111 protein-coding genes and 4 tRNA genes (2 of these 115 cut by a window edge) are annotated in these 114725 nt (G+C 60.3%); 51 read left to right on the forward strand and 64 right to left on the reverse strand.

The features are described from left to right. From KEC16_RS02080 to KEC16_RS02095, 4 genes are all read right to left on the reverse strand, one after another. Positions 1 to 794, reverse strand: the 5' portion of a protein-coding gene (locus tag KEC16_RS02080) for a hypothetical protein (protein WP_211545990.1). It extends 370 nt beyond the left edge of the window; 794 of the gene's 1164 nt are visible here — the first part of the coding sequence; its start codon is at positions 792 to 794; its stop codon lies beyond the left edge, outside the window. Then, the gene (locus KEC16_RS02085; RefSeq protein WP_211545991.1) at positions 787 to 1353 is read right to left on the reverse strand and encodes a 2-oxoacid:acceptor oxidoreductase family protein; all 567 of its coding nucleotides are present in this window, start codon (positions 1351 to 1353) and stop codon (positions 787 to 789) included. Before KEC16_RS02085 ends, KEC16_RS02080 begins: the two co-directional genes overlap by 8 nt. Before the next feature lie 97 nt (positions 1354 to 1450). Beyond that, positions 1451 to 1525, reverse strand: a tRNA-Asn gene (locus KEC16_RS02090). A 70-nt stretch (positions 1526 to 1595) separates the two neighbouring features. Continuing rightward, positions 1596 to 1669 (reverse strand) — tRNA-Cys (locus tag KEC16_RS02095). A 214-nt stretch (positions 1670 to 1883) separates the two neighbouring features. Between KEC16_RS02095 and KEC16_RS02100 the strand changes: the two genes are divergently transcribed. The 5 genes from KEC16_RS02100 (at position 1884) to KEC16_RS02120 (ending at position 9817) form a co-directional block, all read left to right on the forward strand. Next, complete coding sequence (locus tag KEC16_RS02100) at positions 1884 to 2537, forward strand: protein-L-isoaspartate O-methyltransferase family protein (protein WP_211545992.1); 654 nt, start codon at positions 1884 to 1886, stop codon at positions 2535 to 2537. Positions 2538 to 2828: 291 nt separating this feature from the next. After that, on the forward strand, positions 2829 to 4205 hold the full coding sequence (locus KEC16_RS02105) for a TolC family outer membrane protein (RefSeq protein ID WP_211545993.1): 1377 nt from the start codon (positions 2829 to 2831) through the stop codon (positions 4203 to 4205). Positions 4206 to 4333: 128 nt separating this feature from the next. Beyond that, on the forward strand, positions 4334 to 4999 hold the full coding sequence (locus KEC16_RS02110; protein WP_211545994.1) for a DUF2497 domain-containing protein: 666 nt from the start codon (positions 4334 to 4336) through the stop codon (positions 4997 to 4999). 105 nt (positions 5000 to 5104) lie between these two features. Then, entirely contained in the window at positions 5105 to 7768 is a 2664-nt protein-coding gene (locus KEC16_RS02115) for a valine--tRNA ligase (protein ID WP_211545995.1), read from the forward strand. Positions 7769 to 7888: 120 nt separating this feature from the next. Continuing rightward, complete coding sequence (locus tag KEC16_RS02120) at positions 7889 to 9817, forward strand: diguanylate cyclase domain-containing protein (protein WP_211545996.1); 1929 nt, start codon at positions 7889 to 7891, stop codon at positions 9815 to 9817. Between the two features lie 25 nt (positions 9818 to 9842). Here the strand turns inward: KEC16_RS02120 and KEC16_RS02125 are convergent, their stop codons facing one another. The 3 genes from KEC16_RS02125 to KEC16_RS02135 form a co-directional block, all read right to left on the reverse strand. Continuing rightward, complete coding sequence (locus tag KEC16_RS02125; protein ID WP_211545997.1) at positions 9843 to 10262, reverse strand: bacteriohemerythrin; 420 nt, start codon at positions 10260 to 10262, stop codon at positions 9843 to 9845. Positions 10263 to 10323: 61 nt separating this feature from the next. Next, positions 10324 to 10965 carry a uracil-DNA glycosylase gene (locus tag KEC16_RS02130; RefSeq protein ID WP_211545998.1) on the reverse strand — a complete coding sequence of 214 codons (642 nt, stop codon included), beginning with the start codon at positions 10963 to 10965 and terminating at the stop codon, positions 10324 to 10326. Next, positions 10962 to 11531, reverse strand: a complete 570-nt coding sequence (locus KEC16_RS02135) for a LabA-like NYN domain-containing protein (protein WP_211545999.1) — start codon at positions 11529 to 11531, stop codon at positions 10962 to 10964. The genes KEC16_RS02130 and KEC16_RS02135 overlap by 4 nt, the downstream gene beginning before the upstream one ends. A gap of 178 nt (positions 11532 to 11709) precedes the next feature. Between KEC16_RS02135 and rpoZ the strand changes: the two genes are divergently transcribed. From rpoZ to KEC16_RS02185, 10 genes are all read left to right on the forward strand, one after another. Then, positions 11710 to 12096 (forward strand): DNA-directed RNA polymerase subunit omega, encoded by a 387-nt coding sequence (rpoZ, locus tag KEC16_RS02140; RefSeq protein WP_211546000.1) that lies wholly within the window; start codon positions 11710 to 11712, stop codon positions 12094 to 12096. Between the two features lie 92 nt (positions 12097 to 12188). After that, complete coding sequence (locus tag KEC16_RS02145) at positions 12189 to 14345, forward strand: RelA/SpoT family protein (protein ID WP_211546001.1); 2157 nt, start codon at positions 12189 to 12191, stop codon at positions 14343 to 14345. 20 nt (positions 14346 to 14365) lie between these two features. Next, a complete protein-coding gene (locus KEC16_RS02150; protein WP_211546002.1) occupies positions 14366 to 15106 on the forward strand; it encodes a pyridoxine 5'-phosphate synthase in 741 nt (246 codons plus the stop codon). A gap of 123 nt (positions 15107 to 15229) precedes the next feature. After that, the gene (lepB, locus tag KEC16_RS02155; protein ID WP_211546003.1) at positions 15230 to 16027 is read left to right on the forward strand and encodes a signal peptidase I; all 798 of its coding nucleotides are present in this window, start codon (positions 15230 to 15232) and stop codon (positions 16025 to 16027) included. 3 nt (positions 16028 to 16030) lie between these two features. Continuing rightward, positions 16031 to 16720, forward strand: coding sequence for a ribonuclease III (gene rnc / locus KEC16_RS02160; protein WP_211546004.1), 690 nt, complete (start codon positions 16031 to 16033; stop codon positions 16718 to 16720). Beyond that, the gene (era, locus tag KEC16_RS02165; protein WP_211546005.1) at positions 16717 to 17628 is read left to right on the forward strand and encodes a GTPase Era; all 912 of its coding nucleotides are present in this window, start codon (positions 16717 to 16719) and stop codon (positions 17626 to 17628) included. Before rnc ends, era begins: the two co-directional genes overlap by 4 nt. Positions 17629 to 17647: 19 nt before the next feature. After that, the gene (locus KEC16_RS02170) at positions 17648 to 17857 is read left to right on the forward strand and encodes a hypothetical protein (RefSeq protein WP_211546006.1); all 210 of its coding nucleotides are present in this window, start codon (positions 17648 to 17650) and stop codon (positions 17855 to 17857) included. Continuing rightward, on the forward strand, positions 17854 to 18609 hold the full coding sequence (gene recO / locus KEC16_RS02175) for a DNA repair protein RecO (RefSeq protein ID WP_211546007.1): 756 nt from the start codon (positions 17854 to 17856) through the stop codon (positions 18607 to 18609). Before KEC16_RS02170 ends, recO begins: the two co-directional genes overlap by 4 nt. Continuing rightward, positions 18606 to 20828: a DNA topoisomerase IV subunit A gene (parC, locus tag KEC16_RS02180; RefSeq protein ID WP_211546008.1), complete on the forward strand. Its 2223-nt coding sequence runs from the start codon at positions 18606 to 18608 to the stop codon at positions 20826 to 20828. Before recO ends, parC begins: the two co-directional genes overlap by 4 nt. Positions 20829 to 20925: 97 nt before the next feature. After that, a complete protein-coding gene (locus tag KEC16_RS02185) occupies positions 20926 to 22026 on the forward strand; it encodes a TRAP transporter substrate-binding protein (protein ID WP_211546009.1) in 1101 nt (366 codons plus the stop codon). A 59-nt stretch (positions 22027 to 22085) separates the two neighbouring features. Here the strand turns inward: KEC16_RS02185 and KEC16_RS02190 are convergent, their stop codons facing one another. From KEC16_RS02190 to motA, 6 genes are all read right to left on the reverse strand, one after another. Next, positions 22086 to 23612 (reverse strand): TRAP transporter large permease, encoded by a 1527-nt coding sequence (locus tag KEC16_RS02190; RefSeq protein WP_211546010.1) that lies wholly within the window; start codon positions 23610 to 23612, stop codon positions 22086 to 22088. Then, a complete protein-coding gene (locus tag KEC16_RS02195; RefSeq protein WP_211546011.1) occupies positions 23609 to 24163 on the reverse strand; it encodes a TRAP transporter small permease subunit in 555 nt (184 codons plus the stop codon). The genes KEC16_RS02190 and KEC16_RS02195 overlap by 4 nt, the downstream gene beginning before the upstream one ends. 110 nt (positions 24164 to 24273) lie before the next feature. Continuing rightward, positions 24274 to 25029, reverse strand: coding sequence for an arginyltransferase (locus KEC16_RS02200; protein ID WP_211546012.1), 756 nt, complete (start codon positions 25027 to 25029; stop codon positions 24274 to 24276). Positions 25030 to 25060: 31 nt separating this feature from the next. Further along, a complete protein-coding gene (locus KEC16_RS02205; RefSeq protein ID WP_211546013.1) occupies positions 25061 to 25546 on the reverse strand; it encodes an RDD family protein in 486 nt (161 codons plus the stop codon). Positions 25547 to 25603: 57 nt separating this feature from the next. Further along, entirely contained in the window at positions 25604 to 26581 is a 978-nt protein-coding gene (locus tag KEC16_RS02210; protein ID WP_211546014.1) for a flagellar motor protein MotB, read from the reverse strand. Between the two features lie 20 nt (positions 26582 to 26601). After that, on the reverse strand, positions 26602 to 27462 hold the full coding sequence (gene motA / locus KEC16_RS02215; RefSeq protein ID WP_211546015.1) for a flagellar motor stator protein MotA: 861 nt from the start codon (positions 27460 to 27462) through the stop codon (positions 26602 to 26604). 218 nt (positions 27463 to 27680) lie between these two features. Here motA and KEC16_RS02220 point away from each other — a divergent pair, with 218 nt between their 5' ends. Next, a complete protein-coding gene (locus KEC16_RS02220) occupies positions 27681 to 28172 on the forward strand; it encodes a flavin reductase family protein (protein WP_211546016.1) in 492 nt (163 codons plus the stop codon). Between the two features lie 6 nt (positions 28173 to 28178). On the opposite strand, the gene KEC16_RS02225 is transcribed toward KEC16_RS02220, so the two are convergent. Then, on the reverse strand, positions 28179 to 29405 hold the full coding sequence (locus KEC16_RS02225) for a threonine ammonia-lyase (RefSeq protein WP_211546017.1): 1227 nt from the start codon (positions 29403 to 29405) through the stop codon (positions 28179 to 28181). Further along, on the reverse strand, positions 29402 to 31777 hold the full coding sequence (locus tag KEC16_RS02230; RefSeq protein ID WP_211546018.1) for a penicillin acylase family protein: 2376 nt from the start codon (positions 31775 to 31777) through the stop codon (positions 29402 to 29404). The genes KEC16_RS02225 and KEC16_RS02230 overlap by 4 nt, the downstream gene beginning before the upstream one ends. Before the next feature lie 156 nt (positions 31778 to 31933). Between KEC16_RS02230 and mce the strand changes: the two genes are divergently transcribed. From mce to dnaE, 7 genes are all read left to right on the forward strand, one after another. Continuing rightward, on the forward strand, positions 31934 to 32338 hold the full coding sequence (gene mce / locus KEC16_RS02235; protein WP_211546019.1) for a methylmalonyl-CoA epimerase: 405 nt from the start codon (positions 31934 to 31936) through the stop codon (positions 32336 to 32338). Positions 32339 to 32356: 18 nt separating this feature from the next. Continuing rightward, entirely contained in the window at positions 32357 to 32881 is a 525-nt protein-coding gene (locus KEC16_RS02240; RefSeq protein ID WP_211546020.1) for a DNA-3-methyladenine glycosylase I, read from the forward strand. A gap of 300 nt (positions 32882 to 33181) precedes the next feature. Continuing rightward, entirely contained in the window at positions 33182 to 33634 is a 453-nt protein-coding gene (locus KEC16_RS02245; protein WP_211546021.1) for a hypothetical protein, read from the forward strand. Positions 33635 to 33729: 95 nt separating this feature from the next. Next, a complete protein-coding gene (gene proS / locus KEC16_RS02250; RefSeq protein WP_211546022.1) occupies positions 33730 to 35019 on the forward strand; it encodes a proline--tRNA ligase in 1290 nt (429 codons plus the stop codon). A gap of 9 nt (positions 35020 to 35028) precedes the next feature. Continuing rightward, the gene (locus KEC16_RS02255) at positions 35029 to 36273 is read left to right on the forward strand and encodes a lipoprotein-releasing ABC transporter permease subunit (protein ID WP_211546023.1); all 1245 of its coding nucleotides are present in this window, start codon (positions 35029 to 35031) and stop codon (positions 36271 to 36273) included. Next, entirely contained in the window at positions 36266 to 36955 is a 690-nt protein-coding gene (locus KEC16_RS02260; protein ID WP_211546024.1) for an ABC transporter ATP-binding protein, read from the forward strand. Before KEC16_RS02255 ends, KEC16_RS02260 begins: the two co-directional genes overlap by 8 nt. Positions 36956 to 36958: 3 nt before the next feature. Further along, positions 36959 to 40423 carry a DNA polymerase III subunit alpha gene (dnaE, locus tag KEC16_RS02265; RefSeq protein WP_211546025.1) on the forward strand — a complete coding sequence of 1155 codons (3465 nt, stop codon included), beginning with the start codon at positions 36959 to 36961 and terminating at the stop codon, positions 40421 to 40423. On the opposite strand, the gene KEC16_RS02270 is transcribed toward dnaE, so the two are convergent. Next, positions 40420 to 40944, reverse strand: a complete 525-nt coding sequence (locus KEC16_RS02270; protein WP_211546026.1) for a putative metalloprotease CJM1_0395 family protein — start codon at positions 40942 to 40944, stop codon at positions 40420 to 40422. The two genes, dnaE and KEC16_RS02270, sit on opposite strands and share 4 nt — an antisense overlap. A gap of 126 nt (positions 40945 to 41070) precedes the next feature. On the opposite strand from KEC16_RS02270, the gene KEC16_RS02275 reads away from it, so the two are divergent. Together KEC16_RS02275 and KEC16_RS02280 are read left to right on the forward strand one after the other, a co-directional pair. Then, a complete protein-coding gene (locus KEC16_RS02275) occupies positions 41071 to 41256 on the forward strand; it encodes a hypothetical protein (protein ID WP_211546027.1) in 186 nt (61 codons plus the stop codon). A 103-nt stretch (positions 41257 to 41359) separates the two neighbouring features. Beyond that, complete coding sequence (locus tag KEC16_RS02280) at positions 41360 to 43057, forward strand: glycoside hydrolase family 17 protein (protein ID WP_211546028.1); 1698 nt, start codon at positions 41360 to 41362, stop codon at positions 43055 to 43057. Here KEC16_RS02280 and KEC16_RS19935 read toward each other — a convergent pair. From KEC16_RS19935 to KEC16_RS02295, 3 genes are all read right to left on the reverse strand, one after another. Next, positions 43054 to 43449 carry a pentapeptide repeat-containing protein gene (locus tag KEC16_RS19935; protein ID WP_211546029.1) on the reverse strand — a complete coding sequence of 132 codons (396 nt, stop codon included), beginning with the start codon at positions 43447 to 43449 and terminating at the stop codon, positions 43054 to 43056. The two genes, KEC16_RS02280 and KEC16_RS19935, sit on opposite strands and share 4 nt — an antisense overlap. Positions 43450 to 43674: 225 nt before the next feature. Continuing rightward, entirely contained in the window at positions 43675 to 44679 is a 1005-nt protein-coding gene (gene hemB, locus KEC16_RS02290; RefSeq protein WP_346344004.1) for a porphobilinogen synthase, read from the reverse strand. Positions 44680 to 44815: 136 nt separating this feature from the next. Continuing rightward, positions 44816 to 46108, reverse strand: a complete 1293-nt coding sequence (locus tag KEC16_RS02295; protein WP_211546031.1) for an O-acetylhomoserine aminocarboxypropyltransferase/cysteine synthase family protein — start codon at positions 46106 to 46108, stop codon at positions 44816 to 44818. A gap of 192 nt (positions 46109 to 46300) precedes the next feature. On the opposite strand from KEC16_RS02295, the gene KEC16_RS02300 reads away from it, so the two are divergent. The 3 genes from KEC16_RS02300 to cutA all read left to right on the forward strand — a co-directional run bounded on the left by KEC16_RS02300 (position 46301) and on the right by cutA (position 48025). After that, positions 46301 to 46483, forward strand: coding sequence for a DUF6898 family protein (locus KEC16_RS02300; RefSeq protein WP_211546032.1), 183 nt, complete (start codon positions 46301 to 46303; stop codon positions 46481 to 46483). Between the two features lie 33 nt (positions 46484 to 46516). Then, positions 46517 to 47611, forward strand: a complete 1095-nt coding sequence (locus KEC16_RS02305; protein WP_346344005.1) for a hypothetical protein — start codon at positions 46517 to 46519, stop codon at positions 47609 to 47611. A 72-nt stretch (positions 47612 to 47683) separates the two neighbouring features. Beyond that, positions 47684 to 48025, forward strand: coding sequence for a divalent-cation tolerance protein CutA (gene cutA / locus KEC16_RS02310; RefSeq protein WP_211546034.1), 342 nt, complete (start codon positions 47684 to 47686; stop codon positions 48023 to 48025). Here the strand turns inward: cutA and KEC16_RS02315 are convergent. Beyond that, complete coding sequence (locus KEC16_RS02315; RefSeq protein ID WP_211546035.1) at positions 47997 to 49148, reverse strand: bifunctional 2-C-methyl-D-erythritol 4-phosphate cytidylyltransferase/2-C-methyl-D-erythritol 2,4-cyclodiphosphate synthase; 1152 nt, start codon at positions 49146 to 49148, stop codon at positions 47997 to 47999. The two genes, cutA and KEC16_RS02315, sit on opposite strands and share 29 nt — an antisense overlap. A gap of 146 nt (positions 49149 to 49294) precedes the next feature. Here KEC16_RS02315 and KEC16_RS02320 point away from each other — a divergent pair, with 146 nt between their 5' ends. From KEC16_RS02320 to KEC16_RS02375, 12 genes are all read left to right on the forward strand, one after another. Then, a complete protein-coding gene (locus KEC16_RS02320; protein WP_346344006.1) occupies positions 49295 to 50089 on the forward strand; it encodes a cytochrome C assembly family protein in 795 nt (264 codons plus the stop codon). A gap of 80 nt (positions 50090 to 50169) precedes the next feature. Continuing rightward, positions 50170 to 51177, forward strand: a complete 1008-nt coding sequence (gene dusB / locus KEC16_RS02325; protein WP_211546036.1) for a tRNA dihydrouridine synthase DusB — start codon at positions 50170 to 50172, stop codon at positions 51175 to 51177. Beyond that, positions 51174 to 52292: a two-component system sensor histidine kinase NtrB gene (locus KEC16_RS02330; RefSeq protein WP_211546037.1), complete on the forward strand. Its 1119-nt coding sequence runs from the start codon at positions 51174 to 51176 to the stop codon at positions 52290 to 52292. Before dusB ends, KEC16_RS02330 begins: the two co-directional genes overlap by 4 nt. A 4-nt stretch (positions 52293 to 52296) precedes the next feature. After that, entirely contained in the window at positions 52297 to 53748 is a 1452-nt protein-coding gene (ntrC, locus tag KEC16_RS02335) for a nitrogen regulation protein NR(I) (protein WP_211546038.1), read from the forward strand. 11 nt (positions 53749 to 53759) lie between these two features. Then, a complete protein-coding gene (locus KEC16_RS02340; RefSeq protein WP_211546039.1) occupies positions 53760 to 56003 on the forward strand; it encodes a sensor histidine kinase NtrY-like in 2244 nt (747 codons plus the stop codon). Next, positions 55993 to 57396, forward strand: a complete 1404-nt coding sequence (gene ntrX / locus KEC16_RS02345; RefSeq protein ID WP_211546040.1) for a nitrogen assimilation response regulator NtrX — start codon at positions 55993 to 55995, stop codon at positions 57394 to 57396. Before KEC16_RS02340 ends, ntrX begins: the two co-directional genes overlap by 11 nt. A gap of 42 nt (positions 57397 to 57438) precedes the next feature. After that, entirely contained in the window at positions 57439 to 58815 is a 1377-nt protein-coding gene (gene trkA, locus KEC16_RS02350) for a Trk system potassium transporter TrkA (protein WP_211546041.1), read from the forward strand. Further along, on the forward strand, positions 58816 to 59664 hold the full coding sequence (locus KEC16_RS02355) for a D-amino-acid transaminase (protein WP_211546042.1): 849 nt from the start codon (positions 58816 to 58818) through the stop codon (positions 59662 to 59664). It abuts the gene before it with no gap. Next, entirely contained in the window at positions 59661 to 60329 is a 669-nt protein-coding gene (locus KEC16_RS02360) for an HAD family hydrolase (protein WP_211546043.1), read from the forward strand. Before KEC16_RS02355 ends, KEC16_RS02360 begins: the two co-directional genes overlap by 4 nt. A gap of 81 nt (positions 60330 to 60410) precedes the next feature. Further along, positions 60411 to 60665: an RNA chaperone Hfq gene (gene hfq / locus KEC16_RS02365; protein ID WP_211546044.1), complete on the forward strand. Its 255-nt coding sequence runs from the start codon at positions 60411 to 60413 to the stop codon at positions 60663 to 60665. A 48-nt stretch (positions 60666 to 60713) separates the two neighbouring features. After that, entirely contained in the window at positions 60714 to 61982 is a 1269-nt protein-coding gene (hflX, locus tag KEC16_RS02370; RefSeq protein ID WP_211546045.1) for a GTPase HflX, read from the forward strand. After that, a complete protein-coding gene (locus KEC16_RS02375) occupies positions 61979 to 62743 on the forward strand; it encodes an inositol monophosphatase family protein (RefSeq protein ID WP_346344007.1) in 765 nt (254 codons plus the stop codon). Before hflX ends, KEC16_RS02375 begins: the two co-directional genes overlap by 4 nt. On the opposite strand, the gene KEC16_RS02380 is transcribed toward KEC16_RS02375, so the two are convergent. The 10 genes from KEC16_RS02380 to KEC16_RS02425 all read right to left on the reverse strand — a co-directional run bounded on the left by KEC16_RS02380 (position 62740) and on the right by KEC16_RS02425 (position 71700). After that, positions 62740 to 63504 carry an SDR family NAD(P)-dependent oxidoreductase gene (locus KEC16_RS02380; protein ID WP_211546046.1) on the reverse strand — a complete coding sequence of 255 codons (765 nt, stop codon included), beginning with the start codon at positions 63502 to 63504 and terminating at the stop codon, positions 62740 to 62742. The two genes, KEC16_RS02375 and KEC16_RS02380, sit on opposite strands and share 4 nt — an antisense overlap. 11 nt (positions 63505 to 63515) lie before the next feature. After that, the gene (locus KEC16_RS02385) at positions 63516 to 64139 is read right to left on the reverse strand and encodes a hypothetical protein (RefSeq protein WP_211546047.1); all 624 of its coding nucleotides are present in this window, start codon (positions 64137 to 64139) and stop codon (positions 63516 to 63518) included. After that, positions 64136 to 64936, reverse strand: coding sequence for a nucleoside triphosphate pyrophosphohydrolase (mazG, locus tag KEC16_RS02390; protein WP_211546048.1), 801 nt, complete (start codon positions 64934 to 64936; stop codon positions 64136 to 64138). Before mazG ends, KEC16_RS02385 begins: the two co-directional genes overlap by 4 nt. Positions 64937 to 65240: 304 nt before the next feature. After that, entirely contained in the window at positions 65241 to 65435 is a 195-nt protein-coding gene (locus KEC16_RS02395; RefSeq protein WP_211546049.1) for a hypothetical protein, read from the reverse strand. A gap of 42 nt (positions 65436 to 65477) precedes the next feature. Beyond that, entirely contained in the window at positions 65478 to 66302 is an 825-nt protein-coding gene (locus KEC16_RS02400) for an SDR family NAD(P)-dependent oxidoreductase (protein ID WP_211546050.1), read from the reverse strand. Further along, a complete protein-coding gene (locus KEC16_RS02405; RefSeq protein ID WP_211546051.1) occupies positions 66292 to 68364 on the reverse strand; it encodes an AMP-binding protein in 2073 nt (690 codons plus the stop codon). Before KEC16_RS02405 ends, KEC16_RS02400 begins: the two co-directional genes overlap by 11 nt. After that, positions 68357 to 68938, reverse strand: coding sequence for a thermostable hemolysin (locus tag KEC16_RS02410; RefSeq protein WP_211546052.1), 582 nt, complete (start codon positions 68936 to 68938; stop codon positions 68357 to 68359). Before KEC16_RS02410 ends, KEC16_RS02405 begins: the two co-directional genes overlap by 8 nt. Positions 68939 to 68988: 50 nt before the next feature. Further along, positions 68989 to 70359: a sensor histidine kinase gene (locus tag KEC16_RS20070; RefSeq protein WP_211546053.1), complete on the reverse strand. Its 1371-nt coding sequence runs from the start codon at positions 70357 to 70359 to the stop codon at positions 68989 to 68991. Further along, complete coding sequence (locus KEC16_RS02420) at positions 70356 to 71033, reverse strand: response regulator (protein WP_211546054.1); 678 nt, start codon at positions 71031 to 71033, stop codon at positions 70356 to 70358. The genes KEC16_RS20070 and KEC16_RS02420 overlap by 4 nt, the downstream gene beginning before the upstream one ends. Positions 71034 to 71043: 10 nt before the next feature. Beyond that, positions 71044 to 71700, reverse strand: a complete 657-nt coding sequence (locus tag KEC16_RS02425; protein WP_211546055.1) for a DUF6134 family protein — start codon at positions 71698 to 71700, stop codon at positions 71044 to 71046. A 93-nt stretch (positions 71701 to 71793) separates the two neighbouring features. On the opposite strand from KEC16_RS02425, the gene KEC16_RS02430 reads away from it, so the two are divergent. Next, complete coding sequence (locus KEC16_RS02430) at positions 71794 to 72570, forward strand: outer membrane protein (protein WP_211546056.1); 777 nt, start codon at positions 71794 to 71796, stop codon at positions 72568 to 72570. Positions 72571 to 72788: 218 nt separating this feature from the next. Further along, positions 72789 to 73415: a trimeric intracellular cation channel family protein gene (locus tag KEC16_RS02435; protein WP_211546057.1), complete on the forward strand. Its 627-nt coding sequence runs from the start codon at positions 72789 to 72791 to the stop codon at positions 73413 to 73415. Here KEC16_RS02435 and KEC16_RS02440 read toward each other — a convergent pair. From KEC16_RS02440 to KEC16_RS02480, 9 genes are all read right to left on the reverse strand, one after another. Then, the gene (locus KEC16_RS02440) at positions 73375 to 74166 is read right to left on the reverse strand and encodes an MBL fold metallo-hydrolase (protein ID WP_211546058.1); all 792 of its coding nucleotides are present in this window, start codon (positions 74164 to 74166) and stop codon (positions 73375 to 73377) included. The genes KEC16_RS02435 and KEC16_RS02440 overlap by 41 nt on opposite strands. After that, positions 74163 to 74939, reverse strand: a complete 777-nt coding sequence (locus KEC16_RS02445) for a TatD family hydrolase (RefSeq protein WP_211546059.1) — start codon at positions 74937 to 74939, stop codon at positions 74163 to 74165. The genes KEC16_RS02440 and KEC16_RS02445 overlap by 4 nt, the downstream gene beginning before the upstream one ends. Continuing rightward, positions 74939 to 76492 carry a methionine--tRNA ligase gene (gene metG / locus KEC16_RS02450; protein WP_211546060.1) on the reverse strand — a complete coding sequence of 518 codons (1554 nt, stop codon included), beginning with the start codon at positions 76490 to 76492 and terminating at the stop codon, positions 74939 to 74941. The genes KEC16_RS02445 and metG overlap by 1 nt, the downstream gene beginning before the upstream one ends. A gap of 36 nt (positions 76493 to 76528) precedes the next feature. Next, a complete protein-coding gene (locus KEC16_RS02455) occupies positions 76529 to 77605 on the reverse strand; it encodes a DNA polymerase III subunit delta' (protein ID WP_211546061.1) in 1077 nt (358 codons plus the stop codon). Then, a complete protein-coding gene (gene tmk / locus KEC16_RS02460) occupies positions 77602 to 78237 on the reverse strand; it encodes a dTMP kinase (protein ID WP_211546062.1) in 636 nt (211 codons plus the stop codon). The genes KEC16_RS02455 and tmk overlap by 4 nt, the downstream gene beginning before the upstream one ends. After that, positions 78237 to 79403, reverse strand: a complete 1167-nt coding sequence (locus KEC16_RS02465) for a D-alanyl-D-alanine carboxypeptidase family protein (RefSeq protein WP_249208642.1) — start codon at positions 79401 to 79403, stop codon at positions 78237 to 78239. Before KEC16_RS02465 ends, tmk begins: the two co-directional genes overlap by 1 nt. Before the next feature lie 31 nt (positions 79404 to 79434). Beyond that, complete coding sequence (locus tag KEC16_RS02470) at positions 79435 to 80418, reverse strand: septal ring lytic transglycosylase RlpA family protein (RefSeq protein WP_211546064.1); 984 nt, start codon at positions 80416 to 80418, stop codon at positions 79435 to 79437. 39 nt (positions 80419 to 80457) lie between these two features. Continuing rightward, a complete protein-coding gene (locus KEC16_RS02475) occupies positions 80458 to 81450 on the reverse strand; it encodes a lytic murein transglycosylase (RefSeq protein WP_211546065.1) in 993 nt (330 codons plus the stop codon). Between the two features lie 65 nt (positions 81451 to 81515). Further along, entirely contained in the window at positions 81516 to 82121 is a 606-nt protein-coding gene (locus tag KEC16_RS02480; protein WP_249208644.1) for a YdcF family protein, read from the reverse strand. Positions 82122 to 82439: 318 nt separating this feature from the next. Between KEC16_RS02480 and KEC16_RS02485 the strand changes: the two genes are divergently transcribed. The 3 genes from KEC16_RS02485 (at position 82440) to KEC16_RS02495 (ending at position 84008) form a co-directional block, all read left to right on the forward strand. Beyond that, a complete protein-coding gene (locus tag KEC16_RS02485) occupies positions 82440 to 83066 on the forward strand; it encodes a carbonic anhydrase (RefSeq protein ID WP_211546067.1) in 627 nt (208 codons plus the stop codon). A gap of 8 nt (positions 83067 to 83074) precedes the next feature. Further along, a tRNA-Ser gene (locus KEC16_RS02490) sits at positions 83075 to 83164 on the forward strand. Between the two features lie 94 nt (positions 83165 to 83258). Then, positions 83259 to 84008: a hypothetical protein gene (locus KEC16_RS02495; protein ID WP_211546068.1), complete on the forward strand. Its 750-nt coding sequence runs from the start codon at positions 83259 to 83261 to the stop codon at positions 84006 to 84008. A gap of 32 nt (positions 84009 to 84040) precedes the next feature. Here KEC16_RS02495 and KEC16_RS02500 read toward each other — a convergent pair whose 3' ends face one another. The 9 genes from KEC16_RS02500 to KEC16_RS02540 form a co-directional block, all read right to left on the reverse strand. After that, a complete protein-coding gene (locus KEC16_RS02500) occupies positions 84041 to 84415 on the reverse strand; it encodes a hypothetical protein (RefSeq protein WP_211546069.1) in 375 nt (124 codons plus the stop codon). A gap of 479 nt (positions 84416 to 84894) precedes the next feature. Then, positions 84895 to 84971 (reverse strand) — tRNA-Pro (locus tag KEC16_RS02505). A gap of 143 nt (positions 84972 to 85114) precedes the next feature. Further along, on the reverse strand, positions 85115 to 85678 hold the full coding sequence (locus KEC16_RS02510) for a MerR family transcriptional regulator (protein ID WP_211546070.1): 564 nt from the start codon (positions 85676 to 85678) through the stop codon (positions 85115 to 85117). Next, entirely contained in the window at positions 85678 to 85992 is a 315-nt protein-coding gene (locus KEC16_RS02515; protein ID WP_211546071.1) for an integration host factor subunit alpha, read from the reverse strand. The genes KEC16_RS02510 and KEC16_RS02515 overlap by 1 nt, the downstream gene beginning before the upstream one ends. A gap of 128 nt (positions 85993 to 86120) precedes the next feature. Beyond that, positions 86121 to 87095, reverse strand: coding sequence for a beta-ketoacyl-ACP synthase III (locus tag KEC16_RS02520; RefSeq protein ID WP_283091862.1), 975 nt, complete (start codon positions 87093 to 87095; stop codon positions 86121 to 86123). A 10-nt stretch (positions 87096 to 87105) separates the two neighbouring features. Further along, positions 87106 to 88158 (reverse strand): phosphate acyltransferase PlsX, encoded by a 1053-nt coding sequence (gene plsX / locus KEC16_RS02525; RefSeq protein WP_211546072.1) that lies wholly within the window; start codon positions 88156 to 88158, stop codon positions 87106 to 87108. 33 nt (positions 88159 to 88191) lie between these two features. Next, complete coding sequence (gene rpmF, locus KEC16_RS02530) at positions 88192 to 88380, reverse strand: 50S ribosomal protein L32 (protein WP_024079404.1); 189 nt, start codon at positions 88378 to 88380, stop codon at positions 88192 to 88194. A gap of 90 nt (positions 88381 to 88470) precedes the next feature. Then, on the reverse strand, positions 88471 to 89007 hold the full coding sequence (locus tag KEC16_RS02535; RefSeq protein WP_211546073.1) for a YceD family protein: 537 nt from the start codon (positions 89005 to 89007) through the stop codon (positions 88471 to 88473). After that, positions 89004 to 89552 (reverse strand): ubiquinol-cytochrome C chaperone family protein, encoded by a 549-nt coding sequence (locus KEC16_RS02540; protein WP_211546074.1) that lies wholly within the window; start codon positions 89550 to 89552, stop codon positions 89004 to 89006. Before KEC16_RS02540 ends, KEC16_RS02535 begins: the two co-directional genes overlap by 4 nt. Before the next feature lie 124 nt (positions 89553 to 89676). On the opposite strand from KEC16_RS02540, the gene KEC16_RS02545 reads away from it, so the two are divergent. Beyond that, entirely contained in the window at positions 89677 to 90135 is a 459-nt protein-coding gene (locus KEC16_RS02545; protein ID WP_211546075.1) for an outer membrane protein assembly factor BamE, read from the forward strand. Positions 90136 to 90201: 66 nt separating this feature from the next. Here the strand turns inward: KEC16_RS02545 and KEC16_RS02550 are convergent, their stop codons facing one another. From KEC16_RS02550 to rpiB, 11 genes are all read right to left on the reverse strand, one after another. Beyond that, positions 90202 to 92280 (reverse strand): sodium-translocating pyrophosphatase, encoded by a 2079-nt coding sequence (locus KEC16_RS02550; protein ID WP_211546076.1) that lies wholly within the window; start codon positions 92278 to 92280, stop codon positions 90202 to 90204. 263 nt (positions 92281 to 92543) lie between these two features. Continuing rightward, positions 92544 to 93011, reverse strand: coding sequence for a flagellar basal body-associated protein FliL (locus tag KEC16_RS02555; RefSeq protein ID WP_346344011.1), 468 nt, complete (start codon positions 93009 to 93011; stop codon positions 92544 to 92546). Further along, complete coding sequence (gene thiL, locus KEC16_RS02560; protein ID WP_211546077.1) at positions 93008 to 94012, reverse strand: thiamine-phosphate kinase; 1005 nt, start codon at positions 94010 to 94012, stop codon at positions 93008 to 93010. Before thiL ends, KEC16_RS02555 begins: the two co-directional genes overlap by 4 nt. A 7-nt stretch (positions 94013 to 94019) precedes the next feature. Next, a complete protein-coding gene (nusB, locus tag KEC16_RS02565) occupies positions 94020 to 94502 on the reverse strand; it encodes a transcription antitermination factor NusB (RefSeq protein WP_211546078.1) in 483 nt (160 codons plus the stop codon). Positions 94503 to 94514: 12 nt separating this feature from the next. Beyond that, positions 94515 to 94952: a 6,7-dimethyl-8-ribityllumazine synthase gene (locus tag KEC16_RS02570; RefSeq protein WP_211546079.1), complete on the reverse strand. Its 438-nt coding sequence runs from the start codon at positions 94950 to 94952 to the stop codon at positions 94515 to 94517. 10 nt (positions 94953 to 94962) lie between these two features. Beyond that, a complete protein-coding gene (gene ribB / locus KEC16_RS02575) occupies positions 94963 to 96111 on the reverse strand; it encodes a 3,4-dihydroxy-2-butanone-4-phosphate synthase (protein ID WP_211546080.1) in 1149 nt (382 codons plus the stop codon). Then, positions 96083 to 96676, reverse strand: coding sequence for a riboflavin synthase (locus KEC16_RS02580; protein ID WP_211546081.1), 594 nt, complete (start codon positions 96674 to 96676; stop codon positions 96083 to 96085). The genes ribB and KEC16_RS02580 overlap by 29 nt, the downstream gene beginning before the upstream one ends. A gap of 13 nt (positions 96677 to 96689) precedes the next feature. Continuing rightward, positions 96690 to 97763, reverse strand: a complete 1074-nt coding sequence (ribD, locus tag KEC16_RS02585) for a bifunctional diaminohydroxyphosphoribosylaminopyrimidine deaminase/5-amino-6-(5-phosphoribosylamino)uracil reductase RibD (RefSeq protein WP_211546337.1) — start codon at positions 97761 to 97763, stop codon at positions 96690 to 96692. 16 nt (positions 97764 to 97779) lie between these two features. Then, on the reverse strand, positions 97780 to 98247 hold the full coding sequence (nrdR, locus tag KEC16_RS02590; RefSeq protein ID WP_211546082.1) for a transcriptional regulator NrdR: 468 nt from the start codon (positions 98245 to 98247) through the stop codon (positions 97780 to 97782). 57 nt (positions 98248 to 98304) lie between these two features. Then, positions 98305 to 99582, reverse strand: a complete 1278-nt coding sequence (gene glyA, locus KEC16_RS02595) for a serine hydroxymethyltransferase (protein ID WP_211546083.1) — start codon at positions 99580 to 99582, stop codon at positions 98305 to 98307. Between the two features lie 37 nt (positions 99583 to 99619). After that, on the reverse strand, positions 99620 to 100069 hold the full coding sequence (rpiB, locus tag KEC16_RS02600) for a ribose 5-phosphate isomerase B (protein WP_211546084.1): 450 nt from the start codon (positions 100067 to 100069) through the stop codon (positions 99620 to 99622). Positions 100070 to 100411: 342 nt separating this feature from the next. On the opposite strand from rpiB, the gene KEC16_RS02605 reads away from it, so the two are divergent. Together KEC16_RS02605 and KEC16_RS02610 are read left to right on the forward strand one after the other, a co-directional pair. Next, complete coding sequence (locus KEC16_RS02605) at positions 100412 to 100876, forward strand: Ros/MucR family transcriptional regulator (RefSeq protein WP_211546085.1); 465 nt, start codon at positions 100412 to 100414, stop codon at positions 100874 to 100876. A 144-nt stretch (positions 100877 to 101020) separates the two neighbouring features. Continuing rightward, a complete protein-coding gene (locus KEC16_RS02610) occupies positions 101021 to 101176 on the forward strand; it encodes a hypothetical protein (protein ID WP_211546086.1) in 156 nt (51 codons plus the stop codon). On the opposite strand, the gene KEC16_RS02615 is transcribed toward KEC16_RS02610, so the two are convergent. Both KEC16_RS02615 and KEC16_RS02620 read right to left on the reverse strand, forming a co-directional pair. Continuing rightward, the gene (locus KEC16_RS02615; RefSeq protein WP_211546087.1) at positions 101153 to 104218 is read right to left on the reverse strand and encodes an efflux RND transporter permease subunit; all 3066 of its coding nucleotides are present in this window, start codon (positions 104216 to 104218) and stop codon (positions 101153 to 101155) included. The genes KEC16_RS02610 and KEC16_RS02615 overlap by 24 nt on opposite strands. A 1-nt stretch (position 104219) precedes the next feature. Next, the gene (locus KEC16_RS02620) at positions 104220 to 105275 is read right to left on the reverse strand and encodes an efflux RND transporter periplasmic adaptor subunit (protein WP_211546088.1); all 1056 of its coding nucleotides are present in this window, start codon (positions 105273 to 105275) and stop codon (positions 104220 to 104222) included. Positions 105276 to 105456: 181 nt separating this feature from the next. On the opposite strand from KEC16_RS02620, the gene KEC16_RS02625 reads away from it, so the two are divergent. Next, positions 105457 to 106767: a diguanylate cyclase domain-containing protein gene (locus KEC16_RS02625; RefSeq protein ID WP_211546089.1), complete on the forward strand. Its 1311-nt coding sequence runs from the start codon at positions 105457 to 105459 to the stop codon at positions 106765 to 106767. 12 nt (positions 106768 to 106779) lie between these two features. Beyond that, complete coding sequence (locus KEC16_RS02630; RefSeq protein WP_211546090.1) at positions 106780 to 107427, forward strand: DsbA family oxidoreductase; 648 nt, start codon at positions 106780 to 106782, stop codon at positions 107425 to 107427. Positions 107428 to 107431: 4 nt separating this feature from the next. On the opposite strand, the gene KEC16_RS02635 is transcribed toward KEC16_RS02630, so the two are convergent. From KEC16_RS02635 to KEC16_RS02645, 3 genes are all read right to left on the reverse strand, one after another. Further along, on the reverse strand, positions 107432 to 108988 hold the full coding sequence (locus tag KEC16_RS02635; RefSeq protein ID WP_211546091.1) for an inverse autotransporter beta domain-containing protein: 1557 nt from the start codon (positions 108986 to 108988) through the stop codon (positions 107432 to 107434). 114 nt (positions 108989 to 109102) lie between these two features. Beyond that, positions 109103 to 112579 carry a transcription-repair coupling factor gene (gene mfd / locus KEC16_RS02640; RefSeq protein ID WP_211546092.1) on the reverse strand — a complete coding sequence of 1159 codons (3477 nt, stop codon included), beginning with the start codon at positions 112577 to 112579 and terminating at the stop codon, positions 109103 to 109105. Then, entirely contained in the window at positions 112576 to 112827 is a 252-nt protein-coding gene (locus KEC16_RS02645; RefSeq protein WP_249208646.1) for a succinate dehydrogenase assembly factor 2, read from the reverse strand. Before KEC16_RS02645 ends, mfd begins: the two co-directional genes overlap by 4 nt. Positions 112828 to 112944: 117 nt before the next feature. Between KEC16_RS02645 and recG the strand changes: the two genes are divergently transcribed. After that, positions 112945 to 114725: the 5' portion of an ATP-dependent DNA helicase RecG gene (recG, locus tag KEC16_RS02650; protein ID WP_211546093.1), read on the forward strand. The gene runs 301 nt beyond the window's last position; only the first 1781 of its 2082 coding nucleotides appear in the window; the start codon lies at positions 112945 to 112947; its stop codon lies off the right edge, out of view.

A 114725-nucleotide genomic window follows, 5' to 3' on the forward strand; every position in this document is an offset into this window, starting at 1 on the left:
ATGGCCAGCACGCCGATCCTGGCGTCTTTTGGTCCTTCCACCGTCAGCAAGCCGCCGGCCGAGCGCCCGCTCAGCTCCTGCCATTGGCGATCCGCGTCAACAATGATTGACGCGGCGTCGAGCAGGGCCTGATGGGCCAGATGGCGGGTTTCGGAAAAATATTCCGGCCCAACCAGAGTCCCCAGGGACAAAGGATTGCGAGGGTCAAGCATGCGGCCGAAATGAAATGGCGGCAGGTATTGATCGACCATATCCTGGTCGGGGATTTCCAGGGTCTCCAGGGTATGGGTCAGAACGAATCCGTCCATGCACACCATCACCGGCAATTCGGCGGCTTCAGCGATGCGAAAAGCCTGGATCGAGGTATCCACCGCTTCTTGGTTGTCGGCGCAATGTAATTGAATCCAGCCGCAATCCCGCACCGCCATGGAATCGGAATGATCGTTCCAGATATTGATCGGGGCGCCGATGGCCCGATTGGCGCAGGTCAGGACCACCGGCAGGCGCATGCCCGAGATATTGAACAGCACCTCGGTCATCAACAAGATGCCCTGCGACGACGACGCGGTATAGGCGCGCGATCCCGCCGCCGAGGCCCCCAAGGCGACCGAGGCGGCGGAAAACTCGCTTTCCACACTGACCAATTCGGTGTGCAGCTTGCCGTCGGCAACCAATTTCGAGATGTTCTCGACGATATGGGTTTGCGGGGTGATGGGATAGGCGGCGACCACGCCGGGCCGACAGCGGGCGACGGCGCGGGCGACAGCGGCCGAGCCTTCCAGGGCTTCAAGCATGGGCGATCTCCTTCCATGCCCCGGCCGCGACGTGATGGGTCACGGCCTCGATCAGGCGGGTGTTGCGGTCAAGAACATCGCCCTTGAAGCGATGCGCCAGCGCCTTGACCAGCGCTTCTGCCGGCATCAAGCCGGTCAGCGCCAAAAAGGCCGACAGCAACGCCACATTGGGAACCGGGCGGCCCAGGATATCTTGGGCCAGGGCGGTCGCCGGCAGGGCGGTCATCGGGCGGGCGTATTCCTGTGTCAACTCGGCTGACGTCCGGGGGGAATTGACCAAGATGCCGCCCCCGGCGATCAGGCCATCCAGCGTCGCCGGGATATGGAGCAGGCCGGCATCTTGCACCACCAGAAAAGCCGGGGTGGCGACTTGGCAGCGGCGGCGGATCGGGTGATCGGCGATGCGGACGAAGGCGGTGACCGGCGCCCCGCGCCGTTCGGCGCCGAAGGATGGAAAGGCTTGGCAATGTCGGCCAGTCTCGAATGCCGCCGTGGCCAGCAAATAAGCCGCGACAACGTTTCCCTGGCCGCCGCGTCCGTGTATCCGGACTTCGATCATGGCGGTTCTCCGGACGTAATTTCCCTCTCTGGAAAATAAGCTTACGCCCGGATCAAACAAACGAAAAGGCCGGACCCTTACGGGTCCGGCCTTTCTTTGGCTCCGGAGGAGGGATTCGAACCCCCGACCAGCCGGTTAACAGCCGGCTGCTCTACCGCTGAGCTACTCCGGATCAGGAGCCTTGCCGAAGCAAGGACCTGGAAGCTCGCTCTTTCTCACGCCCGGCTTCCTAATCGAAGCGATGGAGGCCGGAGCCGGAATTGAACCGACGTTCGCGGATTTGCAGTCCGCTGCATCACCACTCTGCCATCCGGCCCACCTGCCGTCACCAGTAGTGCCCGGCGTGAGGACCGTGCTTATACGCGCCTTGTTGGTGTCGGTCAAGCAGGTGTTTTCGACTTTTTTTCATAAATCTTTCCGTCGGCGCCGGGCATTGAGTTTCGTTGGCCTGGGGATTATAAGGCGGCTTGATACCCGCCAAAAAATTTGGGCGACGCTAGCTGCGCCCCTTTGATTCTGAGGAGCCCGCGATGAACTTCTCCGCCGCACGCCATAACATGATCGAATGCCAAATTCGCACCAACCGGGTTCTCGACCCGGCGGTGATCGCCGCTTTAGCCGACATTCCACGGGAAAGTTTCGTGCCCAAGGCCATGCGTGGATTCGCCTATGTGGACGAGGATCTGGATATCGGCGGCGGCCGGGTGATCATTGAGCCGCTGGCCCTGGCCCGCCTGCTTGAGGCGGCGCGGATCAAGCCGACCGATGTCGTGCTTAATATCGGTGACGCGCCGGGCTATTCCACGGCGGTGCTGTCCCGGCTGTCGCAAACGGTGGTGTCGCTGGAATGCGACAGTGACTGGGTCGCCAAGGCCAATACATCCCTTAGCGAATTGGGCATTGATAATGCTGCCGTCGTGCAGGGTCCGCTGGATTTGGGCTATCCGGCCCAGGCCCCCTACGATGTCATTGTTTTTTCTGGGGCGATCGCCGACGTTCCGGCTTCGATTTGCCGGCAATTAGGCGAAGGCGGCCGCTTGGTCGCCATCGTCGATGGCGGGCGGGGGATCGGTCGCGGCACCTTGGTGGTGCGGGTTGGCGACACCTGGGGGCGCCGCCAATTGTTTGATGCCCGTATTCCGCTGCTGCCCGGCTTTGCCGCCAAGACCAAGTTCGTGTTCTGACATTGGCAGCAGCGTTAATCGATATCGCTTTTGCAATGAAGGTTAATGCTTCGTAAATATCCGTTCCGCCGGGCTGGTCGACAATCGACCAGCCCTTTTGTTTTCCGGCGCATGGATTTCAGCCAATTTTTAAGCCGCTCAAGGCCTGTTGCACTGACGCAACGGTTTGGTCAATTCATCTTGACTGAGGGTGCAATATTTCTTGATCTTTTGTCCTGGCTGGTTATTGTTCCAAGAGAGTCTTAGTGCCGTAGAGGGTTGGGGCGGTCTGACATTGCTGGAAGGTGCGGAATGAGGAAAGCGTGTTTATTGGCGGGCGTTGCCGCCGTCGTCGTTGGCTTGGCGGCTCCGCTGAGTGTTTCGGCTGAGACGCTGGAAGAAGTTCTGGTTTCCGCTTATGCGACGAACCCGACCTTGCTGGCGCGTCGTGCCCAATTGCGGGCCTCGGACGAAGCGGTGCCGCAGGCGCTGTCCAACTGGCGTCCGAAAGTGACGCTGAGCGGAGAAGTGGCGCGCGGTAAGTACGAAAGCAACACCAGCTCGCAAAATCGCGAGCAGGGGCGGACGTCGGAGAGCGGGACGTTGCTGATCACTCAGCCGCTTTATCGTGGTGGGCGTACCGTTGCCGAAACCCGTAAGGCCGAAGCCAATGTTTTGGCCAATCGTGCCGATTTGCAGGTCAACGAGCAGACGGTTCTGCTGAGTGCGGCCTCGGCGTATCTGGACGTGGTTCGCGATCAGGCCGTGTTAAATTTGAACGTCAATAACGAACAGGTTTTGCGCCGTCAGCTCGACGCCGCGCAGGAACGGTTCCGCGTTGGTGAAATTACCCGGACTGACGTCAGCCAGGCCGAAGCGCGCTTGGCCGGCGCCATCGCCGACCGTGCCGCGGCCGAAGGGGCGTTGCAGAACTCGCGGGCGAAATTCATCACCGTCGTCGGCCGTCCGGCCGAGGCTCCGGCCGCGCCGACCCAAGCGGTTGCCGTGCCGGGCAGCTTCGAGGAAGTCAAGGCCACCACCTTGGCCAAGAATCCCAGCGTGATCTATTCCGACTGGATCACCGAGGCGGCCAAGCACGACATTGATTTGAAATTCGGTGAGTTGCTGCCGGAACTGTCTTTGGTTGGTGAAGCCAGCCAAGGACATTCGACGTCGCAACAAGGTAACGAAACCGGGACCTTGGACGCGACTCTGAAATTGAGCATTCCGCTTTATGAGGCGGGTGACGTCTATTCCCAGGTGCGCGAGATCAAGCACACTTACGGTCGTCGCAAGATCGAGTCGGATAAGGCGCGTCGCGATGCGTTGGAAAGCGCGACCAAGGCTTGGGAAGATCTGGCTTCGAACCGGAGCAAGATCCGCTCGCTCGAAGCGCAATTGCGGGCTTCGGACATGGCTTTGGCCGGTGTCGAGGAAGAAGCCAAGGTCGGATCGCGCACTGTCTTGGACGTTTTGAACGCGGAACAGGAATTGTTCACCGCCCGCGTCAATCTGGTTCGGGCGCAACGTGACGAAACGGTCAGTGCTTTTACCTTGAAATCAGCCCTGGGCGAAATGACCGCTGACGGCTTGACGTTGCCGGTCGATGTGTACGATCCGACCAAGAACTATAACGAAGTTCGCGGTCGCTGGATCGGCACCGGAATTAACGAAAAGTACGACGAATAAGGAAGCCGGGGGCTGACAAAGCCCCCGCTTTCATTTGTGGCGATGTTGAAGATTTTAACGATTTGTCCTCATTCATTCGGCATTCTGCCTAAGGATTAGGACAAGGGGGAGCATCGGACGGTCGAATCATGAGCGACGACAAGGCCCAACAGGAACCCTCAATGGAGGATATCCTCGCCTCGATCCGACGTATCCTGTCGGAAGACGAGGCTGAGGAACAGGTGAAGGCCCCCATGCCTGAACCAGAACCCGAGCCGGAACCCGAACCGGCTCCGGCTCCTGCCCCATTGCCGCAAGACGATATCGATGCCCTGTTCGCGCAGGCGGCCCCCGAACCGGAACCCGAGCCGGAACCGCTTGTTCTGAGCGAACCGGAAGAGGACGAAGACGTTCTCGAACTGACCGAAGACATGGTTCTTGATGAACCGGAACCGGCTTTCGACATTGCCGACTTTTCGGCCGATAGCAGTGACTTTAATTTCGAGCCGGAGCCCGAGCCGGAACCCGTGGTCATGCCCCGGCGGCCGCCACCGCCGCCCATTATGGATGACGAATTGCTGGTGTCGCGCCCGGTTGCCGACCGCAGCACATCGCTATTGTCGGATCTGGCCCGCGAAATCGTGCGGGCACGGGCCATCGGTATCGGCAATGGTGGCGTGACCCTGGAAGACATGGTGCGCGAGTTGTTGCGCCCCATTCTCAAGGAATGGCTTGACGAGAACCTGCCCTACATGATCGAGCGTCTCGTTAAGAAAGAAATCGAGAAGATGGTAAACCGCGCAGAGAACCTTTAGTCTTTGCCCGTCCGAGGACAAGGCGGCCCGGGCTTTCCGGGCCGCCGTTCTTTTGTCTTCGTCAGAAATAAGTTCCCGAACACAAAGTTAAGGACCAATCCGGTCATGCTGGACAAGACGTATCGCCCGTCAGAGGTTGAGCCCAAGCACTACGAGCAATGGGAAAAGTCGGGAGCGTTCGCCGCTCGCACCGATTCCAACCGATCGCCCTACACGATCATGATGCCGCCGCCGAATGTAACCGGCAGCCTGCATATGGGCCACGCCCTCACCTTTACCTTGCAAGACGTTTTGGTCCGCTATCACCGGATGGCCGGGCGTGACGCATTGTGGCAACCGGGTACCGACCATGCCGGTATCGCCACGCAGATGGTGGTGGAACGCCAGCTCGAAGCCCAAGGGGTGACCCGTCACGACCTCGGCCGCGACAAGTTCATCGAGCGTGTTTGGGACTGGAAGGCCGAATCGGGCGGCACCATTACCCGGCAATTGCGTCGCCTGGGGGCCTCGCCCGATTGGGCGAAAGAGCGCTTCACCATGGATGAGGGCCTGTCCGACGCGGTGCGCAAGGTGTTCGTCACCTTGTACAAGCAGGGCCTGATCTATCGGGACAAGCGTTTGGTCAACTGGGACCCCAAATTGCATACCGCCATTTCCGATCTGGAAGTGGAGCAGCGGGAAGTGAAGGGCCATATGTGGCACTTCAAATATCCGGTCGAAGGCGAGGAGGGGGTGTTCATCACCGTCGCCACCACCCGTCCAGAGACCATGCTGGGCGATAGCGCCGTCGCCGTCCATCCCGAGGATGAACGTTATGCCGCGCTGGTTGGCAAGATGGTGCGTCTGCCCATCGTCGGCCGCCTGATTCCCATCGTCGCCGATGAATATTCCGATCCGACCAAGGGAACGGGCGCGGTCAAGATCACCCCAGCCCATGATTTCAACGATTTCGAGGTCGGCAAACGTCATGATTTGCCGCAGATCAACATTTTTGATCGCGACGCCAAGCTTAACGATGCGGTGCCCGAAGACTATCGGGGCATGGATCGTTACGATGCCCGCAAGAAAATAATCGCCGCCATGGAAGAGCTGGAGTTGCTCGATAAGGTCGAGCCGAATCCGCATACCGTGCCTTATGGTGATCGTTCCGGCGTCGTTATTGAACCTTGGTTGACCGATCAATGGTACGTCGATGCCCCCACCTTGGCCAAACCGGCCCTGGAAGCGGTGGAAACCGGCAAAACCAAATTCCATCCCAAGCATTGGGAAAACACTTATTACGAATGGATGCGCAACATCCAGCCGTGGTGCGTGTCGCGCCAGATTTGGTGGGGGCATCAGGTTCCCGCCTGGTATGGCCCCGATGGCCATGTCTTCGTCGAAGAGCAGGAAGCCGAGGCTTTGGCCGCCGCCGCCGCCCATTATGGCAAGGCGGTCGAGTTGACCCGCGATACCGACGTGCTCGACACCTGGTTCTCGTCGGCGCTATGGCCGTTCTCGACTTTGGGCTGGCCACAGGAAACGCCGGAACTGAAGCGTTATTACCCTACCGACGTCCTGGTGACCGGCTTCGACATCATCTTCTTCTGGGTTGCCCGGATGATGATGATGGGGCTGCATTTCATGGGCGACGTGCCGTTCAAGGACATCTATATCCACGCTCTGGTCCGCGACGAAAAGGGCCAGAAGATGTCGAAGTCCAAAGGCAACGTCATCGATCCCCTGGTGCTGATGGACAAATTCGGCTGCGACGCGGTGCGCTTCACCCTGGCTGCTTTGGCGGCCCAGGGCCGTGACATCAAGCTGGCGGAAAACCGGGTCGAGGGATATCGCAACTTCGCCACCAAGCTCTGGAACGCCGCCCGTTTTTGTCAGATGAACGAATGTGCGCCGGTTGATGGCTTCGCGCCAGATGCGGTTAAGGAAATCGTCAACCGTTGGGTTGTCGGCAAGGTCGCCGAGACCGCCGACAAGGTGGCCCAGGCTTTGGCCGGCTATCGTTACGATGCCGCCGCCAATGCGGCCTATCAATTTGTCTGGGGAACGTTCTGCGATTGGTACTTGGAATTCGCCAAGCCGATCTTTGGCGGTACCGACGAGGCGGCCAAGGCGGAAACCCGTGCTACCGCCGCCTGGGTTCTGGACAGCATCTTGCACATCCTGCATCCGTTCATGCCCTTCATCACCGAAGAATTGTGGTCGCAGATGGGGAATCGCGACACGCAATTGATGTTGCGGCCGTGGCCGGTTTTGCCGGGATTGCATGATGGCGCCGCCGAAGAGGAAATGGACTGGGTGGTTCGGATGATTTCGACCATCCGTGCCGTCCGCTCGGAAATGAACGTTCCGCCGTCGGCTCAGGTCGAGTTGTTGGCGACCGGCCTGACGGCGGCCAAGGGCGAGTGGGCCAAGACCCATGCCGATCTGATCAACCGTCTGGCGCGTCTGGCGGTTCTGGAAACCGCCGCCGATCCGCAGCGTGTGGCTCAGGCGTTCTCGCACGGGGCGGCGCAGATGGTGGTGGACGAGGCGACGCTGGTCCTGCCCTTGGCCGGTATCATCGACGTCGATAAGGAGCGGGCCCGCCTGGAAAAGGAAATCGTCCGGGTCGAGAGCGAAGTCGCCAAGGTAGACAAGAAATTCGCCAACCCCGATTTCGTTGCTCGTGCCGCCCCTGAGGTTGTCGAAGAAAATCGCGAGCGCCGTGATGAATGGATGGCCGCGAAAACCAAGTTGCAGGAAGCCTTGCAGCGTTTGTCAGGTGCCTGAGGGCTGACGGAAAAGAGAGGCGAAAGCCTCTCTTTTCATTTCCGCTGTCGCCTGAACGCTCATCCCATGCTATCACCGGAGAAACACCGCAACTGGTGGAAGAATAGGCCGGGGAGGCCAATGACCGATTTCGCCCAACGCCTGACCAGGGCTTTGACCATCCGCTATGTTGCCGTGCTGGCAATCATCGGCGTGCTGGCCATTGGCTCTTTCCTGGGGCTGGTGCGGGTTTTGATGGATGCGGAAAGCGGGACCGCCGTTGTCAACGCCGCCGTCCGGCAAAAAGCCCTGGTCGAACGCATTGCCGATCTGGCGATCCAACTGACCTTGCCCAATTTGCCGCCGCCGCAAGCGGTCAAATTAGAGCAGGAATTGCAGGCGGCTTTGGATCAGTTGGAGGCTGCGCATCAGGGGCTTGTGCTCGGCATGCCCGAGTTGAAGCGGCCACAGCCGATGTCCGTGCGGGTCAGGGCGCTGTATTTCGGTCCCGACGCCCAGATTGATCAGATCATGCGCGCCTTCCTGCGCGATGGGCGCGGGCTGGTGGTGGCGCGGCTGGGCGATCCCGGCTTCGCCGATGATTTGGCCGGCGTTCGCAGCAGCGCCAGTGGCAAGCTGGTCCACCAATTGGATGGTTTGATTGCTCTTTACCAGCAAGAAAACCTGGAACGGCTGCAACATATGTTCGGCTATCACGCCGCCGTGGTCGCCATGGTTTTGTTCTTGTTGGTGGTGTCGGCGGCGGTTGTCTTCCGCCCCATGGTGGCGCGGATCCGCGACGACATCATCCAGCGTTTGGCCATCGAAAAAAGCTTGCGCGAATCCGAGGATCGGCTGTGGCGGATGTTGCAGGAAAGTCCGATCGGGGTATCGGCGTCGCGCCGCAAAGATGGTTTGGTGGTGTTTGCCAATGCGCGCTTTTGCGAAATTCTGGGGGCTGATTCCAAAAGTCTGCTGGGCCGGCGTGCGCGCGATCTTTATGTGGATGACCGCCAATTATCGGCCATCGTGGGCGAACTCAAGCGTCAGGGGGAAATCAATGACGCCGAGGTCGAGTTCCGCCGGCTGAACGGCCAGCCCTTCCACAGCCTGCTAACCGTCAAGGCTTCCAATTTCGAGGGTGAGCCGGTCAATTTGGCTTGGATTTATGATATCTCGGCCATGAAATCGGCCGAGGAAAAGCTGAAGCTGACGGCCAAGGTGGTGGAAAGCGCCAGCGAGGCGGTGGTCATCACCAATGCCCGCAATGAAATTGAATATGTTAACCCCGCTTTTTCGACGATCACTGAATACACAGCGGATGAAGTGATCGGTCAGAACCCGGCCTTGTGGCGCTCGGGGCGGCATGACAGCGAATTTTACCAAAATATGTGGGCTGGTCTTAATGCCAATGGCCGCTGGCGGGGTGAAATCTGGAATCGCCGCAAGTCGGGCGAGTTCTACGCCGAGTGGCTATCCATCGTTGCCATCAAGGATGATGCCGGGGTGGTGACCCATTACATCGCGATCTTCTCTGACATCACCCATCGCAAGGAAGATGAGGAACGAGTCTGGCGGCAGGCCAATTTCGACGCTTTGACCGGCTTGCCCAACCGCGCCTTGTTTGTTGACCGTCTCAGTCAGGCGATCCGGCAGACGAAACGCGACGGCAAGAAATTCGCTCTGTTCTTTATTGATTTGGATGGATTTAAGCAGGTCAACGATAGCCTTGGACATGCGGCAGGCGATCTGTTGTTGCAGCAAACGGCGCAACGTTTGGTCGATTGCGTGCGGTCTTCCGATACGGTGGCCCGTTTGGCCGGCGACGAGTTTACCTGCATCGTTCAAGGTATCCACGACCACAACGACGCCTCGATGGTCGCCAGTAAAATTCTGGAACGGTTGTCGCTGCCCTTCGATCTGGAAGGACGGCAGGCCGAAATTCGAGGGTCGGTGGGCATTGCCCTTTATCCCGATGATGGCGCTGATGGCCCATCCTTGTTGAAGATGGCCGACGAAGCCATGTACCGGGTCAAACGCCGGGGGAAGAACAGCTTCGAATTCGCCTGATAGGCTGTTGTCGGGGGGAGGGAAGCTAATTCAGGCTCCGCAGGAACGGCTTGTACGGCCGATCGTTATTGCGGATGTGTTCCAGCAGCCATGACCGCAGAAAATCAGAAGTTTCAGCGATGATGCTGTCCAGATCCTTTTCGCCCTGATCCGTGCGCAGACCGTTGCTCAGGGCTTCGGCTTCGCGGATCAAGCGCTCGTGCTCTGCTTTGTGGACCACCAGCGCCGGGTAACCGTGGCGATCAAGCATGCGTTCCTCGGCGAGGAAATGGGCCCGCGTGCGCAAGATCAATCGATCCAGGCTATCGGCCAATTGGGTCGGCGGCGTTTGCGCCTGAACCTTTTCCAGGAAAAGATTGCACATATCCATCAGGTCGCGATGATCGGCATCCATGGCCGGGACGCCGAGTTCGTAGTCGCTGTTCCATTCCAGCAAGATCGCCATCACCCACCCTCAAGACATCTTCATAATCCACCATCATCTCATGGCCATTGAAAAGTTTCTCTTAATTATTAAGAGCTTCCAGCATTGTGCGGAAGGCGGCATGAAACATCTCGGTCGTCAGTCGGCCGGTATTGGTGTTGTAACGAGAGCAATGATAGCTATCGACCAGGATCAAATCCTCCGTTAGGCGGTGAAGCGCGCCATGGACGAAGGGGTGGGCGCTCTTTTTTCGCCCCAGGGTGGTCAGGGTGACATCGTGGGCATTGCGGCCAATGGCGAACAGGGCGCGCAAATTGGGCATTGCGGCGATTTCGCTGGCCAGAAAGGGCTGACAATTCTTGAATTCAGCCGGACTCGGCTTGTTTTCCGGCGGCACGCAGCGGACGGCGTTGCAGATCCGGGCGTCCTTGAGACAAAGGCCGTCATCGGCGCGCGCGCCATACGTGCCGACGGCCAAGCCGAAATGCAAGAGGCTGCTGTACAACAGCTCGCCGGCATAATCACCGGTGAACGGCCGGCCGGTGCAGTTGGCGCCGCGCAAGCCCGGCGCCAATCCGACGAACAGGATGCGGGCATCCAGCGGGCCGAAGGATTCCACCGGCCGGTTATGCCAAGCGGGAAAGGCGGCTTGATTGGCTTGGCGGAATTGCACCAGTCGGGGGCACAGGCGGCAATCCGCCGCCGGTCCGATAAAAGCGTTCACTCATCATCCTCGTGGTAGCGATCGTCGCGATGGTGTTGCTGGCCGCGGCCGATCACCTGTTCCAGGTCAAGCAGCTCCAGAAAGGTATCGGCTTGGCGGCGCAATTCGTCGGCGACCATGGGCGGCTGCGAGCGCACGGTGGAAACCACGGTGACGCGCACCCCCTTGCGCTGAATGGCTTCGACCAGACGGCGGAAATCGCCATCGCCGGAAAACAGGACGACGTGATCCAGGTGCGGGGCCATCTCCATGACATCAATGGCCAGTTCAATGTCCATGTTGCCTTTGATCTTGCGCCGGCCGGTCGCGTCGGTGAATTCCTTGGTCGGTTTGGTGACCATGGTGTAGCCGTTATAATCCAGCCAATCCACCAGCGGCCGGATGGGCGAGTATTCCTGATCCTCGATCAAGGCGGTGTAATAGAAGGCGCGGATCAGGCGCCCCTTGGTGGCGAAATGTTCCAGCAGACGCTTGTAATCAATATCAAATCCCAGCGCCTTGGCGGCGGCGTAAAGATTGGAGCCGTCGATGAACAAACCGATTCGTTCGGAATCATAGAAATGCATGATGAGTCTCGATTTCAAAACAATTGGATGTGCAGCAATGCGGACAAGGTAGGGGCACCATGCGCCCACCGCAAGAACAAAGCGGAAAGACCACTTGGTTACGCTCTTGCTTTCAGGGGGGGCACCGCTATATAAACTACACTCTTTTGCGCATGCACATTCTTATGAAGGACGGTCCATGGCCCGCGTAACGGTTGAAGATTGCGTCACTAAGGTTCCCAACCGCTTTGAGCTGGTTCTGATCGCGGCGCAGCGCGCCCGCGATATCGCCACCGGCGGCCGCATCACCATCGAGCGTGATAACGACAAGAACCCAGTGGTCGCGTTGCGTGAAATCGCTGAGGACACTGTCGAGCTGGAACATCTGCGCAATGCTCTGGTGACCGGCCTGCAAAAGCATGTGGAAGTGGACGAGCCCGAGGAAGACGAACTGGAAGCCTTCATGCCGGAAAACGACATGGGCTTCGAGAACATCGCCTCCGATGAAGACCTGGAAGACGGCGGCATGACCGTGACCGACGATCCCATGGATTTTTCCGGCGATCTGCCTGACGGCGACGAGTAAAGATCAAGGGTGGCGGCCATGGCGAGCAACCCGCGCCATGAGCCGCTGCGTAATGCTATCAAGGGTTGTCGCCGGATGGAGGTGTCAACCTGATGATGCGTCAATTCGAATTGGTCGAGCGGGTCAAATCCTACGACCCCGCCGCTGACGAAGACGCCATCAACCGCGCCTATGTCTTCGCCATGAAGATGCATGGCTCGCAATTGCGGGCCTCGGGCGATCCGTATTTCTCCCATCCCATTGAAGTGGCTGGCATCCTGACGAAATACCGTCTGGATTGCGCCTCGATCATCACCGCGCTGTTGCACGATACCATCGAGGATACGCCAGCGACGCAAGATGATATCGACCGGATGTTCGGTGTCGAAATCGGTCGTCTGGTCGATGGGGTGACCAAGCTTTCGCGCATTGAAATGCAGTCGGATCATGCCAAGCAGGCGGAAAACCTGCGCAAGCTGGTTCTGGCCATGAGCGAGGACATCCGTGTCCTGCTGGTCAAGCTGGCTGATCGCGTCCACAACATGCGGACGCTGCATTTCATTAAAAATCCGGATAAACGCCGGCGCATCGCGCTGGAAACCATGGAAATCTACGCTCCGCTGGCTGAACGCATCGGCATGCAGGAGATGAAGATGGAGCTGGAGGATCTGGCGTTCACCGAATTGCACGGTGACGCCCGCGGCTCGATCATCGCTAGGCTTAATTTCCTGCGCGAGCAAGGCGGCGATCTGATCGGCCGGATCTTGGAGGAATTGCGCAAGACCCTGGATGAAGCCGGGGTCGAGGCGGCGATATCCGGCCGGGAAAAGACGCCTTATTCCATCTGGTTGAAGATGCAGCGCAAGAATGTCGGCTTCGAACAATTGTCCGACATCATGGCTTTTCGCGTCGCCGTCGGCAGCGTCGAGGATTGCTATCGCGCCCTTGGCGTCATCCACTCCAAGTATCCGATGGTGCCGAATCGCTTCAAGGACTACATCTCGACGCCTAAACCCAATGGCTACCGGTCGCTACATACGGGTGTGTTCGGACCGGAACGGCACCGTATCGAGGTGCAGATCCGGACCCACGAAATGCACGAGGTGTCGGAACTGGGGGTTGCCGCCCACTGGAAATACAAGCAAGGCGGCAGCCGTCAGACCGATGGCCGCCAGTATCGCTGGCTCCGCGAATTGCTGGACATCTTGGAACACGCCTCGAATCCCGAGGAGTTTTTGGAACACACCAAGCTGGAGATGTTTCAAGATCAAGTGTTCTGCTTCACCCCCAAGGGTGATCTGATTTCCATGCCGTCGGGGGCGACCCCGGTCGATTTCGCCTATGCGGTGCATTCCCAGGTCGGCGACACCTGCGTCGGCGCCAAGATCAACGGCCGGATCATGCCGTTGCGCTCGCGCTTGCATAATGGTGATCAGGTGGAAATCATCACCTCGAAGGCGCAGACACCCAACCCCACCTGGGAACGCTTTGTCGTTTCCGGCAAGGCGCGCGCCCGCATCCGCCGTTTCGTCCGCACCCAGCAACGCGCCCAATATGTCGATTTGGGACGCGCCATTCTGGTTCGCGCCTTCCGTCAGGAAGGGTATGAACTGACTGAAAAGGCGTTGGAAGGGGTCTTGAAGATTTTCAAGGCGCCGTCGGTGGACGATCTTATCGCCGATGTGGGCGAGGGGACGCTGACCGGGAAGGACGTGGTTCTTCAGGTTTATCCTGAACTGAAGACCAGCCCGGCGCAGCATGCCGATAACATTGTCTTGCTCGGCCGGGCCGCCAAGGGGAATACGACCAAGCGCGACAAATCCAATGCGGTGGCCATCAAAGGCTTGATCCCCGGCATGGCCATGCATTTCGCCGGCTGCTGTCACCCGCTGCCCGGCGATCGCATCGTCGGTATCGTCAGCACCGGCAAGGGGGTTACCGTCCATACCATCGATTGCGAGAATCTTGAGCAATACGCCGAAACGCCGGAGCGTTGGCTGGATATCTCGTGGGATGCCACCGACGGCGCCGCCCATGTCGGCCGCGTCGATCTGGTGGTCGCCAACGAGCCCGGCGCGCTGTCAACGGTGACCACGGTGATCGCCAAGAACGTCGGCAACATCACCAATCTCAAGATCACCAACCGCACCACCGAATTCTTCGAGATGCTGATCGACATCGAAGTGCGCGATGTCAAGCATCTGACCAATGTCATCGCCGCGCTGCGGGCGACGCCGTCCATCAGCTCGGTCGAGCGCGCCCGCAACTGATCGCATCACAGGAAATCTCCATGTCTTTCTTGCGCCTTGGCGTCAATATCGATCACGTCGCCACCATCCGGAATGCCCGTGGCGGCCTGCATCCCGATCCTGTCCGCGCCGCTCATCTGGCCGCCGCCGCTGGGGCCGATGGCATCACCGCCCATCTGCGCGAAGATCGCCGCCATATCGCCGATCGCGATATCGAGCGCTTGGCCAACGAAATCAATCTGCCGCTGAATTTCGAAATGGCGGCGACCGAGGAAATGCTGGCCATCGCCCTGCGCCATCGCCCCCACGCTGCCTGCATCGTGCCGGAACGGCGGGAGGAACGGACCACCGAGGGCGGCTTGGACGTGGCTGGAGCCAAAGAACGTCTGCGCCCGCTGGTGGCACGGTTGACCGAGGCGGGGATTCGCGTCTCCATGTTCATCGAGGCCGATCTGCGCCAATTGGACGCTTGCCACGACATCGGCGCGCCGGTGGTTGAGTTGCATACCGGCGCCTATTGCGAACATGGCGGTGAAGATCGCGATCGTGAACTGGCCCGTATCATCGCCGCCGCCAGTCATGCCCAGGCCATCGGCTTGGAATGCCATGCCGGTCACGGCTTGTCTTTCGATACGGTCAAACCTATCGCCGCCATTGCCTCGGTCGCCGAATTGAATATCGGTCATTTCCTGGTCGGCGAGGCTATTTTCGTCGGTTTCGAAGCGTCGATCCGCCATATGCGCCAGTTGATGGACGAGGCGCGGCGGGGCGGCGGCGGCTGATATCGTGACAGTGCCGGGAACAAACTTGACAGGCGCGCCTGGGGCTGGTTTCCTCGCGCCAGTTGGCGGCCCGGCCGTCTTTTTTATTTTTAATTAATTTCAACTATTTAGGCGGTTATCTTCATGTCGCGAACAAAAACCGGAGGGACTTGGGAAACCATCAAGACGGTCCTGATCGCCATGATAATCGCCGGCTTTGTCCGGACTGTCGCCTTCGAGCCGTTCAATATCCCGTCCGGTTCCATGATCCCGACCTTGCTGATCGGCGATTATCTGTTTGTTTCCAAATATGCCTACGGTTATTCCCGCCATTCCATGCCGTTCAGCATGGGGCCGGAAGGGGGACGCATCCTTGAGCGTATCCCCGTGCGCGGTGATGTGGTGGTGTTTAAGGTCTGGGTGCACAAGCGCGACGGCATGGGCCGTCCGGTTCTCGATAATCAGGGCCGTCCGGTCAAGGATATGGTCGATTACATCAAGCGGGTCATCGGCCTGCCCGGTGATCGCATCCAGGTGGTTGGCGGCATCTTGAACATCAATGGTCAGGCGGTGAAGCGTGACCGGATCGAGGATTTCGTCGAACTGACCCGCGAAGGCAACATCATGCGGGCGGCGCAATATATCGAAACTCTGCCCGAGGGCCGGACTCACCGAATCATTGAATTCCAGGGCGATAACGGTCTGGCTGACAACACGCCGGAATATGTGGTGCCTGCCGGGCATTACTTCATGATGGGCGATAACCGGGATAATTCCGCCGATTCCCGCTTCCTTGACGAGGTTGGTTACGTTCCCGCCGATCGTCTGGTCGGCCGGGCGGAAGTGATTTTCTTCTCTGGCGATGGCTCGGCGGCATTGTGGGAAGTGTGGAAATGGCCCTGGGCCATCCGCTTCTCGCGGCTGCTGTCCGGAATCGGGTGAGGCATGACCAAGGGGCCGATCCACGACCTGTGCATTCGGCTTGGACATGATTTCGTCCAAACCGATCTGTTGACCCAAGCCTTGACCCATCCGTCGGTGGTTCAGGGCCGGGCTCCGCGCCGCAGCACGCCTTACGAGCGTCTGGAATTTCTGGGGGACCGCGTGTTGGGACTGGTGGTCGCCGACATGCTGTTTCATCGCTTTCCCACCGAGCCCGAGGGCGCCTTGGCCCGGCGGCATGCCGCCTTGGTGCGGCGCGAAAGTTTGGCGGTGATTGCCGGCACCATCGGGCTTGCCGCCTGTCTGACCTTGTCCAAGGGCGAGGAAGATGCCGGCGGTCGTGCCAATCCAGGGCTGTTGGCCGATGCCTGCGAAGCGGTGATCGGCGCCGTTTATGCCGATGCCGGCTTTGATGTGGCGGCGCGTTTCGTCCGGGCGGCATGGACGCCGCTGATGGATGCCACCGCGGCTCCGCCCAAGGACGCCAAGACGGCGTTGCAGGAATGGGCGCAAGGCTTGGGCAAACCTTTGCCGGTCTATGTTGTCGCCGGTCAGGATGGACCACCCCATGATCCCACTTTTGTGGTATCGGTGACGGTGGAAGGCGTGGACCCGGTCAATGGTTCCGGGGCGTCGAAAAGGGTGGCGGAACAAGCAGCAGCCGCCGCTTTGTTGGAGAAGGTAAAAGAATGACCGAGGTGCCTGAACACGAGAAACGCTGCGGATACGTGGCCATCGTCGGCGCCCCCAATGCCGGCAAGTCAACCCTGACCAACGGGTTGGTCGGCACCAAGGTTTCCATCGTTTCACCCAAGGTGCAGACCACCCGCTTTCGCGTGCTGGGCATCGTCATGGCCGGACCGGCCCAGGTGATCTTGGTCGATACCCCCGGTATCTTCCAGCCGCGCCGCCGTCTGGACCGCGCCATGGTCGCCGCCGCCTGGAACGGCGCCAGCGATGCGGAAATCATCTGCGTCGTGGTTGACGCTCAGCGTGGCGTCGATGACGACACCCGCGCCATCATGGACAAGCTGAAGAAAGCCAGCCGTCAGGCCATCTTGGTGCTGAACAAGGTCGATGCGGTGAAAAAGGAAAAGCTGCTGGATTTGACCACGCGTCTGCACGAGGAAGGTCTGTTCACCGATGTCTTCATGGTTTCGGCCTTGAAGGGCGACGGCTTGGCCGATCTGTCCAAGGTGTTCGCCGAGCGGGTGCCGTTGGGGCCATGGATGTTCCCCGAGGACGAGGTGTCCGATCTGCCGCAACGGATGCTGGCGGCCGAGATCACCCGCGAAAAGGCCTTTATTCAGTTGCACGAGGAACTGCCCTACGCCCTGACCGTGGAAACGGAAACCTGGGAAGAGCGGGAAGACGGCTCGGCCCGGATCGATCAGGTCATCTATGTGCAGCGCGACGGGCAAAAGGCCATCGTCGTCGGCAAGGGCGGTCACCAGATCAAGACCATCGGCGCCGCCGCTCGCACCGAGCTGGAAGCCCTGCTTGAACGTCGGGTGCATTTGTTCCTGCACGTCAAGGTGCGCGAGGATTGGCAGGAAAAGCGCGGCCATTACAACGAAATGGGGCTGGACTTCGACGCCTGAGCCGGGTGAACCTGGGTGCATGAGCATGCGCGCCATGGGGATCATCTTGATGTGGCTGGGCACCGTGTTGCTGGTGGCGGTGCTTCAACATCGTATCCGCAAAGGCGCATGGCAGGCCGAATCCCTGGAAGACCCGCCGCCGTTGGAACGGTGGACGGTGGCGGTCGCCGCAATCGGCATGGCTTCATCCATGGCCGGCACCGGATTGCTGCTGTGGAGTTTCTGGTGATGGAATGGACCGATGACGGTATCGTTCTGGCGGTTCGCCGCCTGGGCGAAGCTGGAATCGTCGCCAGTCTGCTGACCCGCAGCCATGGACGCCATCCCGGCATGGTCCCTGGTGGGGCGGGCAAGGCTAATCGGCCGAGCCTGCAAGCGGGAAATCTGGTGCAGGCCACTTGGCGCGGCCGTCTGGCCGAGCAATTGGGAACCTATCGGATCGAACTGGTCGATGCCCATGCGGCCAAGGCCCTGGACGACGCCGCCCGACTGACCGCCTTATCCGCCGCGTGCAGCCTGTGCGAGGTGGCGCTGCCGGAGCGCCAGCCGCACGCACCGGTGTTTGTCGCCCTGCTGGCCTTGCTGGATAACCTGGGCGCCCCCTCGTGGCCGAGCATTTATGTCCATTGGGAATTGGCGCTGTTGCGTGATCTCGGTTTCGGCCTTGATCTCGAGAGCTGTGCCGCCACCGGTCAACGCGAAAACCTTGCCTATGTCAGCCCTAAATCCGCCCGCGCGGTCTCGGCCGAGGCCGGCGCGCCCTATGCCCATAAATTGTTGGCGTTGCCGGCCTTCCTGCGACACGGCGGCGAAGGCGCGCCGGCCGAGATTGCCGCGGGCATGGCGCTAACCGGCTATTTTCTTGAACGTCACGTGCTGCATCACCGGCACATCCCGATGCCGGCCGCACGTTCGCGACTGGTTGACCGTTTCCGGCCATCGTCTACTATCCGTGGGCCAGAGAGTGAAGGAACGTCATGACCCAACCTGCCGTCAGCGGCGATATCCGCGATACCTCGCTGTCCGAGGCTTTGGGCGAGCGCTATCTCGCCTATGCCATGTCCACCATCGTCTCGCGCTCGCTGCCCGATGTGCGTGATGGCCTAAAGCCGGTGCATCGGCGGCTGCTGTTCGCCATGCGTCAGTTGAAGCTGGATCCCGAGGGCGGCTTCAAGAAATGCGCCCGCGTGGTCGGCGATGTCATCGGTAAATACCATCCCCATGGCGACATGTCGGTTTATGACGCCATGGTTCGTCTGGCTCAGGATTTCGCCGTACGCTATCCGCTGGTGGAAGGGCAGGGCAATTTCGGCAATATCGATGGCGATAATGCCGCCGCCATGCGATACACCGAGGCCAAACTGACCGCCGTCGCCGCCGCTCTGATGGAAAACCTCGACGACGACACGGTGGATTTCCGCCCCACCTATGACGGTTCCGAGGAAGAGCCGATGGTGATGCCGGCGGCTTTTCCCAATTTGCTGGCCAATGGCGCCGCCGGCATCGCCGTCGGCATGGCCACCAGCATTCCGCCCCATAATGTCGGCGAAATCTGCAATGCGCTGACCCATCTGATTGCCGCCCCTGACTGTGCCATCGACGATCTGGTGCGCCACATACCTGGCCCCGATTTCCCCACCGGCGGCGTGCTGGTGGAAAGCCAGGCCGCCATCCACGAAGCCTATCGCACCGGGCGCGGCTCGTTCCGGCTGCGCGCCAGATGGGAAGTGGAAAAGCTGAGCCACGGGCTTTATCAGATCATCGTCACCGAAATCCCCTATCAGGTGCAGAAATCCAAGGTGATCGAGAAGATCGCCGAATTGTTGAATGACAAGAAGCTGCCGCTGCTGGCCGATATCCGCGATGAATCGGCGGAAGACGTGCGCGTGGTGCTGGAACCGCGCAATCGTACGGTGGAAGCCGAGATGCTGATGGAGCAATTGTTCCGTCAGACCGATCTGGAAGTGCGCATCAGCCTGAACATGAACGTGCTTGACCGCGATGCGGTGCCCAGCGTCATGAATCTCAAGCAGGTGCTGCAAGCTTTCCTTGATCACCGCATGGAGGTTTTGGAACGCCGTTCGCGCTTCCGTCTCGACAAGATCGAGAGACGGCTGGAAGTGTTGGAAGGCTATCTGGTCGCCTATCTCAATCTGGACGAAGTCATCCGTATCATCCGCGAGGAAGACGAGCCCAAGGCGGTGATGATGCGCACCTTTGGCCTGACCGAGGTGCAGACCGAGGCCATCCTCAATATGCGGCTGCGTTCGTTGCGCAAGCTCGAAGAATTCGAGATCCGCAAGGAACATGATCAGCTATCGGCGGAAAAGAGCGATCTGGAGGCATTGCTGGCCGATGTGGGCCGCCGTTGGTCGACCATCGCCAGCCAAATTGCCGCCACCCGCAAGGCGTTCGGTCCCGGAACGCCCCTGGGTGACCGCCGGACCGAACTGGCCGATGCTCCGTCGGCGGTGGTGGTGCCGATCGAAGCCTTTATCGAACGTGAACCGATTACCTTGCTGTTGTCGGAAAAGGGCTGGATCCGGGCCATGAAGGGCCATGTCGACCTGCTGGACACGGTCAAGTTCAAGGAAGGCGACCAGTTGAAACTGGCGCTAAAGGCGGAAACCACCGACAAGCTGTTGGTGTTCACCTCGGATGGCCGCTTCTACACCATTGGCGGTGACAAGCTGCCCTCGGGGCGTGGTTTTGGCGAACCGCTGCGGCTGATGATCGACATGGCCAATGACGCCGAGGTGTTGTGCGTCTTCGCCCATAAGCCGGGACGCAAGCTGTTGCTGTCGTCTTCAGGGGGACGTGGCTTCGTCGTCGAGGAAGCCGAGGTGCTGGCCCAAACCAAGTCCGGGAAGATGGTGCTGAACCTGGGGGATGGCGAAAGCGCCGCTTTCTGCCTGCCATTCGAGGGCGATGCGGTGGCTATCATCGGTGATAACCGCAAGTTGCTGGTGTTCATGGCCGATGAAATTCCGCTGATGGCCCGGGGCAGGGGGGTGTTGCTGCAAAAGTATCGTGATGGCGGCGTTGCCGATATTAAGGTCTTTACCTTGGCCGAGGGACTGTCTTGGAAGTCGGGAGAACGCACCCGCACCGAACAGGACTTGACGCCGTGGTTGGGCAAGCGCGCTTCCGTTGGTCGATTGCCGCCGACCGGCTTCCCGCGGGTGAATAAATTTACCTGAGGACTGGTCAGACCAGTTCTTTCGTGCCAGGATCGGCCCCCATAATCATGAAAGCAAGGCTGCCCGTTTAAAAGCTTTGCATAACCAGGAGGAAAGCATGGAAAGACGTTCCTTTCTGAAGGCTGCCGGTCTCGGCGTCGCCGGATCCGCCATCGCCGCCCCGGCCATCGCCCAGACCAATCCCGAGGTCAAGTGGCGCATGGCGTCCAGTTTCCCCAAAAGCCTGGACACCATTTATGGCGGGGGTGAATTCGTCGCCAAGCGTGTTGCCGAACTGACCGATGGCAAGTTCCAGATTCGTGTCTTCGCCGCTGGCGAGCTCGTTCCTGGTTTGCAGGTCATGGATGCGGTGCAGGCCGGCACCGTCGAGTGCGGCGCCACCGTTTCGTACTATTACGTCGGCAAGGACCCGACCTTCGCCTTCGAAGCGGCCATGCCCTTCGGGCTCAATGCCCGTCAGAACAATGCCTGGCTCTATCATGGTGGCGGTTTGCCGCTGTTGCGCGAGTTCTACAAGAAGTACAACGTCATCAATTTCCCCGCCGGCAACACCGGCGTGCAGATGGGCGGCTGGTTCCGTAAGGAAATCAAGACCCTGAACGACATGCAGGGCTTGAAGATGCGCATCGCCGGCATTGCCGGTCGTGTCATGGCCAAGATCGGTGTGGTGCCGCAGCAATTAGCCGGTGGCGACATTTATCCGTCGCTGGAAAAGGGCACCATCGACGCGGCCGAATGGGTCGGTCCCTACGATGACGAAAAGCTCGGCTTCCAGAAAGTCGCCAAGTACTACTATTACCCTGGCTTCTGGGAAGGTGGTCCGACCATTTCCCAGTATTGCAACCTGGAACATTGGGCCAAGTTGCCCAAGCATTACCAAGCGGCTTATGAAACCGCTTGCGCCGAATGCAATCTGGACATGCAAGCCAAGTACGATGTGCTGAACATCGACGCGCTGAAGCGTCTGGTCGGCCAGGGCGCGCAATTGCGGGCCTACCCCAAGGACGTCATGATCGCCGCTCAAGAAGCCGCGTTCGAGCTTTATGACGAAATTGCCAAGGAAAACCCCACCTTTGCCGAGATCTTGACGCCCTGGAAGAAGTTCCGCGAGGACATTCACTTGTGGTGGCGTGTCGCCGAGTTCAACTACGATTCCTTCGTCTTGTCCAACCCGGTTGGCGCTAAGAAGAAGAAATAAGCTATCAGCCAAAAAGAAAGCCCCGCCGAAATGGCGGGGCTTTTTTGTTTTGGTTTGCCTTAGCGGGTGTTTTGTTCTTCCAATTGCCGCTTGAGCGCTTCCATCGGATCTTCCGGGCCATCTTCCGGCAAGGCCGGTGTGTCGCTGCTGGTGGGGTCGCCATAGGCGGGCGCTTCGATGTTCAGCTGGATGGTGTCCACATCGATTTTGGTGCGCTTGTCCAGGCCGCCTTCCACCAACGAGGGGAAGAAAATGACCAGGGCGACCATGATGATCTGAATGCAGACAAAGGGAATGGCGCCCCAATAGATGTCGGTGGTCTTAATGCCCTTGATCCGCTTGCCGGACACCTTATCGGTGTAGTCATCCTTGGGGGCGACCGAGCGCAGGAAGAATAGGGCGAAGCCGAATGGCGGATGCATGAACGAGGTCTGCATGTTCACCGCCAGCAGAACGCCGAACCAGATGAGATCAATCCCCAGCTTTTCCGCCACCGGGCCGAGTAACGGCACGATGATGAAGGCCAATTCGAAGAAATCGAGGAAGAAGGCCAGCGCGAAAACCAGGATATTGACGACGATCAGGAAACCGATGACGCCCCCCGGCAACCCGGTCAGCAGGTGTTCGACCCACAGATCGCCGTTGACGGCGCGGAACACCAAGCCGAATACGGTCGAGCCGATCAGGATAAACAGCACGAAAGACGACAGCTTGGCGGTGCTCTCCATGGCTTGCTTGAGCAAGTCCAGGGACAGCCGACGGCGGATGAGGGCCAGAGCCAGAGCGCCAGCCGCGCCCATGGCGCCGGCTTCGGTGGGGGTGGCGATGCCAATGAAAATGGTCCCCAACACCAGGAAGATCAGCACCAACGGCGGCACCAGCGAGAACAACACCCGCTGAAACAACTTGAAACCGCGCAGGGTGCGGGCTTCGGGGGGTAAGGCCGGGGCGGCGTTGGGGCGGAAAATCGAGGTCAGGATGATAAAGCCGGCATACATGGCGGTCAGCAACAGGCCTGGGACCATGGCGCCTTGATACATGTCACCGACCGATCGGCCCAGCTGATCGGCCATGATGATCAGCACCAGCGAGGGCGGAATGATTTGAGCCAAGGTGCCGGAAGCGGCAATGACGCCGGTGGCCAGACGCGGGTCATAGCCGTAGCGCAGCATGATCGGCAACGAGATCAGGCCCATGGAAATGACGCTGGCGGCAACCACGCCGGTGGTGGCGGCGAGCAAGGCGCCGACAAAGACCACCGCATAGGCCAGGCCGCCGCGCATGGGACCAAATAACTGACCGATGGTATCCAGCAGATCTTCGGCCATACCGCTGCGTTCCAAAATCAACCCCATGAAGGTGAAGAATGGGATGGCCAGCAGGGTTTCGTTGCGCATGATGCCAAAGACACGTTCGGGCAGCGCCTGGAACAGCTCGACATGGAACAGTCCCAATTCAATGCCCAACAGGCCGAACAACAGACCATTGGCCCCCAGGGCAAATGCCACCGGATAGCCGCACAGCAAAAACAACACCAAGGCGCCGAACATCAGCGGCGCCATGTTGGCAATAATGAAGGCGCTCATTCCGATTCCCCCCCGTGATGGCCGGCGGCAGGGGCGCCGTAATGGTCGATATGGCCGCTGAGAAAAGCCACGCGCTTGATGATTTCCGAGGCGCCTTGCAACACCAGCAGGGCAAAGCCGGTGGGGATCAAAAGCTTGGCGGGCCAGCGGATCAGGCCACCGGCATCGCTGGACAATTCCCCGGTAACGAAGGAATCGACGAAGATGGGAATGGAGAGCCACATGATCATGATCGCCATGGGGAACAGGAAGAATAGCCCGCCGAAGATATCGATCCAGGCTTGGGTGCGTTGGCTGAGACCACTGGTCAGGACGTCGATACGGATGTGTTCGTTGCGCAGCAGCGTATAACCGGCGGTCAACAAAAACACGGCAGAGAACAGATACCACTGAATCTCGAGCCAGGCATTCGAACTGGTGTTCAGGCTATAGCGGATGATCGCGTTGCCGGCACTGACCAAAACAGCCAGAAGAATCAACCAGTAAACCGACCTGCCGACCATCGTATTCAGACGGTCGATCAGGCCGCTGAGTTTCAGCAGCAGCGTCATGGAACCTCCCTAGAACCTGTACCGGTATTACCTCTTGGACCTTCGCACTATGACATGGTGTCAATGCGATGGCCAGATGGGCTTTGTATTACGGTTTTCCGTAAGAGGGCTTAGCGAAACTGCGGTACTTGGTTTTGGAAGACGTCCCCATCCAGGGGTTGCCAGCCGTTGGCGCCAAAGGCTTCAAGCGGCTTGAAGCGGGATTTATAGGCCATCTTGCGGCTTTCGGCGATCCAATAGCCAAGATAAACATAGGGCAGACCCAAGCGCAGGGATTCTTCGATCAACCACAAGACCATGAATGTTCCAAAGGAACGTTGAGGCATTTCCGGCACATAAAAGCTGTAGACGGCGGACAACCCGTCGCTCATTCGGTCGGTCAGGCAGACGGCGACCAAAGTGTCGTCGGCTTGGCGGAATTCCAGCAAGAAGGTGTCGATGGGGCTGTCTTCGACCATGGATCGGTAATCGTAGAACCCCATCAACGCCATGTCGCCATTACCGTGACGCGATTCCTGGTAGCGTGAGAACAGCTTGAATTGTTCGGCGGTCGCCCGCGCCGGCACCATGCGGGCGATAAGATCGCCGTTGATCCGCCACACCTTGCGCATGGTCTTGTCGGATTGGAAGTGGCGGGCGGCGATGCGCACCGGAATGCAGGCGGAACAGTTCGGACAAGCAGGGGTATAGGCAATGGAGTGCGAGCGCCGGAAACCCGCGCGGGACAGGGCCTCGTGCAGGATTTCAGCATCGGAGCCGTTCAATTCGGTGACGATCTTGCGTTCCAGCCGGCCGGTGATATAGGGGCAGGGCAACGCCGCCGTGGTGAAGAAGAAATGCGGGCGTTTGAGTGGAATATGATCCATCGAATCCGGTCTCGGACAAGGCAATGGGGGATTATAGGCGTTTTTCTGCGTTGATGACCACCGTTCCCGCTAAAAAGTCGTGCAACGTACGGCGACGGGGGTTGAACAGGGCGACAATCAGCACCAGCCAAGCGGTCAGGGTGACAGAGCCGTAAAAGGCAACGATTTGGATGACCGCCTGGGCCAAGCTGGGCGGCGCCCCGTCAAGCAGCGAAACCACGCGAATGCCAAACAACCGCATGCCGATGGTGGCGGAACTTGGGCTGGCGATCAACAAGCTGTGATAGGCCAACGGCACCAGGGCGACCGCCAATGCCTGCAACGGCAGCAACAGACCCAGCGTCAGGATGCCCAGCACTCCCATGCCAACCCAGATCACGGTGGCGACCAGCGCGACCACGATCAGATCGACGCCATAGGCCAAAATCCGCTTGAGGGTGATGCCATCGAATAATTGGGGGTCGAGCCGCGGATCGACGCCGGATGATGGCGGCAGGATGGTGATGGTGCTGGCCATGGCTTTCTCCTCGATTGCCCACCCTAATTTAGGTGAGGGTGGGCGACGGCGCCAGGGTCAGCCCTTTTTTCCGTCATTGCCGGTGTTTGGACCGGCCGGGGGGGTGGGGGCCGGACCTTGCGTCGGAGCGGGTGTCGGCACTTCCGGCGGCGAGGTCAGGTCGTTTTCACGCAACAAGATGATGCTGATCCGGCGATTGCGTGGGGCCTTGGGGTCGTCTTGTACCAAGGGTTCGGATGAGGCGCGACCGACGATCCGGTCGATACGTTCTTCCGGCACACCAGAGGCCAGCAGGGCGCGGCGGCTGGCCAGGGCGCGATCGGCCGACAACTCCCAATTGGTATAGCCCGAGGGGTCCCGGAACGGGATGGCGTCGGTGTGGCCCGTGATGGAAATCTTGTTGGGCATTTGGTTGACGATGCGGGAAACCAGATCGAGCAAGGCCTTGGTATGGCCGAACATGGCCGAGCTTCCCGATGGGAACATGGCCAGCCCTTCCTGATCGGTAATTTGGATACGCAGGCCCTCGGGCGTGTTGTCCACCATCATCGAGCCCTGGTATTGCTTGAGCTCGGGGATGCCCTTGAGGGCGTTATCCAGAACTTCCTTGGCCTTGTCGAACTTCTGCTGTTCGCGCTCGGCCAGCTTCTCCCGGAAATCCTCTTCGCTCATTCCTTCCATCGGTTCGGTGGCGGCCGAGGTCATGTCCTCGCCGCCGGGGCCGATGGATGACGGCGGCAGGTGCTGGACCAAACTGGGAGAACTGGTCATCGACACTTGGGCGCCTTCGCCGATGACCTGGCCGCCCAAAAGTCCACCGGCCCCCGACGCGCTTTTCGACGCCATCGATGGGGCGAAATAGTTGGAAATCCCGGTCAACTGTTCTTCGGTCACCGCGTTCAGCAGCCACAACAGCAAGAAGAACGCCATCATCGCCGTCACGAAATCGGCATAGGCCACCTTCCAGGCGCCACCGTGATGGCCGCCGGCAACCTTCTTGACCCGTTTGATGATGATCTGCTGACCTTCGGCCATTCCTGCGGTGCCTCAGTCGATCAATCAGGGGGCAGATTGGTGACGGTTTCTTCCAATTCCTGGAAGGTCGGACGCAATTCGTCGGGCAGAATCTTGCGGGCGAATTCGATGGAAACCTGAGGGGCATATCCCTGCATGTGGGCAAGCAAGCCAGCTTTGATCGACATCAGGTAATAATGATCCGAATCGAAGGACAGCTGCAAGTTGCGGGAGAAGGGGGCGAAAAAGGCATAGGACACCAACACGCCGGTAAAGGTGCCGACCAGCGCCGCGCCGATCAGATGCCCCAGGACTTCCGGCGGCTCGGTGATCGAGCCCATGGTGTGAATGACGCCCAGCACCGCGGCGACGATACCCAGGGCCGGCATGGCGTCAGCCATCAGATTGATGGCGTGGGCAATCTCGTGATAATGCTTGTGATGCGCTTCCAGCTCACCATCGATGATGGATTCAAGCTCGTGCGCGTTCGAGGTGCCCAGCGTCAGCAGGCGCAGATAGTCGCACAGGAAGGTGCGAACATGATGGTCACCGGAAAAACCAGGGAATTTCTGGAACAAAGGGCTTTCATCGGGTTTTTCGACGTGGCTTTCCAGGGCCAGATCGCCCTTGGTCTTGGCCAGTTTGAATACCGCATACAGCATGGAGAGCATTTCGATATAGGCGTCCTTTTTATAGTGAGCGCCTTTGAATACCATGCCGAATTTCTTGAACACACCCATGACGATGTCTTTGGGGTTGCCCAAGAGCATTGATCCGAATGCAGCACCAAGAATGATGATGAATTCAAAAGGTTGCCACAACACAGCAAGGTGACCACCCGAAGCGGCATAACCGCCGATCACGGATGCAATGGTCACCACGATGCCGATGATCGCGAACATTCACTTCCCCTGTTGTGGTCCAATCGGGACACCACACGATCATTTGATCGTTTCGGAGAATGCTATATTTCGTTCCCTGTGTCGCGAGTCAACTGCGATCCTGGCGAAAAAAACATGATGCGGACAGGCCTTGGCGTGATTCCTTCAGCCGGCATTTGACCTGTAGGCGCGAACCCCAGTAATGTCTTTATCCGTCATCATAAAATCGAGCGAGTGCAATGACTGTCGACCAACGTACCTTCCGCAAGGCCTTGGGGTGTTTCGCCACGGGGGTCACCGTGGTGACGTCCATCAACCCCGATGATAATACGCCGGCAGGGGTAACCGTCAGTGCATTTTCCTCGGTGTCGCTGGAGCCGCCGCTGGTTTTGTTTTGCCTTGGCAACAAAACCTCGAGCCTGAACGCCTTCAAGCAATCCGGGCGTTTCGTCATCAATGTCCTGGCCGAGAACCAGCGCGATCTGTCCATTCGTTTCGCCAGCCGTTCGGATGACAAATGGGCCGGCGTCTCCATGGAGGTCGGCCTTGGCGGCGTTCCCGTGCTCAGCGGCTGCATCGCCAATCTGGAATGCTCGATTGTCAATACGGTCGAGTCCGGCGATCATGTAATCTTCATCGGCGAGGTTGAAGGCATCCATTACCAGGAAGGCGGCGCACCGCTGTTGTACTTCCGTGGGGCCTATATGGATTGCTGCACCGGCTCGGTCTGAGTCGCGCTATTCCGGCAAGCTGGCGGCCGAGCCCAATTTCCGGGCCGGATAGCCGGCTTGCCGCAATGCCGTCAGCATGGCCTCGACGTGACCGGAATCGGTGGCTTCGACCACCACATCCAGCTCGGCGCTTTTGACCGGAACGTCTTGAAAAAGCCGCTGGTGATGGACTTCCAAAATATTGCCGCCATGTTCAGCGATCAGGGCGGTGGCGTGCGCCAGCATGCCCGGCGCATCGCTGATCTCGATGCGCAGGCGGGCCAGACGGCCGGCTCGGACCAGTCCGCGCATCAGGATGGACGCCATCACCCGATTGTCGATATTGCCACCGGAAATCACCAGGGCGACCCGCCGGTCGTGGAACCTTTCCGGCCGTGACAGCAACAAGGCCAGAGGGGCGGCGCCGGCTCCCTCGGCAACGATTTTCTGCTCTTCCATCAACCAGACGATGGCCTGTTCGATGGCGAGGTCATCGACAGCCAAAACGTCGTCGAACAAGCGATCAATGATCGGCTTGGTGCGTGACCCGGGATGCTTGACGGCGATACCTTCCGCCAGAGTCTGAGCCGGTGATGGAGGTCCATCGTGGTCGTAACGCACCAAGGTGGGGAAACTGACGCTTTGGACGCCGGTCAGTCGCGGCGGCGAGGGCTCGGCGCTGAGGGCCAGGGCCATGCCGGCAGCCAGACCGCCGCCGCCGATGGGAATAATCACATCGTCGAGATCGGGCTGCTGACGCGCCAGTTCCAGGCCGACACTGCCCTGGCCGGCGATGACCCGTGAATCGTCATAAGGATGGATGAAGGTCAGGCCACGTTCCGCCGCCAGGACATGGGCATGTTGTTCGGCTTCGGCCAAGGTCTCACCGGCTTGGATCACATTGGCGCCGAACGCCGCGGTCCGCTGAACCTTGGTCACCGGGGTGAATAGCGGCATCACCACCGTGGCGGGAATGCCCAGGCGGCCGCAATGCAGCGCAACACCTTGGGCGTGATTGCCTGCCGACATGGCGATGACGCCGGCTTTCCGCTCCGCTGGGCTGAGGGCAAGGATTCGGTTCAGGGCGCCGCGGGCCTTGAACGAACCTGAATGTTGAAGGTTTTCAAGCTTCAAGAATACTTGGGCCGCGCCGGTTCGCAGGGCCAATTGGGGGGATTGGATCACCGGGGTAACCGCGACATGGTCGGCGATGGCTGCCGCCGCCGCCTGCACCTGTCGCAGGTCGGGATTCAATAACTTGGCTCCAGGGTGATGGAGGCGGAGCCGTCGGCCGGCTTGTCGATGGTGAGGCCTTCATTGGTCTGCCACCCGGGCAGAAGATCGCGATAGTGCCGCGACAACGGGTTGCCGGATTGGCCGGTGGCCAAAACGAAGGTGGTTTTGCTCAGATCCGACAGATCGAAAATCACTCGCAAACCCGGGCCATGAACATGGGTGAACTGACCGGGGATGAAGCTGCCGCGATTAATGGTGAAATCATCGCCATCGCTGGGCAATGAGGTGTCGGACAGCTGATTAAGGCCGGGAATTCGGCCCAGGATCGGATGGGCGAAGCGGGCTTGGTGAACGTCGCCCCAGCGCCATTGAGCCGGTGTTTTTCCAGGGTATTTGGCGCTTAGTTCCGTCACCGTGGCTTCCAGGGTTTCCGCGATCAGATCATCGCAGGATTCCGCCTTTTCCGTGCCGACATCGTCGCACCAATGACGATTGACGGTGAGGATTTCCCCCAGCACACGCGGACGGACCGCGCGCATGGCGGCAAGATCGCCCCCCAGTTCGTCGGCCAAAATCCGGGTCCACAGCTTGTCGAGCCAGACATTAAAGATCAGTGGCTCGGCCCGATCGCGGTCCATGCCGCCATCCCAGGAGGCGACCAGTTTCGCCGCTTCGCGGGCCTTGGCCGACGCGTCGGCCGGCACATCCAGCAATTCCTTGATTTCCTGTGCCGCTAACGACAGCGTGTCCAACTGCATCGCCCGTAAATCGGCGGGGGTGATTTTGCTTTTGTCTTCCAGCAATTCCTCGATACGCCGGGCCCGATAGCCTTCGGGCCACCGAGTGGTGATGTGGAAGGGGTATTTTTCGCCGGTCACCTGATTGTTGGCGTTGACGATCAGGCCGGTCTTGGGATTGAAGCTTTGCGGCAGTTTGGAGAACGGCACCCATCCGGTCCATTCCCCCGCATTGCTCCAGCCTTGGACCGGGGCGAAACCAGTGCCCTTGGATCGCACAGGGATACGGCCGGCGGTGATAAAGCCGATATTGCCGCCCGTATCGGCGAAAGCGAAGTTTTGCACGGGCGCGTGGAAATCGGACAAGGCGGCGACAAAGCTGCGCCAATCGACCGTCCGGCCCAACCGGTACATGGCCTGAGCAGTGCGGTCATCGGGTTCCAGCGCCGTCGATTTGAAGGCGACGACTTGGCCATCCTTTTGACCGGCGGCCAGATCGGAAATGATCGGTCCATGACGGCTTTCGCGGACAATCAGCGTTTCCGCTTGCTGCCCCTTGATGGTGATCACTTCCTGGCGGTGGCCGAAGGGGCGGGTGGTCTTGGCCACCTGATAGGAATCGTCACCGGCCAGGTTCTCGATGAACAGATCGACGGTGTCGGCGTGGGTGGTGGTGGTGCCCCAGGCGATGCGGCCGTTATGGCCGATCAGGTGAAAGGGCACGCCGGGCACCATGGCGCCGGTCAGGCGCAGACCGGGGGCCTCCACCGACAACAGATACCACAGGGATGGCGCCTGGAAGGGCAGGTGCGGGTCATTGGCCAGCAAGGGGGCGCCGCTGTCGCTGCGTTTGCCGGAGACGGCGACGACATTGGATGCCAGATGTGGCTCGGCGGCGACGGGCAGGGTGGCAAGCACCTGATCCACCAGTCCGGCGGCAATGGTCACCGGACCTTCCGTCGCTTCGGGCCACAATTCGGCCAGCCGCCGCGACGGCATCGTGGCGGCCAGCTTGCCGCGCAAGGCTTCATCCCGCCAATCGGCGGTCAATTGCAAGGCCATGATCCTGGCCCAGACCAGGGAATCCGCCGGTTGCCACGGTTCGGGCGTCAGACGCAAAAGCCTGAATTCCGGCGGTAAACGCTGCGTATTGTCGTTGATCCAGGCATTAACCCCTTCGGCGTAGGCTTTGAGGGCGTTGCGGGTCGGATCATCCAGACGCTCAACCGAGTCCTGGGCCAGTCGATAAAGCCCCAAGGTGCGCATGAAGCGGTCGTTCTTCAGCCCCGGCTCGCCGACGATCTCGGCCAGCCGGCCGGCGCCGACGCGGCGCTGCAATTCCATCTGCCACAGGCGGTCTTGGGCATGAATCCAGCCCATGGCGAAATAGGCGTCGTGGCCCGAGCGGGCGGTGATATAGGGAATGCCTGAATCGTCGCGGGTAATGGTGGCGGAATATTCCATGCCCTTGGCCGGCACCCGGCCTTCGACCCGGGGCAGCGAACTCATGATCCACACGAACGTCACCGAGACGACGGCAAGAAAAACAAGGCCGAGAACGTTGGCGAACCAGCCCCAACGGCTCATCTCTTTGCCAAAGAACACGGTTTCCACCGGCTCTGGCCGCTGAGAATCGGTAGGGGTATCCTGCACGCACGGCTCCCAAGCCAAGGGTGGAGCGGAAATAAAGGCCAGTGGTAATTGGAAGGGACGAGCCGCGCAAGTATAATGACGACGTCACGCATCGCATTTCCCAGACCATTGCCGCTATGGTATAGCCAACCAACCACTTCATCCACCGAGGATCAGATGATCGGAAAACTCAATCACGTCGCCATCGCCGTTCCCGATCTGGAAGCCGCGACCAAGCTTTATCGCGAAACCTTGGGTGCCAAGGTTTCCGATCCGGTGCCGCAGCCGGCCCATGGTGTGACCGTGGTGTTCGTGGAATTGCCCAACACCAAGATCGAATTGCTGTACCCCATGGGCGACAAGTCGCCGATTGCCGCTTTCTTGGAAAAGAACGCCGCCGGCGGCATCCATCATATCTGCTACGAAGTGGCCGATATCTTGGCCGCGCGGGATCAGTTAAAGGCCCAGGGCGCCCGCGTGCTGGGCGACGGTGAACCCAGGATCGGCGCCCATGACAAGCCGGTGCTGTTCCTGCACCCCAAGGATTTCTGCGGAACTCTGGTCGAGTTGGAGCAGGCCTGAGCCTGTGCCGGGGGCATCATGAGCGGATATTGCGACACTGCCCCCGGTCATCCGGTTCATGGCCCTTATCACGACCATGAATACGGCTTCCCCGTGCGCGACGAGCAGGTTTTGTTCGAGCGCCTGGCTCTGGAAATCTTTCAAGCCGGGTTGTCTTGGTTGATCGTGCTGAAAAAGCGCCCGACCATGAACGCCGCCTTTCACGGCTTCGCTGTCGATGTGGTGGCCGCCTTCGGTGAAGCCGATATCGAGCGTCTGCTCAATGATGCCGGCATCATCCGCAATCGCCGCAAGATTTTAGCGATTATCGAAAATGCCCGCCGCATTCAAGCGCTGCGCCAGACTCATGGCGGGTTGGCGGCATGGCTGGACGCACATCACCCCCGCGACAAGGCCGATTGGGTCAAGTTGTTCCGACAGCATTTCGTCTTCATGGGCGGCGAGGTCGTCGGCGAGTTTCTGATGAGTATCGGCCTGTTGCCCGGCGCCCATCGTCCCGATTGTCCGGTATGTCAACAGATCGCCCAGATCCGGCGAAGCTGAAACGCAAAAGGGCAAGACCGTTTCCGATCTTGCCCTTTCTGCGTCTCCGCGCCTGGACTGCCCTTAGGCAATCCGGCGACCTCCTCCCTAAACTTGAGCCGCAGCATGGGTGTCGTTTTCGACTTGCCCCAGCGCCCCCGTATGTGGGTTGAGAAGGACTTTACGCAATTTCCTGGCGTGCGTCACCATTTTTTTTCCTGAAAATTTCGCGATTGTCATTTTCTGCGGATTGCCTTGATGATGCCATGCGGTTGAAGCATCCTTATGCCAGAACCCCTTGCGATTGGAAGGCCAAGGCCTATGATTCGCTCATCCGCCGCGCTTGTCGTCGCCGTCTTGACCGCCGTGCCGACTCCGCTTTTTGCCCAAGCCCAGACGAATGCGCCGACACCGCTTCGAATTACCATCACCAAGATGGATTGTTCGCGGCTGGTTCGCCATATGCCGTCCGACGACGTGGCTTTCCGTCCGGGCGAGGGGCTGCCCGGACAGCAGGTGGTCCCCGCCGACGTTCCCGGCAGCGGGGCGGCGGCCCTGCCCAATCTGCTGCCGGACGTGCTGGAAATCCCGCTCAACGTCAAGCCATTGCAGGGTAAGGCCTATGCCACTCATGGGCTGGACGACACCAATATGTCGTTGGGGGTGGTGCGCTATGACATCGCCAGGGGCACGTTCAGCCTGAACGGCGAACCCTTGGGCGGTCCCGATCAGCAAGCCTTGGCCGAGGCTTGCGCCAAACGCGGGGTACGCTGAACAGCGGCGTCGCTTGTCATCCCCGTGGCCTTTGCCTAAAGTGACGCGCCTTGGCGGGAAAATCCCGCGCCTTTCGCTTGTCTTCGAGGATGTCCATGCGCCTGTCCCGCTTTTTCCTGCCGACTCTCAAGGAAACCCCGTCCGAGGCGCAGATCGCCTCGCATCGTCTGATGCTGCGTGCGGGCATGGTCCGGCAATCCGCCTCGGGCATCTATACGTGGCTGCCGCTGGGGTGGAAGGTCCTGCAAAAGATCGAGCAGATCGTGCGCGAGGAACAAGACGCCGCCGGCGCCCAGGAATTGCTGATGCCGACCATCCAATCGGCGGATATCTGGCGTGAATCCGGGCGGTACGATGCCTATGGCAAGGAAATGCTGCGCATCGTTGATCGCCACGACCGCGAGATGCTGTATGGCCCGACCAACGAAGAGCTGATCACCCAGATTTTCCGCGACAACGTTAAAAGCTACCGGCAGTTACCGCAAAGCCTGTACCACATCCAATGGAAATTCCGCGATGAAGTGCGTCCGCGTTTCGGCGTCATGCGCGGGCGCGAATTCCTGATGAAGGACGCCTATTCCTTCGATATCGATTTCGACAGCGCCAAGCGCTCGTATGAGGCCATGTTCAACGCCTATTTGCGCACTTTCAAGCGCATGGGCCTGACCGCCATTCCCATGGTTGCCGATTCGGGGGCCATCGGCGGCAACCTGACCCACGAATTCCACGTCCTGGCGGAAACCGGTGAATCGGGCGTCTTTTATGACGTGGCCTACGAGGAATTGGCGGCCAAGGATGCCGTCGATTTGGACGCTTTGTCCAAGCTGTACGCGGTCACCGACGAAAAGCACGACCCCAATTCGCCCGATTGTCCGCCGGCCGAACGTCTGAAGGAAGCTCGGGGCATCGAGGTTGGCCACATCTTCTATTTCGGCACCAAATATTCCAAGGCCATGGGCGCCGTGGTCGCTGGTCCCGACGGCAATCCGGTGCATGTGGAGATGGGCTCTTACGGTATCGGCGTATCGCGCCTTGTTGGCGCCATTATCGAGGCTTATCACGATGATCGGGGCATCAAATGGCCGGAAGCGGTCGCGCCCTTCAAAGTTGGCCTGATCAACCTGAAAGCGGGCGACAATGCCTGCGACCGGGTGTGCGAGGATATCTATCGGGCATTGTCCGAGCAGGGTGTCGACGTGCTGTACGACGACCGCGATGATCGTGCCGGCGTCAAATTCGCCGATATGGATCTGATCGGCTTGCCCTGGCAGTTGATCGCCGGCCCCAAGGGAATCGCCGCTGGCGTCGTCGAGTTGAAGAATCGCCATACCGGCGAAAAGGAAGAATTGTCGGTGGAAGCGGCCTTGGCCCGTCTGACCGCCTAAGGAGATTGCATGATTTTCGACGCCTTCGAGCGGATGGTCGCCTTCCGTTACCTGCGCGCGCGCCGTAAGGAAGGGTTCATTTCCGTCATCGCCGGTTTCTCGCTTTTGGGCATTGGCCTGGGAGTGGCGACGCTGATTGTGGTGATGGCGGTGATGAACGGCTTTCGCCAGGAATTGCTGACCCGCATTCTTGGCATCAATGGCCATATGGGCGTCTATGGCAATGGCGCGGCGTTGACCCAATTCGATCCCTTGGCTGGGGCGATCCGGGAATTGCCTGGCGTGGTCCGGGTTATTCCCACCGTCGAGGGCCAGGTCATGGCGACTTCGGCCGGCGGCGCCTCGGGCGCCATCGTTCGTGGCGTGCGTCCCGACGATCTGCTGGCTCGCGACATTTTCGCCAAGGGGCTCGGCGGAAGCGCGGATGCGTTCAAGGCGGGCGAGGGGGTTTTGATCGGCTATCGGTTGGCGGAAAAGCTTGGATTGCAGATCGGCGACACCGTTACCCTGATCTCGCCCAAGGGCAATGCCACCGCCTTTGGCACGGTGCCGCGCATGCGCGGCTACACCGTCGCCGGCACCTTCAATGTCGGCATGTTCGAGTATGATTCCGGCTTCATGTTCATGCCGCTGGAAGCGGCGCAAACCTATTTCAAATACCCCGATTCGGTGACCCAGATCGAGGTGTTCCTGAACAACCCGGATAAAGTCTCGGAAGTGCGGAACGCCATCTACCGGCTGGCCCAGGGCAATGTTCGCATCTATGATTGGCAGCAGGCAAATGCCAATTTTTTCAATGCGGTACAGGTGGAACGCAATGTCATGTTCCTGATCCTGACCTTGATCATCCTGGTCGCCGCCTTCAACATCATCTCGTCGCTGATCATGTTGGTCAAAGACAAGGGGCGTGATATCGCCATCTTGCGCACCATGGGGGCGACGCGTGGCATGATCATGCGTATCTTCTTCCTGGCGGGGGCTTCGGTTGGGGTGGTCGGTACCGTGCTGGGGACCCTGTTGGGGGTATGGTTCGCCACCCATATCGAGCAGATCCGTCAATTCATCCAGTCGATTATCGGCCGCGAACTGTTCGCCGCCGAAATCTATTTCCTGACGCAATTGCCCGCGCGGGTCGAAACCGGCGAAGTGGTGGTGGTGGTGCTGATGGCCCTGGGACTGTCCATTGCCGCCACCATCTATCCGTCCTGGCGCGCCGCCAATCTGGACCCGGTGGAGGCCTTGCGTTATGAGTGAGGTGATCACCGCCGGCCTGCGCCTGGATTCCATCCGCCGCACCTTCACCCAGGGCAAGGAAGCCCTGCATGTTCTGGACGGCGCCGCTTTGGCCATTCAACCGGGCGAGATCGTCGCCTTGGTCGGGCCGTCGGGGGCTGGTAAATCCACATTGCTGCATATCGCCGGCCTGCTGGAGCGCCCGGACGAGGGCGAGGTGTGGCTGGCCGGGCAGCCTTGCGGCAAGCTGTCGGAAACCAAGCGCACGCAATTGCGCCGTTCGCATTTGGGCTTCGTCTATCAATACCATCACCTGTTGCCGGAATTCTCGGCGGTGGAAAACGTCATCCTGCCGCAGATGATCGCCGGCGCCTCTCGCAAGGCGGCTTCGCTGCGGGCGTTGGAATTGCTGGACCGCATGGGCTTGAAGCCCCGAGCGGAACACCGCCCCGGTCAGTTGTCGGGCGGCGAGCAACAGCGTGTGGCCATTTGCCGCGCCCTGGCCAATCAGCCCAAGGTCTTGTTGGCTGACGAACCCACCGGCAATCTCGACCCGCATTCCGCCGATGGGGTGTTCGCTCAGCTGCTGCATTTGGTGCGATCGACCGGTGTCGCCGCCCTGATTGCCACCCATAATCCCGATTTGGCCAAGCGCATGGATCGGGTGGTGCGGCTGGCCGATGGAAAACTGACGGCGGGGTAAGCCATGCCGATTCATGCCGACTTTGTTCACCTGCGCACCCACACCGCCTATTCCTTGTCGGAAGGGGCGATCAAGCTCAAGCAGCTGGTCAAGCTGTGCGAAACCCAGATGATGCCGGCAATCGGCATCGCCGATACCGGCAATCTGTTTGGAGCGCTGGAGTTTTCCAGCTCTTGCGCCGATGCCGGCATTCAGCCGATCATCGGTTGTCAGGTCGCCATCCGCCGCGAGGGCGAGGCGCCAACCCGCGACGGCCGCCGTCCCGATCCCGATTGGCTGGTGTTGCTGTGCCAGAATGAAGGCGGTTATGCCAATCTGCTGAAGCTGGTGTCCAAGGCCTATCTGGAAACCGATGCCGGCGAAACGCCGCAAGTGACCCTTCACGACCTGGAAACCCGCTCTGATGGCTTGATTGTCCTGACGGGCGGCCCCGGCGGCCCGATCAACCGTCTGCTGGTCGATGGCTTGGCCGACAAGGCGGAAATATTGCTGGTCCGTCTGGCCCAAGCGTTCCCCGGCCGCACATATGTGGAATTGCAGCGCCACGGCGAGGATAACGAAGACCGGGCCGAGCCGGGATTGGTGGATTTCGCCTATAAGCACGATTTGCCGCTATTGGCCACCAACGAACCCTTCTTCGCCGACCGCGCCATGTACGAAGCTCATGACGCCTTGATCTGTATCGCCGAGGGCGCCTATGTCGCCCAGGACGAGCGGCGGCGGCTGACGCCGGAGCATTACTTCAAATCGCCGGCCGAGATGCGGGCGCTGTTCGCCGATTTGCCTGAAGCCTGCGACAATACCTTGGTGGTGGCCAAGCGCTGCGCCTTCATGGTGTCCAAGCGCAAGCCGATCTTGCCGCCGTTTCGCATGGATGGTCTGACCGAGGCTGATGTGCTGCGGCAAAAATGTTGGGAAGGTCTGGCCCAACGCCTGGAAAAACACGTCTTCCAACCCGGCATGACCGAAGAGGAAAAAGAACACGCGGCCCGACCTTACCGCGAGCGTATCGATTACGAGATCGGCGTGATCGAGCAGATGGGCTTTCCCGGCTACTTCCTGATCGTGTCCGACTTCATCCAATGGTCCAAGGCCCATGATATTCCGGTGGGGCCGGGCCGTGGTTCGGGTGCCGGCTCGGCGGTGGCCTGGGCCTTGACCATCACCGATCTCGACCCGTTGCGCTGGGGTTTGCTGTTCGAACGCTTCTTGAACCCCGAACGCGTTTCCATGCCCGACTTTGATATCGATTTCTGCCAGGACCGGCGCGAAGAAACCATTCGCTACGTCCAGGAGAAATACGGCTATCACCAGGTCGCCCAGATCATCACTTTCGGTAAATTACAGGCCCGCGCCGTGCTGCGCGACGTCGGCCGCGTGTTGCAGATGCCTTATGGTCAGGTTGATCGTATCTGCAAGATGGTGCCCAACAATCCAGCCAGCCCGGTGACGCTGGAGCAGGCGCTGGACATCGAACCGTTGTTGAAGGAAGCGCGCGAGCGTGACGAGGCGGTGGCCCATCTGCTGGATATGGGGATGAAGCTTGAGGGGCTGTACCGCCATGCCTCAACCCATGCCGCCGGCGTGGTCATCGGCGACCGCTCGCTTGACGAATTGGTGCCGCTGTATCGCGACCCGCGTTCGGACATGCCGGTCACCCAATTCAACATGAAATGGGTGGAAGCCGCCGGTCTGGTCAAATTCGACTTCTTGGGTTTGAAGACCTTGACGGTGATGATCACCGCCATCAAACATATAAAGAAAACCAAGGGATTAGACGTCGATCTTTCAGCTTTGCCTTTGGATGATCCGCTCACCTACGAGCTCTTGACCCGGGGCGATGCCGCCGGTGTGTTCCAGTTGGAAAGTTCGGGCATGCGCGACGTTTTGCGCAAGATGCGGCCCAACCGGCTGGAAGATCTGATCGCCGTGGTGGCGTTGTACCGTCCCGGCCCGATGGATCAGATTCCGCGCTACATTGCCTGTAAGCACGGTCTGGAACAGCCCGATTACATGCACCCGTTACTGGAACCGATCCTGAAGGAAACCTTCGGCATCATGGTCTACCAGGAACAGGTGATGCAGATCGCTCAGGTGTTGTCGGGCTATTCCTTGGGCGGCGCTGACCTGTTGCGCCGGGCCATGGGTAAAAAGATCAAGGAGGAGATGGAAGCCCAGCGGAAGGCCTTCGTCGATGGCGCCGTCGCCCGTGCGGTGGATGGTGACCAGGCCTCGATGATCTTCGACAAGGTGGCCAAGTTCGCCGAATACGGCTTCAACAAATCGCACGCCGCCGCCTATGCTTTGATCGCTTATCAGACGGCATGGCTGAAAGCCAATCATCCGGCCGAGTTCATGGCCGCGACCATGACCTATGAAATGAGCAATACCGACAAGCTGAATTCGTTCCGCCAGGAACTGGACCGCTTGAAGATCAAGTTGTTGCCGCCCGACATCAACAAGTCGCAGCCGACCTTCTCGGTGGAAAAACTGGTGGATGGCAGCCACGCGGTGCGTTACGCCCTGGCGGCGTTGAAAAATGTGGGCGAAGGGGCATGCCGGTCCATCGTCGAGGAACGTGATCGTGCCGGCGCCTATAAGGATCTGTTTGATTTCGCTCGCCGTTTGGACACCAAGCAACTGAACCGCCGGCAGATGGAAAACATGGTTCGCGCCGGGGTGTTCGACAGCGTCGAGAAAAACCGCGGCAAGGTGTTCAAAAATTGCGAAGGCCTGCTGCGCTATGGCGCCAACGAGGCCGAGCAACGCCAATCGTCACAAATGAGCCTGTTGGGCGGCAATGTGGCGCCGCCGCCGAAGCTGGAAAATGCCTCGGATTGGTCGCCACATGAAAAGCTGACTCAGGAATTCGACGCCATCGGCTTTTATCTGTCGGCCCATCCGCTGGATGCCTTCACCAAAAGCCTGCGTCGTCTGGGCGTGCTTAAAATATCGGAACTGGCCAAGCATCTGCAAGCCGGCGGTAAAAGCCGGGTCAAGCTGGCCGGTTCCATGCTGTCGAAGCAGGAACGCACCTCGGCCAAGGGCAGTCGTTACGCCTTCGTTACGGCTTCCGATTCATCGGGAATGTATGAAGTCACCTGTTTTTCCGAAGTCTTGGCGGCATCGCGGGAAATTCTTGATGCCGGCGGGCCGCTGCTGTTCGACGTTGACGCCCGCCTGGAAGAAGAACAATTGCGCCTGACCTGTCAGCGCATCGCCTCGCTGGACCAAGAAGCGGCCAAAGCCGCTGCCGGCGTGCGTATCTTTATCCGTGACGAGGCGCCGATCCCGGCCTTGGTGCAATTGGTCGCCAAGGAAGCCAAAGGCCGCAACCGCGTTTCCATCGTTTCGCAATTGGGAACGCGTGAGGTCGAGGTCGGCCTGCGCAACACCATCACACTCAGCCCCGGCTTCATGGGGGCGCTGCGGTCGGTTTCCGGCGTGGTCGAGGTGGAAGAAATCTAGCCGCTGAAATCGTAAAGCCCGCCGTGATCGTCGCGGCTGCCGGCTTGGGCGTAAGCCTCGACCGCTTTGCGATGGGCCTGGGCGGCGGCGGAAAAATCAGCGGAAGAAGGGGTGGAGACCGAGGTGGCGGCGGCGGCGATGGCCTTATGCGCCCGGGCGGCGTCTTCATCTGAAGTATTGGCGGGCACGCCGACATCAACCTTACCGGCGACGGCATAGAACTTACCGTCCGGGCCTTGCACATATTGATATTGCGGCGCCCCGCCATAGGCGCCGGCGACGGCGGCATGCTTGCGTTCCTCGGCCTTAACCGCGCGGTCGGCACTTTGCAATTGCTTGAGATTTTGCCGTTCGCTCTGGCTCAGATCCTTTTCGCCGGCGGCTTGCGTCCCGGCTTGACTGAGCGGGGTGGTGAGAACGCGCGAAATCTTTTGCCCGGCCTCGTCCACGGAACCGGGCATGACAGTGACCACACGGGCCGGTCCATGGGGCGTCGCAATGACGCTGCCGATGGAAGACATCTCATCTCCAGCGTTGGTTGACGATCATCATAACCCAATTTCCGCGTAAGTGATATCCGGGGCTGTAACACGCTGCTTTTCAGTGTCATCATATTGAAAAATCATAAGTAAACAGAGGAGAGCCCCATGAAAGCATCCCCCATTATCCTTGCCCCCAATGGCTTCCCCTGGCGGGCCGCTGTGGTCGGTGTCGCCGTCATCGTGGGCGGCATTGTCGGCGGCACGATCCTTTTCCCCAATGCGGCCATTGGCGGAGTTTTCATCGTTACCGCTTTGGTCGGCATTGCCGCCTTTGCCGGCAGTTTGGGCTGATCATTCTGATTGCCGCGATTGACGGGGGCGGCGGCTAAGCCTATTGAAGAAGCCGCTATTGGCGGCCAATTGCGGCCGTCCAGAACCGGAACGAGTTCTTCTCATGCGCTTGCCGCTGGCCCTGATCGCCGTTGTCGTTACCGCCCTTGTCAGCTTTGCCGGTTGGTGGTGGTTCAATCGTCCGATCCCAGTGGGCTTGACCTTTGACGAGCCGTTTCCATCGGTCTCGTTCGCGTCGTTCCGGCGCGGGCAAAGCCCGATCACGGGCGATTACCCGCCGCCGGCTCAGGTCGAGGAAGACCTTAAAAGTCTGGTGGGGGTGACCAAGGGAATCCGCACCTATACCAGCCGCGAAGGCATGGACGTGCTGCCGGCCTTGGCCCGCAAGCATGGCATCGAGGTTACCCATTCGGCATGGCTGGGCAAAAAGACGGACATCAACGCCAAGGAAGTGCAGGCGCTGATCAAGGCCGCCAATGCCAACCCGGACGTGATCAAGCGGGTCATTGTCGGCAACGAGGTGTTGTTGCGTCAGGACCTGACGCCGGAACAGCTGATCGCCTATATCCGTCAGGTCAAGGCGGCGGTGAAGCAGCCTGTGTCCTATGCCGATGTCTGGGCGTTCTATCTGCGCTATCCGCAAGTGGCCGACGAGGTGGATTACATCACCATCCACATTCTGCCCTATTGGGAAGACGAGCCGGTTGGAGTCGAGCAATCGGCCGAACACATCGTCAAAATCTACCGGATGATTCAGGCGAAATTCCCCGGCAAACCGATCTTGATTGGCGAAGCCGGTTGGCCGACCAAGGGTCGCAATCGCGGACCCGCGGCGGTGAATATGGAAAATGCCGCTTTCTTCGTTCGGACCCTGGCCAAAGTGTCGAAAGAAAACGGCTTTGATTACAATGTCGTCGAGGCTTTCGATCAACCCTGGAAAGCCAAGCTGGAAGGGACCGTCGGTGCCTTTTGGGGGGTGGTCGATACCCATCGCGACGTCAAGTTCGGCATGTCCGGCCCGATCCAGGCCAATCCCAACTGGTTGATCCATGCCCTGGCCGCGGTGGTGGCGGGATCAGCGGCAGCGCTGTTTTTCCTGCGCCAAGCCGAGGCTTATTCCGCGGGCCGCATTATCGTGCTGGCGATCTTGGCTCAAGTTCTGGCCACCGCGCTGGTTTGGCAAGCCCTGAACGCGTGGTGGATCGCCTATAGCTTGTTTCAGGATGGCTGGGCGCTGGCGCGGATCGTCTTGCAGGCGGTTTTCGCCTGGCTGATTTTCCAGACAGCCGCCCTGGGTTTGCGTCAAGACGCCGGGGCGCAGCCCAATCGCTGGGGCGAGCGTCTGACCATCGTCTATGCGGGCTGCGCCTGGGCGATCAGCATGTTGCTGCTGTTCAACGGTCGCTATCGCGATATTCCCAATCTGGAATTCCTGGTCCCGTGTGTCGGTCTGACCGCCTGGGGGCTGATCCGCATGGGGGTTCAGGGCAAGGGCTGGGCCGAGGCGTTCGCTGTCGGCCATCTGTTCGCCGGCGCCACCCCGGCGCAATTGGGACCGGCCAAGGAAATGACCATCGGCCTGTGGATCGCCGCCGCCGCCGCGCCGCTGTCGGAAGCCGTCGCCCTGTATATGGGGGAAGACTTCCAAACCATGCATCCCGACCTGGATCAGCAAATTCCGCTGTTAGCGAATATCGCTGTGGCCAATGGCGAGATGCTGGTTTGGATGGCCATGGTGATGATTATGTCCATTCCCTTCCTGGCGGAATGGATGCTGGCCAAGAAGGGAAGGGCCGCTTAGCGGCACTCTCCCTTCGAACCTTCGGCGCAAACCCGGCCATCGATCCAGATGGCGCCGCTGAGATTGGCGGCCATCCATAGCACGCGGGTGATGTTGGCGCCTTTGAGGTTGGCGCCGGATAGGTTGGCGTCAAGGAAGTTGACGCCTTCCAGATTGGCCCCTTCCAGATTGGCCCCGACCAGATTGACCGCATGCATGTGAGAACCGGAGAAATCCACGTTCTTGAGCGTAGCCTTTTGAAAATTGGCCAGTTGCATGTGCGAGCCGGACAGGTTGGCGCCAGTCAGATCGGCTTCGTCCAGGCGGGTGGCCATGAACTGACCATCGTGCAGATCGATCCCCGGTGCTTTCAGCTTGCGCAATTCGGCCCAGCCACAATTCGCTTCGGGCACCAATTGACAGCTTGGGTTGACATTCTCCTTGTCATTGGCCCAAGCGGATGTCGCGATCAAAGAAAATAGCACGGTAAAGAGTGGATTGATGCGCAAGACCATATCCTCCTGATATTCACCCATTCGCATAAAAGAATATGCGAATAAATGGTGTGGAATATGGCCATAATAACCAAGGTCAATGTTGGACGGTATTGACCTTGGCTAATAACGGGAAATAAATGTTTATTTATTGAGGAGGCGGGCCGCTTCCGGAGCGCAATACGTCAGCACCGCATCGGCACCGGCGCGCTTGAAGCCCATCAGGCTTTCCAGCATCACCCGATCCCAATCCAGCCAGCCATTAAGAGCGGCAGCTTTCAACATGGCGTATTCGCCTGACACCTGATAGGCCAGCGTCGGCAGCTTGAAGCTTTCCTTGACCCGGCGGACGATGTCCAGATAGGGCATGCCCGGCTTGACCATGACCATGTCGGCGCCTTCGGCGATGTCCATGGCCACTTCGCGCAGGGCTTCGTCGCTATTGGCCGGATCCATCTGGTAGGTCTTCTTGTCGCCTTTAAGCGCCCCGGTCGAGCCCACGGCATCGCGAAACGGACCATAGAAGGCCGAGGCGTATTTGGCGGCATAAGACAGAATTTGAACGTTTTGCAGACCGGCGGCTTCCAAGCTGGCGCGGATGGCGGCGATGCGGCCGTCCATCATGTCCGACGGGGCGACGATATCGCAGCCGGCTTCAGCCTGGACCAAGGCCATGCGCGCCAGAATTTCCACGCTTTCGTCATTGACGACGTAATTGTCGCGGACGATGCCGTCATGGCCATCGGAATTGAACGGATCCAGCGCCACGTCACAGATGACGCCCAGTGCGGGCACGGCCTTTTTCACCGCCGCCACCGCCCGACACACCAGATTGCCGGGGTTGATCGCCTCGCGGGAATCGGGGGTCTTGAGCGACGCGTCCACCGAGGGAAAGATGGCGATGGCCGGAATTCCCAGATCGGCGGCCTGACGGGCGGCCTCGACCAGCAGGTCGATGCTGAGACGCTGAACCCCAGGCATGGAAACGATATCTTGCCGCACCTTGTTGCCTTCGACCACGAATAACGGCCAGATCAGATCGTTGACGGTCAGGACGTTCTCGGCCACCAGACGGCGCGACCAGTCGTGGCGACGGGGGCGGCGCAGGCGGGTGTCGGGGCAACGGGTTTGCGGCAGAAACAGCGACACGGCAATCACTCCGGGCTTGAAAAGACGACCAGTGGACATCGCATGCCCAGTCTATATCGCCAAGTGAACAATCCTACATCAAAGACGAAGGGCCGGCCCTTTTCAAGGCCGGCCCCGTACTGGCGGTTATCGTGGTTCAGGCGGCGTCCAGCGCCTGGCTTAGATCGGCCAGGATATCGTCCATGTGTTCAAGGCCGATGGACAGCCGCACATAACCGGGGGTCACCCCGGTGGCCAGCTTATCGGCATCGGAAAGCTGGGAATGGGTGGTGCTGGCCGGATGAATTGCCAACGAGCGGGAATCACCAATGTTGGCGACGTGGTAGAACATTTCCAGTTTGTTGATGAAGCGCTTGCCGGCCTCGGCCCCGCCCTTGAGTTCAAAGCCGAGCAGGGCGCCATAGCCATGCTTGAGGATCGCATTGGCACGGCGGCGGCTTTCCCCCTGCATGGCGCCGGGATAGATCACCTTTTCCACCTTGGGATGCTTGGCCAGCCAATGGGCCACGGCAGCGGCGTTGTCGGAATGCACGCGCATGCGCAACGGCAAGGTTTCCAAGCCTTGGATGAACTGGAAGGCGTTCATCGGGCTCATGGCCGACCCCAGGTCTCGCTGCAAGATGACGCGGGCACGGATGATATAGGCGACGGGTCCCAACGGCTTGACCGCCTCGGTCCAGACGGCGCCGTGATAGCTGGCATCGGGTTGCGTCAGCAGCGGGAAACGGGCCCCATGCTTCTCCCAGTCGAACTTGCCGGAATCGACGATCATGCCGCCGATCGAGGTGCCGTGACCGCCGATGAACTTGGTGGTCGAATAGACAATGATATGAGCGCCATGGTCAAACGGCTTGCACAGCACCGGGCAGGCGGTGTTGTCCATGATCAGCGGCACGCCGATCTGTTCGGCCAGGGCGGCGACTTCCTTGATCGGAAAGGCCTGCAATTTCGGGTTGGGCAGGGTTTCGGCATACCAGCAGCGGGTCTTGTCATCGCTGGCGCGAACAAAGGCTTCGGGATCGGCCGGATCAACGAAGCGGGCCTCGATTCCGAACTGCTTCAAGGTGTTGGCGAACAGGTTCCAAGTCCCGCCATACAGATCGGTGGAGGTGACGAAATTGTCGCCGGCCTGGCACAAATTCATCACCGCGAAGGTGCTGGCCGCTTGCCCGGACGACGTGGCCAGGGCGGCGGCGCCGCCTTCCAGCGCGGTGATGCGCTGTTCCAGCACGTCCTGGGTCGGGTTCATGATGCGGGTGTAAATATTGCCCATCTCCGACAGCGCGAACAGATTGGCGGCATGGTCGGTGTCACGGAACAAATACGAGGTGGTCTGATGAATGGGAACCGCCACCGAACCGGTGGTGGGATCGGCGCGCCAGCCAGCGTGGAGAACGATGGTTTCCGGGTTTTTGCTGTTGATCGCCATAATCCTGCTTTCCCTTCAAAAGTACCGCCGTCGGAACGGCCACGTCATTATAGGCGGAAGTTGAACACCGCCGGTTGCGGGTGTCAAGCGGGGCAATTTTATTAACCAGCGCTCATATGTAAAATATCGCGCATTAACGATTCGTTTCCTGACGCCTCTTAGAATGGCTGAAAGTCATCAGGAGACGCCGTCATGGCCGGCAGGGAAGTGTATTTCGAATTCCGTCGGGTCGGCAATTACGTGCGGGTCACCGCCATCGATTCGCTGACCGGCACTGAAATCACCGTGGCCGGCGACGCCAAGGCCGGAGAAGCCATGCTGAAACAGACAGCGCTGCGCAAGCTGGAATACGTGCTGGCGAAAAAGCAGGGTTAACGGCTTGGCGGCCCTGGATGAAAGGCTGTCGTGGTGAGGGCACGATCCCCCCATCTTTGGCTGGCCCTGTCGCCGCACGGCTTTGGCCATGCTGCCATGACGGCATCGGTGATCACCGAGGTCCAGCGTCGTCGCCCCGATCTGCGTCTGACCATCCAGACCGGTGTTGACGCAAGATTTCTGCACAGCCGTTATCGTGACTTCAAACACATCGACCACATTGCCGATTTCGGGTTTCGCATGGTTTCCGCCACCGGCATCGATTTAGAAGCCAGTGCTCGCGATTATGCCGCGCTGATGACGCGCTATGCTGATGCCGTCGCCGATAATGCCCTGATGATGGCGGCGGAGCGGCCTGATCTGGTTGTGTCCAACGTCGCCTTCGTTCCCTTGGCCGCTGCCGCCCGGCTGGGCATTGCTTCGCTGGCACTGTCGTCATTGAACTGGGCCGACATGTATCGGCATTACCTGGGGGATCGACCGGAAGCGGCCGAGGTGCTGGATCGTTTGTACGCTGCCTATCACAGCGCCGAGATGTTCTTGCACTGCACGCCGGGGCAGGCGATGAGCTTGAAGAACCTGCGCTCTATCGGCCCCATCGCCAATGTCGGCCACCGCCAGGCCCAAAAGCTGCGGGAAAATCTGGGGCAAGGCATGGATGTGCGTATCGGGCTGGTTGCCTTTGGCGGCATCGACCACGATATGCACATGGGCCGGTGGCCGGAACTGCCGGGCTGGCTGTGGCTCAGTTCGCAAGATGGCCTGGAGCGCCCCGATATAGTCCCGTGGCAGCGCGGGGGGCTGTCTTTCACCGATCTGATTGCCTCGGTCGAGGTGGTGGTGACCAAGCCCGGCTATGGCACCTTTACCGAGGCCGGCATGGTTGGCGCCCCGGTTTTGTATACGGCGCGGCCCGATTGGCCGGAATCCCCGCATCTCGACCATTGGCTGGCGGCCCACACACAATGTCTGATGACCGAGGCAAACAGCCTTGTCGATGGGGCCTTGCCTAGTTTACTGCATACGTTGTTTTCATTGCCGCGACAACAGGTTGCCACCCCAGACGGGGTAACGCAGGCGGCTGAAATCATTCTTTCCCGGCTGCCTGCGCGCATCGAAACAACATAAGTAGTTGGGTGGAGCTGAATTCATCACGACGATGCATCGACCGCAGCGGCCACACTTAAGGAGGAGAGGCGGATGACCGATCAAGCCCGGCTGATTTACCTGACGGCGCCGGATCGGGCGACCGCCGAGGGCCTGGCCCGCACCATCGTCGGTGAACGGCTGGCGGCTTGCGCCAATATTCTCGGCCCGATCACCTCGGTCTATTGGTGGGATGGGAAAATCAACGAGGAAGGGGAAATCGCCTTGTTGTTCAAGACGATGGCCTCGAATGTGCCCGCCCTGACCGACCGTATCCGGCAAATGCACCCCTATGAATGCCCTTGCATCGTCGCGCTGCCGCTGGAAGGCGGGAATCCGGATTTCCTCGCTTGGATTGCCGCCGAGATCAGGCCGGCAACCATACCGACGCGGTAGCTTGGGCGGCGATACCCTCGCGCCGGCCGGTGAAGCCCAGGCCTTCGGTGGTGGTGGCCTTGACGCTGACCCGATCCATGGGCAGGCCCAGGATATCGGCCACCCGTGCCCGCATGGCCGGGCGATGCGGGCCCACCTTGGGCCGTTCGCAGATCAAGGTGACGTCCACATGCACGACCTTGCCGCCCAAACCGGCAACCAAAGCCGCGGCATGGGCGAGGAAGCGGTCGGAGGATACGCCGCGCCATTGTGGGTCCGAGGGCGGGAAATGGGCGCCGATATCGCCGGCGCTCACAGCCCCCAAAACCGCGTCGGTCAGCGCGTGTAAGGCAACATCGGCATCGGAATGCCCCTCAAGCCCCTGATCGTGCGCAATTAGCACCCCGCACAGCCAGACCCCTGTTCCCGGCGCGAAACGATGGACATCGAAGCCATTGCCGACGGTGGCGTAACCGGCGCCGCTGAAACGAGCATGGGCGCGACGCAGATCCTCGGCGGTGGTGATCTTGACATTATCCTCGGCCCCCGCGACCAGGGCCACCCGTAAGCCGGCATGTTCGGCGACGGCGGCGTCATCGGTCAGTTCGTGACCGATGACCGCCTTGTGGGCAGCCAGCAGGGGGGCATAGCGGAATCCTTGAGGGGTCTGCGCTCGCCACAGCCCCCCCCGGTCAACGGTGGTTTCCACCATTCCCTGATGCCCGCGCTTGAGCGTATCGGCGACGGCAATGGCCGGAATGGCGCCATCGTTGTCTTCCAGGGCGGCGACAACCCGAGCGTTGATCCCACTATCGGCAAAGGGGCGGGCGCCGTCATGCACCAACACCAGATCCGGGGCCAATTCGGCCAGACTTTCCAGCCCCAGCCGCACCGAATCCTGACGGGTATCGCCGCCAAATACCGGCTCCAGCACCGGCAGCCCCTTGGCCGCCGCGCGATAGAGGTCGATATCGTCGGGATGAATGACAACGCGGATGGCAGCGATCGTCGGATCAGCGGCGAGGCGGGCAAGGCTGTGACGCAAGACGCAACGACCGGCAAGGTCTTGGTATTGCTTGGGGATATCGCCACCAAAGCGGCGTCCACGCCCCGCCGCCACCACCAATGCCGCGATCGTGCTCATGTTGTTCTCCGCCAAGGCCGGGCGAGACCCCGGCCAAATTTCGCCCGCGAAGGGCAGGGCAATCATCACGGTTGGGTATAACCATCAGCGTCACCGCTGCCAAGCACGGCCTTTTCCTGGCGTCAAAGGGTGGTATACTTGCCGCCATGTTGACGCCCAATCTGATGAATGCCCTGGCCCTGTGCACCCTGATTCCAGCCGCCGCCGTGCCGTTGCGGCAGGGGGCCAGTCGTGACGCGCCTTTTTGGGGGGCTTTGGTCCTCGCCATCCTTGGCCCGGCCTTGTGGTCGCTTTATCTGCTGTGGGGGGCATGGCAAACCGGCCTGGGGACCACATTATGGGTTTCCATCGCCGTCAGCGCCATGTTGTTCGCCGTGGTTGCCGCCCGGACCAGGGCGGGGTGGCGGGTGGCGCCGTTGCTGATGCCCTATTTGCTGGTTCTGGGCTTCCTGGCCTCGGCCGTGCGGGGCGACGCCAAGCCGTTAAGCGGTGCCGCGCCCGAGGTCTGGCTTGATATCCACATTGTCGTTTCGGTGCTGACCTATGGGTTGCTGACCCTGGCGGCGGTGGCCTCGCTGGCGGTTTTTTTGCAAGAGCGGGCGCTTAAGACCAAGAAACCCACCCGTCTTAGCCGCATGCTGCCAGCGGTTCTGGAAAGCGAAACCCTGGCGGGGCGATTGCTGATTTATTCGGAAGTGGTGCTGGGGTGTGGTTTGGCGTCGGGCATGGCCACCCAATTTTTCGAAAGCGGCCACATCCTGCGTTTCGATCACAAAATTTTGTTGTCCATCGTCGCCTTTGTATTGATCGGCGCTCTTTTGACCGGCCATCGCGTCTGCGGCGTGCGCGGCCGGCTGGCGGCGCGGGTGGTTCTTGTCGCCTATTTGCTCCTCACGTTGGCATATCCTGGCGTTAAATTTGTCACTCAAGTGCTTTATTGATGCAGTTTCAGGCAGTTTGCCGTTTGGCAAGCTGCTTTTGCCGTTGCGTTACGCAGCCTCTGCATAATAAATACGCACTCATGCAGAACTCCATTCGCAAATCCGTCACCATCGGCTCGGTGACCCTGCCCAACCCGGTGATCCTGGCCCCCATGTCCGGGGTGACCGACATGCCGTGTCGTCGGCTGGTCAAACGCATGGGCGCAGGACTGGTGGTCTCCGAAATGATCGCCAGTCAGGCGATGATCCGTTCCAATCGCCAGACCATGAAGATGGCCAGCAATTGCGCCGAGGAACACCCGATGTCGGTGCAATTGGCCGGCTGCGAGCCCGAGGTGATGGCCGAAGCGGCCCGCATGAATGTTGATCGCGGCGCCGCCCTCATCGACATCAACATGGGCTGCCCGGTGAAAAAAGTGGCGGTGAAGGGCGAAGCCGGATCGGCCTTGATGAAGGACGAGATCCTGGCCGGCCAGCTGATGCAAGCCACCGTCAGGGCCGTCGATGTGCCGGTGACGCTGAAATGCCGCATGGGCTGGGATCACAACCGCTTGAATGCGCCGCGTCTGGCCCGGATTGCCGAGGAATCGGGCATTGCCATGATTACCGTCCATGGCCGCACCCGTCAGCAATTCTATACCGGGACCGCCGATTGGAAATTTGTCCGTCAGGTCAAGGACGCGGTGTCTATTCCGGTCATCGTCAACGGTGACGTGGAAAGCATTGATGACGCCATCCGGGCCTTGGAGGAATCGGGCGCCGATGGCGTGATGATCGGACGTGGGTCCTATGGCCGGCCGTGGTTTCCCGGTCAGGTGGCGCATTACCTGGCCACGGGGGAACGCCCCGCCGACCCGCCGCTGGACCAGCAATTGGCCATCTTGCTTGAACATTTCGACGAGATGCTGAGCCATTACGGCCTTGAGACCGGTGTGCGCATGGCCCGCAAGCATGTCGCCTGGTATTCCAAGGGGCTGCACGGTTCGGCTGAGTTTCGTGCGCACGTCAACAAAATGGTTGACGCCGATCCGGTGCGTGAAGCCATCCGGGCCTTTTATCTGCCGTTGCTGGAAAAGGTGGCTGCATGATCGGAAAAATGACAGCCATGCTGCGCCGCCCGCCGACTCCGTCGCTTGATCCATCCTTGGTTTTGGGGGCGCTGGCCTCGGCCGTTTTGGTGGTGGATGACAAGAACGATATTCAATACGCCAACGGATCGGCCGAACAATTATTCCAGTTTGGCGCCTCGTATCTGCTGGGCAAGGCAATTACCGAGCTGTTGCCCCCCGACAGCCCGATTCTGTCGCTGATCGAACAGGCCCGCAACGACGCTCAGGTGGTGTCCGAGCACGGCATTTCGCTCGATACCCCGCGCACTGGCCACCGCACCGTCACCGTGCAGGCGGCGCCGGTTACCGAATGTGCCGGTCTGGTGGCGGTTTCGCTGCACGAACAATCCATTGCCCTCAAGATCGGGGGGTCGTTATCCAGCCGCAGCGCCGCCCGTTCGGTTTCGGCCATGGCCGCCATGCTGGCGCATGAAGTCAAGAATCCGCTGTCGGGTATCCGTGGCGCGGCGCAGTTGCTGGAAAGCGCCGCCTCCGAGGATGACCGGGTGCTGACCCGGCTGATCATCGACGAGGCCGACCGCATCGTCGCCCTGGTCGATCGCATGGAAGTCTTTTCCGACAAGCCCATGGTCGAACGTGGGGCGGTGAACATCCATCAGGTGTTGGAACATGTCCGCCGGATTGCCGAAAATGGCTTCGCCCGCAATGTCCGCATCGTTGAAAACTACGATCCGTCACTGCCGCCGGTGGCTGGCGACCGCGACCAGCTGATTCAGGTCTTTCTCAACCTGATCAAGAACGCGGCCGAGGCGGTCAGCGCCGAAGGCGGGGAGATCATCATTTCCACCGCCTATCAACACGGTGTGCGTCTCGCCGTGCCCGGCAGCGAAATCCGTCGTCATCTGCCCTTGCTGGTGACCATTCAGGATAATGGCTCGGGAATTCCCGACGATTTACGCCCGCATCTTTTCGACGCCTTTGTCACCACCAAGCCGTCCGGAACCGGCCTGGGACTGGCTTTGGTCGCCAAGATCATCGGCGATCTGGGGGGGATCGTCGAATTCGATTCAACGCCGCGCCGGACCGTTTTCAAAGTGATGCTGCCGATGGTGCAGGAAGGGGATGAGGCCTGACCCAATGACCGCTAATTCAACCATTCTGGTCGCTGACGATGATCGCGGCATCCGCACTGTTCTGGCCCAAGCCCTGGGCCGCGCCGGCTATGAGGTCCGGACCACCGGCAATGCCTCGACCCTATGGCGTTGGGTTTCGGAAGGCGAGGGCGATCTGGTCATCACCGATGTGGTCATGCCCGATGAAAGTGGGCTGGACCTGTTGCCACGGATCAAGAAGATCCGCCCCGATATGCGCATCATCGTCATGAGCGCGCAAAACACCCTGCTGACCGCCGTTAAGGCGACGCAGCGCGGTGCTTTCGAATACCTGCCCAAGCCGTTCGACCTCAAGGAATTGGTCGCGGTCGTCAATCGCGCCTTGACAGCCCCGCGTTCGACCCCGGCCGAGGGATTGCCCGGCGATGACGATGAGGAAAAGCTGCCGCTGATCGGCCGTTCCACCGCCATGCAGGAAATTTACCGGACCCTGGCGCGGCTGATGGGCACCGATCTGACGGTGATGATCACCGGCGAATCGGGCACCGGAAAGGAACTGGTCGCCCGGGCCCTGCATGATTATGGCAAGCGCCGTAATGGGCCGTTCGTCGCCATCAACATGGCGGCGATTCCGCGTGAACTGATCGAAAGCGAATTGTTCGGCCACGAAAAGGGCGCCTTCACCGGGGCGACCCAGCGGGCCACCGGCCGCTTCGAACAGGCCGAGGGCGGCACATTGTTTCTTGACGAAATCGGCGATATGCCGCCCGAGGCGCAAACCCGGCTGCTGCGCGTATTGCAGGAAGGCGAATACACCACTGTCGGCGGTCGGACCCCCATTCGCGCCAACGTTCGCATCGTCGCCGCCACCCACCGCGATTTGACTCAGCTGATCCGCCAAGGTCTGTTCCGCGAGGATCTGTTCTATCGCCTGAACGTGGTGCCGATCCGCCTGCCGCCATTGCGTGAACGGACGGAAGACATTCCCGAACTCATCCGTCACTTCCTGGCCCAGGGCGGCAACGAAGGGTTGCCGCAAAAAAGCATTGACGCCCAGGCCATGGACCGGCTTAAGCGTCACCGCTGGCCCGGCAACGTGCGCGAGCTGGAAAATCTGGTTCGCCGCCTGGCGGCGCTGTATTCGCAGGAACTTATCGGTATCGAAGTGATCGAGGCGGAACTGGCTGGTGGGGCTCCGGCTGCCGATACCATGAGCGCCGGTGACGGGGATGGGCTGTCGGCATCGGTCGAGCGTCATCTGCGCGAATATTTCGGCAGCCACGAAGATAATTTGCCGCCCCCCGGCGTCTATGAGCGGGTGTTGCGGGAAGTGGAGCGTCCGTTGATTTCCTTGGCGCTGGAAGTGACGCGAGGAAACCAGATCAAGGCGGCCCAGATTCTGGGGCTTAACCGCAACACCCTGCGTAAGAAAATTCGCGAATTGGAAGTTTCCGTCGGTCGCGGCGGCTTCAAGTAAGGGGGATTTCCATGGCCGCCGACCGTCGTCGCCTGGGGGTGCGCCTGATGATCTGGGCGCGCAAGGTCGGATTGGCCCGCAAACTGGCCTTGGCCTTGACGCTGGCGGTGGTGCCGTCGGTGGCGGCGACCTTCCTGGCCATGACCGTTTCCGGCCCCATTGGCCCCGATCCCAAGACGGTGCTGTCCCTGATCGGCCTGGACGTCACCTTGCTGGTGGCGTTGGCCGTGGTCATCGGCGTGCGCATCATCGGTGTTTGGCGGGCACGGCGACGCGGTTCGTCCGGGTCGCGTCTGCATTTGCGCTTTATCTTGCTGTTCTCGCTGGTGGCGGTGACTCCGGCCATTGTCGTTTCGGTCGGCTCCACCGTGTTTTTCCGCTATGGCGTTGAAAGCTGGTTTTCCGACCGGGTGCGCACCGCGTTGCAGGCCTCGTTGCAGGTGGCGCGGGCATATCTGGAGGAACACCAGCAAATCATCGGCGGCGATGCCCTGGCCATGGCCAACGACATCAATCGCGAAGGCGTCCTGCTCAGTCGGGCGCCGCAACGGTTTTCTTCGTTCATTTCGACCCAGGCGGCAGTGCGCGGCCTGACCGAGGCCCTGGTGTTCGATGGCCAGGGGCGGGTGCTGGCCCGGACCGGCCTGGCTTTTTCCATCGAGACCAGCATCGACCAGATTCCGTTTTGGGCCTTGGAAAAGGCTCGGTCGGGGGAAGTGGCGGTGTTGACCACGGATGACGATGACCGCGTGCGCGCCTTGGTGCTGCTTCAAGGTTTCTTCGACGAAACTTTCTTGTATGTGGGCCGCTTCGTTGATCCCAAAGTCATCGGCCACATGGAGCAGACCTCGGCGGCGGTGGCCGAATATGAACACCTGGAAGGGCGACGGCTTAGCCTGGAACGGGCGTTTTCCATGATCTTCGCCATCATTTCACTGCTGCTGTTGTTGGCTGCGATATGGGTGGGGTTGAGCATGGCCATGAGCTTGGCCACCCCCATCGTCCGATTGATTGACGCGGCCGAGCGGGTTCGGTCCGGTGATTTGTCGGCTCGGGTGAGCGAGGGCAAGGGGGCGGACGAGATTGGTTCGCTGGTCAAGGCCTTCAACCGGATGACCGGTCAACTGGGCGAGCAACGCCAGGAACTGATCGATGCCAACCGCGAGCTGGATGAACGCAACCGTTTCACCGAAACGGTTCTGGCCGGGGTTTCGGCCGGGGTCATCGGTCTGGACCGCGAAGGTCATATCCATTTGCCCAATCGTTCCGCCTGCGATCTTTTGGCGGCTTCGCCCGAAGACCTGATTGGCCAGCCGCTGATCATGGTCGCCCCGGAATTCGCCGACGCCTTCGACGAAGTCGGGCGCCGTCCTGATAAACTGATCCAGCATGAGATCAAGCTGGTTCGCCAAAATCGGCAACGAACCTTGCTGGTGCGGCTGGCGGCCGAGCGGCTGGCGGGGGAAACCATCGGTTATGTCGTCACCTTTGACGATATCTCGGAACTGGTTTCGGCCCAACGGACCGCCGCTTGGGCCGATGTGGCGCGGCGCATCGCCCACGAGATTAAAAACCCGCTGACCCCGATCCAGCTTTCGGCCGAACGGCTTAAGCGTAAATATCTCAAAGAAATTCAAAGCGACCCCGAGACCTATTCGAACTTGGTCGACACCATCGTCCGCCAAGTCGGCGATATTGGCCGCATGGTCGATGAATTCTCGTCCTTCGCCCGCATGCCGGCGCCACAGATGAAACAAGCCGATCTGGCCGCTATTTGCCGTGAGGCAATATTCTTGCAGCGTAACGGTTATCCCGACGTCACCTTCACCAGTCAGATGCCCGATCACACGGTCCCCATGCTGTGCGATTCGCGCCTGCTTGGCCAAGCCTTGACCAATCTGTTGAAGAATGCGGTCGAGGCCATTCGCGGCCGCGACAAAACAGATGCCCCCAATGGGCAGGTGGTGCTGGCCTTGGTGGCGGAAAACGGCGTGATCAGCATCGACGTGACTGACAACGGCAAGGGATTACCCAAGGAAAATCGGGATCGCCTGACCGAGCCCTATGTGACGACGCGCAGCAAGGGCACAGGATTAGGGCTTGCCATCGTCAAGAAAATCGTAGAAGACCATGGGGGTGATCTTCGCTTGGAAGACGCGTCAACGGGCGGTGCCCGCGTGCGTATGGTTTTCCGCGAAGGTGACAGTCCCTCTCAGGTCTTATCCGCCGATATGACGGCTGAACATGGCTCATGACATTCTGATCGTCGACGACGAGGCCGACATCCGCGCCTTGATCGCAGGTATCCTTGAAGACGAAGGCTATGCCACCCGCGAGGCCGGTAATTCCGATGCCGCGCTGGAGGCTGTTCGCGCCCGCCGTCCCAGTCTGATCATCCAAGACATCTGGCTGCAAGGTTCGGATATGGATGGGCTGGGGATTCTGACCGCGGTCAAGCACGACCACCCGGATGTGCCGGTGGTGATGATTTCTGGTCACGGCACCATTGAAACGGCCGTGGAAGCCATCAAGATCGGCGCCTACGATTTCATCGAAAAGCCGTTCAAGACCGACCGTCTGCTCATCATCATCGAACGCGCCATCGAGGCGGCCAAATTGCGGCGCGAGAATGCCGAATTGCGCTTGCGCGTCGGCAATCCGGTGGCGGTGGGTGATCTTGTCGGGGCATCTTTGTTCATCCAACAGATACGCCAGGCCGTCGATAAGGTGGCGCCGACCAATTCGCGGGTTTTGATCACGGGGCCAGCCGGGTCGGGGAAGGAAGTCGCCGCTCGTATTATCCATGGCCGGTCGCGCCGGGCGGAAGCCCCGTTCGTGGTGCTCAACTGCGCCGCCATGCACCCAGATCGCATGGAAATGGAATTGTTTGGCAACGAACATGGCGACACCCCAGAGGCGCCGCGCAAGATCGGGACCTTCGAGCAGGCGCATGGCGGCACGCTTTTGCTGGATGAAGTCGCCGACATGCCGCTGGAAACCCAGGGCAAGATCGTCCGCGTTCTACAAGATCAGACCTTCGAACGAGTGGGCGGCGGCACCCGCGTTGAAGTGGATGTGCGCGTCATCGCCACCACCAACCGCGACCTGCAAGCCGAAATCGCCGCAGGCCGCTTCCGCGAGGATTTGTATTACCGCCTGAACGTCGTTCCGATCCGGGTCCCTTCCTTGCGGGAACGCAAGGAAGATGTTCCCGCCCTGGCTCGGCATTTCATGCAGTTGGCGGCCCAGGCCGCCGGCACGCAGGTGCGGCCTCTGGGCGAGGACACCTTGGCGGCGCTGCAAGCCTATGATTGGCCCGGCAATGTCCGGCAATTGCGCAATGTCATGGATTGGCTGTTGATCATGGCTCCGGGGGAAAGCAGCGATATCATTCGTGCCGATATGTTGCCGGGGGAGATCGGGGCCATTACTCCGGCGGTTTTGCGATGGGAGAAATCCAGCGAAATCATGACACTGCCTCTGCGCGACGCCCGTGAGTTGTTTGAACGCGAATATCTGTTGGCCCAGGTCAATCGTTTCGCCGGTAATATCTCGCGGACGGCGACTTTCGTCGGCATGGAACGGTCGGCGCTGCATCGCAAGCTCAAGCTGCTGGGCGTCAATACCGACGACAAGGGCAAGCCTTAGTCGCGTGGGCGGCGGGATATGGGATCAGGGTAGGGGGCCGATATGAAGGTTATCGTCTGCGGCGCCGGGCAGGTGGGCTTTAACATCGCTCATTACCTGGCCAGCGAAAACAACGACGTCACGGTTATCGACCAGCGGCCGGAGCTGATCCGCAAGATCACCGATACCGTCGATGTTCAGGCCATCTTGGGCCATGCTTCGCATCCGTCGGTGCTGGAACAGGCCGGTGCCGGCGATGCCGATATGCTGATCGCGGTGACCCAGTTCGACGAGGTCAACATGGTCGCCTGCCAGGTTGCCCATTCGTTGTTCAACGTGCCGACCAAGATTGCCCGGGTGCGGGCGCAATCTTATCTGCAACCCATGTGGTCGAACCTTTTCACCCGCGACCATATGCCCATCGACGTCATCATCAGCCCGGAAATCGAAGTGGCCCGCGCCATCACCCGGCGTTTGCAGGTTCCCGGCGCCATCGACGTTATCCCCATGGCTGGCGACAAGGTGCAGTTGATCGGGGTGCGTTGCGATGAAGACACCCCGCTGATCAACACGCCACTGCGCCAACTCACGGTTTTGTTTCCCGATCTCAACATTGTCATCATCGGCATCGTTCGCGACGGTCGCTCCATCGTTCCGACGGCGGAAGATCAGATGTTGGAAGGCGATGAAGTCTATTTCGTCGTCGATACCCAGCAGGTTGATCGGGCGCTGTCCGCCTTTGGCCGCGAGGATTGCGCCGCACGGCGCATCGTTATTTTCGGCGGCGGAAATATCGGTCTGTTCCTGGCTCAGCAGATCGAGGAGGCTCATCCCGGCGCTTCGGTCAAGATCATCGAGATCAACAAGGAACGGGCCGAATATGTGGCCAAGACCCTGCATCGCACGGTGGTGCTGAATGGCGATGTTCTGGATACGGAAATTCTGAACGAAGCCAATGTCGCCAATGCCGAAACCGTGGTGTCGGTGACCAATGACGACGAAACCAATATCCTGGCGGCTTTGTTGGCCAAGCGTTACGGCGCCAAACGGGCGATGACGCTGATCAACAAGACCACCTATAACGCCCTGATGGGGCCGTTAGGCATCGACGTGGTCATCAGCCCCCGCACGATCACTGTTTCCAACATCTTGCAGCATGTCCGCCGTGGCCGTATCCACGCGGTACATTCCCTGCATGAAGGTTTTGGCGAATTGATCGAGGCCGACGCCTTGGAGACATCGAGTCTGGTGGGCAAGCCGTTGCGTGAGGTCAAGCTGCCTAACGGTGTGCTGCTGGGCGCGGTGGTCCACAACGGCACCATGATCAGCCCGCGCGGCAATACCGTGGTTCAGGCGGGGGACCGGGTGGTGCTGTTCGCCGCAGCCGAAGCGGTGAAGAAAGTGGAAAAGATGTTTTCAGTCCGGCTGGAGTATTTTTAAGTGCCACGCGTCAGCTATGTGAATGGCCGCTATGTCGCCCATCGGGACGCAGCCGTTCATGTGGATGATCGGGGGCATCACTTCGCCGATGCGGTCTACGAGGTGTTGCCGGTGGTGGCTGGGCGCCTGTGTCATCTCGATCAGCATCTCGACCGCTTGGAGCGTTCGCTGGCGGCCCTTGCCATTTCCTGGCCCGTGCCGCGCCGGGTCATGCCGATCATTTTGGCGGAAGTGGTGCGACGCAACCGCCTGAAGGATGGTTTGGTCTATATCCAGACCAGCCGTGGGGTGGCGCCGCGTTATCATCCGTTTCCACTGGATACACCGGCGGGTTTAGTGGTCAGCGCCTGGGCTCATTCCGGTCCCGCCGCCGCCCAGATCGAACAGGGTGTGCGGGTCGTCAGCCAATCCGATCTCCGCTGGAAGCGTCCCGATATCAAGGCGACCGGGTTGCTGCCCAACGTTCTGGCCCGACAATCGGCGCGCGAGGCGGGAGCCTTCGAAGCTTGGTTGATCAACGATCAGGGGGTCGTCACCGAGGGCAGCGCCACCAACATCTTCATTGTCGGCCCCGACGGGGCGTTGCTGACGCATCCGGCCGATAATTCCATTCTGGCCGGGGTGACCCGTGGGAATGTCTTGCGGCTGGCCCGTAATCTTGGCTTGGAAGTGGGCGAGCGTCCCTTCACCCTGGCCGAATCGCTGCGGGCACGGGAAGCCTTTTTGACCGGAACGACGATGATGGTGATGCCGGTGGTCCGCGTCGATGACACCACCATCGGGGAAGGTCGCCCCGGACCGCTGACCCTGCGTCTGCGCGACTTATACCAGGAGCTTCGCCGCCCATGACCCGACCGCAAGCCATGCTGTTTGACTGGGACAACACCCTGGTCGATTCGTGGGAATGCATCCTGGCCGCCTATAATGGCACTTTTCGGCATTTCGGCATGGCCGAATGGACGATGGAACAAGCCAAACAGAACGTGGCGAAATCGCTGAAAGATTCGTTTCCCGACATGTTCGGCGACCGATGGACCGAAGCGCGCGAGGTTTTTACCAGCACCTTCGAAGCCATCCATCTGGATTACCTGCGCCCGTTACCGGGAATCGAGCCGATGTTGCGTCAGCTGCATGCCGAAGGCATCTATCTGGCGGTGGTTTCCAACAAGCGGGGCAATTTTTTGCGGACCGAAGCCAAGGTCTTGGGCTGGGACATTTGGTTCGGTGCCTTGATCGGCGCCAATGATGCGGCGGCTGACAAACCGGCGGTTGATCCGGTGACAATGGCGCTTGCCCCCAAAAGTCCGCCCCCCCAGATGAAAGTCTGGTTTGTCGGCGATTCTCCGATCGATATGCATTGTGCCATAAATTCTGGGTGCATTCCGGCATTGTTGCGGGCGGATCCTCCCCAACCGGGTGAGTTTGATGCCCACCCGCCGGCTTATTACTTTCCCAGTCCTCAAATTCTTCTAGACCGATTGAACGAACTATCGGTTCCCAATCCGGCGATTTGATGATAACGAATGGGTCGCTAGGGAGGTCTTCTCGAAGACCTACGAATAAAACTCTCGGGCAATAAGAACGGAACATCAACCATGTCCGCCGAAAAATCGCAAAACGTACAAGATGTGTTTCTCAATCACATCCGCAAGCAAAAGACCCCGGTTACCATCTTTTTGGTTAACGGCGTCAAGCTGCAAGGCATCGTCACTTGGTTCGACAATTTCTCGGTGCTGCTGCGCCGGGATGGTCATACCCAATTGGTGTACAAGCATGCCATCTCGACGGTAATGCCGTCGGCTCCCATCCAGTTGTTCGAGCCGCCCATCAAGGAAGGCGGCGAAGAATAAGTGTCTGAAGGCGAGGGGGGGGCACTCAGTTCCCAACGACAGCGGGCCATGGTCGTCCATCCGGCCGTCAAGGTTGCCGATGGTGGCCTGCGCGCGCCGCAATCACGGCTGGACGAAGCCGTTAGCCTGACCCAAGCCATTGATCTTGATGTGGTGGCCGCCGAATTGGTCCCGGTGACCAAGCGGCGGCCAGCCACGCTGATCGGCAAAGGCGCGGTCGAACGTCTGGCTGAACTGGTGGTGGCCAAGGACGTTCAGGTCGCCATCGTTGACGGCCATCTGTCGCCGGTTCAGCAACGCAATTTGGAAAAAGAATGGTCGTGCAAGGTCATCGACCGCACCGGCCTGATTCTGGAAATTTTCGGCGCTCGCGCCCGCACCCGTGAAGGTTCGTTGCAGGTGGAATTGGCGGCGCTGTCTTATCAGCGCTCGCGCTTGGTACGGTCATGGACTCACTTGGAACGTCAGCGCGGCGGCTTCGGCTTCTTGGGCGGCCCCGGCGAAACTCAGATCGAAGCCGATCGCCGCATGATCGGCGACCGCATCGTCAAGCTGAAGCGTGAGTTGGAAGAGGTCAAACGGACCCGCGAATTACACCGTTCCGCCCGTCGTCGCGTGCCTTATCCCATCGTCGCCCTGGTTGGCTATACCAATGCCGGCAAGTCAACGCTGTTCAACCGCCTGACCCGTTCCGAGGTTCTGGCCAAGGACATGCTATTCGCCACTTTGGACCCGACCATGCGCGGCCTGAAACTGCCCTCGGGCCGGCAAGTGATCTTGTCCGACACCGTGGGGTTCATCTCTGATCTGCCGCATGAGCTGGTCGCGGCCTTCCGCGCCACCTTGGAAGAGGTATTGGAAGCTGACGTCATCGTCCATGTGCGTGATATGTCGCATGCCGACGCCGAAGCCCAAGCCAGCGACGTGGAACTGGTGCTCAAGGAATTGGGGCTGGCTGAAATGGTCGATCGCGGGCTGGTCGAGGCTCTTAATAAAATCGATCTGCTGGCGGAAGGATCACAAGAAGGTGTGATAAATCAAGCTGCTCGCCGCCCGACATCGTTACCGATCTCAGCCTTGACCAGCGCCGGCATTCCTGAATTCCTGGCCTGCATCGACAATCAACTGGCCCAAAATCGCCAGATCATCGACGTCAGCTTCGACCTGGGTGACGGTGCCGCCATCGCTTGGATGTACCGCAATGGCGAAGTGTTGGAACGCAATGACGACGAGCGGCAAACCCATTTGAAAGTCCGCCTGGACCCTGCCAACATTCAGCGTTACCACCAGATGCAGGCCAATGGGGGAATTGGGTGAAGATTGATGTCAGCAGGGTCGCCGGGCTGATCCGCGAAGCGGCAGAGGCGGAAATTCTTCCCCGCTTCAAGAAACTGAGCCGTGACCAGATCCGAGAAAAGAAACCCAATCAGCTGGTCACCGACGCCGATGTCATGGCGGAACGGTTGTTGACCCGGACCTTGACCGACCTGCTGCCCGGTGCGGTGGTTGGGGAGGAAGCGGTAGACGCTAATCCGGCCTTGCTTGACGCCCTGCATCACCCCGGAATCGTCTGGGTGATTGATCCGGTGGACGGGACTGGAAATTTCGCCAACAACAACCCGCGCTTTGCCGTCATCGTTGCTCTGGTCGTCGATGGCGTCACCATCGCCGGCTGGATTCATGATCCGGTCCCCAATCGCACGGTCATCGCCGAAATTGGCCAGGGCGCCTGGCGCGATGGCACCCGGCTGAAAGTGGCGGCGGAGGTGCCGCTGCCGCAAATGACCGGATCGGTGAAGAAACGCGGACGCGTTGCCGATCAGGTGCTGCATGTGGCGCGCCGCGGCAGCGCCGCCCACGATTACCTTGATCTGGTCACCGGTCGCCAGCACTTCGCCCATTTCCGCAAACTCATGCCATGGGACCATGCCGCCGGCGTGCTGATGCAGCAGGAAGCGGGGGGGGTGGCCGCCATGATCGACGGCACCCCTTATGTTCCGGTTCTGCATGCCGACGGTCAATTGCTCCTGACACCTGGGCAGCACAGCTGGGATCAACTGGCCCCGTTGGTGGATTAACCCCGGTACACGGTCAAGCCGGCCGGAGCTTGCGACACCGGCATCATCTCGATGCGGTTGATGTTCACATGGGCCGGCAACGAGGTTGCCCAGACCACGGCCTCGGCCACATCCTCGGAGGAGAGGGGGGTGGTGCCGTCATAGACCTTGGCCGCGGCCTCGGCGTCGCCCTTGAAGCGAACCAGCGAGAATTCCGAGCCGCCGCACAGACCTGGTTCGATATTGGTGACCCGAACCCGGGTTTTGATCAGATCGGCAATCAGATTAAGCGAGAATTGGGTCACTGCCGCCTTTGACGCGCCATAGGCATTGCCCCCCGGATAGGGATAGGTGCCGGCGATGGACGAGATGTTGACCACATGGCCGCGATCCCGCGCCACCATGCCCGGCAGCACCGCCCTCGTCACATACATCAGGCCTTTGACATTGGTGTCGATCATCGCCTCCCAATCGTCAAGATCGGCGGCATGGGCCGGTTCCAGCCCCAAAGCCAAACCGGCATTGTTGACCAGAACGTCAATGTGGGCGAAGGGCGCGGGCAGGGCGGCAATGGCTTCGGTTACACCGACACGGTCGCGCACGTCCAACACCAGAATATGACAGGGGGATGCCAGTTCCTGCGCCAAGGCTTCCAGGCGATCACGCCGCCGACCGCACAGAATCATCTGCGCCCCCTGGGCGGCATAGGCACGGGCAATGGCGGCGCCGAAGCCGGCGGAAGCGCCGGTTACAAAGACGGTACGATCGGTCCAAGCAGACATGGCGAATATCCTTACAGCGGGCGGCGGGGGTCGGGATCGCGCAAAATGATCAATGTCGGGGTTGCCGACAAAGCGTTTTCCATTTTCCACACATAGACTTGGTATTGGCCATAGGGGCGCACTTCTGTGGCGTTGTGTTTCAAGACGTTGGCGTCGGTGGTGATGCGGAATTCCCCTTCCATGGTGATGCCCAATTCGGCCATGCGTTGGGCATCGCCGGGCTTGACGCCATTGGCATCAATGATGATCGAGCCGTCCTCATTGGCCTTCATCGACAGCAAACGGGCGTCGCGGCGCAAGAACGCGGTCAACTGCACCTTGCCCAGCCGTCCCATGCGTTCGTATTTGACGTGAAACCGGCCCTTGCCGACGCGCTTGATGTCCTTGATCGCCGGATCGCGCACCAGATCCTTATAGATATTATTGTTCTTTTCTTCTTCGTTTTCCGGGGTTATGCGGCCGCCGGCGTAATCATGCATGATCGGGGCGTAGATCAGGTCGCCTTCGTAAGTGATGGCGTAATCGCCATAGCGGGACAGCCGCAACTCACCGCGGAATTTGTCGGGGATGTAGCACGACGCCAAAGGCAGCAACAGCAGCAGCACCAGCGGACGCAGATATTGGCGCATGCTCATTGACCCTCTCCTTGGGAGCGTTCCCGGCGCTTGGCGTCCAGCCATAATTCCTCCATTTCGGCAAGGCTCGCCCTATCCAGGCTCTGACCTGACGCATGAAGAGTTGTCTCTATATGATTGAAACGACTTGTGAATTTTGCATTTGCGCGTTTCAAGGCCAGTTCCGGATCGACCATGAGCTTGCGGGCAAGGTTAACACAGACGAACAGCAGATCGCCAACCTCGTCCTCAAGTCGTTCCGGTCCCGATTTAGCGTCGATTTCAACTTGTATTTCAGACACTTCCTCGGTGATCTTGGCGATAACGTCAGCGGCTTCGGCCCAGTCAAAACCAACGCGGGCCGCCCGGCATTGCAGCTTCAAAGCCCTTGTCATTGGCGGCAACGAGCGGGCGATGCCATCCAGCACGCTGGCATGGCCTTTGGCGGCGCGTTCTTCCGCCTTGGTGACTTCCCAAGCAATTGTCTGGGTCTGGGCGTCACGCTGATCGGCATCGGCAAAAACATGGGGGTGACGCCGGATCATCTTGTCGGTGATGGCGCGAGCGACATCATCGAAATCGAAATGACCCGCCTCGGACGCCATCCGGGCGTGAAAGACCACCTGAAACAGCAAATCCCCCAATTCATCCTTCAAGGCGGCCATATCGTCATGCTCGATGGCATCGGCGACCTCATAGGCTTCCTCGACGGTATAGGGGGCAATGGTGCGGAACGTCTGTTCACGGTCCCAGGCGCAACCGCGCTGGGGATCGCGCAAGGTGGCCATCAGGTCTAGCAAACGATCAATGGGGCGCATGGGAAACTCGTGATTGGGGCGCCCACAGAATAAGGGGGGAAGCGACCCGAGGCCACAGAGAATCCATCCGGGGTGATAGCGGACATCCCATTCATCTGAATGCCAGATGAACAAGCCATTCAGCCAAGAGACGGGGAGGTCGGCCTAATATCTCCTTCAACAGCTACTCACTGCATTGGAGAAAAAAATGGTCCGCCCTCTCGACATCGGTATGATCGCCAGCACCATGATTTGGATCGCCGCCGGATTTTCTTTTGGCTTTATGTAAAAAACGGAGAGGCCAACCCTCTCCGTTCAAGTTTATTCAGGCAAGCATATCCATTTTGCCGCCTCGGCCCGGAGGCGGGGTGGGCAGGGCCTTGGCGGCGGCCGAAACGCCGCCTTCGTCGCCATCATTGTCGCGGTCAGGACCGCGCTCGGTGGCTTCCGGTGCGCGGACCGGGGCCGAAGCCGAAGCGGGATAGGCGGGGGATGAAGCCCCCAGCGCAGAGATTGGCATGATTCATGTCCTTTCTTGAATCCTGATCCGGCTTTTCTGCCGTCAGGATAGCTTGATCGGTAAAGCTGACGACAACCTGACAAGTCCGCTTTTCAGGGCGGTCCGCATCTGGTCGCGGATTCCTTTGTCCACTTGGGACGGAAGCAGCCGCTGGGCCAGCAAGAACAGACGTTCGACTCCGCCTGGATAGATGTCGCGGGCATCGCGGGCGATTCCGTCGACAATAGCCCGCGCCACGTCTTCAGGCGGGTCCATGCGCATGGCGAAGGCCTCGGCATAAGCCGCGAAGCCGGCGGCGGCGGGGGTCCGCGTGCCACGCGGTGCGCAATAGGTCACCCCGATTGCCTGATCCGCCAATTCGCGCCGCAATGCCTCGGACCAGCCGCGCAGGCCGAACTTGGTGGCCGAATAGGCGGCAAAAAAGGGAAAGGCGATGTCACCGAACATGGAGCCGACATTGACCACCCGGCCGCATCCGGAAGACCGCAAAAGCGGCAAAAGCTGGCGGGTAATGCTCATGGGGGCCAACAAGTTGACCTCGATCATCCGCCGCCAGCTGTCTTCGCTTTGACTGGCCAGCGGCCCCGCATCGACAATGCCGGCATTGTTGACCAACAAATCCAGACGCCCGGTCAGGGTGGCCACTTTTTCGGCGATGCCGTCGCGCCCCTGCGGGCAAGCCAAGTCCAGGCACATGATGGTGGCGCCATCGGGGGCGGACAAAAGCGCTTGCGTCTGCTCCAAGCCGTCACGGGTACGACCCAGCAAAATCAATCGAACGCCTCGGCGCGACAATTCCACCGCGATTGCCCGTCCGATGCCGGATCCGGCCCCGGTGACCAGGGCGGTGATGCCGTCAAGCTGCATGGGACACCTCGGTCGGGCGAAGGGCGAGAGAGCGGAAAACATCGGCGTAAAGTGCGTAAAAATCCTTGGTGGCGGCGATGATCGTCCGCCGCCGCTCGGGGCTGTCGATGACATCAAGCAAACGGGCGAAGCCCTCGACATGACCGACGTCCAAACCTCCATGAGAGGTCAGGTAAGTGAAACCGGCGCTATCATCGCCGCCGACGCGGGCACGGATACAATCCGCGGCCTTGATGGCCAGAGCCACCGACATGCCTTCGAGGACATGGACCATCCCCAGCAAACTATAGGGGCCTTCCTCGGCGATCAGGTGAAAAGCGGTGGCGACCAGGACACGCACGGCCAATGGCGGCCTTGCCCGACGGCAGACTTCAACATCGCCACCCAATGCATTGATATCGTTCAAAATCCATTCGTCATGGCCGATTTCTTCGGCGATATAGTCGCGCAATCCTTCGGCCAAGGCGGCATCGTCCGGTCCGCAGGCCGCCAACGCCGTTTCCAGTAACGGCACGGTATAGCGAACGTGATGGTAAGCGCTGTTCAAAAAAGCCAGATAAAGTGAGGCGTCAACGCCTTCGCTCACCGCTTGACTGATCAACGGGATGGCAAGAAAGCTTTGGCGGTCGCGAGTGGTGTCAGCGACCAGGGTTTCGTACAAGCTCATTTCGGCTTCTTTCAGGAATTGGGCGATGCGCCGCCGCCGTGGGCGGCCATCCGGGGTGAATAACGCGTTGGCTTGAGCCTGGGCGGCGGACAGAATCGCCACTTCGGTCGGACGGGCATAGGCGGGAGCTGTCTGCGTCAATGCCTGTAAACGGGCCAGCCAATCGGTGGATGACGCGTCGATGGGAGGCGCGGGGATCAGCACCGCCTTGATTCCGCCATCGCCGGCAATCAGGGCGCAGGTCCGAATAGCGGCATCGGCCCGGATCATCGGTTCAATCCATTCCGGGTGAACATTGCGGCCATTCGCGGTGACGATCACATCGTCCTTGCGCCCAAGCACCACCAAGGTTCCATCCGATTGGATTTGCCCGCAATCGCCAGTGCGCCACAGACCGTTAGCGGCCACGCCGCCCAGATATCCGGCCATCACAGTGGGGCCATGCACGATGATTTCACCGTCGTCGATGCTGACATTCACCCCGGCCAGCGGCTGGCCAACCGTGCCGGGCCGCCGTTGACCGGGGCGATTGACCGCCACCACCGAACAACATTCCGACAGGCCATAGCCTTCGTGAACGGGAAGTCCCATCTCCCAGGCGCTTTGCGCCAGTTCCTCACCCACCGGAGCGCCGCCAACGGCGACGAAGCGCAGGGATTGCGGCGCGCGGCGTCCGCTGTGGCGCAGCCATTGGACCCAAGCGGCCAGCAATTCAGGCACCAGCACTGACGTGGTGGCGTCTTGCTGTTCGGCCTCCTGCGGAGCCTGTTGCGGTGAGGCAACGATATGAATGCGTGCCCCAAGTTTCAACGGCAACAGCAGACCGGCCAATTGCTCCAGCAATAACGAGAATGGCAGTACCGAAAGATGGACGTCTTCGGGGCTGGCCTCGGCCGCCATTTCCAATCCGCTCAGGCTGGCAGTCATGGCGTTTTCTTCCAGAACAACCCCCTTGGGGGCGCCGGTCGTGCCCGAAGTATAAATGATCCGCCGCGACGGCGAGAGATCGGGCCATGCATCCGCCACGGCGTCCGGTGGCGGCACCAAGGTGGGAACATCCAGCTCGGCCAACCGGGCGCGGCCTGCGGCGGTAGTCACCACGGCCTCGATGCCGGCGTCGATGACCATGTGCCGCCATTGCCCGACAGAAAAGAAATCGGGCAGCGGCACGATGGTGCGCCCCAAGGCTGCCAAGGCCAGATCGGTAACGATATGGCTGTGATCACGGGGCATCAACAGTCCGATTACGCGCGGGCTCAAGCTCAGGGCGGCGCAGGCGGAGGCGATCGCCTGGTCCAATGCACCATAGCTCATTGCGCCGAATTGATCGGTGATGGCGATACGCTCCGGGGTGCGGGCGGCGGTGGCGCGAATGGCCTTAAGAACATCACGCATGACAGGCAACCGGGGCGGCAATGGACATCGGGGTGAAAGCGGCGGGCAGGGTCTCAGCCGCGACCACCAGAACACGGGGGTCGTGCAGGTAATAGCTGCCCCAGGCGGCAGGATTGCTCACCCGTTCCCGTCGTGCTGGCCCCAGATCAACCGCAGTAAGGCCGGCGCGGCGCAACAATCCGCGCAAGCGCGCCGTCGCGGTGAACATGCCATAGCTGCATCCCGAGGCCAGACACAGCCGGATGACGGCGCTGACCAGGGGCAGCGCCGCTCCAACCTTGGGGGCGGCGAGACTGGAAAACTCGACGATCTGGCGGCGACTGACCGTGCGGCCCAAAGCTTGGCCGAGCACATCCTCGACCGCGCCGTCCAGATAGACGTCAGAGAACAGACCATCTTCGGCAAAACGCAGCCCGGCAATGGCCACAGGGTGACCCGATGGATCAAGCATGGCGACAAGGCTATCGGGGAAAGTCGGAACATGGGCCCCGTATTCGGACAGGAACACGGCCCGCACGGCATGTTCTAAACGGGTTCGGTCGGGGTGGCTATGGTCGGCGAGGATTAGGGTCATGGATTACCTCCTTGATGGGATAATCCTGCCGTGATGAGCTGACGCGAACCTTACGGTTTGGGAAAAACCAACCGGAATTGAGCGCCACCACCTTCGGCATCCTCGATCAGAACGGCGCCGCCATGGGCTTCCAAGGTCCGCTGGACAATGGCAAGCCCCAGCCCCGCACCGGCGGTTCGTCGGTCGGAACGCCAGAAGCGCTTGAAAATATCGGCGCGGCGTTCGACCGCAATGCCGGTACCATGGTCGCGCACGAAAAGTGTCGGGGGATCGGCGAGGGCTGTCAGAATCACCGCTGTGCCGATTGGCGTATGGCGCAAGGCATTGTCCACCAGATTGCGCACAGCATGGAACAACGCATCGGCTTGGCCATGCACCAGCACGGGTTGATCCGGGGCATCGACTTCGATGGTGCGGCCGCTGCGAATGGCGACCAAGGCCAGATATGCGGCGACGTTGCAGGCAATCTCCCCAAGATCGGCCCGGTCCGAGGGGGTAACCACCAGCGCCTCGACGCGGGCGACGCGCAGCAATTGTTCGACCAAGTGGGTCATGGATTCCAGGTCGCGGCGCAAGGGGGCGGCAATCGCGGGATCGGTCAGGGTGTCGATGTGGGCGGTGAGCACCGCCAAGGGAGTGCGCAATTCATGGGCGGCATCAGCGGTGAATTCCCGTTGCAGCCGAAAGCCATCCTCCAGCCGTTCCAAGGCGTTGTTGACGGCGCTGACCAACGGCAGCACTTCCCGTGGAACGCCCTGGCGGGGCAAGCGGATGTCGGTGGCGTTGGGGCCGATGGTTTCGGCTTGCTGCGACAGGGATCGCAACGGCGCCAAGGTGCCGCGAATGGTCAGGATGCTGACCCCCATCAACAGCAACAGGAATGGCCCGGCTAACCAGCCGCCATCTTCGAAGAAATCGGTGATGACGGTTTCGATCAGTTCCTGATAGTCGCTGCCCAGGCGAACAACTTGAACGACAAGCCGGTTCGGCCCCAACTGGAAGGGGAAGGCCTCGCCGAAATAACTTTCCGGCCCAGGACCATCAGGATCGTACTGATAAAGCGATCCATCCTCGTCCTCGTCGATCTTGGCTGGAAGCGGGCCAACATCGGCCCCGACGGCAAAAAGCGTCAGGCCGCTAAGACGATCCCGAACGGCAAAGCCGTGCACCCCCTTGGATTGGGCATAAGACGCGATCAAAGTGTCGGGCAAATCGACCCGAACCTTGCCATCGGGATCAGCTTTCACCGCATGGATGATGGTTCGGGCGGTTTCGATCAGCGACTGATCCCGCAGATTGCCGGTGGTGGTTTGGAACATCACCCACAACCAGCCATACGCGAAGATGACAGCGGCGAGGGTGGCCAGAAACAACCGCAGAACGATGCGGCCCATCAACGAGGGGGGGGATTTAAGCTTCACGTTTGATTTTCCGCCAGCATGTAACCGACACCGCGCAAGGTATGGATGGTGACGTCGGCGCCGCTTAGGCTGAGACGTTTGCGCAACCGCGACAGCAAGACCTCGACCGTGTTTGACGACACGTCATCATCGAAACCGTACAAGCCTTCCTCCAACGCCCGCTTGGGCACGACCCGGCCAGCCCGGCGCAGTAATTGTTCAAGCATCTCCATTTCGCGGCGGGGAACATTGATCACGCCTGCATCCACCCAAACTTCGCGCGAGGTGGTGTCCATGGTGACCTTGCCGCAGGTCAACTGCACCCCCAGGGCGTTGCCCGGCCGACGCAGCAAAGCCCGGACGCGGGCCAACAATTCCTCCATGGCGAAAGGCTTGACGAGATAATCGTCGGCTCCGGCATTGAGGCCGCGAACCCGATCCTCGACGCCATCGCGGGCGGTCAACACCAGAACCGGCAGGGTTTGCCCGCGTTGGCGCGCTCGTTTCAGCAAGTCCAGCCCATCACCATCGGGCAACCCCAGATCAAGCACCACGGTGTCATAGGGAATCGAAGACAAAGCGGCGTCGGCGTCTTCGACGCCGACAAAGGCATCAACGGCGAAGCCGCCGGCTTGCAATCCCTTGCCGACCAATTCGGCCAGACGCTCGTTGTCCTCAACCAGCAAGATCCGCATGGGAGCTCCGTTACTTCAACACGTATTGGATGTCTGAATCGTCCTTGGCCTTAAAGCGAACCTGCACCAAGCCCCCGGTGGAATCGTACCAGACCTCGCGGTTCAGGTCGCCGGTCATGGCGTAATGGCGGGCAGGGTGCGGATGTCCGCTGACGGTGACCGTGTCTTCGCCCAGATCGGCGATATGAACCGCCATGGCGTGACCGTCCAAGGTGTTCAGCAAGGTTCCTTGAACCACCGTGGCATTGTTCCACAAGCTGGCCGGTACGGTTTCGGCCGGCAACCGGGCAATCTTGCCATCGCCATCGGCGATCAGGGCGCCGGTGGCGCCGGAAGCCTTCAACACATGATGGGTGCCGTCATCATTGGTCTCTGAGTTCAAGGCCATCAGGTGGTCGCCGTGCCAGATTTCACGGCCGTGATGCTCGAAACGATAAACCGGGATCATGGCCATCTTGACCACCACATTGGTGTCGGTCGTCACCACCAAGGTCCCGTCGGACATGGACTGAAACCGCAAGATATGGCTGCCGACGGCGTCGCCATTGCGCAGTACGGTGAAGCTCAGCGGGTCATGGGACGGAACGGTTGCTTCGGTGGCGGCAAAAGCACTGCTGACGGCAAGACACAAGGTGGCGGCGGAAACAAAGATCGTGGTGATACGCATGATGGTCGTCTCTCGCTTTGTTCGTTCGGAAGAGGGGAACGCCATCACCTTAGCGGCTTCCCCTGACGGCAACCTGACAGGGATTTTTGTCGCTTGCGTCAGCTTGTGTTCAGCTTGAGCGTCTTGGGTAAAGCCTCGTTCGCGCTCTGTCGAGGCCATGTCATGCTCCGCTCCATTGTTACCCCGCTGATCCTTTGCAGCCTGCCGGCCTTGGCATTTGCCGGGCAAGCCGTTCCAGCCAAACCAAACCCTGATAAAGGCTGGTATTTTTCAGGAAAGGGCGGTCCGTCCTTTTCGACCTTACAAGGTGTCACCGCCAGCCAAAGCGGGGCGCAGGCGCGAGAAGACAGCAGCGCCAACGTCGTCGGGGCCTTCGGCATGGCCGGAGGGTACGAATGGAGCTATCGCTACCGTATTCCGCTGCGCACCGAATTGGAATTCATGAACCGCACAGAAGTGACCTATGACGCCAGTCCGCTGCGAACCAGTCAGAATTCCGGAGCCTTGGCCAGCACGGTGCAGAACGTGACCACCATGGCGAAAGGCTATTGGCATTTTCCGGTGGGCAGTTCTGCGTGGTGGCCCTTTGTTTCCGCTGGGTTAGGGTGGGCGCACAATACGGCGAAAAGCCAATATACGCCCAGCGGCAGCGGTATGAGCAAGCACAGCCAAAGCAATGACGATCTCGCCTGGAGCGTGGGCGCGGGGGCCACCTTCAAACTGGGACCCGACGTCATGAATGACATCGAATTGCGCTATGTCGATCTGGGCAAAGTCAATTGGGGCTTGCCGGCCGAAAATATCGAAGCCAACGGCTTCGGCGCTTTCTCGGCCACCGAAGTGGTGTTTTCACTTCGCTATATGTTCTGAGCAAGAAGGGATTGGTGTCGGTTGCCGCATACAGAGTGGCGATCGACACATCGACACGCGGATACGCACGCGGGGATCACGCGGGGATATGGAAACGGGGCGTCGAAAAGGGCTTGCCTGGTCCACCCTCAATCCATTTGTCGCATAATGTATATTATGGCGTACATGGGATGTTGCATTTCAACCCGATAGGTACCACTATATGAGCCATGCAAGCCATGTCAGAAACCCTCGGCCACGCTTTCGTCATTCTTGACGTCATTGGTCTCACCGTCTTCGCCATCACCGGCGCCTTGGTCGCTGCGCGCAAGGAAATGGACCCGGTCGGCTTCATGGTCGTCGGTACGGCCACCGCCATCGGCGGCGGCACCATTCGCGATCTGGTGCTCGGCATTCGCCCTGTGTTCTGGGTCGATGATCCCAGTTATCTGGTCATCAGTCTGACGGCAGCCCTGGCCACATTTTGGGCGGCCAAACTGTTCAGCCGTATCTTTCCGCTGCTGCTGTGGCTGGACGCCTTGGGCATGGCGCTGTTTGCCGTGGCTGGGGCGCAAAAAGCCGTGGCCGTCGGCGCGCCGGCCGTTGTCGCCATTGTCATGGGAGTCATGACCGCCAGCTTTGGCGGTCTGATCCGCGATATCTTTTGTGGCGAAAAACCCTTGATGTTCCACCGGGAAATCTATGCCACCGCTGCCGGCATCGGTGCCGTGGCATGGCTGGCGTTACATCAATTGGTCGGCTTGCCGCCCTTGATCGAGACGACGATCGCCATTGCCGTCGGCTTCGCCGTCCGGGCCGCCGCGATTATCTGGGGACTGCACTTTCCCCATTACAAGCCACGATGACCATGCCGTCATGGGCTGGTCGCACATGTGGCGGCAGCATGCCGCACAAGGTGTCGTAATCCAAATTGGGCGTCATATGGGTCAGGAAAGCTTGGCGCGGCCGCACCCGTTCGATCCATTGCAGGACCTTGTCCAGATGGGCATGGGTCGGATGCGGCTGGTAATTCAGACAGCCGACGATCCAGGTATCGATCCCTGCCAAAGCCTCAAAGGAGGCTTCCGGTAATTCCACGACATCGGTGGAATAAGCCAATGGACCAAAGCGAAAGCCGGTGCTGCGGCAATAGCCGTGATCCTGATCGAAGGGCACTATATCCAGACCGCCGGCCCGAAACGGCCCGTTGATCGGGTTCAGGTCAAGCATGGGTTTATAGATGCTTTGGCCCTCCCCTACTCCACCGATCACATAGGGAAAACGCGTGCGGATGACGGCCAAAACCTCGGGCGTGGCATGGATAGGCAAATGCTGACGGGTGACCCGGTTGATCTCGCGCAGGTCGTCAATGCCGTGCATATGGTCGGCGTGGTCATGGGTATAAAGCACCGCTGCCAGCCGATTGATGCCGGCATCCAGCAATTGCTCGCGGCAATCGGGCGAGCTGTCGACCAGAATCGCCCCCTCGGGGCCATCGACCAAGATAGAGGGCCGCCGCCGCCGGTTGCGTGGGTTCCGAGGATCACAAGCGCCCCAGCCCCGGGAAATGCTTGGAACGCCGCCGGCGGGTCCGCACCCCAGGATGGTGACGTTCATCGGCTCACCTTGGTGAACAACGTTCGGAAATTGGCGGTGGTGGCGTCGGCCAGGGCGTCGATGCTGATACCCTGCAATGCGGCGACCTTGGTTGCGGTGTGAGCCACATAGGCGGGCTCGTTGCGTTTGCCGCGATAAGGGATCGGCGCCAGATAGGGGCAATCGGTTTCCACCAGCAAACGGTCCAGCGGCAAGCCGGCGACCACCTGCTGCAAAGCCTCGGCCTTCTTGAAGGTGACGATGCCGGAAATCGAGATATAAAGACCAAGTTTCACAGCTAAATCAGCTAGTTCTGGTCCAGAGCTGAAGCAATGGACCAAGCCGGGAAAGGCCCCCTTGGCCATTTCTTCGGTCAAGATTTCGGCCATGTCGGCATCGGCGTCACGGGTATGGATGATGACGGGAAGACCGATGCGCCGTGCCGCCGCGATGTGGGCGCGGAAGCTGGCGCGCTGCCGATCTCGGGGGCTTTTATCGTAGTAATAATCCAAGCCGGTCTCGCCGAAGCCAACCACCTTTGGGTGGTCGGCCAGCCGGATCAGAGTATCGGCGTCAATTTCCGCCTCGGCCCCGGCTTCATGCGGATGGATGCCGACGGTGCAATAGACGTCATCATAGCGTTCGGCCACGGCAAGAACGCGGGGAAAGCGGCTGACATGGGTATTGATGGTCAGCATCAGGCCGACGCCGCCGGCCCGTGCCCGCTCCACCACCTGATCAAGCTCGTCGGCAAAATCCGGGAAGTCGAGATGACAATGGCTATCCACCAGCATCAGTCGGTCCCCTGCTCTTCGATGAAGCGCGGGAACACCCCTTGCGGCACCGGCAACGACGTCCCCGGCTTCAAGGCGTGGTGTGAACCGCAATAAGACAGATCGCGCTGATCGGCGGCGATCGCCAATTGATCCAGCAGCTTGGCCGACGTGTCTGGCATGAAAGCCTGGGTCAGCAGCGCCAGATTACGAACGGTTTCCGCCAACACCCACAGCACCGTGCCCATGCGGTCCGGGTCGGTCTTCTTCAGTGCCCAAGGGGCCTGCCGATCCACGTAACCGTTGGCGGCGCGGATCACCACCCACAGGGCCTCCAATCCCTCGTGGAACAATTGCCGGTCCATGGCGTCGCGCAGCTTGGGCAACAGGCCGTGGCCAGCATCCAGCATCTCGCGGTCATCGGTCGAAAACGCGCCATGCACCGGCACTTCATTGCCGCAATTCTTGCCGATCATCGACAGAACACGTTGCGCCAAGTTTCCGTAATCATTGGCCAATTCGCTATTCATCCGCATGACCATGGCGCGGTGGCTGTAATCGCCGTCGTTACCGAACGGCACTTCACGCAGCAGGAAATAACGCACCTGATCCAGACCGTATTTATCAATCAATCCCATTGGGTCGATGACATTGCCAACCGATTTCGAAATCTTTTGGCCTTCATTGGTCCACCAGCCGTGGGCGAAGACCCGCTTGGCCGGTCGCAGACCGGCGGCCATCAGGAAGGCCGGCCAATAAACGGCATGAAAACGGACGATATCCTTGCCGACCATATGCAGATCAGCTGGCCAATACCGGGCATAATCGCCGCTCTGATCGGGATAGCCGGCGGCGGTGATGTAATTGGCCAGGGCATCCAACCACACATACATGACGTGATCTTCGTCGCCGGGAACCGGGATGCCCCATTTAAAGCTGGTCCGCGACACCGACAAATCTTGCAAGCCGCCCTTGACGAAGCTCAACACCTCGTTGCGGCGCGATTGCGGGGCGACGCAATCGGGGTTGTCTTCGTACCATTGCAGCAGTCTGTCTTGCCACGCCGACAGGCGGAAGAAATAGCTGGGTTCCTTGACCCATTCCACCGGCGCTCCGGTGGGGGCCAGCTTGGCGCCATTGCTGCCGGCGATTAATTCATCCTCGCCGTAAAAGGCCTCGTCGCGAACCGAATACCAGCCTTCGTAATGGCCAAGGTAGATCTCGCCGGCTTCCACCAAACGGGTCCAGAGCGCCTGTACCGAACGGACGTGCCGGGGTTCGGTGGTGCGGATGAAATCGTCGTTGGAACAATTCAGTCGGGCGGCCAGCTCGCGGAAATTGGCCGAATTCATGTCGGCCAAAGCCTGGGGAGAAATGCCGGCGGCTTCCGCTGATTTTTCCACCTTCTGCCCATGCTCGTCGGTTCCGGTCAGGAACTTCACGTCAAAGCCGTCCAGCCGTTTGAAACGGGCCAGAACATCACAGGCCAGCGTGGTGTAGGCGTGGCCGATATGCGGCTTGTCATTGACGTAATAGATGGGCGTGGTCACGTAAAAGGTCTTGGCCCCGCTCATGATCGTCTCCTTAGGTGTTCTTGCTGCCGTCGCCGGTCAGGCGCGGGAAAGTCGCTCGAGAGCCAGAAAGGCCGTCAACAGAGCCTGCTTGCGATCCAGATTGACCGCATCGGTCCGGGCAAACAAGGCTCCGGTCTTTTCCCACAGGTCAAGCCAGCGATCAAGGCTGGCGGCAGCCAAGAGCCGCCCCATCAGCGCCGCCTCGCCCGGAACCACCTCGCTCATGCCCTTGCCCTGGCGGCCCCCGGCACGCACCAGCCGGGCCAGCCACCATGTGGTCAATTCGGTTACCGTGCGCCAAGCGCTGTCTGCGTCGCTTTTGCCGACCCGTTCGGCAAAAGCGTGCAAGGCCGGCACATCCAGACGCGGCAGCGCCGACAGCAGGCCAATGAGATCGCGGTACAGATCCAGTCCCCCTTCGGCCGCCAGCGCCACCGCCTTGCCCAGACTGCCCTCGCCCAGATGAGCCAGGGCGGTGAGTTCGGTATCGGTGAGATCGGGGCGGTGTTGGGCCAACAATTGACCAATGGTGTCCGCCGACAAGGGATTCAGCGCCAGACGGCGGCAGCGCGAGCGAATGGTCGGCAGCAATCGACCAGGGCTATGAGAAACCATTATAACCAGCGCCTTAGCCGGTGGTTCTTCAAGTATCTTCAGCACCGCATTCGCGGCATTGCGATTCATTTCATCGGCGGCGTCGATCAGCACTAACCGCCAACCGGCATCAGCGGTCTGGTGAAAAAGATCGCCGATCTTGCGGACGTCGTCGATGACGATCTCGCCCCGCAGCTTGGTCTTTTTGTCATCGGTGTAACCGCGTTCCACCACCTTGAGATCGCGGTGTCCCTGCGCTGAAACCTGATGAACCACCGGATGATGAGCGCCAATGTCCAGGCTTTCGGGGGGGCCGCCGAACAAGCCGCCGTCGCCGCCGCCGGCCAGAACGAAGCGAGCGATACGATAAGCCAAGGTGGCCTTGCCGATTCCCTTGGGACCGGTCAGCAGCCAGGCATGGGCGAGCCGGCCAGAATTCCAGGCATCAAGGAAGTCCTTTTCCGCCTGGGCATGGCCGATCAGATTCTGGCTGTCGCGTGGATGTGGCGTATCGCTCACGCCGGCAATCCCAGACGTCGCGACAAGACGGACACGATATTTTCGTGGACCGTGGGCACGGGCTGGTCGGCGTCAATAACGGCACAACGCTGCGGTTCATTTGCCGCGATGGTCAGAAAACCGTGGCGCAGGCGCTGGTGAAAATCCACACCCATGCGTTCATAACGATCTTCGCCCCCGCCACGACCGCCCGCTCGGTGAAGCCCCTCTTCCACCGGCAAATCCAAGATCAGGGTAAGGTCAGGGCGAAAGGCCCCCATGGCCACTTCGGCCAGCGTGGCGATGAGCTGATGATCAAGCCCATGCCCATAGCCCTGATAGGCCAGTGTCGAATCGGCGAAACGGTCGCACAGGACCCAGGCCCCGCGTCCCAACGCCGGCCACACTGTCTTGACCAGATGATCGCGCCGCGCGGCGCTGTGCAACAGGGCTTCGGTGTGGGCATCCCACCGATCGACGGCACCATTGACCAGCAGGGCGCGGATCGCCTCGGCCCCGTCGGCGCCACCGGGTTCCCGTGTCAGCACGACCTCGCGCCCCAGATCGCCCAGGGCCTTGGCCAGCAATCGCACCTGTGTCGATTTGCCGGCCCCTTCCCCGCCTTCAAAGGTAATGAAACGGCCTTCAGCCATCAGCGCTTGGGTCCCCACAGGATGTGGCGCAGGGCTTCGGCCATGCGGCCGGCAAAACCCAGCTTGGCAACATCGGCGCCGGCCACCAGCGGCAGTTCGACATTGGGTTGTCCAGGCGCGGTGATCAGCAGCTTGCCGAGCACTTCGCCCTTGCGGATGGGGGCGGCGATGGGGCCGTCATAGACGGCGGTGACCTTCATGTCCCGCCGCGCCTTGCGCGGCATGGTGACTTCCAACTTTTCGCCAGCCACCAACGCGACACTGGCGTCGTCGCCCAGCCAAACCTCGGCGGTGGACACCATATCACCGGGCTTGAACAAGGCGTAATTATCGAATTCACGGAACGCCCATTCCATCAGGCGCTCGCTTTCCTCAGCCCGTTCCTTCATGGATTTCAGGCCGTTGATGACCATGATAAGGCGGCGTTCACCGCGCTTGGCGGTGCCGACAAGACCATAGCCGGCGGCTTCGGTATGGCCGGTTTTCAGCCCATCGGCGCCGGACACGCCATAAAGCAGCGGATTGCGATTACCCTGACGGATGCCGTTAAAGACGAATTCCCGTTCCGAATAGATGGGGAAATATTCGGGAAAATCAGAAATCAACCGTCGCGCCAGAATGGACAGATCGCGCGCCGTGGTCAGATGTTCCGGGTCAGGCCAGCCCGAGGCATTGCGCAGCGTCGTGTTCTTCATGCCCAGATCGTGGGCCCTGCGGGTCGCTTCCTCGGCGAAAGCTTCCTCGGTGCCGGAATGGGCCTCGGCCAGAACACTACAGGCGTCGTTGCCCGATTGGATGATAACGCCGCGGATCAGCTCGCCGACCTTGGCCGACGATCCCACCGGCAAGAACATCAGCGAGCCGCCGGATTTGTAATGACGCTTCCAGGCGGTTTCCGACACCGGAAGCCGGTCATCCATCTTCCAACTGCCCTCTTTCAGCTTTTCGAACACCATATAGGCGGTCATCAGCTTGCTCATGGACGATGGAACCATCAGCTCGTCGGCATTTTTTTCCAACAAGATGGTGCCGGTCTTGTAATCGATGAGGATGGCCTGGCGCGCCAAGGTCTCGATGTTGTCGGCGCGGGCGGCGCCGATCGAACACACAGCCAGCGCCAAGGCGATGGTAGCAGAGCGGACCTTGTTGAACGAAGAATGCAGCAACGCAATTATCCTTGAAGTTCGAATATCAGGGTCAATCGACAATGACACGGGCATCTTGTTGCCCTGCGGCGATCACGCTTTCAAGCACGCGGTCAGCCTCGTCGATACTGGAGATGGGGCCAAAGCGGACGCGGTACCAGGTCTTCCCCTTGACCGAGACCTGCTCGACATTGGGATGGCCAACGCCGGACAGCCGCGCCGACAGTCGCAAGGCGTTGTCATGGCGGCTGAACGATCCGGCTTGGACGAAAATACCGGTGCTGTGGACGGCCACCGAAGTGACTTCCTGCGATGCCAATACGCGCTCGGTGGCCTCGGCGGCGGCGGCGGCGCGCTGGGCCGAAGTATCGGCCTTGGCCGCATGGGCGACCACGGGCCGCGATGGCTCGGAACTGCCCGGCGGCGGTAAGGTTTCGGCGGTAACGCTGCCTCGCGGCGCGGCGACGATTTCCGGTTCCGAGCTTGATCCGGACGGCGCCGCCTTGCCGGCCAGAACGCGGCTTTCATCGGCCATGATCTCGACCCGCACCCGCGCCGTCCCCTGGCCTTCAAAGCCCAACAACTGCGCCGCCCGTCGCGACAAGTCGATGACCCGGCCATGGGCGAAAGGTCCGCGATCATTGACACGCACGACCAAGGAGCGGCCGTTCTCCAGATTGGTTACCCGCACCACCGATGGCATGGGCAAGGTGCGGTGCGCCGCCGTCACGGCGTTCTGGTCGAAAGATTCGCCGTTCGCCGTCAATTTTCCATGAAAATCAGGGCCGTACCACGAGGCGATACCGGTTTCGGCGTAATCAAAGTCTTCCTGAGGATAATACCATACCCCTTTGATTTGATATGGTTTTCCGATCTTATAGGTAGAGGTGGCCGATGCGCCGGCCGGCGGCGGTTCAGAGACGGCTTTTTTGGCGTAATGGCCAAACAAATTCATCTCGGCGCAGCCCGAAAGCATGCCGGCGGAGAGCACCAAAATGGCCAACCGCGTTCCGGTCCGCTGTCGAGTTCGCATCATCTAGCTGCCTCAGCCTGGATTACCCAAAGATATGGTAGTTTACTTGCCGCCAATCCGCTCCGCAAGGTGGCCGACGGCCAGGGCGAAAAAGGTTGAGCGATTCCATTTCAGCGTCGTCCGGAAATTGTCATAGACCAAAAAAGCGGCGCCATTGCCGTTATCGGGCATGACCACCGACGCTTGCAAAGCGGCTTTGGGCAAAGGTTTGCCGTTGCTATTGGTCAGCCCCAGCTTCGTCCATTCCGCCAATGGCTTAAGGGTATTAAGCCCAACCAGATTCTTATCGAACTTGGCCGGTAACTTGACCGCCCGCCCCCAGCTCTGGTCCCCTTTCCAACCTGATTTCGACAGGTAATTGGCAGCCGAAGCCAACACGTCGGCCCGCGTCGTCCAGATGTCGCGACGACCATCGCCATCCCAATCGGCGGCAAATCGCAGGAACGATGACGGCATGAACTGGCATTGCCCCATGGCCCCAGCCCATGATCCCAGCATGGCTGAGGCGGCGATGTGGCCTTCGTCGAGGATTTGCAGCGCATTCATCAACTCGCCGCGAAAATAGCTCGAACGGCGACCGTCATAGGCCAGGGTGGCCAGGGCCGAGACCACCGGATAGCCGCCGGTGACGCGGCCATAATCGGTTTCGATCCCCCACAGGGCGACCACATATTTGGCCTGAACCCCGTATCGCGCTTCGATTTCAGCAAGCACGGCGCGGTTTTCCGCCAGCATGCGCCGGCCCTTTTCCACCTTGGTCTTGCTGACCACTCGCTCCATGTAGGTTTTGAAGCTCATGGTGAATTCGGGCTGACGGCGGTCCAGCTCGATGACCTTGTCGATATGCTCGACTCCGCTCAGTGCCGTCTCCAGGGTCTCGGCCCGAATTCCTTTGGTCGCCGCCTCGTCACGGATACCGGCGAGAAAGCCGTTGAAATCCGGCGGTGGCGTTTCTTGAGCAAGGACCTGGCCCGCGAACAATTGAAATCCGCAGGCGAGGTATCCCGCTCGGGCTAGTTTCGCCAGGGTGGTCATGCTTAATCCCCAAGGATTGGTATCCAATACCCTGTTGTGCCACATTCCGTATGCTGACCGCAACCTCAGGGACCAGGAAACAGCGCCGTCGACCATCCGCGCCAACGGTAATATAGCAAGCCCAGCCATTCATGCAGGCCGTTGCCGATGGTGGAAAAAGCCGATGCCAGATCAAATTCCCATCCGGCCGGCGCCCCCGTGGTCAAATAATCCACCGGATAGGCGGTTACCGGCCAGTCAACGGCCGCAAACGAGCCCATGGCACGCGGCATGTGCCGAGCCGACGTCACCAGCACCCAGACCTCGCCAGGACGCGGAGCCATCATCTCTTTTGTATAAAGAGCGTTCTCGCGGGTATTGCGTGACTGATCTTCGAACACGACACGGGCGGTGTCGAAACCCAATTGGTCGAGAAACTGACGGGCTATCGGCGCTTCCTTCAGTTCTTGGGTCCTCAAGCTGCCGGATCCCCCGGAAAAAACCAGCCGCGCCCGCGGATAGCGCCGCCCCAGCCAGACCAGCGCCGTCACCCGCTCGATGGCGTCATTGGCGGCCACCTGCCCGCGCGCGACCGAGACCACCGGGTCCAGGGCCCCACCAAGAACGATCACACCATCCAAGCGATCGGGCAAAGCTGTGCTGGCATAGCGACCTTCGAGCGGGGCAATCAACAGGTTGCTCCACGGGACAATCGCCACGACGACTAAAACAGCACTCAACCCGGCCAAGAGCGGTCGTTGCCAGGATCGCCAGCGACTGAACCCCAAGAGACCGAGCCCAATCAACAGCACCAGCAAAAGATTGATCGGTGATGCCAAAAGGCCAAAGATTTTGGAGAAAATGAACATGTGAAAAACCTTATGGAGCAAGACATTCCATGCGTCCCATCAAATGCGCATGGGTGTCAATCAAAGCCGATGCAATCTGGGGGTGCTTTGTCCCGATGATCATGGTAAAGGGGTGCCGCGCCGACCATAGCGGAGGAATGCATGGACCAGATGATCGAAGGATTCCGGCGGTTTCGCGATAATTATTTCGCCAAGAACCGCTCTTTGTTCGACACCCTGTCACAGCAAGGCCAAACGCCAAAAGTTCTGTTGATTGGATGTTCGGATTCCCGTGTCGATCCGGCCATTATCTTTGACGCCCAGCCGGGCGAAATGTTTGTCTTGCGCAACGTCGCCAACCTGATTCCGCCTTTTTCCCCCGACGAAGGCCATCACGGCACCTCGGCGGCGGTGGAATTCGCCGTACGCGGCCTTAAGGTCGAACACATCGTCGTTTTGGGCCATGCCCATTGCGGCGGCGTCCGCGCCCTGATCGAGGGCAACCCGTCGGATCAATCAGACTTCATCCGCGGCTGGATGCAGATTGCCCGCTCGGCCCGCGACCGCGCCCTGGCCCTGACCCTGTCCGCCGGCCAGCCGATCGAAGCCGCCCGCCGCATGTGCGAACAAGAAACCGTGGCCATCTCGCTTGGCAACCTGATGACCTTTCCGTGGATTCGCGAACGCGTCGAAACCGGCGGGCTGATGTTGCACGGCTGGTTCTATGATATGGAAAACGGCAAGCTTTTTCGGCTTGACCCGGTGACCAATACGTTCCAAGAAGTCTGAACAAGCGCGGATGGGTGGCCGAGTGGTTTAAGGCAGCGGTCTTGAAAACCGCCGTAGGTGCAAGCCTACCGTGAGTTCGAATCTCACCCCATCCGCCAATTTTCTTGCGAAATCTATTCTCTGCCTTCAGGCGCCGGGGTGAAGCCCTGGCGGGCTGCGCTGTTCGTGCGGCATGGCCGTTGACCGAGTGGGTTGCCGGAGAGCGATTTCGACGGGCCTGGGCATACCCCTGCGAACGACGGCAAGAAGGATTCGATCTGCCAATTCGCTAATCTGCCACTCCTTCGCGTCTATGGCTTTGAGCAGGTTCGGGAGATCAATGCGATCACTTTGGCCCGGTATCTGGTCGAGTTGCTGTTCCACGCGCGGGTGTTCGATCGGATGAGGGAGGAAGGCACAATTGCGCCGGACGAGCCGTTCATCCTGAGTGGCTTCTTGAAGCCCGAGGCGAAGCACATCTTCGACAGCGAGTTCGACTTCGTCGCGAATGGGAATGGAAAGCTAACGAAGCAGTTGCGGATGCGTGGACTAGCTTCCGATCCGCTGCCCCATCTCAGCATAAGCCGGTTGACCTTGCGTGCGCCTGACGGATGCCTTTACGCATTCATCGGTATCAACTCGTCGAAAGGTCCCATCGTCGGGACTGCTAACCTTCGGGTCACCTTGGCTTCACCCGGATTTCTCGCCTGTTTAGGAACTGTTGCGACTGAGATTGCTGAATTTGCGTACGGGATGGCGGCAGACAATTTACTTGAGAACATCCGCCTCATCGCCGAGGGCTTTGGGCATGTAGTTACCAGCACCGACGAGGTACTCACGGAACTCCGGACGCTGGGGCCTCTGGGCTACACCTTAGTAATGGGCGGAGGTGGCAGCCGAGCAGATGCAGACCTGATGGGGGCATTCCTTGAGGGAAAAGGGGGCAGCAGGCAAACCGGCTGACCTCCTTCACCTGAGGGTATTCCCCTACGGACTTATCTCTTGTTAAAGTTAAACAACGCGGGGGAGGAGTTGTTCAAGCTTCGGCTGAAAACGTTCGGATCATCAGTCTTCTCAAACGGGCCACATCCACTCTTCCAGCGACCGCTCCAATTTGTGCAATACTCGCCTTCTTCGGTAACCTTCCACGTTCCGGTTTCGAACGTTCCGTCGCTGCTGGTAGCCGACAACGAGCCATCAGCGAGGATGGTTCCGTTTGTCACCGTGCCACGCATCGGGTTCTTCGCAGCATAGGTGGTGTCTGTGATAAGGCTCGTAACTTCGTCCTTGGTAAGCTTCTCTCCAGCCATGGCCATTCCTGAGAAGGCGATGACATTGACCACGGCCAAGCCAACCAAAATTCTCCGCATTGCCCCCCCCCCTGATCAAATATATTGTCACGAATAGCGAGTGTGGCGGGAACTTTGCCACATGCGGCATGTGCTCACAACCCTTGGAAGACCTCGGAGTTGGCCAGCATGGCTACGCAGAGGGCGACGGCGGGGTTACGAGATGCCGCAGACGCTCTTGAGCTCCTTCTTCGACACGAGCCGCTTATCGAACTGGATCATCGGATATCTCCCTCTCGGGAGGCATCGCCATGCCTCGGTTTGAAAAAGCCGCACCGGTAGGCCCAAAAAGGGTATCTCCGGGGCTTGAGCGTGTCGAGGGAGAACGTGGCGGCATGTTCCGCCATGTTACCCCAGGCGTTACCCCGGAAGGACTGGCGAGTTTTTGGGAAACGCGATCCGGCGCACCTGTTACCCCGGATGTTACCCCAGGGGCTTTATCGCATCCGATCCCCAGAAATGCTAAAGCCCTGAAATCTTGCGATTTCAGGGCTTTATAATGGTCGGAGCGGCGGGATTCGAACCCACGACCCCCAGTCCCCCAGACTGATGCGCTACCGGGCTGCGCTACGCTCCGACCGTGTCGGGGAAAGCAGCGCGAGCGCTAATTTCCCGTCAACTTGTGTGCCAAACCAACGGTTTGGCGGGGGTTCCGATGGCGATGCCGCCGGAAGAGGGGCGCACTATACTCACGCCCCCGGAGGGATGCAACCCTCAACGTTACCGTGATTGCAGGAAAGAGCGCATTTGTTCCAATTCATCCAGCAACAGCTCGAGTTCTTGGCGGATTCCTTGGCTTAGACGGGATTCGACCATCACAGATTTATCTTCGAGGACGCCCTCGCTGTGAAGATCAAGGTCATCATCCTTGCCATCATCCGTCAACGCGACGGTGTCGTCCTCGGATTCAGAGGCGACCTCATCTTCTTGGTCAGCGGTGGCCGGCAAGGCAAGTTGCAATTCCGGCTCGTTACGAACGGCGGCGAGCTGCGGCCCCAACTCCTTGTGGCCGCCTTCGCGCAGAAGCTTCTGCACGCCCTTGATGGTATAGCCTTCGCTGTACAGCAAATCACGGATACGGCGCAGCAGGGCCACATCCTCGGGCCGGTAATAGCGACGCCCGCCCCCCCGCTTAAGCGGCTTGACCTGAGGAAACTTGCTTTCCCAAAAGCGCAGGACGTGCTGCGGCACTTCCAGATCGTCGGCGACTTCACTGATGGTCCGAAACGCGGATTCGGACTTGCCATTTCGGCGTCCCAGTAACGGATCACCGTCCCCGGTCATCACTTACCGGCCTTGGAAACCGGACCGTCGTTGATCTGCTTCTTAAGAAGCTGCGATGGCCGGAATACCAGCACCCGCCGGGGCAAGATCGGCACTTCTTCGCCGGTCTTCGGATTGCGGCCGACGCGTTGGCCCTTGGAACGCACGGCAAAGCTGCCGAACGATGAAATCTTTACCGCCTCGCCTTGCGCCAAAGCCTCGGCCACCTCGTCGAGGACAGCCTCCAGCAAATCGGCGGATTCATTGCGCGACAGCCCCACCTCCTGGTAGACGGCTTCGCTCAGTTGGGCGCGAGTAATGGTCTTTTCCGACATGTCGATAAAGCCCCTTTCTGGGGGGACCGAGAATTGGTGACTGACCCTATCCTGTCCCCGGAAAAGCGTCAATATCAAAGGGATGCGCGAGGACCTTTGCCCATGTGCGCAGGTCCGGCCGCCGTCCGCTACAGGCGAACCAGGGCAGAACCCCAGGTAAAACCGCCCCCCATGGCTTCCATCACCACCAGATCGCCCTTGGACAGACGGCCATCGGCCACAGCCGTATGAAAAGCCAGTGGGATCGACGCCGCCGAGGTGTTGGCGTGACGATCAACCGTCACCACCATGCGATCCATGGACAGGCCCAGCTTCTTGGCCGTGCTTTCCAAAATGCGTCGGTTCGCCTGATGCGGCACGACCCAATCGATGTCGGCGGCAGTCAGATCATTGGCGCGCAACGCCTCGCCCACCACCTGCGACAGATTGGTGACGGCGTGACGGAAAACCTCCCGCCCCTCCATGCGCAGATGGCCGACGGTTTGGGTTGAAGACGGTCCGCCATCCACATGCAGCAAATCGTAATGACGGCCATCGGAATGCAAATGGGTCGACAAAATGCCGCGATCCTGGTTGGTGCCGCGTTCCCACGCCCCACGCAGAACGACGGCGCCGGCGCCATCGCCGAACAGCACGCAGGTGCCGCGATCTTGCCAGTCGAGGATACGCGAAAAGGTTTCGGCACCGATGACCACGGCCGTGCGAGCCTGCTCGGCCTTGATGAAATTATCAGCCACGGCCATGGCGTAAATAAAGCCGGAGCAAACCGCCTGAACGTCGAAAGCGGCGCCGCCGGTCATACCCAGGCGATTTTGCACACGGGTGGCGGTGGCGGGAAAGGTGTTATCGGGGGTTGCCGTGGCCACCACCAACAAATCAACCTCGCTGCCGCTGATGCCGGCAGCCGCCAACGCCTGCTTGGCGGCTGCGGTGGCCAGGTCGGACGTGGTTTCGCCATCGGCGGCGATATGGCGCTGGCGTATGCCGGTCCGTTCGATGATCCACTCGTCGGAAGTGTCCACCGTGCTCGCCAATTCCGCATTGGTGACAACTCGGGACGGCAGATAGCAGCCGCTGCCGACGATCTGGGAGCGCAAAATCATGGAAAAAGTCTCACCCGTTGCCGGCAGCACGCTGCGTGGGAGGATCTTGCGGATGCAGCCGTTCGAATTCCTTGCGGATTCGTTCGTTGTAGCCATGAGCCACCAAATCAACGGCGACAGCAATGGCGTTGGCGAAACCAAAGGCATCGGTGCCGCCATGGCTTTTGACGGCGATGCCGTTCAGGCCAAGGAACATGGCGCCATTATAACGGCGCGGATCGGTCCGCATCTTGACCTTGTTCAAGGCGTGCTTGGCGAAAACATAGCCAATCTTGGACAGCCACGAACTTTGGAATGCCTGACGCAGGAACGACGAATAGAATTTCACCGTACCTTCGGCGGTTTTCAAGGCGATGTTGCCGGTGAATCCATCGGTCACCACCACATCGACGGTCCCGCCGCAGATATCATTGCCTTCAACGAAGCCGTGAAAGCGAATAGGCAGGGACGAATCGCGCAAGGCGGCGGCGGCGGCCTTGACCGCATCGTTGCCCTTCATGTCTTCGGAGCCGATGTTGAGGAGGCCGACGGAGGGCTTCTCCAGCCCCAAGACAGCGCGGGCGAAGACTTCGCCCATCACCGCGAACTCAATCAGATTGTTGGCGTTGCAATCGACATTGGCGCCCAAATCCAGCATCACCGTCTCCCCCCGTTCGGTGGGAAACAGCCCGGCGATCGCCGGCCGGTCGATACCGGGCAACGTGCGCAAAACGAATTTTGACACGGCCATCAAGGCGCCGGTATTGCCGGCGGAGACGACGCCGGCCGCCTCGCCCTTGGACACCGCATCGACGGCGAGCCACATGGACGAGCGCCGCCCGGTGCGCAACACCTGGCTGGGTTTGGCGTCGTTGGAAACGGCGTCTTCGGCATGATGAACCGTACAGACGCCCTTGATCTCCGGAGCTTTCTCCAGCAAGGCGTCAATCCGCTGGGCATCGCCGAACAGCAGATAACGCACATGGGGGAGGCGGACGTGCGCAAGCCGCACCCCCTCGATCACCATCTCGGGAGCATGATCGCCACCCATGGCGTCGATGGATATGGTGACGGGTGCGCTCACGTCCGTGCGCTCCGTAAGAGATCAGCGGGGAATTTAGGCGTTGGCTTCGGCCTGAGCAACGACTTCGCGGCCATCATAATGACCACAGGAGCCGCACACATGATGGGGCAGCTTCACTTCGCCGCAATTGGGGCACTCAACCACCGAAGCCGACGGCAGCGCGTGGTGGGCACGACGCATGTTGCGGCGGGACTTGGAGGTCTTTTTCTTCGGGACAGCCATTTTCTCGTACTCTCTGCTCAGAAGCCCTGACGGGGAAAGGGAGGTTTATTAGCCAAAAAGTCTGCAAGGAGCAAGGGTTTGCTGCTTCCCTTACTTCTTTTTTTCCTTCAACCCGGCCAGAGCGGCGAATGGGCTGACTTTATTTTCAATTTCTACCGGCTCGTCCATGATCTCCGGCATCGCGGCGCCAACCTTACGCGGAAACGGATCAAGGGCCAAAGCCAGATGTTCCGCGACCACTTCCCCCAGATCGATGACGCCATCGATCAGCGGTTCGGGCGGATCATCCTCGTCCGGGGATAAATCCAGTTCCATACTATCGGACTCTTCGCCGCCGCCAAAGGTCATCGTAAAAGTTTCATCAATCTTTTCGTCCAGCGGTTCCAATGTCACCACGCAGTTTTGCACGACATCGGCACGCAGGCGACCGTCAATGCGAAACAAGGTCCCGCCGGTAATGGCCTGTAAGTGGGCGCTGGCGGTCAGCGACCGAATCGTGTTGACGGCGAAACGCTTGGCCAAGGCGGCACATTCCGCCGCATTGGCTTCGATTTCCATATCCATGCCGCGGGTCGGGATGACATCAACCAGGACGGGGCGGGAAAATTCGATGACAATCTCGGTCATTGCGCCAGCGCTTGCGGCTGGATGAAGCTGATCGTACCGGCGAGCATGGCTGCCTCGCCCTGCCCTTCCAGATGAGCGATCTGAGCCCGGACATAAGCGGCCATGCGGTCCTCGACCTCGGGAGGCACCGCCGCACCCTGATAGAGGTTGCGGCCCAGGGCGTGTTGCAGCGCCCGCCCCTCCTCCCCCAGCGCCTTGTCATAGGCCGCGGTACGGCCGTAAAACGCCTCGGCCATGCGTTGCACCCTTTTCCCCACGCCCATATCGGTGACCCCCATTTCGCGCAGGTTCTGGTCCATGTCGGTAAACATGAAATCGAACGTCTGTTGCGACACGGCGCGGGCATCCTCCCCCTCCAGCTTGCCCAGGCGGCGGAACAGCAGATAAGCGTGCAAGATGATCATGTCATAGCGGCCTTCCAGCGTATCGGCGACGCCAAGGTCGCGATAGAACACCGGCTGGCGGGATTGCTCCACCAGAGCAAGGTACAAGGCATTGGCGGCGTCATCAAAGCGCCGGCGTTTAAAAAATCGGCTGAACGGCATGGTTGGTCCTGAAACTGTTCCGCATGGCGGGGGGCGTTGACAACCCGTCGTGCCGGGGTGCACTCTTCGCCCCATCTTTGGACACGGAGCCCGTCTCCGTCAATGCCCTGACGTGAATGCGACCATGAAGAAGCTGATTCTCCCCGTTTTGCTGGCCGCCTTTATCGGTGGGACCAGCGCCTGCACCCCGACGATCGACAATCGCGGCAATCTGCCCCACCCCGAGGATCTGGCCAAGATCGTTGCCGGCACGACCACCCGCGACGAAGTCCAGGTTCTGTTGGGCACCCCCTCATCAAGCCTGAATTACGGCGATGAAAGCTGGCAGTATATCTCGTCGGTCAGCGAAACCACCGCCTTCTTCAAGCCCGAGGTCAAGGATCGCAAGGTGGTGTCGATTAATTTCGACATGCAGGGCATCGTCAAGAACGTGACCTATAAGGGGCTGAATGACGGCCAGGAAATCGTGCTGGTCGATCGCGAAACCCCGACCGCCGGCAAGGAACTGGGTATCCTTGAGCAGTTGATGGGCAATGTCGGCCGCTTCTCCAAACCGAGCAGCGGCGGCGGCCTTGGTCAATAAGCAAAGGACGACAAAATAAAAAAAGCCCCCCGGCCGTCACCGACCGGGGGGCTTTTAATTTGGACCTTAGCCGGCGACCATGGCCAGCAGCAGAATGGCAACGATATTGATGATCTTGATCATCGGGTTGACCGCCGGACCGGCGGTGTCCTTATAGGGATCGCCGACGGTATCACCGGTCACCGCCGCCTTGTGGGCGTCGGAACCCTTGCCACCGTGATGGCCATCTTCAATATACTTCTTGGCGTTATCCCAAGCGCCGCCCCCCGACGTCATGGAAATAGCCACGAACAAACCGGTGACGATGGTGCCCAGCAGCATGGCGCCCAGCGCGGTAAAGGCCGACAGCATGCCCGCCGTCGCCGCGACCACGGCGAACAGCACGATGGGAGACAACACCGGCAGCATGGACGGGATGATCATTTCCTTGATCGCCGCCTTGGTCAGCATATCCACCGCCCGACCATAATCGGGCTTGGCGGTGCCTTCCATGATGCCGGGGATTTCCTTGAACTGACGGCGAACCTCGACGACCACCGAACCAGCGGCCCGGCCTACGGCCATCATGCCCATGGAACCGAACAAATAAGGCAGCAAACCACCGATGAACAGGCCGACCACCACATAGGGGTCTTCCAGGCTGAAGCTGACCTTGAGGTCGGGGAAATAATGCCGCAGATCCTCGGTATAAGCAGCGAACAGCACCAGGGCGGCCAGTGCGGCCGAACCGATGGCATAGCCCTTGGTTACCGCCTTGGTGGTGTTGCCAACCGCGTCCAGCGCGTCGGTGATCTTACGCACATCCTTGGGCAGTTCGGCCATTTCGGCGATACCACCGGCATTGTCGGTGACCGGACCATAAGCATCCAGCGCAACGATCATACCGGCCAAGGCCAGCATGGTGGTGGCGGCGACCGAGATGCCGAACAGGCCCGCAACCGAATAGGTGGCCAAAATGGCGACGCAGATGACCAGAACCGGAAGCGCCGTCGATTCCATGGACACGGCCAAGCCTTGAATGACATTGGTGCCATGACCGGTGGTCGACGCCTGGGCAACGCTGCGCACCGGGCGGTATTCGGTGCCGGTGTAATATTCGGTGATCCACACCAGCAGACCGGTGACGACCAGACCGAACATGGCGCAGACAAACAGGTTCATGCCCGTCACCGGACGTCCGCCCATGTCATAGACGGCGCCAAAGCCGCCAAAGCCGATCATGATGGTGGCGGCGATCAGGATGATGGACAGCACGCCGGTGACGATCAAGCCCTTGTACAAGGCCTTCATGATGTTGCCGGATGCGTCAAGCTTGACGAAAAAGGTACCGACCACCGAAGACAGGATGCAGACCGCGCTGATCACCAGCGGGAAAGACATCATGGCGGTTTGTGCGGCGCCGGTGAAGAAGATCGAGCCCAACAGCATGGTGCCGACGATGGTCACCGCATAGGTTTCGAACAGATCGGCGGCCATGCCGGCGCAATCGCCCACATTGTCACCGACGTTGTCGGCGATCACCGCCGGATTGCGCGGGTCATCCTCGGGGATACCCGCTTCGACCTTGCCGACCAGATCGGCGCCGACATCCGCCCCCTTGGTGAAGATACCGCCGCCCAGACGGGCGAAGATGGAGATCAGCGAAGCGCCGAAAGACAGCGCCACCAGGGCTTCCATCAGGTCGCGCGGGGCAACCCCGGCCGATTTGAGCACGGCGTAATAGCCGGCCAAGCCGATCAGGCCCAAACCGACCACCAGCATGCCGGTGATGGCGCCGGAACGGAAGGCGACGTCAAGCGCCTGCTGCATGCCGCCGCTACGGGCGGCTTCGGTGGTCCGCACATTGGCGCGGACCGAGACATTCATGCCGATATAGCCAGCGACGCCCGACAGAATCGAGCCAATGAGAAAGCCGACGCCCTGAAACGCACCCAAGCGGGCGAACAGGACGACAAAGATCACCGCGCCGACAATGGCGATGGTGGTGTATTGACGATTGAGGTAAGCGCGCGCGCCTTCTTGAATGGCCGCGGCGATTTCTTGCATGCGCGGTGTGCCGGTCGATGTGGCCATCACCGATTTGAACGCCCATGCGCCATAAAGTAAGGCAGCAAGGCCGCATGCCAGGACGAAAATATCTGTCATGTTGGTTCGATCCCCTTCTCAGCGTTAACTGACTTCGACGCCCTGAAAGGCTTGCGGCGCATGCTGATGGCCGTAAGGAGGACGACGCAAGTAGGCTGACGCTGCCAGATAAACTTGAGGTTGGCAACGGGGTGCCGCACAATTTTATCCGATTTTAAAAATAGACGGGCAAATCGAGGGGGGGAATTAGGATGGTTCCAAGAACAAGCACCCTAAGTCCACTGAAATATGCCGGAATATTCCAGCAATATTGCATCGCAACATTACTTAACCGAGGATTGGTCTATGAGAACACCCTTAACAAACCCCGGCCCTAGGGTTCTTTCCGACAATTTGAGCAATCTCTGGCTGACCCCCACGGGGTCAAGACGACGGCCATTGCGCAAGTGAATGGGTAAATATTCCATCATGTCCTGCAAATAGGCGTTTTGCAGACGGGGGATATTTTGGGCAACGATTTCGCGTTTTTCGAAGGGAACTTCCAGACGCAGGATGATTTCCACCTGCCTGCGCACCTCGTGATCCTCGATCACCGGGACCGACAACAGGCCGTATTCGACAAAAGACGGCGGCGTCGTCACGACCTTGGCCGCTCCGCCTGGGGCGGCCGGCGCATTGCCGATCAGGCTGTTGAACTTTTCCAGCGGATCAATGCCCCAGAAATACAGCCCGCCGACCAACCCGCCCATCATCAACAAGAAGGCGATAATAATGAATACTAGGCGTATCACGGCTGTTCCCCCGCATTGCTGAAATGCCGCCAGCCCCGTTGCGCCACTTCCATGGCCTTTCCCTGCCGGTCCATCACCGCGACCCCCTGCCCGGCCGTCATCTGGCCGATAGCGCTGAGGGCAACACCGCTGTCATCAGCCAATTGACGTATCCTTTGCGTCTGCGCCGGGTCTGCGGTGAAAGCAATTTCGTAATCATCCCCCCCGCCCAAGATACAGGCAAGCCAGGAATTGTTATTCTCTGTCGCGGTACGCGCCGCCACCGATAGCGGCAGGTCAGCCAGGCGAATTTCCGCCGCCAATCCCGATTGGCGGGCCAAGTGCCCCAAATCCTGCACCAGACCATCCGAGATATCCATGCCGGCCGAAGCCACGCCGATCAAGGCCGGACCCAGCGCGACCCGCGGTTGCGGCAACAGATAGCGATGGATCAGGAAATCTCGGTGTAGCGGATTTAAATCCGTTAGCTGGCCCTGTCGCGCCCGCAACCCAAGAGCTGAATCACCAAGCGATCCACTCAACCAAATGAGGTCTCCGGCCCGTGCCCCCGAGCGTAGCAGCGCCCGCCCGGTGGGAACATGGCCGAAGGCGGTTAAGGACAAGGTCAGCGGTCCGGGTGTCGAAACCGTGTCGCCGCCGATCAGGGCAATGGAAAATTCCGCCACATCCTGGCCCAGCCCATCGGCAAAGGCCCGCAACCATTCGGCTTCGATGCCCTGGGGAAAGGCCGCGGCCAGCATCACGGCGAAAGGCACCGCCCCTTTGGCGGCAAGATCGGACAGATTGACCCGCACCAGTTTACGGGCAATCAAATCGGCGGGATCATCGGCAAAAAAGTGGACGCCCGCCACCATGGCATCCATGGTCAGCACCACTTGCCGCCCTGGCGGAACATCCATCAGGGCGGCATCGTCGGTCAGATTGAAGGCGCCCGGATAGGATGCCGACAAGGGAGCGAATAATTGGGCGATCAGGTCGAATTCGTCTGGAGCGCCGCTCACCGGGCGATCACGGCGCGGGAGCGCCGCCACCTTCGAATTCCGCCGGACGCAGGTTGCGGGCCATGCGATCCATCACGGCATTGACCAAGCCCGGTTCGGGGCCGGAATAAAATGCGTGAGCCACATCCACATATTCGGTGATGGCCACCCGAGCCGGCGTCTGCGGCCGCGACTTCAACTCAAAGGCGCCGGCGCGCAAAATCGCGCGCAAAACCGATTCCAAACGGTCCACGGTCCAATCCCGCGCCAAGCCCGCCGCGATCTGGCGATCCAGCTCCGCCCCTTCGGCGGTGGCGCCGCGCACCAGCAAGGACACCAGATCACCATCCGGATCGGCAAGTTTTCCGCGCGGTTCGGATTCCAGGCGCTGCCGGAATTCGTCCAACGCCTGTTCGGCGCTAACGCCGGTAATTTCCATGGAATACAGCGCCTGCACCGCCGCCAGACGGGCGGCGGAACGGCGGGTGGCGCCGGAATTGGGTTTGCGCAATTGGTTTCTTCTTCAGCTCAGTTGCAGATCGCGTTTGATGTCCAGCATGCGCAAAGCCGCCTTGGCCGCCATGCCGCCGATATTCTTGCGGGCCGGATCGGCCCGCTTCAACGCCTGGGCCTCGTTATGGACGGTCAGCACGCCATTGCCCAGCGCCAAATGATGACGCAGCGACAATTCGGTGCAGCCGCGCATGCATTCGGTGCAGACATGATCGTAATGATCGCTTTCGCCACGAATGGCCGTCCCCAGAACCACATAGCCGTCATAGGGCTTGCCCGATGCGACCATGAATTCCAAGGCGGCGGGAATTTCCAGCACGCCGGGAATGGTCACCACCTCGAAACTGGCCCCGCCATCCGCCAAGGCCTGGGTGGCCCCGGCCAACAGCATGTCAGCCAGATGGGTGTAAAAGCGGGCTTCGATAACCAGGATATGCGGCGACGTCATGACGCCCTCCTCAGACCGTCGTGATCGGGCGTTGTTCGACCACCTTAAGGCCAAAGCCTTCCAGGCCGACGATGGTCTTTTGCGTATTGGACAGCAAGATCATTTCCTCAACCCCCAGATCCAGCAAGATCTGAGCCCCGACGCCGTAATCGCGCAGTTCGGCCGGGGCCGGCTTGGAATCCAATTGGGCGCGAATGCGATCCGACAGGCTGGTCGGGCGCGGTTCACGCACCAAGACGATGACGCCGCGACCATGAGCCGCGATGGTTTCCATGGCGGAATGAAGCTGTCCAGCCTTGCCCGAACCTTGGTCGCCGAGAACATCATCCAAAATATTGACGGCGTGGACACGCACCATCACCGGGCCTTCGCCGGAAATCTCGCCCTTCACCAAGGCGATGTGTTCGGCGTAAGCCACTTGGTTGACATAGACGACCATACGCCAGTCATTGCCCCAGGTGGAATGAAAGGCCGATTCGACTTCACGCCGAACGATCTTGTCGTGACGGCGACGATAGGCGATCAGATCGGCGATGGTGGCGATCTTTAAGGCATGGAACTGGGCGAATTTCACCAGATCGGGCATGCGCGCCATGGTGCCGTCGTCGTTCATGATCTCGCAGATCACGCCCGACGGGTTGAGACCGGCAAGGCGAGAGATATCCACCGCCGCCTCGGTGTGACCGGCCCGCACCAAGGTACCGCCGTCACGGGCCATCAACGGAAAGACATGGCCGGGGGTGACGATGTCGCTTTCGCCCTTCTCCGGGTCGATGGCCACCTGCACGGTCCGCGCCCGGTCGGCGGCGGAAATGCCGGTGGTGACGCCTTCCTTGGCCTCGATCGAGACGGTAAAGGCGGTCTGCATCCGGGTGCCGTTATCGGCGCTCATCGGTTTGAGGCCCAAGACCTCGCACCGCGCCCGCGTCATCGACAGGCAAATCAGGCCACGGCCGTACTTGGCCATGAAATTGATGGCGTCGGGGGTGGCCATCTGCGCCGGAATGACCAGATCACCTTCGTTTTCGCGATCTTCGTCATCAACCAGGATGAACATGCGGCCCTGACGGGCTTCCTCGATGATCTCTTCGATCGGCGACAGATACAGATTATATTCCGAGACCACGGGCCTATTCCTTGTCGAGAAGCCGGGCAACATACCGGGCCAACATGTCGATTTCCATATTCACGCGATCCCCTTGGCGCAACCGGCCAAAGGTGGTCACCGCTTGGGTATGGGGAATGACATTGATACCAAAGCGCCGTCCGTCAACCTCATTGACGGTCAACGAGACGCCATCCAACGCCACACTGCCCTTGGGGGCAACAAATTTGGCCAGGTTTTCCGGCGTTTCGAAGACGAAACGCTTGGATTCGTTTTCGTCAGAAATGGCAACGACCGTGGCGACGCCATCCACATGACCGGAAACGATATGGCCGCCCAATTCGTCACCCACCTTCATCGCCCGTTCCAGGTTGATGCGTCCGCCTTCGGCCCAATCGCCCAAAGTGGTCTTGGAAATGCTTTCCGCCGACACCTCGACCGCATACCAATCGACGCCCTTATCGACAATGGTCAGGCACACGCCGTTATGGGCGATAGAAGCGCCGATATCGATGGAAGCCAGATCATAGCTGGTCTTGATCTCGAACCGGGTTTCCTTGCCGGCGTTGCGGACAACGCGGTGAATTTCGCCCAAATCGGTGACGATGCCGGTGAACATCGGCCGCTACTCCTTAGATTTTTCTATAATTTTCCACGATATCCACACCGATTGGGCGGACATCAACGCATTCGAATCCCGGCATCTGCGACAGGTGATCGACACCAAAAGCCACCGCCGCCGGCAAGCCATCGCCCCCCATCACACGGGCGGCGCGGAACCAGACCAAGCGGTCAACCAGATCGTGACGCAGCAAGGTGGCGGTCAAATGGGCGCCGCCTTCCACCAATACGCGGGTAATGCCGCTTTCGGCCAAAACCCCCAGCGCTTCAACCATGTCGATACCGTGGTCGTTGCCGGGCAATTCCACCACATCGACCCCCGCATCCTCGTAAACCTCGCGCCGGGTTTCATCGGCCCCTTCCAGGGTCAACACCCAGGTGGCAACGTCATTGGCGCTGGATACCAATTTGCTGGTCAAGGGCAGGCGTAGCCGGCCATCGACAACGATCCGCACCGGCGAACGCTCCGCCAGACCTGGCAAACGACAGGTCAATTCCGGATCATCGGCCAGAACGGTGCCGCTGCCGACCATAATGGCGTCGCTCTCGGCCCGCAGCAAATGGCCGGCCTGACGAGCCGCTTCGCCGGTGATCCAGCGGCTTTCGCCGCTATGGGTGGCGATGCGGCCGTCCAAGCTGGTGGCCAGTTTAACGGTGACCAAGGGGCGTCCACGGGTGATCTTGGAGAGGAAACCGGCATTGAGTTCAGTTGCCTCGGCCGCCATCACCCCGGTGACCACGCTCAGTCCCGCCGCGCGCAACAAGGCGATGCCACGCCCGGCGACACGGGGATCGGGGTCTTCGATGGCCACCACCACCCGGCGAATGCCGGCAGCCATCAAAGCTTCGGCACAGGGCGGAGTCTTTCCGTGGTGGGAGCACGGTTCCAAGGTGACGTAGGCGGTGCCGCCTTTAGCCGCATCACCGGCCATGGCCAGGGATTCGGTTTCGGCATGCGGCCGCCCCCCCGGTTGGGTCCAGCCGCGCCCAACAACACGGCCGTCGCTGACAATGACGCAGCCGACGGCGGGATTTGGCCAAACGTTGCCCAGGCCGCGCTTGGCCAAGGCCAAGGCGGCACGCATATGGGCGCGGTCGCCGTCAGAGATCGTCGTCGCTGCCACCCACCATCTTTCCCAGGAAATCCTCGAAGTCCTTGGCTTCGCGGAAGTTGCGGTAAACCGAGGCGTAACGGACATAGGCGACCTTGTCCAGGTCCATCAACACATCCATGACCAATTCGCCAATATATTTGGACGGCACTTCGTTTTCGCCCATGCTTTCCAAGCGACGATGAATGCCGTTGGCGATACGGTCGATCTGTTCTTCCTCGACCGGACGCTTGCGCAGTGCAATTCGAAGTGATTTCAAAAGCTTGTCACGATCGAAGGGCGAGCGTGCGCCATCTTTCTTGATCACCACCAGATCGCGGATCTGCACCCGTTCAAAGGTGGTGAAGCGCGAACCACATTCAGGGCAGGACCGACGGCGACGAATGGCCGAATTGTCTTCGGTTGGCCGCGAATCCTTTACCTGGGTATCATCGTGGCCACAAAACGGACAACGCATGCGTCACTCCCCCAATAGGATTGTCGGAGCCTTGACCCAAGGCTCCGACATTTCTTGTTATTGATAGATCGGGAAACGGCGGCACAGTTCCGCCACTTCCGCCCGTGCCTTGTTTTCGGCGACGGAATTATCATCCGGATTGGCGGCCAGACCGTCGAGCACGTCGCCGATCAATTCGCCCACCTTGGTGAATTCGGCGGTTCCGAAACCACGGGTGGTCGCCGCTGGGGTCCCCAGCCGCACGCCCGAGGTGATGGTCGGCTTTTCCGGGTCGAACGGGATGCCGTTCTTGTTGCAGGTCATGCCGGCATGTTCCAGGCTGGCCTCGGCCGCTTTACCGGTCAGCTTCTTCGGCCGCAAATCAACCAGCATCAGATGCGAATCGGTGCCGCCCGAAACGATGGCGAGGCCGCGGCGAACCAAGGTGTCGGCCAAAGCGCGGGCATTGGCGACCACCTGATGGGCGTAATCCTTGAAATCCGGCTGCAAGGCTTCACCGAAGGCCACCGCCTTGGCAGCGACGACATGCATCAACGGACCGCCTTGGATGCCGGGGAAGATGGCCGAGTTGATCTTCTTGGCCAAGGCTTCGTCATTGGTCAGGATCATGCCGCCACGCGGACCACGCAGGGTCTTATGGGTGGTGGTGGTGACCACATGGGCATGGGGGAACGGGCTGGGATAAGAGCCACCGGCGACCAGACCGGCGAAATGGGCCATGTCGACCATGAACAAGGCCCCCACTTCGTCGGCGATCTGGCGGAAGCGCGCGAAGTCGATTTCGCGCGGATAGGCCGAGCCGCCGGCGATGATCAGCTTGGGCTTATGTTCCTTGGCCAGCGCCTCGACCTCGTCGAAATCGATGCGGGCGTCTTGCAGGCGCACGCCGTATTGGATGGCCTTGAACCACTTGCCCGACTGGTTGGGGGCGGCGCCATGAGTGAGGTGACCGCCGGCGGCAAGCGACATGCCCATGATGGTGTCACCGGGCTGGACCAACGCCATGAACACGCCCTGATTGGCCTGCGACCCCGAGCTGGGCTGAACGTTGGCGAAGCCGCAACCAAACAGCTGGCAGGCGCGGTCGATGGCCAGCTTCTCGACGATATCGACGAATTCGCAGCCGCCGTAATAGCGCTTGCCGGGATAACCCTCGGCATATTTGTTGGTCATGACCGAGCCTTGGGCTTCCAGAACCGCCCGCGACACGATGTTTTCCGACGCGATCAGCTCGATTTGATCTTGCTGACGCGCCAATTCCTTGGAGATGGCGTCGAACACGTCGGCGTCACGGTCGGCCAAGGAGGTGCGGAAGAAAGCGTCTGTATTGGTCATCGTCGGACTTTCGTTAGAAGCAAATGACAAAATCGGCTTAGTCCTGGCCGTTTTCAGCCAGTTTGGCGACACGGCGGGCATGACGGCCGCCCTCGAATGCGGTGGTCAGAAAAATATCGGCGCATTGCTTGGCCACTTCCGGCCCCATGGTGCGTCCGCCCAACACCAAGACGTTGGCGTCATTATGTTGGCGGCACATGGCCGCGCCATAGGCGTCATGGACCAGGGCGGCGCGGACATGGGCGAAACGGTTGGCGGCGATGGAAATGCCGATGCCGGTGCCACACATCAAGATACCGCGGCTGGCGGAGCCGTCCTTGAGCGCCTGGGCCATGGCGACGGCGAAATCCGGATAGTCCACCGACTGCGAATCATGGGCGCCAAGGTCCAGGACCTTCACCCCTTTTTCCCGCAGGAAAGCGGCCAGCATGGCCTTCATTTCCAGGCCGCCGTGGTCCGAAGCAAGAGCGATGGTTTCTGTGGTCATTGTCCGGGTCCCGAAGTTTTCACCTGACAGAGGGGCTACATACCATATGTCCGCGCAGCTTGCCAATGCACCACCATCTCATGGGGTATACAAGAATGACGCCTCTCGCATTGGCGAAGACGTCCGAAAACGGTGTGGCAACAGGCTGTGCGTAGAAAAGAAGCCGTTTGAAATGAACCGTGGCGACTGCTGCCGCCATACGAAAAGCCAAAGGGTTTTACTGATGGCGGCAATCATGGCAAGAACTCGTTATTCGATTTCATCAATTTGGAATTGACTCACAAGATCAGGCATGCGTTCAATGACAGCCATGTGGAAATAACAGTCTTTTGGACTAAGATCATGACCGACAACATCGCCGACAAAATCAGCCATGACGAAATTCTGCGGATGGCCGTTGACGTCGTCTCTGCCTATGTCAGCAATAATCCGTTGCCCGCCGGTCAGATCCCCGAGATCATCAACACCGTTTACTCGTCGCTGTCCGCCCTTGACGGCGGCCCGATCGAACCAAAGGCCGAAGCGCTCAAGCCGGCCATTTCGGTGAAAAAATCGGTCAACCCCGATTATATCATCTGCCTGGAAGACGGCAAAAAGCTGAAGATGCTGAAGCGGCATCTGCGCACCACCTACAACATGACCCCGGACGAATACCGGGCCAAATGGGGCTTGCCGCCGGATTATCCGATGGTTGCTCCCAGCTATGCCGCCCAACGCTCTGATTTCGCCAAAAAGATCGGTCTGGGCCGCAAAGCCGCAGAGGTCGCTGAAAAGCCGGCTCCCCGCCGCAAGACCACCACCAAGTAAGATTTCCGCCGGATCGGCGCGATGCCATACCCCGCCCCTTCCAGGGCGGGGTATTTTCATGGTCGGCCGCGTCAATTGACCAGGATCAGGGAATGATCCGTGCCGCGCCCTCAGATTAGGGGGAACGAATGACGGAGCATGGCCATGTCCGAGGCGCAAATCACCCTGATCTTCATGGTCGCCGCCATCACCGTCACCGCCATCGCCCTGAAACGCAACAAGGCCCTGGGAACCAGGGCCTTGTTGCTGGTGTTGTTCAGCACCGCGATTGTCGGCTCATTCCTGTTTCTGACCTTGTGAGGCGACAATTCCCCCGTGGCGATTGCGCTTGGCCAATAAAGTATAGGCGACCGGCACCACGAACAGGGTGAAGAAGGTGCCGACACTGATGCCGCCGACGATGACCCAGCCGATTTGTTGGCGGCTTTCCGCCCCGGCGCCATGGGCCAGGGCCAACGGAATGGCCCCCAGCACCATGGCGCCGGTGGTCATCAGGATCGGACGCAGACGCAAGGCGGCGGCTTCCATCACCGCTTCCCCCATGGCTTTGCCCTGGTCGCGCAACTGATTGGAAAACTCAACGATCAGAATGCCGTGCTTGGTGATCAGACCGATCAGGGTGACCAAGCCGATCTGGCTATAGACGTTGAGAGTGCCCCCCGACAATTTCAGCGCCGCCAGGGCGCCGGCCATGGATAACGGCACCGTCAACATGATGATGAAAGGATCGACAAAGCTTTCGAATTGCGCGGCCAACACCAGATAGATGAACAACAAGGCCAGGGCGAAAGTCATCCACATGGCCGAACTGGAACTTTTGAATTCACGCGACGGGCCGTTGTAATCCAGTTGTGAATTTCCGGGCAGAACCTTGGCGCCAATGGCTTCAAGTTCGGCCACCGCTTGCCCCATGGTGTAGCCAGGGGCCAGATTGGCGCTGATGGTGGCGGCACGCAATTGATTGAAATGGTTCAGTTCGCGGGCGGCAACCCCTTCTTGCAGGGTCAGCAGGTTGGACATTTGCACCATGTCGCCCTTGTCACCACGCACATAAATGCTGGTCATGTCATTGGGGTTACGGCGGTCGACGTCGGCGACCTGAACAATGACGTCGTATTGTTCCCCTTCGCGCTTGAACCGGGTCACCTGACGGCCGCCAAGCATGGTTTCCAAGGTGCGGCCAACCACATCGACGGAAGAACCGATATCGGCGATGCGATCACGGTCCATGCTCACCTTGATCTGCGGCTTATTAAGCTTGAGGTCGGAATCCAGGCTGATCAAGCCTGGGATCTTGCTCGCCTCGGCCATGAAGGCGTCATTGGCCTTTTGCAGGTCTTCGTAGGTGCCGGCACTTTGAATGACCACCTGCAACGGCTTTGACGACGCCCGTTCGCCCAAGGACGGCGGATTGACGGCGAAAGCCAGCATGCCCGGCACGCTCATCAGCTTGGGCATCAGGCCGCGCGCCACGCTCATTTGCGAAACGCTGCGTTCGCTCCAATCCTTGACCCGGACAAAGGCCAGCATTTGATTGACCACCGGCACGCCGGTCAGGACGAAATAGCGCTCGACCACCGGCACGTCGGCGATGAAGCGTTCGACCATGCGCGAATATTTATCAATGTTGCCGACGGTGGCGCCCTCGGGACCGATGCCGATGACAACAATGGTGCCGCGATCCTCGGTCGGTGTCAGTTCCGATTTTAGCGACAAGAACAAGGCAATCGCGGAAACGGCGACGACGGCGCCAAGACCGACGATAGCCGGCCGCCCCCCGAGCGAACGTTCCAGCATCCGGCGATAGCCCTGGGTCATGGCTTCAAGAAAGTTTTCGATGAGCACATAAAGGCGGGAATGCTTGGCTTCGTGCCGCAACAGGCGCGAACACATCATCGGCGACAAGGTCAGCGCGGCAAAGCCCGACACCATCACCGCCGCCGCCAGGGTCAGGGCGAATTCCACGAACAATTTGCCGGTTCGTCCGGTCATAAAGGCCAGCGGCACATAGACGGCGGCCAGGGTAATGGTCATGGCGATAACGGCGAAAGCGATCTCACGCGCGCCGGTGATGGCCGCTTGCACCGGCTCCATCCCCTCTTCGATGTGGCGAAAGATGTTTTCCAAGACGACGATGGCGTCATCGACCACCAAACCGATGGCCAGAACCATGGACAGCAAGGTCAAGGTGTTGATGGAGAACCCCAACACATACATCAGGGCGAAGGCGCCGATCAGGGACACCGGAATGGTGACCAACGGAATAAGGGTGGCGCGCACCGTGCGCAGGAAAAAGAAAATGACCAGAACGACCAAGATGACCGCTTCGGCGATGGTGCGAAATACCGCCTCGATCGAGCGTTCGATGAAGACCGAGCTATCATAGCCCACATCCACTTTCATGCCTTCGGGCAAGCTATCGCGGATTTCCGGCAACACGCCGCGCACCGCCGCCGACACGTCCAGCGGATTGGCCACCGATTGCTTGACGACGCCCAAAGCCACCGCCGACGAACCATTGAAACGGGTCACCCGGCGTTCATCCCGGGGGCCGATTTCGACCTTGGCGACATCCCCCAGACGGACGGAATAGCCTTTGCTTTCGGCCAGGATGATGTCGGCGAATTGTTCCGGCGTCTTGAGATCGGTTTCCGACAAAACAGTGAATTCGCGCTCGGCCGATTCGATGCGGCCGGCCGGAACTTCCAGATTCTGGCGTTTGAGAGCGTTTTCCACATCCTGCGGGGTCATCGCATAAGCGGCCAGACGCACCCGGTCGAGCCAGATGCGCATGGCGTATTTGCGCTCGCCGAAGATCCGAATATCGGCGACACCGGTCAGGTTCTGCAAACGGGTGCGGACGAAACGCCACGCGTAATCGGAAACGAACAAGGCGTCGTGACGGTCAGAGGAAAAAGCCAGATAGATGATCGGCTGGGCGTCGGCTTCGACCTTGGCGATTACCGGCTCGTCCACGTCATCGGGCAGTTTTCCGCGCACGCGGGCGACGCGATCGCGCACGTCGCTGGCAGCCGAATCGGCGTCGCGGGTGACTTTGAAGCGGATGGTGATCTGGCTGCTTTCCGAACGCGACAACGACGACAGCACGTCGATGCCTTCGATGCCGGCCAGGGAATCTTCCAAGATCTTGCTGACCTGGGTCTCGACAATCTCGGCCGAGGCCCCTTTATAGGTGGTTTCGACGGTGACCACCGGTTCGTCGATATTCGGATATTCGCGCACCGGCAGGCGGTCATAGGCGACCAATCCGACCAGCACGATCATCAGGCTCATCACCGTGGCGAGAACGGGCCTGCGGATACACAGTTCCGGCAGGCGCATGTCAGCCTCCGCTCTTGGCGGCGACCACGGACACGCCGGGACGCAATTTCATCTGCCCGGCGGTCACCACTTCATCGCCGGCATTCAGGCCTTCGGTGATTTCCACCATTCCCTTGGTGCGACGACCGGTCGTGACCGGACCGGGCTGGGCCTTGCCGTCAATGACACGGAAAACGATGGTCTGTTGGCCTCGCGGCACCAATGCTTCTTCTGGAACGGACAAGGCGTTGCTGACTTCGTCCACCGTCAAGACCAAGCGAACGAACTGACCAGGGCGCAAGGCGGCATCGCCATTGCCGACACGGGCGCGAATGACAATGGCGCGACCATTTTGATCCACGGCCGGATCAATGGCGTAGACCGTACCGGCGAACTGGCGGCCGGGATGCGAATCGGTGGTCATGGCCAAATCCAGGCCCGGACGCATGACGGCGGAGAAAATTTCCGGCACCCGGAAATCCACCTTGATCGGGTCGGTGGCTTCCAGATTGACCATATCCTGGCCGGGTTGCACGTAAGCGCCGATACTGACGGTGCGCAAACCCACGGTGCCGGCGAATGGCGCACTCAGCACGGTCTTGTCCAACTGAACGCGAGCCTGTTCGACCTTGGCCTGATCGACGCGCAGCTTGGCTTCGGCCTCGTCGCGGGCACGTTCGGTCCCCGCCCCCTGCCCGGCCAGACGCACGGCGCGATCGGAATTGGCCTTGGACAAGGCCAGATTAGCCTGAGCCTGGACCAGATCGGCCGCCAGCGATGAATCGTCGAGCCGCAGCAACACTTGGCCCTTGGTCACCCGAGTCCCTTCGTCAAAGCCGATGGCTTTGATCCGGCCCGAGATTTCCGGCCGGATCACCACGGCCTCATCGGAACGCAATGAACCAAAGGCGGTGATCTCACGGGCGATGGGGCCGACCGTGACCGCTGCGGTTTCCACCACCACCGGCCCGGCGGCAACCGGAATTTGCGGCGCTGGCGCCGTCTTGCTGAAATACCACCAGCCCCCCACGGCCAAAGCGGCACAACCAATCGCCAACAGGCTCGCGTTTTTTCGCATGATGGCCTTCCGCCGCTTTAGAAATACTGATCCCGAATAACGGAACTGAACAGTTCGGTCAATCCAACCCTCTGGCCAGTTCTTCGGCCATGAAGGCTTAAATGCAGATGCCCCCTTATGGGATCGGCTGATCCGTATTATCCTGGGGCCGTCACATATGCCTGTCAGGATCGGGAACCCTATGATTCGCCTTGCCAACGTGCTGATCATCGACGCCAACACCGCCCGTTCGGCGACTCTGAAGGAGCGTCTGGCCCGTGGAGGGTACCATGCCGGCACCGCCGACAGTGTGGCAAAGGGTCTGGAAAACGCCCATATCGAACACCCCGACCTGATTTTGATCGGCACCCCGGACCAGGGCGACGCCGTGACCTTGGGCAGCCAAATCAAGCACGATCTTGAGATCGCCGATATTCCCGTCGTCCTGATCGCCGACCGGCTGCTGGCCGAATTGTGCGGCCAATGTCTGGATGCCGGCCTTGATGACGTTCTCAGCATCAGCTGTGACGACGCCGAATTGTTCGCCCGCATGCGGCCTTTGGTCCGCCTTGCCACCATGCACACGGAATTGCGCCAGCGCGCCATCACAGCCCGCAGCTTTGGCGTCCAAGCGCGCGACCGCATGGTCAACAGCGCCGATACGCCGGCCACCATTTTAATTATCGGCGACGACCCGGAACCGGTCGGCGCCGTCTTGGCCGGATACGGCGAAGTGGTTTTGGCGACCAGCCTGTACGAAGCCGAGGATCTGCTGGTGCGCCGCAATTTCGATGCCGCCGTGCTGTCTTTCGCCCAGGAACCAGAGGGCCTGCTCAGCTTTTGTTCGCAGGTGCGCAACAATCCGCGCCTGTTCAACCTGCCCATGGTCCTGCTGGCCGGTCTGGGCACCGACAATGCCGATTCCTATCGCCGGGGCGCCACCCGCGTGCTGGGCCGGCCGGTGGAACCGCTGGTGCTGAAATCGGCGGTTTTGTCCTTGGTCCGGCGCCAGCAATTGCGCTGGAGTATTCGCGGCGCCTTGAACGACAGCTTGGCCCCCTCCACCCGCGAAGCCGTGACCGGCGCCTATAGCCGCGCCTTTCTCGAGGCTTATCTGGGCAGCCGCATTGAAACCGCCAAGACCCAGGATCGGCATCTGGCGGTGGTGTTCTTCGCCGCCCCCAATATCGAGGGCGTCCGTCAGCAATTCGGCGACGATGCCGCCTTGCACCTGACCCAGCAGGTCGGGCAATGGATCACCGGCCTGTTGCGGGCCGAGGACCTGACCGCGTCATTCAAGCCGCATGAATTTTGCGTCGTCTTGCCCGACACCCCGATTCACGAAGCCGAGGTGGTCATGCACCGCATCGCCGGTGTCCTGGCCTATACCGATTTCGCCGTCCGCGACGTCTACCAGCCGGTCAAGGTCTGGGTTCAGGTGGGTTGCACCGTCGTCGATGGCCAAGACAGTTTGGACAGCGTATTGTCCCGTGCCCGTCAAAACCTGGATTAAAGGCGCCTTGGATTGAAGATCGAATTCATCTTCGATACCGTTTGCCCCTGGTGCTATGTGGGAAAGCGCCGTTTCGAGCGCGCCTTGGCGCAACGGCCGGGGACGCGGACCGAGATCGTCTGGCGGCCGTTCCTGCTGAACCCCGATATCCCGCCCGAAGGCATCGACCGTCGGGCTTATCTGGACCGTAAGTTCGGCGGCCCGGCTCGGGTTCAGCGCATTCATGCCGCCGTCGCCGCCGCCGGCAACGCCGAGGGCATCGACTTCGCCTTCGATCTCATCAATCGCGCCCCCAACACCTTGAATTCCCATCGGATGATCCGTTTCGCCGCCGGCTTTGGATGTCAGCAAGAAACGGTTGAAGCACTGTATCGCGCTTATTTCACCGAGGGTCAGGATATCGGTGTCATCCAAATTTTGGTGGGGTTGGGGGAAAAGCTGGGCATCCCCGCCGACGCGCTGGAAAACTATTTGCGTTCGGATACCGATATCAGCGCGGTGCTCAACGACAACGCCCGCGCCCATCGTCAGGGCGTCAACGGTGTGCCCTGCCTGATCCTGGACGGTTCCTACGCCCTGGCGGGCGCCCAGGAGCCCGACATCCTGCTGCGCCTGATCGACATCGCCCGCCAGTCGGAAACGGAACTGGCATTGTCCTGAGCCATCACTGGCAGACGGTGCCGTTGGTGAAGCTGACGCTGCCACTGGCGAATGGCCCGCCGTGACAGGTGCCGCTGACCAGGATATTTCCAGTGGAAGACGCCGCGTTCAACGCGGTGGCCCCGTCGGCATTGAAAGCGTAGCTGACAACGCCTGCCGCGCTGATGGAATTGTTCGATACGCTCAGTCCGGTGGCGCCGGCGGCCTCAATGCCGACGGCGCCGACGGTGGTGGCGCTGGACTGGATGGTGTTGTTATTGACCACCGCCCCCGTCGTTGTCACTATATCGACAGCAATGGCACCTTGGTTCGCACCGCTCACGATCAACGTGTTGCCAGTGATCGTCACGTCAGACTGGCTTTGGGCCCTGATGGCGTACACAGCCCCAGCCCCAGCGGCTGTGTTCGAGACGGTCAGCCCGGAAACCGTGCTGCCGTCGGCCATAGTGATGGAAAAAATGGCGGCACCGGCCTGGGTGGTGATGGCGGCCTGCGTCGCCACATTGGCGACGCGGCCCGAGGCGCTGCGCACACTGATGCTGCCGGACTTCACCGTCTGCCCAATCTGAAGATTGATCTGGGCATTGGTGCTGAAACTACCCGACAACAACACCGTGCTGTTGGCGCCGGCAGTGGCGAGAGCGGTATTGAGTGCGGCCGCGGTGGTGGTGGACGCGCTGTTGACCACGGTGAAAGGCTGGCCATCGGCCAATTGCGACGCCGTTTCGGCGGGGCCGAAAGTTCCGGCCTGAGAGACGATGTCGATGTCGCGGACAATGGGGTCGGTCATGCGCCGCTCTTGCTGCGTCAGACGGGACAGCGGCGTATCGGCTTGAAGCGGGATGCGCAGCCGAGCCGTCAGGAAACCCTGAGTGCCGCGCGGATCGTCGTGCTGAACCTCGGCTCCCAGCGACAGGCGCGAACCGTCCCACAAATACGGGACCTCATCGAAGCTGAGATCCAGTCGCCCGCGTGGTCCGCTGACGTCGGGGACAGTGTCGGCGTCGGCGCTGAAACGATAGCCGCCACCGTAAAGACGCAGATTGGTGCCTGATTCGGCATCGAACAGCGGGAGCCGCCAGCCGATTTCGCCGTCGAAACCGCCAAGGGAATGTTCCTCGCCGCCCCTGAAAATGACACTGGTGCCGGAAAGCTCGGCGGTGTTGAGGCTTTCGACCTGGTGGTGGGTGGTCCCCACCGGAATATAGGCGTTGGCGCGGACATCCCAGTCGCGGCCCAGCAATTCGGCACCGATGGTCACCTGACTGAAATAATTGCCCTGACCACTGCGGCGGCGGTCGAAATAGCCGTATCCGCCCAGGTTCCAACCATCATCCAGCATGTGCCGCAGGCCCAGACCGAAATTACCTTCGCGCCCGCCTTCGTCATCCAGGCGGGTGCGAATGCTGGCGAACAGCAAAGTGTCGTCATCTTGCACCACCGGCAGAAACAGGTCGGCTTCCCCCAGATGACGGTCGGTTCCCGCCTTGCCTTCCAGGTCGATGTGCCCGCCCCACTTGGCTTCATTTTCCCCGGCCCACGCATGGGCATTCGCTGCCATGATCGCCGCAAACGTAATGCTGGCAGATCGCATATCTCGTCCCCCCGAAATGCACACCCCATAGCATGTTAGAGGAGAGGAAATCTCAAGGAAACCGCCTTTTAGTACTTTACATTAAGTATATGTGGCATCGATGCGGGCGATGTCCACCAGCTTGGCGATCAGCTTTTGCGCCAGCTTCACCCGCTTGGCCGGTTCGTCCCAGGCGCGGATGAAGACCAGCTTGTGATCGGGACGCAACTTGGCGGCGCCAGCCTGCTGGGCGATGTATTGCACCAGACCGATGGGATTGGCGAAGACATTGCCGCGGAAGGTAACCACCGCGCCCTTGGGGCCGGCATCAAGTTTTTCCACCCCGGCCTGTTTGCACAAGGCCTTGATGGCGACGACTTCCAGCAGATTTTCCACCTCGGGCGGCATCTTGCCGAAGCGGTCGACCAACTCGGCGGCCAGTTGATCGATTTCCTCGCGGTCGGCCAAGGTGGCGATGCGCCGGTACAGTGACAGCCGCACCGACAGATCGGCCACATAGGTATCCGGGATCAGCACCGGCGTGCCAAGCGTGATCTGCGGCGACCATTCCTCGGCGGCGATTTCCCCGTCGCCACCCTTAGCCGCGGCGACGGCTTCCTCGATCAATTGCTGATACAGCTCGATGCCGACCTCGCGGATATGGCCCGATTGTTCCTCGCCCAACAGATTGCCGGCACCGCGAATGTCCAGATCGTGGCTGGCCAATTGGAAACCGGCGCCCAAGCTGTCCAGCGCTTGCATGACCTGAAGTCGTTTTTCCGCCGCTTTCGACAAAACCTTGTCGGTGGGCAGGGTGAAATAGGCATAACCGCGCGTCTTGCCGCGACCGACACGGCCGCGCAACTGGTACAATTGCCCCAGGCCGAACATATCGGCGCGGTGAATGATCAGGGTATTGACGCTTGGCATGTCCAAGCCGGATTCGATGATATTGGTGGAGAGCAGCACGTCGTATTGCTTGTCGCCGAAAGCGGTCATCACCTCTTCCAGCTCGGTCGGCGTCAGCCGGCCATGGGCGATGGCGCACTTGACCTCGGGGACCAGCTTGGCCAAACGGTCGGCGACGCGGTCGATATCGGCCAGGCGTGGGCAAACATAGAACACTTGGCCGCCGCGATAGCGTTCGCGCAAGATGGCTTCGCGCAGCACCACCGGGTCAAACGGCAAGATGAAGGTGCGAACCACCAGACGGTCAACCGGAGGGGTGGCGATGACGCTCATTTCCTTGACGCCGGTAAGCGCCAATTGCAGGGTGCGCGGAATCGGCGTCGCCGTCAGGGTAAGGACGTGCACATCGGCCTTGAGTTGCTTCAAACGCTCTTTGTGACCGACGCCGAAATGCTGTTCCTCATCGACAATCAACAAGCCCAACCGCTTGAAATTAATCGATTTGGCCAGCACCGCATGGGTGCCGACGACGATGTCGACCGAACCGTCAGCCAAACCGGCCTTGACCTCGGATGCCCGTTTGGCGGTGACCAATCGCGACAATTGCTCGATCTGCAACGGCAGGCCGTTAAAGCGGTCGGTAAAATTGCGGTGGTGCTGGCGCGCCAGCAACGTCGTCGGAACCACCACGGCCACTTGCATCCCGCTCATGGCGGTGACAAAGGCGGCGCGCATGGCCACCTCGGTCTTGCCGAAACCGACATCGCCGCAGATCAGCCGGTCCATGGGCCGGCCAGAGCCGAGATCGGCCACCGTATCCTCGATGGCACGGGCCTGATCCTCGGTCTCGGCATAAGGGAAACGGGCGCAAAACTCGTCCCACAGCCCTTCCGGTGGGCTGAGACTTTCGGATGTGCGCATCTGGCGCTGAGCGGCGATGGCGATCAACTGATCGGCCATGTCGCGGATGCGTTTCTTCAGCTTGGCCTTGCGCGCCTGCCACGCCGCCCCGCCCAGACGATCAAGCTGGGCGTTGGCCTGTTCCGAGCCGTACCGGGTCAGAACCTCGATGTTTTCCACCGGCACGAACAGCTTGTCGCCGCCGTCATAGATCACCCGCAGGCAATCATGCGGCGCGCCCGAGACTTGCAGCGTCACCAAGCCGTCATAACGGCCGATGCCGTGTTCCAGATGGACGACCAAATCGCCTTCGGACAAGGCCGAGGCCTCGGCCAGGAATTGCGAGCCCTTGCGTTTTTTCTTGGCTGGGCGGGCCAGCCGGTCCCCCAGCAAATCCTGTTCGGTGATCACCGCCACCTCGGCGGTGACAAAGCCGTGATCCAGCGCCAACGCCACCATGGGCAAGGACTTGGCCGGAGCATTCAAAGCCTCGGCCCAATTGTCCACCTGTACCGGGTTAAGCCCATGATCGGCGAGCACATGCGACAGCCGATCGCGCGAGCCGGCGCTCCATGCCGCCAGCACTACCCGGCGTTTCTTTTCCTCGGCCACATGCAGGCGCAAAGCTTCGTATACGTTGCCGTCGGGCCGGGTGCGCACATCGGCGAAATCGCGCCCGGCGCGGCCGCCGGCATCGGCGCCGTCGTCACTGGGGGCAAAGGGCGACAGGTTCAGACTGGGGCGCGCCGTCAGCAGCCGGTCCCATTCATCGCGTTCCAGATACAACCGATGGGGCGGCAACGGGTGATAGACCATGCCCGATTCGGCCAGACCGGCGCCGGTGATGGTGCGGCGGGCGTCGTAATATTCCAGCACCAGGGCATGACGGGCGTCGCGGGCCTCCATCACTTGATGGTCAAGCACCGCCAGGGCATCGGGGACATAGGCGAACAAGGTATCCATGCCGTCATGGAACAACGGCAGCCAATGTTCCATGCCGTTGAACTTGATGCCTTGGGAAATCGCTTCGTACAGCGGATCGGGACCGCTGACCACGCCGAACATCTCGCGGTAACTGGTGCGGAAACGGGCGATGGAAGCGTCGTCCAAGGGCACCTCGCTGACCGGAGCCAACGAGAATGACTGCAAATGACCGGTTGTGCGCTGGCTCATCGGATCGAATGAACGGATGCTTTCCAGATCATCGCCGAAGAAATCCAGCCGCACCGGCTCGGGCGTGCCTGGGGGAAACAGGTCAAGGATACCGCCGCGCACCGCATACTCGCCCGGTTCCATCACCGTATCGGTGCGGCCATAGCCGTTGCGGTTCAAAAAGGAGACGACACCGTCGAGATCCAGACGGTTGCCCACCACGGCGGCAAAGCTGGCCGCCGCCAGCATCTGGCGCGGCGGCACCCGTTGCACCAGGGCGGCGACCGAGGTCAGCACGACCCGTGGCCCCTGCCCCGGCCCCTGCGCCAGCCGCGACAAGCCATCGATGCGCCGGGCCACCAGGTCCACATGCGGCGACACCCGGTCATAGGGCACGCAATCCCAGGCGGGGATATCGATGATCTCGACATCGGCGGCGAAGAACGCCAGCATCTCGGCCATGCGGGCCATGCGGGCATCGTCGCGGGCGACATACAGCACATCCCGTCCGACCCAGGCGCGGGCCAGTTCGGTCAACGCCAGGGCATCGACCCCCTCGGGGGTTCCGGCCAGGCAATGATGACCGGTGAAATCTGTTATGTTTTTTATATTAATCAAGTGATTGCAGCTTCATTTTGAACGAATGCCTTAACCATGCTCATGACGTCATGGTCCAGATGAGCCGGGGCCGCCTGCTTGCCGGTGACCCAGTTGAACAGATCGGTGTCCGTTTCGGCGATCAAGGTCTCGAACCGATCCACCTGTTCCGGCGTCAAGGTGTGCAGATACTTTTCGGCGAAGCCGCCGAACAAGATATCGTTTTCGTTCGAGCCCATATGATGGGCGCGGAACTTCAGTCGCTTCAATCGTGCTTCCATGATCGCCTCTGAAATCTCCAAACCTGATCCCTGGCCTTGGCCGCGTCGGGCCACTAGGATATAGAGCGTTCCCGCCCGTCTGTCAGCCACCAACCCGACAAGGTCATGCGTCCCAGCCTGCTCAATCCCCTGTTCGCCGCCATCACCACCTTGGCCGGCATCGGCCCCAAGATGGCGCCGCTCTACGAACGGCTGGCCGGTGGCCGGGTGTTGGACCTGTTGTGGCACCTGCCGTCGGGGGTGATCGATCGCCGCTTTGCCCCCAAGCTCGCCGACGCTCCATCGGGCAAGGTGGCGACGCTGACCGTGCAGATTGATGCCCATATTCCATCCAACTCACCCAAACGGCCCTATCGGGTCCGCTGTTCGGACGAAACCGGCTTTCTGCACCTGGTGTTCTTCCATGGCCGCGAGGACTGGCTGCGCCGGCAATTGCCCGAGGGCGAATGGCGGGTGATCAGCGGCGTGGTCGAGCATTTCAACACCGAAATCCAGATGACCCATCCCGACCACATGGTCCCGGTGGCCGACAAAGAACAGGTGATGAGCATCGAGCCGGTCTATCCGCTGACCGGCGGCCTGACCGGGCGCATGGTGACCAAGACGGTGCGCCTTGCCGTCGAACAAGCGCCACAGCTGCCGGAATGGCAGGACGAAGCGTGGTTCCGCCGGCAAGGCTGGCCATCCTGGCGCCAAGCCCTGGAGGCGCTGCACCAACCACAAAGCGAGCGCGAGATCGTCGAGGATTCGCCGGCGCGCCGGCGTCTGGCCTATGACGAATTGCTGGCGAATCAACTGGCATTGATGATGGTGCGTGCCCATATGCGCAAGCTTAAGGGGCGGATCATCCCGTTGTCGCAACATTTACGGCCCCAGGTGATGACTGCGCTGCCCTTTTCGTTGACGGCGGCGCAAACCCGGTCCTTAGGTGAAATCGACGCCGATATGGGCCAGCCCCTGCGCATGCTGCGATTGCTGCAAGGCGATGTCGGCAGCGGCAAAACAGTCGTCGCCTTGCTGTCCATGCTTAACGCGGTGGAAGCCGGTGCCCAGGCGGCATTGATGGCCCCGACCGAAATCCTGGCCCGCCAGCATCTGGAGACCATCGGCCCGCTGGTCGAGACCGCCGGCCTGCGCGTCAGCTTGCTGACCGGACGCGATAAGGGCAAGGCCCGCAATGCCATCCTGGCCGATCTGGCCGAGGGCCGCATCGACATCATCATCGGCACCCATGCGTTATTTCAAGCCGATGTGGTTTTCGCCGATCTGGCCTTTGCCGTCATCGACGAGCAACATCGTTTCGGCGTTCATCAACGGCTGGAACTGGCGTCCAAGGGGTACGCGGTCGATATGCTGGTGATGACCGCCACCCCGATTCCGCGCACGCTGTTGCTGACCTCTTATGGCGACATGGACGTCTCGCGATTGGATGAAAAACCGCCGGGCCGTCAACCGGTCAGTACCCGGGCATTGCCGTTGGCCCGTATGGACGAGGTGGTCGATGGCATCAGTCGCGCCGTCAGCGCCGGCGCCCGCATCTATTGGGTTTGTCCGCTGGTGGAAGAATCGGAAACCTCTGACCTGGCCGCGGCCGAGGAACGCCACCGCCACCTGTCGCAGCTGTTGGGCGCATGTGTCGGATTGGTGCATGGCAAGATGAAGGGGCCGGACAAGGATAAGGTAATGGCCGCCTTCGCCGGTGGCGAATTGTCGGTTCTGGTGGCGACCACGGTGATCGAGGTCGGCGTCAACGTCCCCGAGGCCACCATCATGGTCATCGAGCACGCCGAACGCTTTGGCTTGGCGCAATTGCATCAATTGCGCGGCCGCGTCGGTCGCGGCAGCGGGGCGTCAAGCTGTCTGCTGCTGTATGGCGCGCCATTGTC

This window comes from Magnetospirillum sulfuroxidans (assembly GCF_018224925.1).
GTDB lineage: Bacteria > Pseudomonadota > Alphaproteobacteria > Rhodospirillales > Magnetospirillaceae > Magnetospirillum > Magnetospirillum sulfuroxidans.

Excerpts from the sequence above, each read along its gene's own strand:
- KEC16_RS02340 (WP_211546039.1), top strand. The coding sequence starts at position 53,760 with ATGGCCGCCGACCGTCGTCGCCTGGGGGTGCGCCTGATGATCTGGGCG.
- KEC16_RS02580 (WP_211546081.1), bottom strand. The coding sequence starts at position 96,676 with ATGTTCACCGGCATCGTCACCGATTTGGGCGAAATTCACCGCGTTGTC.
- KEC16_RS02520 (WP_283091862.1), bottom strand. The coding sequence starts at position 87,095 with ATGATTTTGCGCTCCCAGATCGTCGGCAGCGGCTGCTATCTGCCGTCC.
- KEC16_RS02195 (WP_211546011.1), bottom strand. The coding sequence starts at position 24,163 with ATGACGCTGCTGCTGAAACTCAGCGGCCTGATCGACCGTCTGAATACG.
- KEC16_RS02500 (WP_211546069.1), bottom strand. The coding sequence starts at position 84,415 with ATGCGGAGAATTTTGGTTGGCTTGGCCGTGGTCAATGTCATCGCCTTC.
- KEC16_RS02445 (WP_211546059.1), bottom strand. The coding sequence starts at position 74,939 with ATGCTGGTGGATAGCCATTGTCATCTCGACTTCCCGGATTTTGCCGAC.
- KEC16_RS02400 (WP_211546050.1), bottom strand. The coding sequence starts at position 66,302 with ATGCAGCTTGACGGCATCACCGCCCTGGTCACCGGGGCCGGATCCGGC.
- KEC16_RS02210 (WP_211546014.1), bottom strand. The coding sequence starts at position 26,581 with ATGGCCGAAGGTCAGCAGATCATCATCAAACGGGTCAAGAAGGTTGCC.
- KEC16_RS02300 (WP_211546032.1), top strand. The coding sequence starts at position 46,301 with ATGGCCGGCAGGGAAGTGTATTTCGAATTCCGTCGGGTCGGCAATTAC.
- KEC16_RS02410 (WP_211546052.1), bottom strand. The coding sequence starts at position 68,938 with ATGACCCTAATCCTCGCCGACCATAGCCACCCCGACCGAACCCGTTTA.
- KEC16_RS02105 (WP_211545993.1), top strand. The coding sequence starts at position 2,829 with ATGAGGAAAGCGTGTTTATTGGCGGGCGTTGCCGCCGTCGTCGTTGGC.
- KEC16_RS02315 (WP_211546035.1), bottom strand. The coding sequence starts at position 49,148 with ATGAGCACGATCGCGGCATTGGTGGTGGCGGCGGGGCGTGGACGCCGC.
- KEC16_RS02470 (WP_211546064.1), bottom strand. The coding sequence starts at position 80,418 with ATGATGCGAACTCGACAGCGGACCGGAACGCGGTTGGCCATTTTGGTG.
- rpmF (WP_024079404.1), bottom strand. The coding sequence starts at position 88,380 with ATGGCTGTCCCGAAGAAAAAGACCTCCAAGTCCCGCCGCAACATGCGT.
- KEC16_RS02510 (WP_211546070.1), bottom strand. The coding sequence starts at position 85,678 with ATGACCGGGGACGGTGATCCGTTACTGGGACGCCGAAATGGCAAGTCC.
- dnaE (WP_211546025.1), top strand. The coding sequence starts at position 36,959 with ATGCCGATTCATGCCGACTTTGTTCACCTGCGCACCCACACCGCCTAT.
- KEC16_RS02135 (WP_211545999.1), bottom strand. The coding sequence starts at position 11,531 with ATGCATTTCTATGATTCCGAACGAATCGGTTTGTTCATCGACGGCTCC.
- KEC16_RS02255 (WP_211546023.1), top strand. The coding sequence starts at position 35,029 with ATGATTTTCGACGCCTTCGAGCGGATGGTCGCCTTCCGTTACCTGCGC.
- KEC16_RS02110 (WP_211545994.1), top strand. The coding sequence starts at position 4,334 with ATGAGCGACGACAAGGCCCAACAGGAACCCTCAATGGAGGATATCCTC.
- KEC16_RS02625 (WP_211546089.1), top strand. The coding sequence starts at position 105,457 with ATGATTCGCCTTGCCAACGTGCTGATCATCGACGCCAACACCGCCCGT.
- KEC16_RS02100 (WP_211545992.1), top strand. The coding sequence starts at position 1,884 with ATGAACTTCTCCGCCGCACGCCATAACATGATCGAATGCCAAATTCGC.
- KEC16_RS02550 (WP_211546076.1), bottom strand. The coding sequence starts at position 92,280 with ATGACAGATATTTTCGTCCTGGCATGCGGCCTTGCTGCCTTACTTTAT.
- ntrX (WP_211546040.1), top strand. The coding sequence starts at position 55,993 with ATGGCTCATGACATTCTGATCGTCGACGACGAGGCCGACATCCGCGCC.
- KEC16_RS02440 (WP_211546058.1), bottom strand. The coding sequence starts at position 74,166 with ATGAACGTCACCATCCTGGGGTGCGGACCCGCCGGCGGCGTTCCAAGC.
- KEC16_RS02605 (WP_211546085.1), top strand. The coding sequence starts at position 100,412 with ATGACCGACAACATCGCCGACAAAATCAGCCATGACGAAATTCTGCGG.
- KEC16_RS02610 (WP_211546086.1), top strand. The coding sequence starts at position 101,021 with ATGTCCGAGGCGCAAATCACCCTGATCTTCATGGTCGCCGCCATCACC.
- ribD (WP_211546337.1), bottom strand. The coding sequence starts at position 97,763 with ATGCGTGCCGCCTTGGCCTTGGCCAAGCGCGGCCTGGGCAACGTTTGG.
- nrdR (WP_211546082.1), bottom strand. The coding sequence starts at position 98,247 with ATGCGTTGTCCGTTTTGTGGCCACGATGATACCCAGGTAAAGGATTCG.
- metG (WP_211546060.1), bottom strand. The coding sequence starts at position 76,492 with ATGAGCGGGGCCAAGACCTTTTACGTGACCACGCCCATCTATTACGTC.
- KEC16_RS02145 (WP_211546001.1), top strand. The coding sequence starts at position 12,189 with ATGATGCGTCAATTCGAATTGGTCGAGCGGGTCAAATCCTACGACCCC.
- KEC16_RS02320 (WP_346344006.1), top strand. The coding sequence starts at position 49,295 with ATGTTGACGCCCAATCTGATGAATGCCCTGGCCCTGTGCACCCTGATT.
- tmk (WP_211546062.1), bottom strand. The coding sequence starts at position 78,237 with ATGGCTGAAGGCCGTTTCATTACCTTTGAAGGCGGGGAAGGGGCCGGC.
- KEC16_RS02615 (WP_211546087.1), bottom strand. The coding sequence starts at position 104,218 with ATGCGCCTGCCGGAACTGTGTATCCGCAGGCCCGTTCTCGCCACGGTG.
- hfq (WP_211546044.1), top strand. The coding sequence starts at position 60,411 with ATGTCCGCCGAAAAATCGCAAAACGTACAAGATGTGTTTCTCAATCAC.
- KEC16_RS02620 (WP_211546088.1), bottom strand. The coding sequence starts at position 105,275 with ATGCGAAAAAACGCGAGCCTGTTGGCGATTGGTTGTGCCGCTTTGGCC.
- KEC16_RS02635 (WP_211546091.1), bottom strand. The coding sequence starts at position 108,988 with ATGGCAGCGAATGCCCATGCGTGGGCCGGGGAAAATGAAGCCAAGTGG.
- KEC16_RS02270 (WP_211546026.1), bottom strand. The coding sequence starts at position 40,944 with ATGTCTTCCATCGGCAGCGTCATTGCGACGCCCCATGGACCGGCCCGT.
- KEC16_RS02115 (WP_211545995.1), top strand. The coding sequence starts at position 5,105 with ATGCTGGACAAGACGTATCGCCCGTCAGAGGTTGAGCCCAAGCACTAC.
- KEC16_RS02360 (WP_211546043.1), top strand. The coding sequence starts at position 59,661 with ATGACCCGACCGCAAGCCATGCTGTTTGACTGGGACAACACCCTGGTC.
- KEC16_RS02380 (WP_211546046.1), bottom strand. The coding sequence starts at position 63,504 with ATGTCTGCTTGGACCGATCGTACCGTCTTTGTAACCGGCGCTTCCGCC.
- hflX (WP_211546045.1), top strand. The coding sequence starts at position 60,714 with ATGGTCGTCCATCCGGCCGTCAAGGTTGCCGATGGTGGCCTGCGCGCG.
- rpoZ (WP_211546000.1), top strand. The coding sequence starts at position 11,710 with ATGGCCCGCGTAACGGTTGAAGATTGCGTCACTAAGGTTCCCAACCGC.
- mce (WP_211546019.1), top strand. The coding sequence starts at position 31,934 with ATGATCGGAAAACTCAATCACGTCGCCATCGCCGTTCCCGATCTGGAA.
- cutA (WP_211546034.1), top strand. The coding sequence starts at position 47,684 with ATGACCGATCAAGCCCGGCTGATTTACCTGACGGCGCCGGATCGGGCG.
- motA (WP_211546015.1), bottom strand. The coding sequence starts at position 27,462 with ATGTTCGCGATCATCGGCATCGTGGTGACCATTGCATCCGTGATCGGC.
- KEC16_RS02205 (WP_211546013.1), bottom strand. The coding sequence starts at position 25,546 with ATGGCCAGCACCATCACCATCCTGCCGCCATCATCCGGCGTCGATCCG.
- KEC16_RS02395 (WP_211546049.1), bottom strand. The coding sequence starts at position 65,435 with ATGCCAATCTCTGCGCTGGGGGCTTCATCCCCCGCCTATCCCGCTTCG.
- KEC16_RS02170 (WP_211546006.1), top strand. The coding sequence starts at position 17,648 with ATGAGCATGCGCGCCATGGGGATCATCTTGATGTGGCTGGGCACCGTG.
- KEC16_RS02150 (WP_211546002.1), top strand. The coding sequence starts at position 14,366 with ATGTCTTTCTTGCGCCTTGGCGTCAATATCGATCACGTCGCCACCATC.
- glyA (WP_211546083.1), bottom strand. The coding sequence starts at position 99,582 with ATGACCAATACAGACGCTTTCTTCCGCACCTCCTTGGCCGACCGTGAC.
- trkA (WP_211546041.1), top strand. The coding sequence starts at position 57,439 with ATGAAGGTTATCGTCTGCGGCGCCGGGCAGGTGGGCTTTAACATCGCT.
- KEC16_RS02200 (WP_211546012.1), bottom strand. The coding sequence starts at position 25,029 with ATGGATCATATTCCACTCAAACGCCCGCATTTCTTCTTCACCACGGCG.
- KEC16_RS02245 (WP_211546021.1), top strand. The coding sequence starts at position 33,182 with ATGATTCGCTCATCCGCCGCGCTTGTCGTCGCCGTCTTGACCGCCGTG.
- KEC16_RS02405 (WP_211546051.1), bottom strand. The coding sequence starts at position 68,364 with ATGCGTGATGTTCTTAAGGCCATTCGCGCCACCGCCGCCCGCACCCCG.
- ntrC (WP_211546038.1), top strand. The coding sequence starts at position 52,297 with ATGACCGCTAATTCAACCATTCTGGTCGCTGACGATGATCGCGGCATC.
- parC (WP_211546008.1), top strand. The coding sequence starts at position 18,606 with ATGACCCAACCTGCCGTCAGCGGCGATATCCGCGATACCTCGCTGTCC.
- proS (WP_211546022.1), top strand. The coding sequence starts at position 33,730 with ATGCGCCTGTCCCGCTTTTTCCTGCCGACTCTCAAGGAAACCCCGTCC.
- KEC16_RS02435 (WP_211546057.1), top strand. The coding sequence starts at position 72,789 with ATGTCAGAAACCCTCGGCCACGCTTTCGTCATTCTTGACGTCATTGGT.
- KEC16_RS02280 (WP_211546028.1), top strand. The coding sequence starts at position 41,360 with ATGCGCTTGCCGCTGGCCCTGATCGCCGTTGTCGTTACCGCCCTTGTC.
- KEC16_RS02515 (WP_211546071.1), bottom strand. The coding sequence starts at position 85,992 with ATGTCGGAAAAGACCATTACTCGCGCCCAACTGAGCGAAGCCGTCTAC.
- KEC16_RS02570 (WP_211546079.1), bottom strand. The coding sequence starts at position 94,952 with ATGACGTCGCCGCATATCCTGGTTATCGAAGCCCGCTTTTACACCCAT.
- KEC16_RS02120 (WP_211545996.1), top strand. The coding sequence starts at position 7,889 with ATGACCGATTTCGCCCAACGCCTGACCAGGGCTTTGACCATCCGCTAT.
- KEC16_RS02535 (WP_211546073.1), bottom strand. The coding sequence starts at position 89,007 with ATGACCGAGATTGTCATCGAATTTTCCCGCCCCGTCCTGGTTGATGTC.
- rpiB (WP_211546084.1), bottom strand. The coding sequence starts at position 100,069 with ATGACCACAGAAACCATCGCTCTTGCTTCGGACCACGGCGGCCTGGAA.
- KEC16_RS02545 (WP_211546075.1), top strand. The coding sequence starts at position 89,677 with ATGAAGAAGCTGATTCTCCCCGTTTTGCTGGCCGCCTTTATCGGTGGG.
- KEC16_RS02475 (WP_211546065.1), bottom strand. The coding sequence starts at position 81,450 with ATGACCACCCTGGCGAAACTAGCCCGAGCGGGATACCTCGCCTGCGGA.
- KEC16_RS02275 (WP_211546027.1), top strand. The coding sequence starts at position 41,071 with ATGAAAGCATCCCCCATTATCCTTGCCCCCAATGGCTTCCCCTGGCGG.
- mazG (WP_211546048.1), bottom strand. The coding sequence starts at position 64,936 with ATGCGCCCCATTGATCGTTTGCTAGACCTGATGGCCACCTTGCGCGAT.
- KEC16_RS02190 (WP_211546010.1), bottom strand. The coding sequence starts at position 23,612 with ATGAGCGCCTTCATTATTGCCAACATGGCGCCGCTGATGTTCGGCGCC.
- KEC16_RS02085 (WP_211545991.1), bottom strand. The coding sequence starts at position 1,353 with ATGATCGAAGTCCGGATACACGGACGCGGCGGCCAGGGAAACGTTGTC.
- ribB (WP_211546080.1), bottom strand. The coding sequence starts at position 96,111 with ATGTTGCCCGGCTTCTCGACAAGGAATAGGCCCGTGGTCTCGGAATAT.
- KEC16_RS02260 (WP_211546024.1), top strand. The coding sequence starts at position 36,266 with ATGAGTGAGGTGATCACCGCCGGCCTGCGCCTGGATTCCATCCGCCGC.
- KEC16_RS02125 (WP_211545997.1), bottom strand. The coding sequence starts at position 10,262 with ATGGCGATCTTGCTGGAATGGAACAGCGACTACGAACTCGGCGTCCCG.
- KEC16_RS02185 (WP_211546009.1), top strand. The coding sequence starts at position 20,926 with ATGGAAAGACGTTCCTTTCTGAAGGCTGCCGGTCTCGGCGTCGCCGGA.
- KEC16_RS02220 (WP_211546016.1), top strand. The coding sequence starts at position 27,681 with ATGACTGTCGACCAACGTACCTTCCGCAAGGCCTTGGGGTGTTTCGCC.
- era (WP_211546005.1), top strand. The coding sequence starts at position 16,717 with ATGACCGAGGTGCCTGAACACGAGAAACGCTGCGGATACGTGGCCATC.
- KEC16_RS02540 (WP_211546074.1), bottom strand. The coding sequence starts at position 89,552 with ATGCCGTTCAGCCGATTTTTTAAACGCCGGCGCTTTGATGACGCCGCC.
- lepB (WP_211546003.1), top strand. The coding sequence starts at position 15,230 with ATGTCGCGAACAAAAACCGGAGGGACTTGGGAAACCATCAAGACGGTC.
- KEC16_RS02425 (WP_211546055.1), bottom strand. The coding sequence starts at position 71,700 with ATGCGTATCACCACGATCTTTGTTTCCGCCGCCACCTTGTGTCTTGCC.
- KEC16_RS02420 (WP_211546054.1), bottom strand. The coding sequence starts at position 71,033 with ATGCGGATCTTGCTGGTTGAGGACAACGAGCGTCTGGCCGAATTGGTC.
- KEC16_RS02385 (WP_211546047.1), bottom strand. The coding sequence starts at position 64,139 with ATGAGCATGCGCCAATATCTGCGTCCGCTGGTGCTGCTGCTGTTGCTG.
- KEC16_RS02330 (WP_211546037.1), top strand. The coding sequence starts at position 51,174 with ATGATCGGAAAAATGACAGCCATGCTGCGCCGCCCGCCGACTCCGTCG.
- KEC16_RS02295 (WP_211546031.1), bottom strand. The coding sequence starts at position 46,108 with ATGGCGATCAACAGCAAAAACCCGGAAACCATCGTTCTCCACGCTGGC.
- KEC16_RS02240 (WP_211546020.1), top strand. The coding sequence starts at position 32,357 with ATGAGCGGATATTGCGACACTGCCCCCGGTCATCCGGTTCATGGCCCT.
- KEC16_RS02485 (WP_211546067.1), top strand. The coding sequence starts at position 82,440 with ATGGACCAGATGATCGAAGGATTCCGGCGGTTTCGCGATAATTATTTC.
- dusB (WP_211546036.1), top strand. The coding sequence starts at position 50,170 with ATGCAGAACTCCATTCGCAAATCCGTCACCATCGGCTCGGTGACCCTG.
- rnc (WP_211546004.1), top strand. The coding sequence starts at position 16,031 with ATGACCAAGGGGCCGATCCACGACCTGTGCATTCGGCTTGGACATGAT.